At 68.3% G+C, this 110,696-nt stretch carries 113 protein-coding genes and 2 pseudogenes (2 of these 115 cut by a window edge); 54 read left to right on the top strand and 61 right to left on the bottom strand.

All coding sequences use genetic code 11. The features are described 5' to 3' along the window. Positions 1-892, bottom strand: the 5' portion of a protein-coding gene (locus ACFYO1_RS16960; RefSeq protein ID WP_387231428.1) for an iron-containing redox enzyme family protein. 119 nt of this gene lie to the left of the window's left edge; the window shows 892 of its 1,011 coding nt (coding positions 1-892); its start codon is at positions 890-892; the stop codon falls past the left edge of the window. A 37-nt stretch (positions 893-929) separates the two neighbouring features. Continuing rightward, on the bottom strand, positions 930-3,107 hold the full coding sequence (locus ACFYO1_RS16955) for a catalase (protein WP_387231426.1): 2,178 nt from the start codon (positions 3,105-3,107) through the stop codon (positions 930-932). Positions 3,108-3,335: 228 nt separating this feature from the next. Between ACFYO1_RS16955 and ACFYO1_RS16950 the strand changes: the two genes are divergently transcribed. Both ACFYO1_RS16950 and ACFYO1_RS16945 read left to right on the top strand, forming a co-directional pair. Continuing rightward, positions 3,336-4,532: a zinc-dependent alcohol dehydrogenase gene (locus tag ACFYO1_RS16950; RefSeq protein ID WP_387231424.1), complete on the top strand. Its 1,197-nt coding sequence runs from the start codon at positions 3,336-3,338 to the stop codon at positions 4,530-4,532. 104 nt (positions 4,533-4,636) lie between these two features. Further along, a complete protein-coding gene (locus tag ACFYO1_RS16945; RefSeq protein ID WP_387231422.1) occupies positions 4,637-5,977 on the top strand; it encodes an APC family permease in 1,341 nt (446 codons plus the stop codon). 6 nt (positions 5,978-5,983) lie between these two features. Here ACFYO1_RS16945 and ACFYO1_RS16940 read toward each other — a convergent pair whose 3' ends face one another. From ACFYO1_RS16940 to ACFYO1_RS16920, 5 genes are all read right to left on the bottom strand, one after another. Then, complete coding sequence (locus tag ACFYO1_RS16940; RefSeq protein ID WP_387231420.1) at positions 5,984-6,802, bottom strand: RNA polymerase sigma factor SigF; 819 nt, start codon at positions 6,800-6,802, stop codon at positions 5,984-5,986. Between the two features lie 172 nt (positions 6,803-6,974). Continuing rightward, positions 6,975-7,655, bottom strand: a complete 681-nt coding sequence (locus ACFYO1_RS16935) for a PAS and ANTAR domain-containing protein (protein WP_387231419.1) — start codon at positions 7,653-7,655, stop codon at positions 6,975-6,977. Positions 7,656-7,754: 99 nt separating this feature from the next. Further along, positions 7,755-8,351, bottom strand: coding sequence for a helix-turn-helix transcriptional regulator (locus tag ACFYO1_RS16930; protein WP_387231417.1), 597 nt, complete (start codon positions 8,349-8,351; stop codon positions 7,755-7,757). A 137-nt stretch (positions 8,352-8,488) separates the two neighbouring features. Then, the gene (locus ACFYO1_RS16925; protein WP_387231415.1) at positions 8,489-8,698 is read right to left on the bottom strand and encodes a hypothetical protein; all 210 of its coding nucleotides are present in this window, start codon (positions 8,696-8,698) and stop codon (positions 8,489-8,491) included. Beyond that, a complete protein-coding gene (locus ACFYO1_RS16920) occupies positions 8,695-8,823 on the bottom strand; it encodes a hypothetical protein (RefSeq protein ID WP_387231414.1) in 129 nt (42 codons plus the stop codon). Before ACFYO1_RS16920 ends, ACFYO1_RS16925 begins: the two co-directional genes overlap by 4 nt. A 198-nt stretch (positions 8,824-9,021) precedes the next feature. Here ACFYO1_RS16920 and ACFYO1_RS16915 point away from each other — a divergent pair, with 198 nt between their 5' ends. The 4 genes from ACFYO1_RS16915 (at position 9,022) to ACFYO1_RS16900 (ending at position 12,497) form a co-directional block, all read left to right on the top strand. Next, positions 9,022-9,933, top strand: coding sequence for a manganese catalase family protein (locus tag ACFYO1_RS16915; RefSeq protein WP_387231412.1), 912 nt, complete (start codon positions 9,022-9,024; stop codon positions 9,931-9,933). Between the two features lie 197 nt (positions 9,934-10,130). Continuing rightward, a complete protein-coding gene (locus tag ACFYO1_RS16910) occupies positions 10,131-11,093 on the top strand; it encodes a ferritin-like domain-containing protein (RefSeq protein ID WP_387231410.1) in 963 nt (320 codons plus the stop codon). 147 nt (positions 11,094-11,240) lie between these two features. Further along, positions 11,241-11,855 (top strand): hypothetical protein, encoded by a 615-nt coding sequence (locus ACFYO1_RS16905; protein ID WP_387231408.1) that lies wholly within the window; start codon positions 11,241-11,243, stop codon positions 11,853-11,855. A 162-nt stretch (positions 11,856-12,017) separates the two neighbouring features. Then, positions 12,018-12,497, top strand: a complete 480-nt coding sequence (locus ACFYO1_RS16900; RefSeq protein WP_387231406.1) for a DUF4383 domain-containing protein — start codon at positions 12,018-12,020, stop codon at positions 12,495-12,497. Between the two features lie 40 nt (positions 12,498-12,537). On the opposite strand, the gene ACFYO1_RS16895 is transcribed toward ACFYO1_RS16900, so the two are convergent. Beyond that, positions 12,538-12,888: an STAS domain-containing protein gene (locus tag ACFYO1_RS16895; protein ID WP_387231404.1), complete on the bottom strand. Its 351-nt coding sequence runs from the start codon at positions 12,886-12,888 to the stop codon at positions 12,538-12,540. A 331-nt stretch (positions 12,889-13,219) separates the two neighbouring features. Beyond that, positions 13,220-13,702 (bottom strand): MarR family winged helix-turn-helix transcriptional regulator, encoded by a 483-nt coding sequence (locus tag ACFYO1_RS16890; protein WP_387231402.1) that lies wholly within the window; start codon positions 13,700-13,702, stop codon positions 13,220-13,222. Positions 13,703-13,841: 139 nt separating this feature from the next. Here ACFYO1_RS16890 and ACFYO1_RS16885 point away from each other — a divergent pair, with 139 nt between their 5' ends. From ACFYO1_RS16885 to ACFYO1_RS16865, 5 genes are all read left to right on the top strand, one after another. Further along, on the top strand, positions 13,842-15,023 hold the full coding sequence (locus ACFYO1_RS16885) for a PP2C family protein-serine/threonine phosphatase (RefSeq protein WP_387231400.1): 1,182 nt from the start codon (positions 13,842-13,844) through the stop codon (positions 15,021-15,023). 423 nt (positions 15,024-15,446) lie between these two features. Next, positions 15,447-15,803, top strand: a complete 357-nt coding sequence (locus tag ACFYO1_RS16880) for a MerR family transcriptional regulator (RefSeq protein ID WP_387231399.1) — start codon at positions 15,447-15,449, stop codon at positions 15,801-15,803. Between the two features lie 76 nt (positions 15,804-15,879). Next, on the top strand, positions 15,880-16,353 hold the full coding sequence (locus ACFYO1_RS16875) for a hypothetical protein (protein ID WP_387231397.1): 474 nt from the start codon (positions 15,880-15,882) through the stop codon (positions 16,351-16,353). A 137-nt stretch (positions 16,354-16,490) separates the two neighbouring features. After that, positions 16,491-16,952 carry an SRPBCC family protein gene (locus ACFYO1_RS16870; RefSeq protein WP_387231395.1) on the top strand — a complete coding sequence of 154 codons (462 nt, stop codon included), beginning with the start codon at positions 16,491-16,493 and terminating at the stop codon, positions 16,950-16,952. 119 nt (positions 16,953-17,071) lie between these two features. After that, positions 17,072-18,364: a GAF domain-containing protein gene (locus ACFYO1_RS16865; RefSeq protein WP_387231393.1), complete on the top strand. Its 1,293-nt coding sequence runs from the start codon at positions 17,072-17,074 to the stop codon at positions 18,362-18,364. 9 nt (positions 18,365-18,373) lie between these two features. On the opposite strand, the gene ACFYO1_RS16860 is transcribed toward ACFYO1_RS16865, so the two are convergent. The 3 genes from ACFYO1_RS16860 to ACFYO1_RS16850 all read right to left on the bottom strand — a co-directional run bounded on the left by ACFYO1_RS16860 (position 18,374) and on the right by ACFYO1_RS16850 (position 20,779). Beyond that, positions 18,374-19,036, bottom strand: coding sequence for a CPBP family intramembrane glutamic endopeptidase (locus ACFYO1_RS16860; protein WP_387231391.1), 663 nt, complete (start codon positions 19,034-19,036; stop codon positions 18,374-18,376). Continuing rightward, positions 19,033-19,929 (bottom strand): NAD(P)H-binding protein, encoded by an 897-nt coding sequence (locus ACFYO1_RS16855; protein WP_387231389.1) that lies wholly within the window; start codon positions 19,927-19,929, stop codon positions 19,033-19,035. The genes ACFYO1_RS16860 and ACFYO1_RS16855 overlap by 4 nt, the downstream gene beginning before the upstream one ends. A gap of 157 nt (positions 19,930-20,086) precedes the next feature. Continuing rightward, entirely contained in the window at positions 20,087-20,779 is a 693-nt protein-coding gene (locus tag ACFYO1_RS16850; protein WP_387231387.1) for a hypothetical protein, read from the bottom strand. A 435-nt stretch (positions 20,780-21,214) separates the two neighbouring features. Between ACFYO1_RS16850 and ACFYO1_RS16845 the strand changes: the two genes are divergently transcribed. From ACFYO1_RS16845 to ACFYO1_RS16805, 9 genes are all read left to right on the top strand, one after another. After that, positions 21,215-22,084, top strand: a complete 870-nt coding sequence (locus tag ACFYO1_RS16845; RefSeq protein WP_387231384.1) for a MerR family transcriptional regulator — start codon at positions 21,215-21,217, stop codon at positions 22,082-22,084. A 321-nt stretch (positions 22,085-22,405) separates the two neighbouring features. Next, positions 22,406-23,734 (top strand): glycosyltransferase, encoded by a 1,329-nt coding sequence (locus ACFYO1_RS16840; protein ID WP_387231382.1) that lies wholly within the window; start codon positions 22,406-22,408, stop codon positions 23,732-23,734. After that, a complete protein-coding gene (locus ACFYO1_RS16835) occupies positions 23,731-24,846 on the top strand; it encodes a polyprenyl synthetase family protein (protein ID WP_387231380.1) in 1,116 nt (371 codons plus the stop codon). Before ACFYO1_RS16840 ends, ACFYO1_RS16835 begins: the two co-directional genes overlap by 4 nt. 12 nt (positions 24,847-24,858) lie before the next feature. Continuing rightward, positions 24,859-26,373 (top strand): phytoene desaturase family protein, encoded by a 1,515-nt coding sequence (gene crtI / locus ACFYO1_RS16830; protein WP_387231378.1) that lies wholly within the window; start codon positions 24,859-24,861, stop codon positions 26,371-26,373. A gap of 10 nt (positions 26,374-26,383) precedes the next feature. Further along, on the top strand, positions 26,384-27,355 hold the full coding sequence (locus tag ACFYO1_RS16825; RefSeq protein ID WP_387231376.1) for a phytoene/squalene synthase family protein: 972 nt from the start codon (positions 26,384-26,386) through the stop codon (positions 27,353-27,355). Between the two features lie 8 nt (positions 27,356-27,363). Further along, positions 27,364-27,711 (top strand): lycopene cyclase domain-containing protein, encoded by a 348-nt coding sequence (locus tag ACFYO1_RS16820; RefSeq protein ID WP_387231375.1) that lies wholly within the window; start codon positions 27,364-27,366, stop codon positions 27,709-27,711. Then, positions 27,711-28,037, top strand: a complete 327-nt coding sequence (locus tag ACFYO1_RS16815) for a lycopene cyclase domain-containing protein (RefSeq protein WP_387231906.1) — start codon at positions 27,711-27,713, stop codon at positions 28,035-28,037. Before ACFYO1_RS16820 ends, ACFYO1_RS16815 begins: the two co-directional genes overlap by 1 nt. Then, positions 28,034-29,608, top strand: coding sequence for an FAD-dependent oxidoreductase (locus ACFYO1_RS16810; protein ID WP_387231373.1), 1,575 nt, complete (start codon positions 28,034-28,036; stop codon positions 29,606-29,608). The genes ACFYO1_RS16815 and ACFYO1_RS16810 overlap by 4 nt, the downstream gene beginning before the upstream one ends. Continuing rightward, entirely contained in the window at positions 29,608-30,594 is a 987-nt protein-coding gene (locus ACFYO1_RS16805; protein WP_387231371.1) for a DUF5914 domain-containing protein, read from the top strand. Before ACFYO1_RS16810 ends, ACFYO1_RS16805 begins: the two co-directional genes overlap by 1 nt. Positions 30,595-30,663: 69 nt before the next feature. Here the strand turns inward: ACFYO1_RS16805 and ACFYO1_RS16800 are convergent, their stop codons facing one another. Then, entirely contained in the window at positions 30,664-31,158 is a 495-nt protein-coding gene (locus tag ACFYO1_RS16800) for a DUF6764 family protein (protein WP_387231369.1), read from the bottom strand. A gap of 217 nt (positions 31,159-31,375) precedes the next feature. Between ACFYO1_RS16800 and ACFYO1_RS16795 the strand changes: the two genes are divergently transcribed. Together ACFYO1_RS16795 and ACFYO1_RS16790 are read left to right on the top strand one after the other, a co-directional pair. Continuing rightward, positions 31,376-31,912, top strand: a complete 537-nt coding sequence (locus ACFYO1_RS16795; RefSeq protein ID WP_387231367.1) for a MarR family winged helix-turn-helix transcriptional regulator — start codon at positions 31,376-31,378, stop codon at positions 31,910-31,912. Positions 31,913-32,120: 208 nt separating this feature from the next. Then, positions 32,121-32,537 carry an ATP-binding protein gene (locus ACFYO1_RS16790; RefSeq protein ID WP_387231365.1) on the top strand — a complete coding sequence of 139 codons (417 nt, stop codon included), beginning with the start codon at positions 32,121-32,123 and terminating at the stop codon, positions 32,535-32,537. Positions 32,538-32,548: 11 nt separating this feature from the next. On the opposite strand, the gene ACFYO1_RS16785 is transcribed toward ACFYO1_RS16790, so the two are convergent. Then, positions 32,549-33,127 carry a DUF6968 family protein gene (locus ACFYO1_RS16785; protein WP_387231363.1) on the bottom strand — a complete coding sequence of 193 codons (579 nt, stop codon included), beginning with the start codon at positions 33,125-33,127 and terminating at the stop codon, positions 32,549-32,551. 152 nt (positions 33,128-33,279) lie between these two features. On the opposite strand from ACFYO1_RS16785, the gene ACFYO1_RS16780 reads away from it, so the two are divergent. From ACFYO1_RS16780 to ACFYO1_RS16770, 3 genes are all read left to right on the top strand, one after another. Beyond that, a complete protein-coding gene (locus ACFYO1_RS16780; protein ID WP_387231361.1) occupies positions 33,280-34,020 on the top strand; it encodes a TetR/AcrR family transcriptional regulator in 741 nt (246 codons plus the stop codon). Between the two features lie 62 nt (positions 34,021-34,082). Next, positions 34,083-34,538, top strand: coding sequence for an anti-sigma factor antagonist (locus ACFYO1_RS16775; protein ID WP_387231359.1), 456 nt, complete (start codon positions 34,083-34,085; stop codon positions 34,536-34,538). Positions 34,539-34,595: 57 nt separating this feature from the next. Next, complete coding sequence (locus ACFYO1_RS16770; protein ID WP_387231357.1) at positions 34,596-35,516, top strand: hypothetical protein; 921 nt, start codon at positions 34,596-34,598, stop codon at positions 35,514-35,516. A gap of 8 nt (positions 35,517-35,524) precedes the next feature. Here the strand turns inward: ACFYO1_RS16770 and ACFYO1_RS16765 are convergent, their stop codons facing one another. The 3 genes from ACFYO1_RS16765 to ACFYO1_RS16755 all read right to left on the bottom strand — a co-directional run bounded on the left by ACFYO1_RS16765 (position 35,525) and on the right by ACFYO1_RS16755 (position 40,644). Continuing rightward, entirely contained in the window at positions 35,525-39,655 is a 4,131-nt protein-coding gene (locus ACFYO1_RS16765; protein ID WP_387231355.1) for a TIR domain-containing protein, read from the bottom strand. Positions 39,656-39,824: 169 nt separating this feature from the next. Continuing rightward, the gene (locus tag ACFYO1_RS16760) at positions 39,825-40,022 is read right to left on the bottom strand and encodes a hypothetical protein (protein ID WP_387231353.1); all 198 of its coding nucleotides are present in this window, start codon (positions 40,020-40,022) and stop codon (positions 39,825-39,827) included. Positions 40,023-40,224: 202 nt separating this feature from the next. Then, entirely contained in the window at positions 40,225-40,644 is a 420-nt protein-coding gene (locus ACFYO1_RS16755; protein ID WP_387231351.1) for an Hsp20/alpha crystallin family protein, read from the bottom strand. 177 nt (positions 40,645-40,821) lie between these two features. Between ACFYO1_RS16755 and ACFYO1_RS16750 the strand changes: the two genes are divergently transcribed. From ACFYO1_RS16750 to ACFYO1_RS16730, 5 genes and pseudogenes are all read left to right on the top strand, one after another. Further along, on the top strand, positions 40,822-41,334 hold the full coding sequence (locus ACFYO1_RS16750) for a nitroreductase/quinone reductase family protein (protein WP_387231349.1): 513 nt from the start codon (positions 40,822-40,824) through the stop codon (positions 41,332-41,334). Between the two features lie 124 nt (positions 41,335-41,458). Next, a complete protein-coding gene (locus ACFYO1_RS16745) occupies positions 41,459-41,914 on the top strand; it encodes a hypothetical protein (RefSeq protein ID WP_387231347.1) in 456 nt (151 codons plus the stop codon). A 344-nt stretch (positions 41,915-42,258) separates the two neighbouring features. Next, entirely contained in the window at positions 42,259-42,822 is a 564-nt protein-coding gene (locus ACFYO1_RS16740) for a hypothetical protein (protein WP_387231345.1), read from the top strand. Positions 42,823-42,998: 176 nt separating this feature from the next. Next, positions 42,999-43,100 (top strand): annotated as a pseudogene (locus ACFYO1_RS16735) (hypothetical protein); the annotation flags it as partial. A gap of 267 nt (positions 43,101-43,367) precedes the next feature. Next, positions 43,368-43,907 carry a hypothetical protein gene (locus ACFYO1_RS16730; RefSeq protein ID WP_387231936.1) on the top strand — a complete coding sequence of 180 codons (540 nt, stop codon included), beginning with the start codon at positions 43,368-43,370 and terminating at the stop codon, positions 43,905-43,907. 82 nt (positions 43,908-43,989) lie between these two features. Here the strand turns inward: ACFYO1_RS16730 and ACFYO1_RS16725 are convergent, their stop codons facing one another. From ACFYO1_RS16725 to ACFYO1_RS16660, 14 genes and pseudogenes are all read right to left on the bottom strand, one after another. Beyond that, complete coding sequence (locus ACFYO1_RS16725) at positions 43,990-44,748, bottom strand: SDR family NAD(P)-dependent oxidoreductase (protein ID WP_387231343.1); 759 nt, start codon at positions 44,746-44,748, stop codon at positions 43,990-43,992. 131 nt (positions 44,749-44,879) lie between these two features. Next, positions 44,880-45,536: a DUF305 domain-containing protein gene (locus ACFYO1_RS16720; RefSeq protein WP_387231904.1), complete on the bottom strand. Its 657-nt coding sequence runs from the start codon at positions 45,534-45,536 to the stop codon at positions 44,880-44,882. Then, positions 45,533-47,107 (bottom strand): LVIVD repeat-containing protein, encoded by a 1,575-nt coding sequence (locus ACFYO1_RS16715; protein ID WP_387231341.1) that lies wholly within the window; start codon positions 47,105-47,107, stop codon positions 45,533-45,535. The genes ACFYO1_RS16720 and ACFYO1_RS16715 overlap by 4 nt, the downstream gene beginning before the upstream one ends. Before the next feature lie 175 nt (positions 47,108-47,282). Further along, on the bottom strand, positions 47,283-48,194 hold the full coding sequence (locus ACFYO1_RS16710; protein ID WP_387231340.1) for a 3-methyladenine DNA glycosylase: 912 nt from the start codon (positions 48,192-48,194) through the stop codon (positions 47,283-47,285). A 94-nt stretch (positions 48,195-48,288) separates the two neighbouring features. Further along, positions 48,289-49,353: a hemolysin family protein gene (locus tag ACFYO1_RS16705; RefSeq protein WP_387231338.1), complete on the bottom strand. Its 1,065-nt coding sequence runs from the start codon at positions 49,351-49,353 to the stop codon at positions 48,289-48,291. Further along, positions 49,346-50,752, bottom strand: coding sequence for a hemolysin family protein (locus ACFYO1_RS16700; RefSeq protein WP_387231902.1), 1,407 nt, complete (start codon positions 50,750-50,752; stop codon positions 49,346-49,348). The genes ACFYO1_RS16705 and ACFYO1_RS16700 overlap by 8 nt, the downstream gene beginning before the upstream one ends. Positions 50,753-51,104: 352 nt before the next feature. After that, positions 51,105-52,544 (bottom strand): GuaB1 family IMP dehydrogenase-related protein, encoded by a 1,440-nt coding sequence (locus ACFYO1_RS16695; protein ID WP_387231337.1) that lies wholly within the window; start codon positions 52,542-52,544, stop codon positions 51,105-51,107. A gap of 682 nt (positions 52,545-53,226) precedes the next feature. Then, on the bottom strand, positions 53,227-54,072 hold the full coding sequence (locus ACFYO1_RS16690; protein WP_387231335.1) for a DMT family transporter: 846 nt from the start codon (positions 54,070-54,072) through the stop codon (positions 53,227-53,229). A gap of 308 nt (positions 54,073-54,380) precedes the next feature. Further along, positions 54,381-55,778: pseudogene (locus ACFYO1_RS16685) on the bottom strand (DEAD/DEAH box helicase); the annotation flags it as partial. Between the two features lie 216 nt (positions 55,779-55,994). Then, on the bottom strand, positions 55,995-56,933 hold the full coding sequence (locus ACFYO1_RS16680; RefSeq protein WP_150401656.1) for a M56 family metallopeptidase: 939 nt from the start codon (positions 56,931-56,933) through the stop codon (positions 55,995-55,997). A gap of 40 nt (positions 56,934-56,973) precedes the next feature. Then, on the bottom strand, positions 56,974-57,363 hold the full coding sequence (locus ACFYO1_RS16675; protein ID WP_378725681.1) for a BlaI/MecI/CopY family transcriptional regulator: 390 nt from the start codon (positions 57,361-57,363) through the stop codon (positions 56,974-56,976). A 78-nt stretch (positions 57,364-57,441) separates the two neighbouring features. Further along, positions 57,442-58,305 carry an ABC transporter ATP-binding protein gene (locus ACFYO1_RS16670; RefSeq protein ID WP_387231333.1) on the bottom strand — a complete coding sequence of 288 codons (864 nt, stop codon included), beginning with the start codon at positions 58,303-58,305 and terminating at the stop codon, positions 57,442-57,444. After that, positions 58,302-59,384 (bottom strand): FecCD family ABC transporter permease, encoded by a 1,083-nt coding sequence (locus ACFYO1_RS16665; protein ID WP_387231331.1) that lies wholly within the window; start codon positions 59,382-59,384, stop codon positions 58,302-58,304. Before ACFYO1_RS16665 ends, ACFYO1_RS16670 begins: the two co-directional genes overlap by 4 nt. Beyond that, positions 59,381-60,421, bottom strand: coding sequence for a FecCD family ABC transporter permease (locus ACFYO1_RS16660; protein WP_387231900.1), 1,041 nt, complete (start codon positions 60,419-60,421; stop codon positions 59,381-59,383). Before ACFYO1_RS16660 ends, ACFYO1_RS16665 begins: the two co-directional genes overlap by 4 nt. Before the next feature lie 113 nt (positions 60,422-60,534). On the opposite strand from ACFYO1_RS16660, the gene ACFYO1_RS16655 reads away from it, so the two are divergent. The 5 genes from ACFYO1_RS16655 (at position 60,535) to ACFYO1_RS16635 (ending at position 64,467) form a co-directional block, all read left to right on the top strand. Then, positions 60,535-61,248 carry a hypothetical protein gene (locus ACFYO1_RS16655; protein WP_387231329.1) on the top strand — a complete coding sequence of 238 codons (714 nt, stop codon included), beginning with the start codon at positions 60,535-60,537 and terminating at the stop codon, positions 61,246-61,248. Positions 61,249-61,429: 181 nt separating this feature from the next. Beyond that, positions 61,430-61,876 (top strand): PaaI family thioesterase, encoded by a 447-nt coding sequence (locus ACFYO1_RS16650; protein WP_387231327.1) that lies wholly within the window; start codon positions 61,430-61,432, stop codon positions 61,874-61,876. A gap of 80 nt (positions 61,877-61,956) precedes the next feature. After that, complete coding sequence (locus ACFYO1_RS16645; protein ID WP_107656465.1) at positions 61,957-62,259, top strand: urease subunit gamma; 303 nt, start codon at positions 61,957-61,959, stop codon at positions 62,257-62,259. Between the two features lie 62 nt (positions 62,260-62,321). Continuing rightward, positions 62,322-62,636, top strand: coding sequence for an urease subunit beta (locus tag ACFYO1_RS16640; protein WP_387231324.1), 315 nt, complete (start codon positions 62,322-62,324; stop codon positions 62,634-62,636). Between the two features lie 109 nt (positions 62,637-62,745). After that, the gene (locus ACFYO1_RS16635; RefSeq protein WP_387231323.1) at positions 62,746-64,467 is read left to right on the top strand and encodes an urease subunit alpha; all 1,722 of its coding nucleotides are present in this window, start codon (positions 62,746-62,748) and stop codon (positions 64,465-64,467) included. Positions 64,468-64,470: 3 nt separating this feature from the next. Here ACFYO1_RS16635 and ACFYO1_RS16630 read toward each other — a convergent pair whose 3' ends face one another. After that, complete coding sequence (locus ACFYO1_RS16630) at positions 64,471-65,001, bottom strand: DUF3558 family protein (protein ID WP_387231321.1); 531 nt, start codon at positions 64,999-65,001, stop codon at positions 64,471-64,473. A 93-nt stretch (positions 65,002-65,094) separates the two neighbouring features. After that, entirely contained in the window at positions 65,095-65,433 is a 339-nt protein-coding gene (locus ACFYO1_RS16625) for an ArsR/SmtB family transcription factor (protein WP_387231319.1), read from the bottom strand. Positions 65,434-65,924: 491 nt separating this feature from the next. On the opposite strand from ACFYO1_RS16625, the gene ACFYO1_RS16620 reads away from it, so the two are divergent. Genes ACFYO1_RS16620 through ACFYO1_RS16610 form a run of 3 tightly spaced genes read left to right on the top strand, consistent with a single transcriptional unit; the run spans position 65,925 to position 67,840 of the window. Further along, positions 65,925-66,113, top strand: coding sequence for a hypothetical protein (locus ACFYO1_RS16620; protein WP_387231317.1), 189 nt, complete (start codon positions 65,925-65,927; stop codon positions 66,111-66,113). A gap of 2 nt (positions 66,114-66,115) precedes the next feature. Beyond that, the gene (locus tag ACFYO1_RS16615) at positions 66,116-67,054 is read left to right on the top strand and encodes a CorA family divalent cation transporter (RefSeq protein WP_387231315.1); all 939 of its coding nucleotides are present in this window, start codon (positions 66,116-66,118) and stop codon (positions 67,052-67,054) included. A gap of 57 nt (positions 67,055-67,111) precedes the next feature. Then, a complete protein-coding gene (locus ACFYO1_RS16610; protein WP_387231313.1) occupies positions 67,112-67,840 on the top strand; it encodes a TetR/AcrR family transcriptional regulator in 729 nt (242 codons plus the stop codon). On the opposite strand, the gene ACFYO1_RS16605 is transcribed toward ACFYO1_RS16610, so the two are convergent. The 6 genes from ACFYO1_RS16605 to ACFYO1_RS16580 all read right to left on the bottom strand — a co-directional run bounded on the left by ACFYO1_RS16605 (position 67,841) and on the right by ACFYO1_RS16580 (position 74,103). Then, entirely contained in the window at positions 67,841-68,884 is a 1,044-nt protein-coding gene (locus ACFYO1_RS16605; protein WP_387231311.1) for a 2Fe-2S iron-sulfur cluster-binding protein, read from the bottom strand. It abuts the gene before it with no gap. 11 nt (positions 68,885-68,895) lie between these two features. Further along, positions 68,896-69,837 carry an SDR family NAD(P)-dependent oxidoreductase gene (locus ACFYO1_RS16600; RefSeq protein ID WP_387231309.1) on the bottom strand — a complete coding sequence of 314 codons (942 nt, stop codon included), beginning with the start codon at positions 69,835-69,837 and terminating at the stop codon, positions 68,896-68,898. Further along, entirely contained in the window at positions 69,834-71,372 is a 1,539-nt protein-coding gene (locus ACFYO1_RS16595) for a flavin-containing monooxygenase (protein WP_387231307.1), read from the bottom strand. The genes ACFYO1_RS16600 and ACFYO1_RS16595 overlap by 4 nt, the downstream gene beginning before the upstream one ends. After that, positions 71,369-72,232: a metal-dependent hydrolase gene (locus ACFYO1_RS16590; protein WP_387231306.1), complete on the bottom strand. Its 864-nt coding sequence runs from the start codon at positions 72,230-72,232 to the stop codon at positions 71,369-71,371. Before ACFYO1_RS16590 ends, ACFYO1_RS16595 begins: the two co-directional genes overlap by 4 nt. 43 nt (positions 72,233-72,275) lie before the next feature. Beyond that, positions 72,276-73,154: a metal-dependent hydrolase gene (locus ACFYO1_RS16585; protein ID WP_387231304.1), complete on the bottom strand. Its 879-nt coding sequence runs from the start codon at positions 73,152-73,154 to the stop codon at positions 72,276-72,278. Positions 73,155-73,278: 124 nt separating this feature from the next. Beyond that, positions 73,279-74,103, bottom strand: coding sequence for an amino acid-binding protein (locus ACFYO1_RS16580; RefSeq protein ID WP_387231302.1), 825 nt, complete (start codon positions 74,101-74,103; stop codon positions 73,279-73,281). Between the two features lie 166 nt (positions 74,104-74,269). On the opposite strand from ACFYO1_RS16580, the gene ACFYO1_RS16575 reads away from it, so the two are divergent. The 3 genes from ACFYO1_RS16575 to ACFYO1_RS16565 all read left to right on the top strand — a co-directional run bounded on the left by ACFYO1_RS16575 (position 74,270) and on the right by ACFYO1_RS16565 (position 76,330). Beyond that, positions 74,270-74,650 (top strand): VOC family protein, encoded by a 381-nt coding sequence (locus tag ACFYO1_RS16575; protein ID WP_387231300.1) that lies wholly within the window; start codon positions 74,270-74,272, stop codon positions 74,648-74,650. Between the two features lie 235 nt (positions 74,651-74,885). Then, positions 74,886-75,173 (top strand): hypothetical protein, encoded by a 288-nt coding sequence (locus ACFYO1_RS16570; RefSeq protein WP_387231298.1) that lies wholly within the window; start codon positions 74,886-74,888, stop codon positions 75,171-75,173. A 254-nt stretch (positions 75,174-75,427) separates the two neighbouring features. Further along, positions 75,428-76,330, top strand: coding sequence for a S1C family serine protease (locus ACFYO1_RS16565; protein ID WP_387231899.1), 903 nt, complete (start codon positions 75,428-75,430; stop codon positions 76,328-76,330). 232 nt (positions 76,331-76,562) lie between these two features. Here ACFYO1_RS16565 and ACFYO1_RS16560 read toward each other — a convergent pair whose 3' ends face one another. Continuing rightward, the gene (locus ACFYO1_RS16560; protein ID WP_387231296.1) at positions 76,563-77,243 is read right to left on the bottom strand and encodes a TVP38/TMEM64 family protein; all 681 of its coding nucleotides are present in this window, start codon (positions 77,241-77,243) and stop codon (positions 76,563-76,565) included. Positions 77,244-77,424: 181 nt separating this feature from the next. On the opposite strand from ACFYO1_RS16560, the gene ACFYO1_RS16555 reads away from it, so the two are divergent. Genes ACFYO1_RS16555 through meaB form a run of 3 tightly spaced genes read left to right on the top strand, consistent with a single transcriptional unit; the run spans position 77,425 to position 82,687 of the window. Then, entirely contained in the window at positions 77,425-79,302 is a 1,878-nt protein-coding gene (locus ACFYO1_RS16555; protein ID WP_387231295.1) for a methylmalonyl-CoA mutase family protein, read from the top strand. Beyond that, positions 79,302-81,581: a methylmalonyl-CoA mutase gene (gene scpA, locus ACFYO1_RS16550; protein WP_387231292.1), complete on the top strand. Its 2,280-nt coding sequence runs from the start codon at positions 79,302-79,304 to the stop codon at positions 81,579-81,581. The genes ACFYO1_RS16555 and scpA overlap by 1 nt, the downstream gene beginning before the upstream one ends. Next, positions 81,578-82,687 (top strand): methylmalonyl Co-A mutase-associated GTPase MeaB, encoded by a 1,110-nt coding sequence (meaB, locus tag ACFYO1_RS16545; RefSeq protein WP_387231291.1) that lies wholly within the window; start codon positions 81,578-81,580, stop codon positions 82,685-82,687. The genes scpA and meaB overlap by 4 nt, the downstream gene beginning before the upstream one ends. Before the next feature lie 10 nt (positions 82,688-82,697). On the opposite strand, the gene ACFYO1_RS16540 is transcribed toward meaB, so the two are convergent. Beyond that, entirely contained in the window at positions 82,698-83,105 is a 408-nt protein-coding gene (locus tag ACFYO1_RS16540; protein WP_387231289.1) for a type II toxin-antitoxin system VapC family toxin, read from the bottom strand. Next, entirely contained in the window at positions 83,102-83,425 is a 324-nt protein-coding gene (locus tag ACFYO1_RS16535; protein WP_387231287.1) for a type II toxin-antitoxin system Phd/YefM family antitoxin, read from the bottom strand. The genes ACFYO1_RS16540 and ACFYO1_RS16535 overlap by 4 nt, the downstream gene beginning before the upstream one ends. Positions 83,426-83,789: 364 nt before the next feature. Between ACFYO1_RS16535 and ACFYO1_RS16530 the strand changes: the two genes are divergently transcribed. Continuing rightward, positions 83,790-84,245, top strand: a complete 456-nt coding sequence (locus ACFYO1_RS16530) for a hypothetical protein (RefSeq protein WP_387231286.1) — start codon at positions 83,790-83,792, stop codon at positions 84,243-84,245. Positions 84,246-84,312: 67 nt separating this feature from the next. Here ACFYO1_RS16530 and ACFYO1_RS16525 read toward each other — a convergent pair whose 3' ends face one another. After that, complete coding sequence (locus tag ACFYO1_RS16525; protein ID WP_387231284.1) at positions 84,313-84,807, bottom strand: MarR family winged helix-turn-helix transcriptional regulator; 495 nt, start codon at positions 84,805-84,807, stop codon at positions 84,313-84,315. 116 nt (positions 84,808-84,923) lie between these two features. Between ACFYO1_RS16525 and ACFYO1_RS16520 the strand changes: the two genes are divergently transcribed. From ACFYO1_RS16520 to ACFYO1_RS16510, 3 genes are read left to right on the top strand one after another with little or no spacing between them, the layout of a single operon-like run. Next, positions 84,924-85,565, top strand: coding sequence for an NAD(P)-dependent oxidoreductase (locus tag ACFYO1_RS16520; protein ID WP_387231282.1), 642 nt, complete (start codon positions 84,924-84,926; stop codon positions 85,563-85,565). Between the two features lie 31 nt (positions 85,566-85,596). Further along, entirely contained in the window at positions 85,597-85,845 is a 249-nt protein-coding gene (locus ACFYO1_RS16515; RefSeq protein ID WP_387231280.1) for a hypothetical protein, read from the top strand. 50 nt (positions 85,846-85,895) lie between these two features. Then, complete coding sequence (locus ACFYO1_RS16510; protein ID WP_387231279.1) at positions 85,896-86,609, top strand: hypothetical protein; 714 nt, start codon at positions 85,896-85,898, stop codon at positions 86,607-86,609. Positions 86,610-86,630: 21 nt separating this feature from the next. Here ACFYO1_RS16510 and ACFYO1_RS16505 read toward each other — a convergent pair whose 3' ends face one another. From ACFYO1_RS16505 to ACFYO1_RS16495, 3 genes are all read right to left on the bottom strand, one after another. Beyond that, positions 86,631-87,518: an amidohydrolase family protein gene (locus ACFYO1_RS16505; protein ID WP_387231277.1), complete on the bottom strand. Its 888-nt coding sequence runs from the start codon at positions 87,516-87,518 to the stop codon at positions 86,631-86,633. A gap of 13 nt (positions 87,519-87,531) precedes the next feature. Further along, positions 87,532-88,554 (bottom strand): nucleoside hydrolase, encoded by a 1,023-nt coding sequence (locus tag ACFYO1_RS16500; RefSeq protein WP_387231897.1) that lies wholly within the window; start codon positions 88,552-88,554, stop codon positions 87,532-87,534. Between the two features lie 544 nt (positions 88,555-89,098). Further along, positions 89,099-90,445 (bottom strand): CoA transferase, encoded by a 1,347-nt coding sequence (locus ACFYO1_RS16495; RefSeq protein ID WP_387231275.1) that lies wholly within the window; start codon positions 90,443-90,445, stop codon positions 89,099-89,101. A gap of 40 nt (positions 90,446-90,485) precedes the next feature. Here ACFYO1_RS16495 and ACFYO1_RS16490 point away from each other — a divergent pair, with 40 nt between their 5' ends. Next, a complete protein-coding gene (locus ACFYO1_RS16490) occupies positions 90,486-91,259 on the top strand; it encodes a thioesterase II family protein (RefSeq protein WP_387231273.1) in 774 nt (257 codons plus the stop codon). A 34-nt stretch (positions 91,260-91,293) separates the two neighbouring features. On the opposite strand, the gene ACFYO1_RS16485 is transcribed toward ACFYO1_RS16490, so the two are convergent. From ACFYO1_RS16485 to ACFYO1_RS16455, 7 genes are all read right to left on the bottom strand, one after another. Next, entirely contained in the window at positions 91,294-91,680 is a 387-nt protein-coding gene (locus tag ACFYO1_RS16485; protein ID WP_387231271.1) for a DUF2784 domain-containing protein, read from the bottom strand. Between the two features lie 16 nt (positions 91,681-91,696). Next, entirely contained in the window at positions 91,697-92,476 is a 780-nt protein-coding gene (locus ACFYO1_RS16480) for an O-methyltransferase (protein WP_387231270.1), read from the bottom strand. Between the two features lie 51 nt (positions 92,477-92,527). Beyond that, positions 92,528-93,958 carry an SDR family NAD(P)-dependent oxidoreductase gene (locus ACFYO1_RS16475; protein WP_387231269.1) on the bottom strand — a complete coding sequence of 477 codons (1,431 nt, stop codon included), beginning with the start codon at positions 93,956-93,958 and terminating at the stop codon, positions 92,528-92,530. Between the two features lie 95 nt (positions 93,959-94,053). Next, a complete protein-coding gene (locus ACFYO1_RS16470; protein ID WP_387231267.1) occupies positions 94,054-94,764 on the bottom strand; it encodes a hypothetical protein in 711 nt (236 codons plus the stop codon). 126 nt (positions 94,765-94,890) lie between these two features. Beyond that, a complete protein-coding gene (locus ACFYO1_RS16465; protein WP_387231265.1) occupies positions 94,891-96,414 on the bottom strand; it encodes a hypothetical protein in 1,524 nt (507 codons plus the stop codon). Continuing rightward, on the bottom strand, positions 96,411-96,626 hold the full coding sequence (locus tag ACFYO1_RS16460; protein ID WP_387231264.1) for a hypothetical protein: 216 nt from the start codon (positions 96,624-96,626) through the stop codon (positions 96,411-96,413). Before ACFYO1_RS16460 ends, ACFYO1_RS16465 begins: the two co-directional genes overlap by 4 nt. A 32-nt stretch (positions 96,627-96,658) precedes the next feature. Further along, on the bottom strand, positions 96,659-97,588 hold the full coding sequence (locus ACFYO1_RS16455) for an alpha/beta fold hydrolase (protein WP_387231262.1): 930 nt from the start codon (positions 97,586-97,588) through the stop codon (positions 96,659-96,661). A 214-nt stretch (positions 97,589-97,802) separates the two neighbouring features. On the opposite strand from ACFYO1_RS16455, the gene ACFYO1_RS16450 reads away from it, so the two are divergent. From ACFYO1_RS16450 to ACFYO1_RS16440, 3 genes are all read left to right on the top strand, one after another. After that, on the top strand, positions 97,803-98,492 hold the full coding sequence (locus ACFYO1_RS16450) for a TetR/AcrR family transcriptional regulator (protein WP_387231260.1): 690 nt from the start codon (positions 97,803-97,805) through the stop codon (positions 98,490-98,492). Positions 98,493-98,625: 133 nt separating this feature from the next. Beyond that, complete coding sequence (locus ACFYO1_RS16445; protein WP_387231258.1) at positions 98,626-99,771, top strand: acyl-CoA dehydrogenase family protein; 1,146 nt, start codon at positions 98,626-98,628, stop codon at positions 99,769-99,771. Next, complete coding sequence (locus tag ACFYO1_RS16440; protein WP_387231256.1) at positions 99,755-100,456, top strand: TetR/AcrR family transcriptional regulator; 702 nt, start codon at positions 99,755-99,757, stop codon at positions 100,454-100,456. Before ACFYO1_RS16445 ends, ACFYO1_RS16440 begins: the two co-directional genes overlap by 17 nt. Positions 100,457-100,475: 19 nt before the next feature. Here the strand turns inward: ACFYO1_RS16440 and ACFYO1_RS16435 are convergent, their stop codons facing one another. Then, complete coding sequence (locus ACFYO1_RS16435) at positions 100,476-100,829, bottom strand: hypothetical protein (protein ID WP_387231254.1); 354 nt, start codon at positions 100,827-100,829, stop codon at positions 100,476-100,478. 195 nt (positions 100,830-101,024) lie between these two features. Between ACFYO1_RS16435 and ACFYO1_RS16430 the strand changes: the two genes are divergently transcribed. After that, positions 101,025-101,786, top strand: a complete 762-nt coding sequence (locus tag ACFYO1_RS16430) for a DUF4190 domain-containing protein (protein ID WP_387231253.1) — start codon at positions 101,025-101,027, stop codon at positions 101,784-101,786. 4 nt (positions 101,787-101,790) lie between these two features. Here ACFYO1_RS16430 and ligD read toward each other — a convergent pair whose 3' ends face one another. The 5 genes from ligD to ACFYO1_RS16405 form a co-directional block, all read right to left on the bottom strand. After that, the gene (gene ligD / locus ACFYO1_RS16425) at positions 101,791-102,792 is read right to left on the bottom strand and encodes a non-homologous end-joining DNA ligase (RefSeq protein ID WP_387231251.1); all 1,002 of its coding nucleotides are present in this window, start codon (positions 102,790-102,792) and stop codon (positions 101,791-101,793) included. Next, the gene (locus tag ACFYO1_RS16420; RefSeq protein ID WP_387231249.1) at positions 102,789-103,868 is read right to left on the bottom strand and encodes an ATP-dependent DNA ligase; all 1,080 of its coding nucleotides are present in this window, start codon (positions 103,866-103,868) and stop codon (positions 102,789-102,791) included. The genes ligD and ACFYO1_RS16420 overlap by 4 nt, the downstream gene beginning before the upstream one ends. A gap of 126 nt (positions 103,869-103,994) precedes the next feature. Further along, positions 103,995-104,399 carry a cold-shock protein gene (locus ACFYO1_RS16415; RefSeq protein ID WP_387231247.1) on the bottom strand — a complete coding sequence of 135 codons (405 nt, stop codon included), beginning with the start codon at positions 104,397-104,399 and terminating at the stop codon, positions 103,995-103,997. A 34-nt stretch (positions 104,400-104,433) separates the two neighbouring features. Further along, positions 104,434-105,534, bottom strand: coding sequence for an SPFH domain-containing protein (locus ACFYO1_RS16410; RefSeq protein ID WP_387231245.1), 1,101 nt, complete (start codon positions 105,532-105,534; stop codon positions 104,434-104,436). 19 nt (positions 105,535-105,553) lie between these two features. After that, positions 105,554-105,727 carry a hypothetical protein gene (locus ACFYO1_RS16405; protein WP_387231243.1) on the bottom strand — a complete coding sequence of 58 codons (174 nt, stop codon included), beginning with the start codon at positions 105,725-105,727 and terminating at the stop codon, positions 105,554-105,556. Between the two features lie 226 nt (positions 105,728-105,953). Between ACFYO1_RS16405 and ACFYO1_RS16400 the strand changes: the two genes are divergently transcribed. Further along, positions 105,954-108,983 carry a tetratricopeptide repeat protein gene (locus ACFYO1_RS16400; protein WP_387231241.1) on the top strand — a complete coding sequence of 1,010 codons (3,030 nt, stop codon included), beginning with the start codon at positions 105,954-105,956 and terminating at the stop codon, positions 108,981-108,983. A 27-nt stretch (positions 108,984-109,010) separates the two neighbouring features. On the opposite strand, the gene ACFYO1_RS16395 is transcribed toward ACFYO1_RS16400, so the two are convergent. Both ACFYO1_RS16395 and ACFYO1_RS16390 read right to left on the bottom strand, forming a co-directional pair. Next, entirely contained in the window at positions 109,011-110,351 is a 1,341-nt protein-coding gene (locus tag ACFYO1_RS16395; RefSeq protein WP_387231239.1) for an AAA-associated domain-containing protein, read from the bottom strand. Positions 110,352-110,391: 40 nt separating this feature from the next. Continuing rightward, positions 110,392-110,696, bottom strand: partial view of an ABC transporter permease gene (locus tag ACFYO1_RS16390; protein WP_387231237.1) — the final stretch only. It continues 1,432 nt past the right edge of the window; the window shows 305 of its 1,737 coding nt (coding positions 1,433-1,737); the start codon falls outside the window, past its right edge; its stop codon occupies positions 110,392-110,394.

Raw genomic sequence — 110,696 nt, 5'->3', positions numbered from 1 at the left:
CGACGGACTCGCGCAGCTCCGGCTCGCGGTCGAGCAGATCGATGATCACCTCGCGCATCACCTGCTCGTGCACCGCGTCGGCCTCGACGTGCTCGTCGTAGAACAGCGCACAGGCCGGGTCGAATTCGTCCCAGCGCCCAATCGCCTGCACCATGCGCCGGGCACCGGGCGGGGAGGTGATCTCCACGCTGGCGAAGTGCCCGACCAGCGCACCGCGCCAGGCGCGGTGCAGGCCGAACAGCGACATCATGTCGACCAGCGCGAGCATCGGGGCCGGCACAAGATCGAGGTAGCGCAGGTAGCCCGGGTCGAGTCCGGCGCCGGCCAGCAGATCGGCGTAGAGCCGAGCGTGCACGCGGTCGCCGCGGCCGCCGCCGAACTCGTCGAACTCCACCGCGACCAGCGACGCCTTGGCCTGTCCGCGCAGCCGCGGGATGACCCAGGCGTAGGGATCGGCTTCCTTGTGGTGATAGATGGAGCGCTGCACGAAGTACTCGCGCAGCTGCCACGGTTGACCCTCGTCGCGCAGGAACGCGCTGACGCCGGTCTCCTCGGCGGGGGTCACCAGCATTCGCTCGAGTTCGGCGTCGAGGTCGGCGCCGCCGGGGACATCGTCGTGCAAGGCCCGCAGGTACCGCTTTTCCATCGCCGAGCGCAAGGTGAGCAGGCCCGGATCCCATTCCCAGCCGGTGTCCACCGGTCCGTAGCCGTGGTAGTGCAGCTCGTAGCAGGTGTGCAGGGCGAGCTGGAAGTCCTCGCCGTAGGGGTCGAGCTCGGGCAGCCGCGGAACGGAGCTACCCGGCGGGCGGGACAGCACGTCGTTGACGGCCGCCGACAGCTCGCCACGCGGGGTGGGCAGGACGCCGACCTCGGCGACGGGAGAGGTAGTCATGAGGTCGGCGTACCCAAGATCGGCGGCTCGACGCGGATCAGGCGAGTTCGGCGGCCCTGGCCCAGACGCGGTGTTCGGGCAGCGCGGCCGCGAGCAGGTCGAAGGCGGCGCCGATGCCGTCCGCGGCGTCGACCCCGGCCGAACTGTCGGCGATTCCGGCGGCGTGCACGGCCGCCTGCCCCCCGGGTGTGTACGCGATGCCCTTGAGGTGCCGGTGGGCCTCCTGGAGCAGGACGGTGAGTCGCGGGTCGGGGGCGGTGGCGGCGATCAGTAGCGCGTCGAACTCGATGGATCGCGCGGTGGCGAGGGTTCGTGAAACGGTCACCTGCGTTGTGCCGCTGCCGAGTTCGCCGCCGTGCGCCGCGATGACCAGCGGCGTCATCGACTGCTCGGCGATGGTGCGCACGGTGGCGGCCAGCGCCGCGAGATCGGACTGCTCGTCGGCGAAGATGCCGATGATCCGGCCGTCGCTGGGCCAGCTGCCGCCGAGCTGCGACAACGCGGGCGAGGGAGTGACCTCGACCGTCTTGGTTCCCTTGCCGCGCAACGTAATTCCCAGCCGGCCCGCGACGGTCCGGGCGAGTTGCTCGTCGATCTCCCGCAGCACCGTCACCGCGCGTTCCTTGATCGACTTCTCGTAGCATTTGCCCAGTTCGAAGCTGTAGGCGTCGGCGACGTGGGCCTGCTCGATCTCGGTGAGGCTGGCGTAGAAGAGCCGGGCGCTGCTGAAGTGGTCGTCGAAGGTCGCGGGTGCCTCCCTGACCTTGGCGCCGGCCACCTGCTCGGGGAACTCGATCAACGTCGTGTCCGCGCCCGCGATGAACGGGCAGCCACCGTCGAGGCTGTTCGGCCGGTACGGCGCCACGCCGGAATGCACTGCGGTCTGGTGCATTCCGTCCCGCAGCATGTCGTTGACCGGGGCGTGTGGCCGGTTGATCGGGAGCTGCGCGAAGTTGGGGCCGCCGAGCCGGGAGATCTGCGTGTCGAGGTAGGAGAACAACCGGCCTTGCAGCAGCGGGTCGTCGGTGACGTCGATGCCGCGGACCAGGTGCCCCGGATGGAAGGCGACCTGCTCGGTCTGGTCGAAATAGTTCACCGGGTTCCCGTTGAGCGTCATCGTGCCGATCACCTGGACCGGTGCGAGTTCCTCCGGCACGAGCTTGGTCGGATCGAGCAGATCGATCCCCTCGAACATCTGGTCCTCGGTGTCGGGGAACACCTGCACACCCAGATCCCACTGCGGGAACGCGCCCGATTCGATGGCGTCGGCGAGGTCCCTGCGGTGCATATCCGGATCGACGCCGGCGGCGATCTGCGCCTCCTCCCAGAGCAACGAGTGCACGCCCAGTTTCGGCTTCCAGTGGAATTTCACCAGGACGGTCTTCCCGCGGGCGTCGACGAGGCGGAAGGTATGGACGCCAAAGCCTTCCATCATTCGATAGGAACGCGGGATCCCCCGGTCGGACATGTTCCAGAGCGTGTGCGCGGTGGCCTCGGTGTGCAGCGACACGAAGTCCCAGAAGGTGTCGTGGGCGCTCTGCGCCTGCGGGATCTCCCGGTCCGGATGGGGTTTCCCGGCATGGATGATGTCCGGGAATTTGATCCCGTCCTGGATGAAGAACACCGGAATGTTGTTGCCGACCAGATCCCAGACGCCTTCGTCGGTGTAGAACTTCGTGGCGAAGCCGCGGGTGTCCCGGACCGTGTCGGCCGAACCCCGTGACCCGAGCACGGTGGAGAAGCGCACGAAAACCGGTGTCTCCTTACCCTTCTCGAACAAGGACGCGCAGGTGATCTTCTTCGCCGCGCCGTTGGCGGCGAATACCCCGTGCGCCGCGGCGCCACGGGCGTGCACCACGCGCTCGGGAATCCGCTCGTGATCGAAATGGGTGATCTTCTCGCGCAGATGGTGGTCCTGCAACAGGACCGGCCCCCGCGGGCCCGCCTTCAGCGAGTGGTCGGTATCGGGTACTCGTGCTCCCTGTGCGGTGGTCAGGAAGGCTCCCTGCTGAGCCATCGACCGGGGGTCCGCGTCGAGCGGATGGCCCGTCGGTGAGACCGGTTCGGGCGCTACCTGATCGGATTTGGGCGGCAGCGGCTCACGAGGTTGGGTCGGCTCTTGCGGCGAGGGTGGCTCGACGCCCGGTACCCCGGGAACGGTCGGCGGGGGAGTGGACTTCGACTTCGACTTCGATCCGCGGGTGGATGGAGACATTTCGGCGGTACCTCCTGTAGTCGCTGGTGGGCCCGAGGGCGCGCTCGAGCGGTGCGCCGTCCGGCGCACGGGTCGATGAGCGAGCCCGCCGAAGGGGTGGCATGCATGGACTCGAGCCTGGCGTTACCCGGCCCTGCCCGAGCCAAACGACGCGCCGCACCCACGCGGTTTCGCCGCGGTGGCCAGGGGTAGTCGCGGCACGATATCCGCGATTAGCCAGGAGCTGAGATGAAAGCTGTGACATGGCAAGGCCGGCGCAAGGTCAGCGTCGACACGGTTCCCGACCCGAAGATCGAAGCGCCGACCGACGCGATCATCCGGGTGACGTCCTCCGGGATCTGCGGTTCCGACCTGCATCTGTACGAGGTGCTCGGTGCGTTCATGAACGAAGGCGACATACTCGGCCACGAACCGATCGGCGTGGTCGAAGAGGTCGGCCCCGGCCTGCGGAACCTGTCGGTGGGCGACCGGATCGTCGTCCCGTTCCAGATCGCCTGCGGGCACTGCTTCATGTGTGATCAGGGACTGAGCACTCAGTGCGAGACCACTCAGGTACGCGAACAAGGCTGCGGGGCAGCGCTTTTCGGCTACTCCAAGCTCTACGGCCAGGTGCCGGGCGGACAGGCCGAATATCTGCGGGTGCCGCACGCGGACTTCACCCACATCAAGGTGCCGGATGGACCGCCCGACAGCCGGTTCCTGTACCTGTCCGATGTGTTGCCGACGGCCTGGCAGGCCGTCGAGTACGCGGGGGTGCCGAAGGACGGGTCGCTCACCGTGCTCGGCCTGGGACCGATCGGCGATATGGCCTGCCGGGTGGCCGCGCAGCGCGGCCTGCGGGTGATCGGTGTCGACCTGGTGCCGGAGCGGGTTCGCCGGGTGGCCGGCCGTGGCATCGAAACCGTGGACCTGTCGGCGATCGATCAGCCGATCGGCGACGTCATCCGGGAGATGACCCAGGGCCGCGGCACCGATTCCGTGATCGACGCGGTCGGGATGGAGGCGCACGGTTCGCCGATCGCCTCGATCGCGCAACGCTCGGCGGCATTCCTGCCGGATGCCTTGGCGGAGAAGGTGGTCGGCACCGCCGGGATCGACCGGCTGGCCGCCCTGCACAGCGCCATCGACATCGTCCGCCGCGGCGGCACGGTCTCGCTGATCGGCGTGTACGGCGGCATGCTCGACCCGATGCCGATGCGGATCCTGTTCGACAAGCAGATCCAGCTCCGCATGGGTCAGGCCAACGTCAAACGCTGGGTGGACGACATCCTGCCGCTGCTCGGCGACGACGACCCGCTGGGCGTGGAAACCTTTGCCACCCATCGGCTTCCGCTCGACGCCGCGCCCGAGGCGTACGACATCTTCCAGCGCAAGGCAGACGGCGCGATCAAGATCGTGCTCGATCCGGCCGGCGGATCGAACTGATCGATGCCGACCCATCCTCCGGTCGTGGACTCGCGCACTGAACGCGGCCGAACCCTAATCGCCCCGATGCGCGTCAACGGAGATCATCGGGGTATCGGAGGATCATGGCCCTGGCGTTGAACCGGACGGTGAGTACGTCCCTGCTGTTTTTCTTCATCCTCGGTGACACCCTCGGAGCCGGCATCTATGTGCTGGTCGGCGCGGTGGCGCGGGAGTCGGGCGGGGCGATCTGGTTGCCCTTGCTGACCGCCCTCGTGCTGGCCACCTTGACCGCCGGCTCCTACGCCGAGCTGGCCACCAAATATCCCCGGGCAGGCGGTTCATCGCACTATGTCACCGCCGCCTTCGGGCCTGCGGCCGGGTCGCTGGTCGGCTTCTGCATGCTTGCCGCCGGGCTGGTCTCGGTGGGCGCACTGGCCCGCGCGTTCGCCGGAGATTATCTGGAAGCGCTGGTGTCCTGGCCGCTGGCGGCGGTCGTGGTGGTGTTCCTGGCGGCACTCGCCGCGCTCAACATCCGCGGGGTCACGGAATCCCTGCGGGCGAACCTCGTGGCTACTCTGATCGAACTAGGCGGCCTGGTTCTGATCATCGGCCTCGGGACCTGGATCATCGCGCGTGGTGACGCCGACCTCGGCCGGCTCACCCACCTCGGCACCGCCGGCCACGGCGGATTCGACGCCGTGCTGGCCGGGACGGTGCTGGCGTTCTACTCCTTCGTCGGATTCGAGACCTCGGTGAATCTGGCCGAGGAGGTGAAGGATCCGCGCCGGTCCTATCCGCGGGCGTTGTTCGGCGCGCTGCTCACGGCCGGGGTGGTGTACGTGCTGATCGGGGTCGTCGCGAGCGCGAGCGTGCCGACCGAGCAACTGAGCGCGTCCAGCGGTCCGCTGCTGGAGGTCGTGCGGGCCGCCGGCAACCTGCCGGACTGGGTGTTCAGCCTGATCGCGCTGGTCGCGGTGGCCAATGGCGCGCTGCTCACCGGCATCATGTCGTCCCGGCTGGTGTACGGCATGGCGAACGACGGACTGCTCCCGCGGGTCCTCGGCCGGGTGCTGCCCGGCCGGCGAACGCCGTGGGTGGCCGCCCTGGCCACCTCGGCGGTGTCGCTGGCCCTTGCGTTGACCGGCGAAATCGACTCCCTGGCAGCGACTTTGGTGCTGCTGCTATTGGTCGTGTTCGCCTCGGTCAACGCCGCGGTGCTGGTGTTGCGCCGGGAACCCGGCGAGCCCGATCATTTCCGGGTGCCGGTCGTCGTCCCGTGGCTGGGGCTGGCGTCGTGCCTGTTCCTGTTCACCCGGATCGAGGGCGAGGTCTGGCTGCGCGGGCTGATCCTGGTCGCGGTCGGCGTGCTGCTCGCGGCGGTCAACGCGGTCCGCGCACGGCGGGGCGTCCTGGTCGTCGAACGGAAGGAGGCGGAGCTCCAAGGGAACTCCGCCTCCCGCTGAACCGGTTCATTCCGCGGTGGTCAGCGCCTGCTCCCGGAGCTGGGTGAGCGTTCTGCTGAGGATGCGAGAGATCTGCATTTGGGAGACGCCCAACCGCTCCGCGATCTGTGCCTGCGTCTGACCGCCGAAGAACCGCAGGTGCAGGATTAGTCGTTCGCGGGGCGGCAACTCGTCCAGCAGCGGTGCGATCGTGAGCGCTTCCTCGGTGAGCTGATAGCTCGGGTCCACCGTGCCGTAGGTGTCGGCGACACTGAGCGCGAAGTCGCTGTCGCTCTCATGGACGGAGGTGTCGAGGGAGTCGCTGGTGTACCCGTTCGCGGCGAGCATCGCCTGCGTCACCTCGAGCAGATCGACCCCGAGTTCGACGGCGATCTCCACCGCCGTCGGCATCCGCGTCAGCCGATGGCACAGGGCCTCGACGGCAGGGGCGAGAGTGAGCTGAATCTCCTTGGTACGCCGCGGAACTCGCACCGCCCAGCCGTGGTCGCGGAAGTAGCGGCGCACCTCGCCCATGATGGTGGGGACCGCGAACGCGGTGAACGGGGTGCCACGCGCGGGGTCGAATCGATCGATCGCCGCGACCAGCCCGAGACAGGCGACCTGGTAGAGGTCTTCGTACTGTTCGCCGCGTCCGGTGTAGCGCCGGGCGATGTGGTCGGCCAGCGGCAGGCACCGGTGCTGAATCTCCTCGCGCAGGCGGGAATGTTCGCGCGAACCGGGGGTCAGGTCGGCGAGCTCGGCTATCGAGGGCTCGATCCCGTCGTAGGAATCATGGCCGCGCCGGCTGTGCGCGCGGGGAGCAATAAGAGTGGAGTGGTCGGTCATGAGGACTTCCCTGCGCCACGATTCGCGGTGAGGTCAGCTCATGGTCTGAACGTACTCAGTCGCCTTGACGCTCCTTCACCTTCTCAGCCCGCAGCCGTCCGCGTCAGTCCAGATAGCGAAGGTCTTGTCGATTGGAGGGACGAATTACGAACCGGCCGCCAGACCAGCCGACCTAATCCGGCGGTGGGACGCGCGTGTGCGCGGTGAGCAGGATGTTGTCGAACTCGTTCACGGTGGCGGGCGAAGGTTGGGCCCGGCCGAGCTCGACGAGGATCTGCTCGGCCAGGGCGCGCAGTTTCGTGTTCGTCTCCTGCGACCGCCACTGCAACACCTTGAACGCCTGCTCGGCGCTGATCCGGTAGACGTACATCAGCACACCTTTGACCTGGTCGATGGCCTCGCGGTGCTCGATGATCTCGGGCATCGTCGTGTCGATCATGTCCTGCTCGACCTCGGCGAGCCGGTCGGAGAGGTCGATGTAGAACCCGGTGGTGCCGACCGGTCGGCCGTTGTCGTCGAAAATGCGGTCGGCGACCACGATGACCGCGTGCTCGCCACCGGTGGTATCGAGAAAGCGGTGCCGGCTGGAGAACGGTTCGCCCTGACGGATGGAGCGGGTGATCGCCTCGGCGACGTGATTGCGATCGTCGGGGTGATTGTGTTCGAGCACCAGCTCGGTGGTCGGTTCGATCTCGCCCGGTGTGTAGCCGTGCATGGCATAGACCTCGGGCGACCATTCCCACCGGCCGGTGGTGAACCAGAACCGGAAACTCCCGACCATCGGCCGGTCGCCAGGGGTCTGTACCCACTCCGGAACGTAGTTGTCGCCGGTCGAATCCTGCCGTTCGGTCACCGCACGATCATCCCAGATCGAGGCGGCTGGGCCGGTCAGCGCCGTATCGGAGTCGGACCGGGGTCAGGTCGCGGATGCTGGATCGCCGGGGTCGCCGGGTCAATTGCTGAGGGTGGTGTGCGGGGATTGGCCGAAGATATGACGGTAGGTGACCGCGAAACGGCCGGGGTTCGCGAAGCCCCAGCCGATGGCGACGCTGGTCACGGTCAAGCCGTCTCCTCGAGTGGCCTCGTCGAGTTCCGCATGCGCCGCGTGCATCCGCAGATGGCGGAGGTAGGCCATCGGGGTCGTATTGAGTTCATGGCGAAACGCCAGTTGCATGGACCGGACGGAGACGAAACCCGCTGCGGCGATATCGGCGACGTCAACCTCTTCGCGCAGGTTCGCCTTCATGTACTCGACGCCGAGTCGCACCGATTCCGCTGCCGTGCCCGTGGTCGCCACGGGCTCGTCGGCGGTGCGCTCGTCGGGCAGCACGGCTTTCACACACGCGGCCAGGTACGCCGCCGCCTGGTCGGCCAAGCCGAGGGACCTAGTCGTCGCCTCGACGCTGTGCTGGTGTGCGATGACCGATCGAACCAGCCGCACGGCGTACAGATCCGGGGCCGGTCCGACGTATCCGGGGGCGGTGACCGCCCGCAGGAACTCCTCGATCGCGGCTGTGTCGTGGCCGTCGAAATTCGTCTTCGATGTCATCACCCCATCACCCGATCGTCTGCAGGACAGTGACGGCCGACTATGACCCGAATCTTCGGGCCGACATCCGGCCACCACCACCGTATCGAATGTCGCCGCGGAATCGCCTGTTCTCCGGCATCCGCACTGGTCGCCGGTCAGGCGGCGTCGGCGATCCGGCGCAACTGCTCGTCGGTGCACAGCACCGCGACCGTGCGCTCCAGCACCGCCGCGACGTCGACGCCGGCGCGGCGAGCCGACGCGATCGCGGCCCTCAGTTCCCACAGACCGGCGGCGGTCCGGTCGGCGTCGTATCCGATGAGTGCGGCCTGGAGAGCGATCACCGCCGCCGCGCGACACGTGCTCATGGCGCCGGGCGACCGCTGGGCGGGCCGGTGCGGACGAGGCCGCATCGGCGAGCCGAGGTGGACAGCGGATGCGAGGTCTGGGCACCGTGCCGGTCGAACGGTGCGACAGGGTCGGTGGTGGTCATGACTCCAGGATAGTTCGTTGTCCGGCAAGTTATTCGAGCTCGGCGACGGAGTGGGCCGCCGGTCATCCGGGCGGCGGCTCGGATCTGTTGTGCTGGAGCGGGATTCGGAGACTGGCGCAGCGAGACGGTCGTGGTTTGCCAATCCCTGTTCGAGGTAGTCGCGCCGGACCGATATCTCTGCTAGTGCTGGAGGACACAGTGTTTCGACATACCGACCATTTGCAATTCGACGTCAAGCCGGAGAAGCCGGATCCGGTGTACGCGCGCAAGCTCCAGGAACTCCTCGGCGGCGCTTACGGTGAGATGACCGTGACGATGCAGTACTTGTTCCAGGGGTGGAACTGCCGGATGCCGGGCAAGTACCAGGATTTGATCATGGATATCGCGACCGAGGAGATCGGTCACGTGGAGATGATCGCCACGATGGTGGCGAGGTTGCTCGAAGGGGCGCCCGCTACCCACGCGACCTCGGCGGCGCTGGGGGATCCGGTGGTCGCGGCGGTGCTGGGCGGGATGGATCCGCAGCAGGCGATCGTGTCCGGTGGTGGTCCGGTGCTCGCCGACAGCAACGGGGTGCCGTGGAACGGGCGCTATATCGTGGCCAGCGGCAACCTGCTGGCCGACTTTCGCGCCAATGTCACCGCGGAATCCCAAGGGCGGGTGCAGACCGCGCGGCTCTATCACATGACCGACGACCCGGGCGTCAAGGACATGCTGAAGTTCAACCTGGCCCGCGATACCTACCACCAGAACATGTGGCTCTCGGCGATCGAGCAGCTCAAGGCCGACGGGGTCGAGGATACGATCGCGCCGAACGCGTTGTTCGACGAGGAACATGCCGAGCACGCCACCAGTTTGTGGCATCTGTCCGACGGCGCGGCCGCCGATCAGGGGCCGTGGGCGCACGGGATGGCTCCCGACGGCGTGCACAAGAACGGTTTCATCCCGGATCCGGTTCCGTTGGGGGACAAGGCAGCTCCGCCGGCGCCGGACCCGCTGCTCTACGTCACCCATGACGGTTCGCTGGGTAAGCCGCGTTCGACCACGGTCGGCACCCAATCGGGTCTGATGGGCAAGATCAAGGACACTTTCGATCCCGAAAACCCCTGACGGGTAACCGTTCTCGCAGGCCAGGGTGCCCGACATCGCCGTCGGGAGCCCCGGCCGTGCGGCGGCGGGTTCCGGCCGGTCCGTGGGCCGCGCCACCGGAACTGTTGCGGGGCAATGTTTCAAACCGTGGTGCGGGGTAGTCGACCTATCGGTGCAGCGTTGCGCCTACCTGATGTCAACGCCGAAGGACCATATTCATGAGTACACGCGACACCGCCACCCTGCTCGCCCAACTGCGCACCATCCGGGATCTGACCAATACCGAGATCCGGATCGCCGAAACCCGTATCGCGCAGGCCCGCACCGAAGCCGTGCGCCGCGAACTGTCCGAGAACGCCGACCACGCCCGCGCTCGGATAGCGGCGATCGAGGCCGCTATTCGTGAACTGGGCGGCGTTCCGGAGCGCATCGGCCCCTTCGTCGGCCGGGCGGTCGCCGCGATCAAGGCCGTGGGCGAACAGGCCCAGCCGTTCGACGAAGCGCTGCTCGGCGACCTCGTGCTCGAGCACCAGTTGCTCGACCGGGCCCGTTACGTCAAGGCTCTGGCGACCGCCGCCCAGCACGCCGAGGTGGTGGCGGTGGCGGATCGGTTGATCGCCGCGCATTCGGCGACCGTCGACTGGCTCACCACCGTGCTTGCCGAGGACGCCCTCGGTGGCCCGGCGGCCTTGCGCCGCACCCCGTTCCAGGCGGTCACCGGCACTGCGGTGAAACTGGTCAATATCCCGGTCACCTGGTCCACCCGCGGCATCGATCGAGCGCTGGACACCTTCCGCAGCGCACCGCCCGCCCTGGGCGAGCTGCTGGCCCGCGGCGCGCACGCGGGCGATATCGCGGTCAAAACGCTGACCGCGTCCACGGATGCCGCGCTGGAGTCGGCCGAGCGGGTCACTCGCCGCGAGGGCGCGGGTAGTGCGGCCGAGACGCTGCATTCGTTCCGCACCAGCACGGGTGTGCTCGAGCCAGGGGAGTTGCCCATCGCCGACTACGACGACCTGAATGTCGGCCAATCCGTCGCCGCCATCAAGGAACTCACCGACCCGCGCGACGTGCGCGCCGTCCTCGCCTACGAGGAAGCGCACAAGGACCGCCAGGGCGTGGTCTCGGCGGCGCAGACCCGGATCGCCGCGATCGCCCAGGAGGTCACCGGTCTGAACTGACCGGCCGGCTCGGCTCGCGGCCGCCTGCTCCGTTTTCGGCTGGGCGGGCCGCCGCGAGTGTTCACGCACGCCAAGACAATTCGTATCAGCACTCGCCGCTCAGTCCTCGCGGACGGGGTATCCGGCCCGCAACGAAGGAGCGTATTCATGACCATTGTGCAGCCGCCGCCGATAGAACGGTCTCACCAATCGCGGATCGCCTTCGCCGACGGTTTGCTGCGCGCGGCGACTCGGCCCGAGCGGGTCGCGGAGCTGGTCGATCGCCTCGTCGGCGATCGGATCGACACCGGGCCCATCCCCATCGGGCCCGGCGGTTTCTTGTCCGCCGTGGCCGGGGGACAGGCGGAACGGATTCGGATCGAACCGTCGGAAACGGACTGCTGCGATATCGCGGTCATTTTCCCGGTCACTTTCCGAATTCGGGTGGGACTGGGCGGGATTCAGGCCGACTATCTCGGCGCGGCGTGCATACGGACGCGGGTCCGGCTGGTTCCGCAGGAACCGTGTGCCCTGTCCATCCAGCATCGATTGATCACCCGGCGCGATGTGGCCGTCAGGGTCCAGGCGCAGAACCTGCTCGCGCGTTTCACCGGAGCGTTCGCCCGCGTGGATAATCTGGTCGCCGAGCACGTGGTCGCCTACGTGAACAGCGTGGTCACCAGCCCCGGTGTGCTCGACGCGAGCCGTATCGACGTCGCCGAATTGATCGACCGCGCCTGGGACGCGGGCTTCGCGGCGAACCCAGCGGCCGCGCGGCGCTGATGCGGTGTTTCGGACGCGAAGCGCCGGGTAGATCGCGCGCAGCGCGCGGGCGCGAAAGACAGTATGCCGGGCGCTCGGCCGTTCATCGATGAATCCGGCCGTCAGCTCGGATACGACGCGCTGAGACGCCGTTCCCGTGATCACGAAAGAGGTGGCAACACAATGACTTACAGCCAGCAAACCACGCCCCACGCGGGCTCGCACACGCGCTCACTGATACAGATCGCCGCTCTGGCCGTGGGGGCGGTGTTTCTGCTGGTCGGTGTGCTCGGGTTCATCCCCGGCGTCACCACCGACTACGACACCTTGACCTTCGCCGGGCATCACTCCGACGCGAAACTGCTTGGGCTGTTCCAAGTTTCCGGGTTGCACAATATCGTGCACCTGCTGTTCGGCGTCGCGGGCATCGTCGCGGCACGGGCCGCGGCCGGCTCGCGGGCCTACCTGATCGGCGGTGGCGTGATCTATCTTGCGCTCCTGGTCTACGGCCTGATCGTCGACCAAACCAGCAGCGCGAATTTCGTGCCGGTGAACACCGCCGACAACTGGCTGCACCTCGGCCTCGGCGCCGGCATGATCGCACTCGGCGCGGCACTGCCGCGGGTGGCGATGCATGCCCCCGGCAGTCGCGGCATCGTGTAGCCGTGGGCTCCATGAGTGGATAGCGTTGGGCCGGTTCTGTTTACAGGAAGCCCGCGAGTTCGAGGAGGCGGCGCGCGGGCAGGCTCGGCGAGGGGATGGTCATCGTGTGCCCGGTGGGGGACAGCCGTTCGGTCAGCTCGATCAGCAGCCGCAGTGCGACGCAGCCCAGGAACGTGACGTCGGCCAAATCGACCACGACGTCGGCGGGTGTGAAGTCGGTCAGTTCCTGGCAGGCCCGCTCGAGCTGGGGTTGCGTGGTCAGGTCGATGTCGCCGTACATCGCCACCCGTGGCGGCTGTTCGTGCGGAAAGCACCGCACCTCACCTGGTACGACGTTCGGATACCGCTGGGGCATCGGGGCATCCGCCAAGGTGGCGCTGGGTGAACTCACGACCGGCCTCGCCTTCTCCGGGGACCGGTTCGGTGCGATCCGCTGAATGATTGTCGCACGACAAATATCCAGAAGCTAGCTACCCGGCGCGTACGACGGGAAGTCGTCCGCGATCAGTATCGCCATCAGCGCATTCGGCGAGAAAACCGTACTGTCTCGCGAGTGCGGGCCGGCTTGATGGCCGCGAGCGGGTCCTGGTGCGGCCGGTCGTGACATCGGCGACGGCGCGGTAATCCGCAGCGCGGCAGAAGGTCTCGAACCTGCCATGAAATCATACGCGAGGTATGTGGAGCGCCTTTATTGCTACCCGGAAAATCTTGGTTCGTGCCGGTCAGGCTCGGCGCTCCTGCTGTGCGCCGCCGGCACTGCGTTCGATGCTCGTGTTGAACTCCGCCAAACCCACCAGCAGGGCTTCCCGTCCCGCGACGCTCATCCCTTGCAGCACCTGAGCCAGTTCCCGGCGCCGGGAGTCGCCGGCCTGGGTGAGCAGACGTTGTCCATCCCTGGTCAACGCGAGCATCACTTCGCGGCGGTTGGCCGGACTGGCCGTGCGGGCAAGCAATCCCGCGGCCTGCAGCCGGTCGCACAGCCGGCTCGCCGAGGACGGCATCGCGTCCAATTCGGCGGCCAAGCCGTTGAGGTTGATCTGCCCGTGCCGGTGCACGATGGTCAGTGCCTGCAATTGCGACGGCGACACGCGGGTGCCCACGGCCTGCTGTGCCCGGCCCCATAACGCCAGCAGTTGTGCTGCCGCTTGTTCGACCGTCGCGGCGAGATCGGTCCCGGATCGGTCCGGCCGCCGCGCACTGTTCATGCCATTACTGTGACACGTCGCCCCATCGCGGCGACACCCCTGGCGCGCGGTAACCTCGTCAATCCGTGTCGCGCGACAATCGTCGCGATCGACCGCAGCCAGGTAGCCCCCGGGGGCTCGCGGACTCTCGGAGGCCTACATGTTCCGTACCGACGACTCGCTCGGTCGTGCCCAGAGAGCCCTGCGCGCGAGCGCACCCCATGCCCTGCTCGACGTCGTCCGCGCCACGCTGCAGGCTGATTTCGCGGCGACCTCGGTGGACCTGCTGCTGGCCGACTACCGGTTGTCGATGCTGCAGCCGGTCATCGAACTGCCGCACACCGCAACGCCTTTGCCGATCCGGACCACGACCGCGGGCCGGGCGTTCACCGCCCAGCAGGTGCTCCTGGAACCCGGGCCGAACGCGGACGGAGTGATGATCCACCTGCCGGTGGCCGTGCGCGGTGACCGCCTCGGCATTCTGCGCGCGCACCTGCCGGTAGCGCCCGCCGGAGACCAGCGGGAGGTGCTGGCCGGGCTGGCCGCCATGCTCGGCCACGAACTGATCGTCGCCGAACGCGACACCGACCTCTACCTGCAGGCCCGCCGCCGGGAACGGCTCAGCCTCGCCGCGGAGATGCAATGGCAACTGCTGCCGGGACGCGGCTGTGCCCGCACGGAGTACTCCCTGGGCGGCCAACTCGAGCCCGCATACACCATCGGCGGGGACAATTTCGACTGGAGCACTTCGGCGGAGTATCTGACCGTCACCGTGTCCAACGGCATGGGTCAGGGCATCGGTGCCGCTTTGCTGACCAACCTGGCGATCAGCGCCCTCCGCAACGCGCGGCGAGCCGGTCTGGACATCGCCGACCAGGCATGTCTGGCCGACCAGGCTCTTTATGCGCAATACAGCGGCAGCCAGCACGTCGCGACTCTGCTGATGCGCTTCGAGGTCGCCACCGGCCGCGTGGGAGTGGTCGACGCGGGTTCGCCGCGCGCGCTGCGGTTACGTGACGGGGTGGTCGAGCTCATCGCGTTCGAGGAGCAACTGCCGCTGGGCATGTTCGACGGCACCGATTACCGCGAGCAATCCTTCCAGGTCGAACCCGGCGACCGGCTGGTCATCGTCAGCGACGGAGTGCACACCGCCCAGGCTCCCACCGGTGTCGAATACGGTTCCACCAACCTCGATCTCGCGATCCACGCCTCGAGCAACCTGCCCGCCTCCGAGGCCGCGCGCGCCATCATCACCGAGTTGCTCGATTACCACGAGGGCACCGACCTGCTCGATGACGCCGTCGTGGTCTGTATCGACTGGAACGGTCGCCGCGGCCACTGAACTAACCGCCTTCGTCCGCAGACGAAAATCTGTTGCGTCGGGTGTAGACATTCGATGCGGGCTGCTATACAGTCTTTCTTGTACGAAGAGTAAGTCCAGAGGTCCGGGCAGGTGAACTGCCCGGGAATGTTCGAAAGTTCCACCCCGTCCCCTCCGGTGGAGAAGAGAATCCGGTGCAGTCGGCCGGACCGCCGGAGGGGGAGGAGCACGAAAGATCGACACGTATGTCCGGCTTGGCCGGTAGCCCAGGAGGTGGTCGCTGAGTAGTCATCTATCGGGTCCGCGTCCCGGCACGTGCCGGATGCGGTGCGAAGTATCGGCCTCGACGGCCGGTGAAAGTTGAAGTCAACCCCCTCTTCCTAGATCCAAGGCCCCGGCGCATACGCGCCGGGGCCTTCCGAGCGTTGAATTACGAGAGGTGCTGTGCAGCAACCCAACAGCGATCCTGCCGACGGCACCAGCGCCGCGGACAAACTCGACGACGACACCTACCCCGCCTACAGCATGGGCCGGGCCGCGGAAATCCTCGGCGTCACCCAGGCCTTCCTCCGCGGTCTCGACGCCGCCCAGCTGCTGACCCCGCAGCGATCCGCCGGCGGGCACCGCCGCTACTCGCGCTACCAGCTGCGCATCGCCGGGCGGGTGCGTGAACTCGTCGATGCCGGGAACACCATGGAGGCGGCCTGCCGCATCGTCATCCTCGAGGACCAGCTCGCCGAGGCCCGCCGGCTCAACGCCGCTCTCCAGCACACCCTCGACCAGCGCACCGACCCCGCCTGAGCGCAGAGCAGTGGACGGGTATCGTCCGGATGCATCAATAGTGCATCCTTTGCTTGTTGTGGGGTAAGTGGCGGATATGACGTCGACATCGGACCCCAGGCTGGACGATCGAGACCCCGCCGCGGACGCCTATGACCCGCGGACGGTCGAGGCGGTGGGCAAACTCACCGAAGCGCTGGAAATCATCGAAGTAGCGCGAGGTCACCTCTACAGCTTTCACCGCGAAACCGGAAGCGCGGACTTCGCGGTCGAGCGCGCCGCGGAGTCGCTGCGCGCGGCCGGACACGTCGAGCTTGCCGAGCGCCTTGACCGAGAGCTGGTGGGACGCAACGTGTTACCAGGCCGCTGGACCTTCCAGGTCGTCGAGGACTACGACCAGACCTACTATCGCCGCGTCCGCGAACTGGAAGAGCAAGCGCGTCGCCTCACCGGTGGGCACCGGCACCTGCACGAGGCCGAACTCAAACGGCGGCGTCGCACCGAGGGGCAGCCGGCGCACGAGGCCGCTCCGGACGAACGAGCGAATCAACCAAGCGCACAACAGGATTGACCCGATCGCCGGGCCGGCATCGCCGATGTGTAGGCCGGGATCGACCGGGTACTGCGAGAGGGCAAGAGAACGATGCGCGAATGATGCACTGTGCGTCAGTTCGTGCCATCCATCAGCCGAACAACCAGGAGGTAGCGATGAGCACCATCACCGAGTCGGTCGACGTCGAAGTTCCCATTACCCACGTATACAACCAATGGACCCAGTTCGAGACGTTCCCCGAGTTCATGCAGGGCGTCGAGGAAATTCGGCAGATCGACGACACCCACACCCACTGGGTGACCGAAATAGCCGGTGTCACCCGGGAATTCGATGCCACCATCACCGAGCAGCATCCGGAGGAGCGGGTGGCGTGGAAATCCGACAGCGGTCCCGAACACGCCGGAGTGATCACCTTTCATCGCCTCGACGACAACACGACCCGGGTCACCGCGCAGATGGATATCGACCCCGAGGGCTTCGTCGAGAACGCCGCCGACAAGCTCGGCCTGCTGAACCACCGGGTCAAGGGTGACATGGAGCGGTTCAAGAAGTTCATCGAGCAGCGCTCGCAGGAGACCGGGGCCTGGCGTGGTGATGTCGCCCGCCCGGACGCCTGAACGGATAGCGGCGACCCCTGAAATACACTTCGGGCGAGCGGGTAGCGTTTCGTCCACAGTGGTTCCCGTCCGATACGGGTGATCATTCGACCTATGCGTAGCGAGAGGCGAGCCAGAGCATGACTGTGGTATCCGGTCAGCGGCCGGTCGGCGAGATCCGGACCGTCGCGTGGGACGCGGCGGAGCAGGATCTGCGCGCACTGTTCGGGCAGTCCCGCGTGGTTTTCGCCTCGCTCGCGGGCCCGGAGCAAGTGGTGGAGAGCGCGAATCCAGCGTTCTCCGCCGCTCTGGGCCGAGACCGCGCCGGCATCGGGGTCGCGCTGGGCGAGCTCGTGCCCGGGCTGGTCGATCAGGGTGTTGTTGCCGTGCTCGACGAGGTCTATCACACCGGTGAATCCCGCACGGGCCGTGACGTTCTGGTCGCGCTCGGCAGCGGTGCGCAGAAGCGGCAGGCCTTCTTCGACTTCACCTATGAGCCACGTCGCGACGACGCGGGCTCGGTGATCGGGACCCGGATGATCGGCGTGGAGACCACCCAGGTCAAGCAGGCCCAGCGGCTGATGGCCGAACAACGTGCCCTGGTGGAGCAGATCGCGCGGCAGGCGCCGCTGGCCGACGTGCTGGACGGGATGGCACGCTGCATCGAAGATCTCGCGCTCGAACAGGTACTCGTGTCCGTGCTGCTCGCCGATCACGACGGCAAGCACCTGCGCCACGGCGCCGCGCCGAGCCTGCCGGACTTCTACAACGAAGCCATCGACGGGATCGCCACCGGCGAGGGCGTCGGCTCGTGCGGCACCGCCGCGCACCGCCGGGAACCGGTCATCGTCACCGACATCGGCACCGATCCGTTCTGGGACGACTTCCGCGAGCTGGCCGGGCGGGCGGGGCTGGCCGCGTGCTGGTCGACGCCGATCCTGGCCCGCGACGGCAGCCTGCTCGGCACGTTCGCGATGTATCACCGCAGTCCGCGCGTGCCGCAGGACAGCGACTTCGCCCTCGCCCGCGTATTCGCCGACACCGCGTCGCTGGCCATCGAACGGCATCACATCGAAGAGGCGAAGGCGGCGGCCGAGGCGCGCGCCGAGGCGGCCCGAGCCGAGCTGACCCAGGCACTGCGCGCGGAGAGCGCGTTGCGCGCCGAGGCGGAGCAGCGGGCCGAGGCGGCCGCCGAACTCGCCGCGCGGATGCGCAGCGCGGCAGCCGCGCAGGCCGCGGCGCCGCATCCGGATCGCTGCCAGCTCGGTGGTCCCGAAAAATGCACCGCGGCAGCCGAATTGAAGATCGCCGATTCCTGGGGCGACTCGGCGTGGGGGTGCACCTCGCACGTCGAAGAAGCCATCCTCAACGTGCGGTCGGTGTTCATCGCCAGCGAGGAACTCGGCGGCTTGGCGGCCTACCTCAACCGCTGACGCAGCGGATCAGGCGGGTATCTCGCGCACGTCTGCCCGCAGTCGGTCGCGGAACAGCGGCGGCAGGTAGTGCAGGATCAGGACCGACCAGGTCAGGTGGGTCAGCAGGGGTGCCTGGATGCCGCCGGTGGCTCGGCGTTGCAGGCCGAACAGGGTGCCCATGAGGACCGAGGCCAAGACCAGGGCCGGGTTGCGGGTCGCGGCGGTGGTGCAGGCGTAGATCCCGGTCGAAACCAGGACCGGATGCTTGCCCGCCACCGAGTAGACGGCCCCGCGGAAGAAGATCTCCTCGGCCGCGCCGTTGGCGAGGGTGATCAGCAGTACCCGCGGTGTGGGTCCCTGTTCGGCATAGCTCAGGACGCTGGTGATCGCCTTGCGCAGGAAGGGGATTCGGCGGGCGATCAGGCCGCAGCCATAGAACGCGGCGAACGTCCCGGCACCGATCAGGACGGGACCGAGCACCGGGCGTCGCGGTTCGGTCTCCTCGACGGCGTGTATGCGACCGCCCAGTGTCCAGGCCGCCGCGGTCGCGAGGGTGAGCCGGTAGAAGCGGGCGGAATCGGGTTCGGCGGCGAACGAGGCGCCGAGCAGTCCGGTGCCCGCGACCGTGACCGCCGCGACCCGGCGTCGACGTGCGGCCAGCGGGCGAGCGGGTCGGAGTCTGCGGCTCATGCGGTCTGATCGGCTTCGGCGCGCTCGTCGAGGGCCCGCCGCACGGCGTCGTCGTAGGGGAGCGGTTCGAAGGGCACCAGCTCTCGAATGCTGTTGTTCCGGACCACCACTTCGTTGGACATCGAGTCGACCAGCGTGCGCCCCGTCGTGGTGTCGACATCGGTCACCAGCGACAGCCACAACGACGAAAGCTGCGGGGAGAGCAGCGGAACGGGCACAATCACCAACGGCCGTTTCTCGATAGTGGCGACCCGGCGCAACATATCGGCGTACTCGAGCACGTCGGGACCGCCGATTTCGAAGGTGCGCCCGGCGGATTCGGGGTGGTCGAGCACGCCGACCAGGTAGCGGACCACATCGTCGACCGCGATCGGCTGGGTCCGGGTGCGCACCCAGCGGGGGGTGACCATGGCGGGCAGGTGTTCCACGAGCTGGCGGGTGATCTCCCAGGAGATACCGCCGTGGCCCACAATGATTCCCGCACGCAGCGTGGTGACCGGCACGCCCGCCTCGGCGAGCAGCCCCTCGACCTCGCGCCGGCTGCGCAGATGCGCGGACAGGTCGTCGCTGTCCTCGCCGAGGCCACCGAGATAGATGATCCGCTGGACCCCCGCGTCGGCGGCGGCACGGCCGAAGTTGCGGGCGGCCTCGGCGTCCCGGCGCTCGAAATCGGCTTCCGCCAGCGAGTGCACGAGATAGTAGGCCGCGGTGCAGCCGGCCATGGCGGTGCGCAGCGAGGCGATATCCGCGACGTCCGCGCCGACCGGGGCGCCCGCGCCTCGATAGGACTCGGGGTGCCTGGTCATGGCGCGGACGGAATGGCCCGCGTCGATCAATTCCGGGCATAGGCGAGTCCCGACGAAGCCGGTCGAACCCGCGACGAGCACTGTCATCAGAGCGTCCTGTCCGTAGTTCTGGCGTGGAGTCGGCTGGATGCCGGGTTGGGCGAGCTGCATGTGCCACGCTACTCAGGACAACCCGTCATCGCATCAAACATGCATCGCTTGTGACCCGCCAAACATGGTGCGCCTATTTGCCACCGCCACGTCGCTAGGTCGAAATGCGTTGGAGATCGCTGATCAGCCAGCGCCCGTCGGGTTGCTCTTCGGCGGTGACGACGGTTGCTATCAGGCAAAGAGCGGGGTTCGGAGCGAGATCGCTGGTCGAGGACTGTTTGACATAGCCGATGCCGAGCGCGGTGGTGCCGTTGATGGCTCGTAATCCGCAGTTGAATTCAATTACTTCGCTCCGGCTGTTGGTGGCGAACAGATAATCCCGAGTCGCTCGTTGAGTATCGATGAGCTGTTGGCGATGCGCGCCGGTCGCGGAATCAATTGCTCCCGCGAAATACTCGTCCAATGCTTGCGGGTGATAAGTCCACGTGTGATTGATGTAATTATGAATGGAATGCAATGCGGCGATATGGCGACTGCCGATGCGCGATATCTCCGGGGCGAGGTCGGCCGCCGGTGCGGTTCTCGTCGCAAGGGTGCTGGCGGACGCCGCGCTGGCGGTGGGGGTGTTCGTGCTGGTGCTCGCCGTCGTGGCCGCCTGGGCGGCGACGGAATGCGCATCGCCGGGATTGCGGAGAAAAGTGGTCGAGCCGATGGCGACGGCGCCCAATGGTATGACGCCGGCGAGGGCGGCCAACTTGCGTCGCCCGAAACGCGGCCGGGCGGTCTGTACTTCGGGAAACGGGGGAGGTGATGCCGGAGCGAACGGGGGTGGCTCGTTTTCGATCACAGGATGATTCCTCACTGTTGGTCGGCCGACCGCGCGATAGTACCGACACCGGTGAGGGCCGGTGAAAGAATTCATGAACTCCGTACCGCGCCGGGCGATTCGGTCAGAAATAGGAACTATGCGCCGATAGTGTATTAATTCCGAATTGCGCCGATCTCCGCGTATCAGTGCAGGTCGAAAGGCTGTCCTGTGCTGATACCTGTCGCCTCCCGGTATTGAGTGCTGGGCGGTTGCTACAGGAACACGGCCGGTGCGACCGGCAGGCGGCAAGTGTCCGGGGCCGGTCCGGGCACGCGCCCTGCGACCCGCGTCGCCTCGACACGCCCGGGCGCGTTTTGATGCAGCGATTGTGCATCGCTACTATGATCGGCTCATGAAATCGGCCGCGGATAACTCGCGTGGGTCGCCGGAACCGCTCGGCAGCACGAGCTCAGGGTGACCGACCCCAGCGACGTCGACGAGCCGGCGGCCGAATACACAGTGGGCGAGGTCGCCGGCCGGCTCGGCATTCCGGTGGCGACCTTGCGCAGCTGGAATCGCCGGTACGGACTCGGTCCGTCCGGGCATATGCCGGGCCGGCATCGGCACTACGCCGCCGAGGACCTGGCGATGATCAGGCGAATGGTGGATCTGGTGCGGACGGGTGCCAGTCCGGCGAGCGCGGCTCGGGCCGCTCGCGCGACCGTCGCGCCGGTGCTCGGCGACGTGGCGCCGGTGCTCGCCGCCGGGCGCCGGCTGGACGGCGTGGAATTGCTCGCCACGATTTCCGCGCACCTTGCCCGCTACGGAGTGGTAGCGACCTGGAACCGCCTGTGCCGTCCGGCTTTCGCGGAAATAGTCGGCCGCCAGGCGCGCGAAGGTGGGCTCATCGATGTCGAGCATCTGCTGTCCTGGGCGGTCGCGACAAGTCTGCACCGGACCGTGCCGATACCCGGCCGCGGTGCCGGGCGCAGGGCTATCGTGCTGGCCTGCACCGCCGAGGAGAATCATGCGTTGCCGTTGGAAGCGCTGCGGGCCGCGCTGGCGGAGCGCGGTCTCGCCGCGGTGTTCCTGGGGCCTTCGATGCCGGACAGCGGGTTGGCGGATGCCCTGTCCAGGCAGGAGCGGCCGCCGCTGGTAGTGCTGTGGTCGCAATCGGTGCTGACCGCGCAGCCCGGGGCGATTCGTGTCGCGCTGGCGAATTCGAGTGGTGTGCTGCTGGCCGGGCCGGGCTGGTACGGCAGCGATCTGCCGCCCGGAGCCCGGCACGTGAATTCGCTGGAGGACGCGGTCGAGCAGATCGTGCGCGCGCTCGGCGATACCTGAGCGCGTCCCGGTGCGGTCGAGTGTCGGACACCCCGCATGCTTGTCGATTTGTTAAGTTTCTGAAATAGTCGAGATGGTGTGCATCGCTTCTGCATCATTTGGCGTACGATGGTTTCTGACCGGATTCGCGCGGGACAGTTCCCGGACGAGTCGATGCCGCGCGTGGTACGGAGCTGTGCCGCATCGGGCGGTGTGGCTTCCCGGCGTGCCGCGGGCATTTGTCGACAGCGTGGAAATGCGTTGCGACAGCGGTGATCTGGTCGCGTGCTCGAAGACGACGTGTACCGAATCCCGCTACCGGACGAGTGAAGGACTGTGAGGATGGCTCGGTATCTGCTGGCCGTGAGTGCGATACCTGGACACGTCGCGCCCATGGTCGTCGTGGCGGAGGCGCTGCGCCGCCGCGGGCACGACGTGCACGTGCTCACCGGCGCGGCCTTCCGGGCGGAGGTGACCGCCCGCGGACTTGCGATGTCGGCGCTCCCGGTGGACGCCGAGGTGGCGCCGGTCGGGTCACGGCGCGGGCCGGGGGCGGTGCGGCGCTGGCGAATCGGCCGAGCCGAACTGAGGTCGGTGTTTCTGGCGCCCCTGGCCGCCCAGCACGCGGCGCTGGTCGCGGCGCTGGCGCGTGCGGATTTCGATGTGGTGCTGGTGGATTCGATGTTCACCGGGGCGATCCCACTGCTGATGTCGGAGCGGCCGCGGCCGCCGGTCGTGGTGTGCGGCGTGGGGCCGTTGACGTTGTCCAGCGCCGACTGCGCACCGTTCGGGGTCGGTCGGCCGCCCTGGCGCGAGCGCGACCACTCGCGGATGAATTGGTTCGTCCGGCAGGTGCTTTTCCGCGCCGATCAGGCGCGGTTGGACACCATCCTGCACGGCCATGACCTGCCGTCCGCGCCGGTCTTCCTGCTCGATTGGCCGCGGCTGGCCGATCGTCTGCTCCAGTTCACCGTGCCCGGATTCGAGTATCCCCGGCGCGACCTGCCGGCGTCGGTGGTGTTCACCGGACCGATTCCGAGTGCGTTCGGCGCCGACCGGGAGTTGCCCGCGTGGTGGAGTGCGCTCGATGGACAGCGGTTGGTCGTCCATGTGACGCAGGGGACTTGGGACAACCGCGATCTCGATCAGCTGCTGCGGCCCACGCTGGCCGCACTGGGGGGCCGCTCCGATGTCCTGATCGTGGCCGGCACCGGCGGCTCCCCGGCATCGGTGGGACCGTTGCCCGCCAACGCCGTCGCCTGTGACTTCGTCCCGTACTCGCGTCTGCTGCCGCACGTCGACGTCATGATCACCAACGGCGGCTACGGCGGGGTGCAGCAGGTGCTGCGGCACGGGATTCCGCTGATCGTCGCCGGCGACACCGCGGACAAACCGGAAGTGGCTGCGCGCGTGGCGTATACGGGAGCGGGCATCAATCTGGGCGGTGCGTCGCCGAGCCCGTCCGCGGTGGCGGCGGCCTTCGATCGAATAGTGCGCGACAACAGCTTTCGCGCCGCGGCCGGCCGGCTCGCCGCCGAAATGGCGCGGCACTCGCCGTTCGAGACCATCACCGCGGTGCTGGACGAGGTCGGCCTGTCCGCCGGCACGGCGCGGCGCCCGGTATCCGCCGAAAGTGTGATCGCTATCCCGCAGCGAGGGGAAACGCTATGAGTACCAAGCCTTTCGGTGTCAGCCCACCGTACGTCGACGGGGCGAAACCGCCCGGGTCCGGCGCGGGATTCGACGCCTGGTACGCGGGCAACCGAGCCCAGGTGCTGCACGAGCTGGACACCTTCTTAAGGAAGGTGGACATCGAGGATCTGCGCGACACCGGCGTCGACGCGATCCTGCGGCAGTACGCGGTCGGCGGCAAATGCGTGCGATCGACGTTCATGTATCTGGGCTGGCTCTGCGGTGCGCAGCCGGATCCCGCTGCCCTGCGCGCGGCCGCGTCCCTGGAGCTGCTGCACGGCTTCGCGCTGCTGCAAGACGATGTGATGGACGACGGGGCATTGCGGCGCGGATCGACGGCCGCGCATGTGCGCCTCACCGAGGGTTACCGCGAACGCGGCCTGCCCGGTTCCGCTGCCCGGTTCGGCGCGTCGGCGGCCATCTTGCTCGGCGACATGTGCCTGGTGTGGGCCGAGCAGATGCTGCGGGACAGCGGGATCCCGGACGCCGCGCTGCGTCGAGTGTGGGCCGGTTACGACGCCATGCGGATCGAGCTGGCGCGCGGCCAGTTCGCCGATTTGACCAATGACGTGCGGGCCCTGCCGAGCATGGATTCCGTGCTGGCCATCGCCCGCGCGAAGTCCGGCAACTACACGGTGCTGCGACCGCTGGAGCTGGGCGCGACCATGGCCGGATGTCCGGAACGGACGCTGATGATGCTGGCCCGCTACGGAACTCGGATCGGCGAGGCCTTCCAGCTCCGTGACGATCTGCTCGGAATCTTCGGCTCTGCCGCGACCACCGGCAAACCGGAGGACAGCGACCTGGGACAGCACAAGGCGACCAGTGTCGTGGTCGCCGCGTTTGAGAACGGCGACAGCACGGTCCGGCGGGAACTGACCGAATTGCTGAGCCGGCCCGAACTGGACGAGTCCGCGATCGCCCGATGCCGCGCGTTGATCGCGGCCTCCGGAGCCCCGGAACGGATCGAAACGATGATCACGGATCGAGTGGCGGAGGCGCGCACCGCGCTCGCCGACGCGGGGCTCGACGAGGACCGATATTCGGCGCTGGAAAACATGGCGCTGCTGTGCACCGCACGGCAACAGTGACGAGGAGGATCGATGCGTACAGTGACCGGGTCCAGCGACCACGTGGTGGTCGTCGGCGCGGGCCTGGCCGGCCTGTCCACGGCAATCCATCTCGCCGGGCGGGGGCGGCGCGTGACGGTGGTGGAACGCGCGGCCGTGCCCGGCGGGCGGATGGGCCGTCTCGACCTCGACGGTTATCGAATCGACACCGGCCCAACGGTATTGACCATGCCCGAGCTGCTCGACGAGGTGTTCGACGCGGTCGGCGAGCGCACCCGTGATCGCCTGAGCCTGCACCCGGTGACGCCGGCCTATCACGCGGTCTACGCCGACGGCCGCACCCTCGACGTGCACAGCGACCCGGACGCGATGGCGCAGGCCGTCACCGAATTCGCGGGCGCCGAGCAGGCCGCGGGATATCGGCGGCTGCGGGACTGGCTGAGCCGGCTGTATCGCGCGGAGTTCGATCGGTTCATCGCGGCCAACTTCGAGTCGCCGCTGTCGATGCTGACCCCGGCGCTGGCCCGGTTGACCGCGCTGGGCGGATTCCGCCGCTGGGACCGCAAGGTCGCCGAGTTCATCTCCGATCCGGACCTGCGCCGAGTCTTCACCTTCCAGTCGCTCTACGCCGGGGTCGCGCCGGACCGGGCGCTCGCGGCCTACGCGGTGATCGCCCACATGGACACGATGTCGGGGGTCTACTTTCCGCAGGGCGGGATGCGCTCGGTGCCCGACGCGCTGGCCGCCGCGGCGGTCGCCGCCGGTGTGCGGTTCCACTACCAGAGCACGGTCACCGAATTGGTGCGCTCCGGTGGCCGGGTGAGCGCGGTACACACCGATCAGGGCGAACGGATTGCTTGTGACGCAGTGGTTTTGACCACCGAACTGCATCGCACCTACGAACTGCTCGGGCATCGGCCGCGACGTCCCGGTGGGGTCCGATCGGCGCCGTCGGCGGTGGTGCTGCACCTCGCCTGCGACCGTCAGCCGGATCTGGCGCATCACTCACTACTGTTCGGCCGCGAGTGGGCGAGTTCGTTCCGCGAGATCATCGACGAGGGTCAGGTGATGTCCGACCCGTCGCTGCTGCTGACCCGCTCGACCGCGGGGGATCCGGCCTTGGCCCCGGCGGGCCGCGATCTGCTGTTCCTGCTGGCGCCGGCGCCGAACCTGCGCCGCGGACAGATCGACTGGGCGACCCGGCAGGGGGCCTACGCCGAGCAGATTCTGGATATCGCGCAGCGCCGCACGGGTTCTCGCTGGCCGGAGCTCGAGGTGTTGCGGGTGGTCACGCCCGCCGACTGGGCGGACCAGGACATGCTCGACGGCAGCCCGTTCGCGCTGGCGCACACCTTCGCGCAGACCGGCCCGTTCCGCCCGGCCAATATGATCCGCGGCCTCGACAATGTGGTGCTCGCCGGCGGCTCGACCGTGCCGGGAGTCGGTATCCCGCCGGTGCTGATCTCCGGTCGCCTCGCGGCCGACCGCATCACCGGACGCACGGACATCCGGCGCCGTTCCGCCTCACCCATCCGCCCCTCGTCCTGATCGGAAGACTATGACGCGCAGGGAACTAGCCGCGGCGGGCATCACCGATCCGTCGCTACGCGAATCCTATCGATGCTGCCGTGCGCTGAACGCCCGGCACGGCAAGACCTTCTTCCTCGCGACCAGACTGCTCGCGCCCGACCAGCGGCCTGGCGTGCACGCGCTCTACGGATTCGCGCGCCGCGCGGACGACATCCTCGACGAGTTCGATCCCGCCCGCACGGCCGGCGACCGAGCGGCCGACTTGGACGCGCTCGCCGGGCATTTCGTCAGCGGGGACAGCGGCGGCGATCCGGTGCTCGCCGCGGTGCTGCACACGGCGGACCGCTACGGCATCGAGGCGCACCTGTTCGACGCGTTCCTGGCATCGATGCGGATGGATCTGACTGTCACCGACTACCCGGACCGCGCCGCACTGGCCACCTACGTGTACGGGTCCGCCGAGGTGATCGGCCTGCAATTGCTGCCGATACTCGGGGTCACCGAATCCATCTCCGACGCCGCGCCGTACGCGGCCGCGCTGGGTAAAGCCTTCCAGCTCACCAACTTTCTGCGCGACGTCGACGAGGACCTGGCGCGCGACCGGGTCTACCTGCCCGCCGACGAACTCGCCGCGCACGGCGTCGACCGAGACCTGCTGGCCTGGTGCAGCCGCCGTCGGCAGGCCGAGCCGAGGGTCCGGCGCGCCCTGGCCGAGCAGCACGAAATAACCAGGGAGATATACCGATTCGCGCGTGGCGGGCTCGAACGACTGGCGCCGCGCTCGCGTCCCTGTGTGGCCACCGCGTCGACGCTGTACGCGGAGATTCTGGCGCGCATCGAGGATGCCGATTTCGAGGTCTTCGGGCGGCGGGCCAGGGTGGGCACCGCGCGCCGGGCGCGCGTCGGCCTCGCGGGCCTGACCCGTGCCTGGTGGGCCCGGCATTCGCCATCGAATGCGCCCTTGCGATCGACTATGCCGCAACAGCGCGAGCGAACCTAGGAGCCGAGATGGCGCATTGGCAATATCTTCTGATCTTGGTCCTCTGCCTGGTGCTGACGGCACCGCTGGAGTTCGTCGGTCCGGGGGTCTATCGGCGACCACGGCTGCTGCTGGTCGCGATCGCGCCCGCGCTCGTCGTCTTCGTGGTGTGGGATCTGCTCGCCATCGCCGGTGGGGTCTGGAGCTACGATCCGCGCTTCGTCCTCGATGTGCGGCTGCCCGGATCCATGCCCGTCGAGGAGTTCCTGTTCTTCCTGGTGATTCCGCTCTGCGGGCTGCTGACCTTCGGCGCCGTGGAGACGCTGCTCGCGCGCGCCCGCCCGGCCCGGATCCGCGACCGCGGAGCGGGCCGATGATCGACGGGATCGGCTACACACTGCCCGCCGTGCTCGCCGTTGTGGCGGTGTGCTTGCTCGAGCTGACTGTTCTGCACACCGGGCTGCTGCGCAAGCGGGCGTATTGGCTGTCGATGCTCATCGTCCTCGGATTTCAGATCCCGGTGGACGGCTGGTTGACCCGGCTCGACGCGCCGACCGTCCGGTACAACCCGGATCACATTCTCGGCCTGCGGTTTCCGTGGGACATCCCGATCGAGGACTTCCTGTTCGGCTTCGCCCTGGTGACGGCGGTGCTGCTGAGCTGGGAACGGGCTCGGCAGCAGCAGGAAGGACAGCGGCGATGACGACAGCACCACTCGGCCGGGATCCGCGCCGCGTGCGTTATCCGGCCCGGCCCGGACGACGCGACGTCGGGCAGAACGGTCATCGTCCGGTGGCGGTCGTGGTCGGCGCCGGAATCGCGGGGCTGGCCGCGGCCACCGGCCTGGCCGAACGCGGGTTCCGGGTCGAGGTGGTCGAGCAAGAGCGATACCTCGGCGGCCGGGTCGGCGGCTGGACCGAGCGGCTCGCCGACGGCACGCCGGTCGGCATGAACCGCGGCTTCCACGCCTTCTTCGCCCAGTACTACAACCTGCGGAAGTTGTTGTCCCGCAGCGATCCGGCGCTGTCGGCGCTGCACGGGATCGGCGACTACCCGCTCATCGACGCGGCCGGGCGCCGCGACAGTTTCCGCAACCTGCCGCGCACGCCGCCCTGGAACGCGCTCGCCTTCGCGCTGCGCAGCCCCACCTTCCGGCTGCGCGACCTCGTTCGCATCGATGCGCGAGCGGCAGCTCCGCTCGCCGCGGTGTCCGTGCCGGGTATCTACGACCGGTTGGACCACGTGGACGCCGAAACGTTCTTGCGGCGCATCAACTTTCCGGCCGCCGCCCGTCATCTGGCGTTCGAGGTGTTCTCCCGCAGCTTCTTCGTCGAGCCGCAGCACATGTCCGCGGCCGAGCTGGCGACCATGTTCCACATCTATTTCCTGGGCTCCAGCGAAGGGCTGGTGTTCGATGTGGCGCGGGACAATTTCGATGCCGCCCTGTGGACGCCGCTCGCGGATCATCTCGCCGGTGCGCCGACCCCGCACCGGCCGGGGCGGGTCGAGTTCCACACCCGGGTGGCCATCACCGAGGTCGAATCGAGGGACACCGGATTCCGGCTGACCGCGGACACCGGCGCCACGCTCGAGGCGGACGCGGTGGTGCTTGCCGTCGACGCCGGCGCGCTGCGCGCGTTGGTGACCCGGTCGCCGACCCTGGGAGATCCCGAATGGCGTTCGCGGATAGTGGAATTGGGTACCGCTCCGGCGTTCGCCGTGCTGCGGCTGTGGCTGAATCGGCCGCTGCGTGCCGACCGGCCTGGCTTTCTCGCCACCGGGAATCTGGATCCGCTGGACAACATCAGCGTCCTCGATCGCTACGAGCGCACGGCCATGGATTGGGCGCGGGACAACGGCGGCAGCGTGGTTGAACTGCACGCCTACGCCGCGGCCGATCGAACGCCCGCACCGGCGGAACAGCTGGCGATCCGGGACAAGCTGGTAGCGCGTCTGCACGATATCTATCCGGAATCCGCCGACGCCGAGGTCGTCGGCGAGCACCTGCTGTGGCGGCAGGACTGTCCGCGGTTCGCGCCCGGTGATTTCGCGCGACGTCCAGGGGTCCGGACACCGCATCCGCGGCTGATGCTCGCCGGTGACGGGATCCGGGTGGAGCTGCCGGTCGCGCTGATGGAGCGGGCGGCGACCACCGGCTGGCTCGCCGCCGATTACTTGTCCGAGGTTTGGGGCGGCGCCGGGCATTCGCTACAGACCGTGCCGGCCCGCGGCCGATCGACCCTGCTGCGCAGCTTCGCGGAAAGGCAGTCATGATGGGTAACAGTTCACCGCTACAACGGTTTTCGCCGGAGAAGTGGTCGCGGCAGCGGCCCACCTACCAGGATGCGGACCCGCGCGTCATCGCGAGCGCGCTGCGCTGGTCTCAGCAATTGCCGAGCGGCAATTGGTATGCGTTCGCGGCGAGCCGGAGCATCCGTGGCGACCGGCCCTTCGGCACCACGATCGCCGGCGTCGAGATCGTCGCGTGGCGCGATCGCGAAGGCGTGCTGCGCGTGGGTCCCGGCGCATGTCCGCACCTCGGCGCGCCATTGGCCGCCGCGCAGGTCGACGACTCCGCACTGATCTGCCGCTGGCACGGGTTGCGGGTGGGCCCGGCCGGCGACACGAGTCGGTGGTGTCCGTTTCCCGCCCATGACGACGGCGTGCTGGCGTGGGTGCGCCTGGATGCGGTCGGTGGCGAAACACCCACGGACGCACCGATTCTCGGCGCACGTCCGGCCGACTCGACGGTGCATGCGGTGACCCGGTTGATCGGCGCCTGCGAGCCGCGCGACATCATGGCCAACCGGCTGGACCCGTGGCACGGCGCGTGGTTCCATCCCTACTCGTTCGCCCGCCTGGAGGTGACGCAGACGCCGCCGCGCGAGGACATCACCGAGGAAACCCACCGTTTCCTGCTGACGGTGACTTTCCGGGTGACGCGTCGCCTCGGCGTCCCGGTCGAGGCCGAGTTCACCTGCCCGGACCCGCGCACCATCGTGATGCGCATCGTCGCCGGAGAGGGGAAGGGCAGCGTCGTCGAAACCCACGCCACGCCACTGGGTTCCGGACCGGACGGACATGCCCGCACCGCGGTGGTCGAGGCCGTGATCGCCGATTCCGAGCGTTCCGGATTCCGCTTCGCCCGCCATGCGCTTCCCGTGCTGCGCCCGCTGATGAATCACGCCGCCAATCGGCTGTGGCGCGACGATTTGGCCTACGCCGAACGCCGGTACCAGCTACGGCAACAGGATTCGTAGGCCTTACAGCCCCCTGACGGGGGAGCGGGTTGCCGGCGGCAACGAGGCCGCCGACAACCCGTTTCGGGATCAGCCGAGCGACAGGCAACCCTGGAAGGTCTGGAAGTCGCCCGCGAAGCCGACCCCGCCGGAACAGGTCGGGCCGGTGACCCCGTTGACGACCACGCTGGCGCCCGGTCCCGCGATGCCGATGGCCAGGCCCGGCCGGACGCCGATCGTGGTCACGGTGGCTCCCGGTCCCACCGCGATCGCGGCGGGACCGGACAGCGCCGCCGAGCTCGAGGTCGCCGAGCCGCCGTTCTGCGCGATGGCCAGCGACAGGCTGGTCGGCGCCGCGTCGGCCGACGCCGAGCCGTTGAGGCCGTACGCCGCTGCGGCCCCGCCGCCGGCGCTGGTCGCGGAGCATTGCGCGCCCGCGGCCGTCACCGAGGTGGCCGCGGCTCCCGGTGCCGGGCACGCGGTATCGGCGGCCGCGGCCTCGGGGGCCGCCAGCGCGAGGGCGCACGCCGCTGATCCGGCCCCGACGAGAGCTGCGGCACTGCGACGAGTGAATGAGATTTTCATGGTGTCTCCTGCGGTGTGCCGCCGGGTTTCACCGGCCGATGCGGGCGCCAAGCCCGACGGCAACGCCGAAATCTGTTGTGCGGATGCGGTTCACCGCGTCGGCGCATCCCGGCGCGGTACCTCTCCCACCGTAGCGAACAAACGATGCAATATCGATGCATTCTCAGAAACTTAATAGTTAAGCATTCGAGGTAATCGGCGGGTTAGTCTTACCGTTGTGACAGGACCTGACTGGGCGGTGCGCGGTTCCGCATCCGAGCAGGACGGGCAGCGCGCATCGCTGGAGACCGAGATCGCGGACGACATCCGTGCGCTCACCGCGATCTCCGACCAGCTCGGCCACGTCTTTGCCCGTTCGAACAATCTGCGCCCCAACGACTTCCGTGCCCTGCTGCACATCGCCACCGCCGAATTCGCCGGTCGGCCGCTCACGCCCGGACAGTTGGGCCGCCTGATGGGCATGAGTTCCGCCGCGGTGACCTACCTCGTGGAGCGGATGATCCAGTCCGGCCACCTGCGCCGCGAGATCGATCCGGCGGATCGGCGCCGGGTCATCCTCTACCACGACGAGCAAGGGATGGCCGCCGCCCGCGACTTCTTCCTCCCGGTAGGCGCCAGCACCCGCTCGGCCATGGCCGAACTACCGGACCAGGATCTGCATGCGGCCCACCGCGTGCTCACCGCGGTGATCGCCTCGCTCCGTACCCATTTCGACCAGGTAATCGAGGCGCCGGGACCGTCGAAACAACCGTGACGGCGCCGGCCGCGGACTCCCGCTCCGGTGGCTGTGCGATTGCTCGTGATTGAAACCGCCGAGATGTGGTAGATCGCTAGTACGCGAATGCACAGTGGGACGGGGTGCGTACCTTCGCGTGGCGATAAGGAGGTCTGCACCGACGATGATCCAAGAACCTCGATCATCGAGTTCCGGCGAGGCGCAGCGGTCGGGAGGCGCTGAGCCGGTGTCCGCGCCGTCTGGTCCATCGACTCCGCTGGAGTTGGTCTTCGCGGCCGATGCCGGTGAGCTGTCCGCGGTGCGCGCCGCGTTGCGGGAGTGGCTCGAGCACGCGGAGATCCGGGCGGATCAGGGGATCGACGTCGTACTGGCGGTCAGCGAGGCCTGCACCAACGCGGTCGAGCACGGGCACCACGGCGACGGCGGCGTTATCCGGTTGCGGGTGTGGATATCGGACGACCGCCTGCGGGTCACGGTCGCCGACACCGGTAGTTGGCAGCCACCGACCGCGTCGGCGAACTCGTATCGGGGACGCGGGCTGCCCGTGATGCAGGCGTTGATGGATTCGGTGACTATCGCGCCGGGCTCATCCGGCACGGTCGTGGAGATGGAGACGGCGATCCGCCGCGCCGACGATCAATGATCGCGCGGCGGTCAGGACACGCGGCTCAGCGGCCAGTCCGCCGGCAGGTGCAGCCAGGCGCCGATCATTCGCAGCACCGTCAGCAGCGCTTGGATGTCGTCTTGGCCGGACGCTATCGCGTGGGGATGCCCGTCGATCCGGAACGGGCACAGGTAGAACTCGCCGTCCGCGGCCCGCAGCGGCCTGCCGATGGCGATCGTTCGCGGGCCGTCGGCAGTGGACAACGTGCGGATCGCGATCAATTCCCCGAGCGCGTAGCTCGCGACAGGCGATTGGGTGACCCGGTCGGTCTGCGGGGAAGGAAAGCCCAGGTGAGTGGGGCCGACGACCGTGTACGCGTGACCGTCGTCGTTCGCGCGGGCCAGCACCTCGCCTATATCCGCCAACGCGCAATACAACGCGGCGATCGCGTCCGCGCCTACCGCGGACGATTCACCCCAATCCTGAATCCTGAACGGGCACACCGTTCCCGAGTCCGGGCCGAGCCCCGGCTTGCCCACCTCGATCAACAGCCGCTTGGCCCCATCCGTGACAACCCTGGTGGCGATCACCTCGCCGATCTGACTCTTCACCGTCTCCCGCTCGCGCATTCGCACCTCCGCTGTGCGCGTCGACCCGACCATGCCCGTACGCACGACCGTATGCTCAGGCGGTACCCGTTCCTGGTCGAGTCAACCGAAGGACCGGTGAAATAGGCTGATCCTCGGTCTTGCTTCCACGCGTGCAGTGAGGGGAGGTCCCGATGGGCGACCATCACGACGATCGCGGAGCGGATTCGGTGCCAGGGCCGGACTCTCGCGACTCCGAGTCGAGCGAGCGCGACGACGCGCGCGCACCGTTGAGCAGACGCCTGATCCTGGAAGCCGCCATCACTCTGGTCGATGCGGACGGCCTGCCCAAGCTGACCATGCGCAGGCTCGGGTCGGCATGTGGTGTCGAGGCCATGGCCCTGTATCGATACGTGCACAGCCGCGAGGACCTGCTCGGCGGCATGGTGGATGTGCTGATCGGCGATCTGCACGCCGACCAGCTCGCTGCCCGGCGCAGAGAAGACGGTTGGCAAGATTTCCTGGTGCGACTGGCGCACGGGGTGCGGCAGATCGCGCTGGATCATCCGGAATTGTTCCCGTTGATCGCGACTCGCCCGCCGGAAGCGCCGTGGGTGCGGCCGCCGTTGCGGAGTTTGCGCTGGATGGAGACCTTTCTCGCCACCCTGCTGTCCTACGGATTCGACGACGACGCCGCGGTCGGCGCGTACCGCTCCTATACGACGTTCCTGCTGGGGCAGCTGTTGCTCGAGGTTGCCGCGCGAGGTCCGGCCACGACAACGGCGACGGGGCGTTCGCCTGCCGCTGAGTTGCCGGAGTATCCGCAGCTGTTCCGGTTGCAGCCCAAGCTGTCGCAGGATCAGAGCGCGGTCGAGTTCGAGGAAGCCCTGGAAGCGTTGCTGGACCGGATCGAGCGCGTGCTCACCGTCGACTGACCGAACCGTCGAGCAGTCGAGGTCGAACCCGGAGTGGCGAGGATACAATGTAAACTCGATCTGTGACCGACTTCGACTCAGACCCGTCAGCTGCGCGAACTGCCCGTTCCGCGGGAACGCAGCTCGCGATCGAGCCTGTCGAGCTCGATCGGGTGACCGTCTTACGGGTCAGCGGCGAGATCGACGTGCTGACCGCGCCGCAATTGGACGCGGCCATCGCTCAGGCGTTGTCGGCGGACGACGACCACCGGTGCGGTGTCGTGGTGGACATGTCCGCCGTGACGTTCCTCGCCTCCGCGGGACTGGCGGTACTGGCCGCCGGCGCGCAGCCGAGGGCGGGCGGGCAGCGGCTGGTGCTGGTGGCCAACCGCTCGGCGACCGTCCGGCCGCTGCAAGTGACGGGCCTGACGGATCTGTTGAGCGTCTACAGCACGGCCACCGAGGCGGCCGACGCGCTGCGCGTCACACACGGTGGAGCCGTGGACGATCTTGCCGCGCAGGGGGACAAACCCAACTAGAGGCGGGGATTGCGGCGATCCGGCGCGAATGCGCACGCGCGCTTGGATAATCGGCGTATGCGGCCGAAACTGGCGCTCCGGTGGGCGATCGCCGCGGCGCTGATCGCCGGGTGGGTCTGGTGGCCGAGCGAGCCGCGGGCGGAGCGGGCCACCGGCTGGCAGCTGCAGACGGATCTGCCCATGTTGGTGACCGGCCCGCGAGGACTCGTGGTGGGCCGCAACGGGGACGTATATGTGCCGGAGGCGGACTATGTACAGATACTGCCATCCGGGGGGTTTCACCCCGAGCGTCTTCCGGTTCCAGGGCTGAAGAGTCCCTTCGGGGTCGCGTCGGGTCCGGCCGGCGAGTTGTATATCGGCGAGTACACGACCAGGCGAGTACTGAAGATCTCAGCGGATCGCAAGACGATCACGCCGCTTGTGCTGCCCGACTCGACGGGCACCGAAGGATCGCTCGAAATCGGTGTGGCGGTAGACCATTCGGGCACCCTGTTCGTCACCGACGTCGACCGATCGCGGGTGTTGAAGTTACCTGCGGGAGCTGGTTCGTTCGAGGTGGTGGCGGCCGTCGAGCACTTGCGCCCCGCGATCGCGGTATCCGACGACGGCGATCTCGTTGTCGTCGTGTCGATCCCGGATCCGGGGCCGGGGACGTCACTGCTGACCTTCCGTGGTGGAAAGGCGCCCGCGGTATCGACCCCGCTGCCCGGCCTGCAGTTCGTCGACGCGATCACGATCGATCATCGGGGCAATCGGGTATTCGCGGACAACGCGCTGGAATTCCATTCGGAGAACGGCGAATTGACGTCGACGAGGACCGCCACGCTCTGGCGGCTCGGGGCGCAGGCGGCGACACCGCAACGGCTGCCGTATACCGATCTCGGTGAGATCGAGGGCCTCACGGTCGACGCGGCGGACACCATCTTTTACACCGACAGCGAACCGTCTCGCGTCGTGCGGCTTTCGCCGGCGGGGTGACCCGGCGGTCATCGGCAGGTGTCGCGGTAGGGAAGTTCCTGGATGTATTGCCCCCACCCCTCCGGCGAGAGGCTGGAACCTACTGTCGTGCAACCGATCTCGTCGGGGTCGCGGCGAAGTTCGTGCAGCCGGCGCAGATCCCATTCGACCACGGCGCCTCGTTCGTGACCGGTGACCAGCCGACCCGAATCGGCTGTGAAGGTGGCGGCCTCGATTTCCCTGACCCCGATATCGCGAGGTTCACCTATCTGCGTCGGATGCGCGGGGTCGGTGACGAGCCACATCTGCAACTGATCATTGCCGGAAGTAGCGAGAATCGTTCCGGTCGAGTCGAATCGGGCACGGAAGTCGCTGCCGAGATCGGAGAGCACGGCATTGCCGACCGGCTTCGCGTGCGCCGGGTCGGAGACGTCCCAGAACTGTCCGGCGCCGTGCTCGATGACCACGAGCACTCCGGCGACGGGTGAATACGCGATCTGCGTGCTCTGCGCGAGCGGTATCGCGCCGCGCGGCACCGGATGGTCGGAGTCGGTCAAGTCCCAGATCGTCAGCATTCGGTGTACCCAGCCCACGCCGTGCAGGCGACCGTCGGCGGTGAAGGAGACCTGGACCATCGGTCCGTCGTGGATGCCGCGGCCGAGCCGCTTCGGCTCCTCCCGCTGCTCGATGCTCCAGACCAGCGTGTTCTGATAGCTGCCCGCGGCGAGTCGAGTGCCGTCCGGGGCGAACGCCAGGGTGGACACGACCCCGTCCAGTCCGGTCAGCGGGGCACCGAGGCGCCGCGGGTGCCGGCGATCACCGACGTCCCATAGCGACACGGTGCGGTCCGGACCGCCCGTCGCCAAGGTCTTGCCGTCGGAGGACAGTGCGACGCAGCTGATTCGAATGTCATTGACGTAGTCGAGGTGCTCGGCGTCGAAGGATGCTGTGCGCACCGGGCCGTCGCGCTGTCCGGTTTCCCAGAGATCGACCTTCCCGTTCTTGCCGCCTGCCGCGATGAGGTCGCCGCTCGTCGCGACGCCACACCCACCGGCAACCTGGTCGACCTCGCCGGTGAACGGCCTGCCCACCGGCTGCGGTTGGGTGTGCGCGTCGACCGTCCACAGGGTCGTCTGCCCTTCTGCGCCGCCGATCGCGATGATCCCCTTCGCCGAGAACGCGATCGCGGACGCCGCGGTGGCATCGCCGACCAGCCGCGCCCGCAGGCGAGCGGTCTTCTCGTCAGCGGGGATCTCGTACAGCCCGACCCCGTTGCCGGACCCGGGTGCGATGGCGAGCTCGTCGCCCGTGGGTCCGAACGCCAGCTTCGACCAGCCGCCACCGATATTCGGGCCGGAGTTCGGCTGCCGGCGCGGGAGGGCCGGGTCGGTGACGTCCCAGCGGGTGAGACCACTCGGAAAGATCGATGCCGCCAGTTGACCGCCGTCCGGGGAGAAGACGAGATCCTGCGTGATCCCCGGCCCCGTCGGCAGGTTGCTGATCGGCCGGGGCGCATGCCGGTCCGAGACGTCCCACAGCGTGCTGGCGCTGCGCGTCGCGATCACCAGAAGCCTTCCGTCCGGCGAGAATTCGGCGCTGTCGACGTTTTCCTCCGGCGAGAGCGTGGCCGTCGGCACCGGGTGCCCGGGGTCGCTGAGGTCCCACAACTGGGTCGGCTGCTTGTCGGCGTAACCGATGGCCAGCATCGTCACCGGCGCGAACCGGATCGCTAGCTTCTCCCAGATCTCCAGGGCGGCGCGCGCTTTGACGTGCGGGCGGGCCGGATCGGTGAGGTCCCACTGGATCACGCCGTCCACGCTGGAGGAATTGTGCTTGGCCTCGGCGGCGGGCGACAGTCCCATGCGCACGTAGACGGCGTTCAAGTCTTGGGCGGCGCCGGTGAGCAGAGTCTTGCCGTCGGGGGTGAAGGCGATGTCGGTGATGTCGCTGACGTCGGTGAGCGGCTCGCCCAGCTGGTGTGCGCGGCCGGAGTCCGGCAGCTCCCACAGCGCGACCGTCCCGCCCGAATGTTGTACCGCGATGGTCCGCCCGTCCGGCGCGAATGCCAGCCGGGCGACTCGGTTCGGCGGTCCGTCGAGGGTGCCCGCGTACCGGGTCGTGGACAGCATGTTGATCAGCCACTGCCGCGTCTCGTTGCCGGGATCGATCCGGTCGGCCGCCAGTCCGAGCCGGATCGCCATGCGCGGGTCGAGGTTGCGCAGCTGATCCGCCTGCGCCAGCAATTGCCGCGCCACCGCGGTGTGCTGGCGCGCCACCGCCTGCTGCTGTTGCACGATCGCGATGACCGCGGCCACCAGCGCCACGCAGAGCAGCGCCGAAAGCACGACCGTCGCCCGGCCGCGTCGAAACCGATCCCTTCGGTAGCTTCGTTCGAGGAATTCCCTTGCCCGCGAACTTGTTTCGACCCGCGTAGTACCGAGGCGGCGGAGCCGGGGCGGCCACTGCCGCAGTTCGGGCCGGGGCAGCGGGCGCAGGCGCGCGCCCAGGTCTTTCATCGCCACCGAGAGTCGATCGCGTTCCCACAGCCGCTGCGGCTCGTGGTCGTCGTTCGCCCATTCGGTCGCGGCGATCTCGACGGCACGCCGGGCCCGCAGCGAGTCGCCCTCGCGCGCGATGGCGTCGCGCAACGGCGTCCAGTTTTGCAAGAACGCCTCGTGTGCGGGGGAGACGACGATGTGATCGTCTTCTTCGGCGGTGGCCAGCAGCCGGTGGGTGACGAAGGCGTCGATCGCCCGCTGCTCGGGCTCGGTGAAACGGGCGCGGGGAATCCGGTCGCGGGTCGGCACACCGCGCTCGTCGACGGTGACCGAGCGCAGCAGCAGCGCGACGATCTCGTCGCGCGAAAGCCCGGTCGCCGTGCGTGCCTCGGCCAGCGCGGTCTCCGCCTGCCGGGCCAACGCGCCTCGGACGCCGCCGATTGCGGTGTAGCGCTGCTGCGAGAGCTGGTCGCCGCGGTGCAGCCCGGACGCGAGCTGTTCGAGGGTGAACGCGAGGAGCGGGAGTGCGTCGCCCGTGCCGGTGTCCGCCAGGAGCTTGTCGACCAAACCGTCCTCGATGGTTAGGCCCGCCACCCTGGCCGGTCCCTCGATGACCTCGCGCAGGGCCTCGTTCCGCAGCGGCAGCACCCGGTGGGTTCGCGTCGGGATGCGGGACAGCGCGGGGTCGGCGCCGAGCGGTTCCAGGAATTCCGGCCGCAATGTCGCCAGGACCTGTACCGGCCCGCCGATGGCGGGGAGGAGCACTTCGACGAATTCGGCGCGCTCCCGCGCCGGGGTGCGCCGCAGCATCTCCTCGAACTGGTCGATCACCAGCAGGAGCTTGCGGTCGGCGCCGGCCTGCTCGGCGAACAGGAGTTCGTTGGCCGCATCGCGAAAACCGTTGCCGGTCAAGCGATCGCGCTGGAACGGCGGGTCCCGGTCGAGCCCCGCGCGCGCTCTGGCGGTCGCGAGCGAGCGCGCCAGCGCGCCCACCGGGTCGGTGCCGGGAACGATCGGTTCGAGCGGCGACCACAGCGGTTCCCCGGCGATGCGCGGGATGACACCGGCCCGCACCAGCGAGGATTTCCCGCACCCCGATGGCCCGATCACCAGCTGGATGGCCGGGTCGGAACGGTTGGCCGGTTTACGCAACAACTCGGCGATCTCCGCGGCCTCGCGAGCGCGGCCGAAGAACACCCGATGCCTGCCGATGTCGAAGGCGTCGAGGCCGGGATACGGCGATCGGTCGTCGGACCAGCCGAGGCCGCCGCCCGCGTCGAGCCTGCGCAGCGCGATCGCGAGCCGCTGCCTGGCCACCGCGGGTTCGGTGGCGGCATTGGACTGTTGCAGCGATTTCAGCAGGGGATGCACGACATCGGCCTCGACCCGCACGGTCAGCAGCATGCTGCCGTTGGCCTTCGCGATCCCGACCTCCGCCGCGCACCAGACCGAGGCGAGATAGGCCCGGGTGACGACACAGACGACGGCATCGGCCCACCGCAACCGCCGGTAGAGTTCGCGCTCCCACTCCTCGCCGACGATCAACCCGTCGACCGGGTGCAGATCCAGGAAGACCTCGTGGCCGTCGGCCACCAGCCAGCCGCGAATCTCGTGGGCCCACTCGTGGTCTCTGCGCGCGTGACTGATGAATACCTTGGCCAACACTTCTCCCACGCGGAGGCCGGACTGCCAGCCCAACAGTACCGGCAGGGCACCCCGGTGGGCGGCTGTTTCGCGTGGTCAGGTCATTTGCCGTGGGGCGATACGACTTTCGACCGCCCGCGCGTCTGCGGTGGTCCGGCCCGGCTCGGTGGGCGCTATCAGGCCGGCCCTAGCGGTAGTCGTCATCGGGCAGCGGCGTGATCCAGGCTTGGTCGATGCGGTCGGCGACGTCGGCATTGTCCAGACCGGCGCGCAGCACTTCGGGCGCCGGGCTGAGCACGGTGTCGTCCCAGCCGCTGTCGTCGAGGTAAGCGGGAGTGAGTTGTTCGGCATGGTCGGCGGGCTCGCCGGTCGGGATCGTGGTCATGTCCACCTCCGAGTGTTGCCGGGCGGGGCCCGGTTTGCCGGGACCGGGCCCACGACCGTGATGGAAGGGTGTTGTGAACATTCCTACGTCCGCGCGGTGGCGTCACCTCGGGTGCGGGGTTCGGGGCGCCATCGCACGGTGTGCTTCCCCTGGTGTCGGGATAGCGGCGTCACCTCCATTCCTGCGCCGGACACGGGCGGCGTCAGGCGTCGATGGCCTGCTTGCCGTTGGCGCGTTCGACCTCGATCTTGCGGGGCTTGGCCTTCTCCGCGACCGGAATCACCAGGCGCAGCACACCATCGGTGTAGTCGGCGCGAATGTGGTCGGTATCGAGACCCTCGCCGAGGAACAGTTGGCGGCTGAACACACCGCGCGGGCGTTCCGCCGCGATCATCGACCGATTCGAATCCAACTGCGGGCGCTGGGCTTTCACCGTCACCACATTGCGTTCGATATCCAGATCCAGCGACGCCGGATCGATCCCCGGCAGGTCGAGCTCGACCAGGAACTGCTCCCCGTCCCGCCACGCATCCATCGGCATCACCGCGGGCCGCGCCGCCGTGCCGAACACCTGCTGCGTGAAACGGTCCAGATCACGAAAAGGATCGGTACGCATCAGCATGGTCGCCACCTCCAACACACTCCGTTCTATGTAGTCGAGACCAGATAACCTCTGTCATCCGGCATAGATTTGTTTTAGCACTCTCGGTAGGAGAGTGCAAGCGTGGTCGCGATCGTTCCGAAAGATCTCTGTCGAGTTAGGACCGTCGCTGTCCTATCTGCCCGGCATACTCGGTTCATGAGCGAAACCGAAGCGACTGCGGGACAGCGGGATCAGGCCGAGATCACCGACTTCAACGATCCGAACGCGCCCTGGAACCAGGCCTGGGACCAGGACGCCGGCATTGCCGACTGGAACGACGACGTGATCAAGGAATTCCGGGAGAACTCCGGCAAGGTGGGTGGTGCGTACGCGGGTGGCGACCTCATCCTGCTCACCACCACCGGCGCCAAGAGCGGCAAGCGGCACACCACTCCGCTGGGACCGTTGTTCCGGGACGACATCATGTACGTGAGCTCGTTCGTCGAGGACAAGTACCCGGCCTGGTGGCACAACATCAAGGCGAATCCGCAGGTGACCATCGAGTTCCGGGACCAGACCTACTCCGCGACCGGCACCGTGCTCGAAGGCGCGGACTACGACGAGTTCGCGGCCTGGGCGCTGGCCCACAACCCGCTGCTCGCGGACTTCCAGTCCAAGATCGACCGGCCGATCCCGCTGGTCGTGCTGACCCTCGATGGTGAGCGCTGAGCGCTCGAGGAGATTCGGTGTCGCGCGCTGCCTCCGGGTGTAGTCCGGGGTTGTCCCTGATGCGCCGGCCCGGGTGAGGCGCGGAGGATGGGTCTTACTGCGGGTGTGATCGCGGGAGGCTCGGATGACAGATCTGCACAGCGCCGGTGTGGCAGGACACGGTGCGCGCGTACGCATTTCGTTGTGGCCGTGGGTGGTGTCGCTGTCCGTCGCCGCCGTCGTCGACCTGGTGATCGGTGCGGCCCGGCACTTCGATTTTCACGGTATCAACGGGTTCAGCACGACCAACTACGGATGGGTGGCGTTCGCGGTGGTCGGCGGGGCGGGTTTCGCTTGGCGGATGGCGCGCGCGCCGCTGACTCCGTCGCGGATCGCGCGCCCGCTGATCGCTGCGGTCCTGTCGTACGTGCTGTGTTTTCTCGCGGTCACGGTTACCGCGTTGGTGTTTCTCCCCGGGCAGGGTCTGCGTGAGACGCTCACCACCGACGCCCCCGGCCGCGCGCTGCCGGTCGGTGCGGTCGTACTCGTCGCGGGGGTGCTTGCCGAGGTGTTCCACGCGGTCGTGCGCGCCCGCGAATGAATACCCGCAGGGAAGCCGGCCTTGTCGTCCGCGCCGGGATCGGTGCTCTGAGGATCGACTACCCTGGGCGCTGCACTGGAGATTGTCGGATGTGAGGAAGATTTATGGGAAGCGTTGTCCTCGACGTTGTCGCGTTGCTCGCCAATCGTGCGGCGATGTTCTGGAATTGGATGGCCACCGGGTCCTCCGGGTTCCCGCCGCTGTAATGTCGCGATGAACGGTTAATCGGCGAACGCCCTGGTCTCATGGCCAGGGCGTTCGTGTATTCACGGCGAGGATCTCGATTGCGGCGGGTTAGGGGTTTTCGCCGTGCGCGGGGGTATGTCCCCCGTATGTTGAGCACCGTGAAGACCGCAGGCACTACGCGCCGCACCCCCGGATGGTTCGTACTCTGGATGGGGCTGCTGACCGCCCTGATCGTGCTGTGCTGCCTAATCCTGTTCTGGCAGTTGGCCGCCGAGGGCACGTTCCCGATTCAGGTCATCCTCTGGGTGGCCATCGGCGTGCTCGGCATGGTCGCGTTGCTCTTCGGCCTACTCGGGTTGTTCCGCTACCACTCGTTCTTCTACAGCCTCATCGGACTCGTCGTCATCGTCGTCTTCGGCGCCCTGGTCTGGCAGAACGTCCCCGAAACCACAGGCTGGAAACTGTCCCGCAACATCCTGCAGAACCAAGCCGCCGACTGCGTCAACCCCGGCCACCGCACCCGCCTAGGCCTCTACACCATCACCTACATCACCCGCCGCGACGGCGGCTGCCTGTTCTACACCCAAGGCGGAGAATCGAATTCGTCCCGAGGCTTCGCCTACTTCCCCGACGCCCCCCCGCCCTACATCGGCACCCCCACCTCCGGCATCGGCTACTCCACCTTCCACGGAAACTGGTACCGCTTCACCGAAGAATCCTGACCCCACCGCAACTCGGCCGTCACCTTAGCGGTGACGGCCGACTTGACGTGCGTTGCGTGTTCTTGACTGATGCTGCAGCTTGCGTCAAGAACACAATTCGTGGGTCAAGTACGGGTTGTTCACATTTGGGGAGGTGGGGGTGGTTTTTGGGGTGAGGTGGGGGGTGGGATGGGGGGATGGAGCCACTGATTTTTCGGAGGGATGTTCGGCGGGAAGGGGTTTCGGATGGGGAGTTGCGGGCGGGGCGGCGGCGGGGGGAGTTGGAGCGAGTTCGGCGAGGGGTGTATGTCGAGTGTGCGTACCTTGATCGGCTCGATGCGCGGGCGCGGCATGTTTTGGACGTACGTGCTGCGGTCGGCGGGCTCGGCGGCGATGTGGCGGTGAGTCATCAGTCTGCCGCGACAATGCACGGATTGCCGTTGTGGAATGTGGATTTGAGGCGAAAGCATGTGACTACTTGCCAGCGGGGGCGTTCTCGGAAGACGGCTTCTCTGCACGTGCACAGTTCGCCGTTCGATGAGTCCGAGGTAGCGATTATCGACGGTATGCGAGTGTTGTCGCCCGCCCGCACCGTTGTAGATCTGGCCAGAACTTTGCCGTTCGAGGAGGCCGTCGTTGTCGGCGACGCGGCTATGCGTGAGTATCGGCTCGGCACGACGGACCTGCTGGAATTCCTGGACTACTGGCCACGTAGACCTGGAGCGGCAAAGGCCAGGAGGGCAATCATGTTCATGGATGCGCGTAGCGAAAGCCCCGGCGAATCTCGCAGCCGAGTCCGTATGCACGTGGCGGGCCTCCCCGCACCGAAACTCCAACACGTGGTTACCGACACCCAATCGAACTTCCTCGCCCGCGTCGACTTCGCGCTCCCCGAACTCGGCATCATCGGCGAATTCGACGGCCGCGCCAAATACGGCCGCCTCCTCCGTCCCGGCACCACCCCCGCTCAAGCCGTATACGAGGAAAAACTCCGCGAAGACGCCCTCCGTGCCCAAAACCTCCAAGTCCTCCGCTGGACCTGGCCCGACCTCCACCCCTTCACCCCCACCCGCTGGCGCAACGCCATAACCCGGGCAACCCGCTGACTAGACGCACGCAGCATGCTCTTGACGCACGTTGCAACCTACGTCAAGAGCATGCTGAATACGTCAAGTGTGTTGTGGGGGTTCAGGCGACCAGCATGCCGCCGTCTACGGCGATGATTTCGCCGGTTATCCAGGAGCTGGTGGGTTCGGCTAGGCGGGTTATCCAGGGGGTTACGTCGGAGGGCTGGCCGATTCGGCCGGCGGGGGCCTTGGTGGCGTAGCCGGTGCGCCATTGGGCGATGTCTTCGGGGGGGACTCCGCCGGTGGCGAGGATGGGGGTTTGGACGTTGCCGGGGGCTACGCCGTTGACGCGGATGCCCTTGGGGCCCAGTTCTACTGCGGCGCTGCGGATGAAGCTGTCGATGGCGGCCTTGCTGGCGCCGTAGACGGATTGGTGGGGGTTGGCCAGGCGGGCGGAGATGCTGGAGACCACGACGATATTGCTGCCGGGGGAGCGTAGGTGCGGAAGGAGCTTGGCGGTCAACAGGATCGGGCCGAAGACGTTGACTTCGAATTGGTGGCGGACATCGGCGGGATCCAGGTCGTCGAGGGGAGTGGTGGTGAAGACGCCGGCGTTGTGGACTAGGACGTCGAGTTTGTCGCCGCGCGCCTGCACGGCCGCGGCGATGGCGTCGGTGCCTGCCTCGGTGGCGACGTCGGCGACCAGCGGGACCACCGCGGGGTGCAGCGCGGCGACCTCATCGAGCGGCTCGGGGCGGCGGCCGGTGATGGTCACGCTGGCCGCGCCCTGCTCGGCGAAGGCCAGCGCAGCCGCCCTGCCGATTCCGGTCCCGCCGCCGGTGACGATGATGTGCTGCTCCGCGAACGTCTTCTCGGACAATGCCGTACCTCCCTGTTTCGGCCGGCTCGTGCTTGCCGACCGTCCGTTTTCGGCAACACGGCCCGGCCGCCGGGAATTCCGGGCGGTCGACACTGCCTGGTCGGAGGTTCCGAGTTCTGCCGATACCCCGGTCAGGGGAGCGGTGCGGCACCGCGCTGAGTGAGCAGGATGCCCATGAGCCCGGCCTCCTGTCCCTGGGCGTGGATCATCGAACGCGCGGTCTCCTTGACCGGGCCCGACGGCAGCAGCTGATCCGCCTCCTGTGCCATGGCGATCCCGCCCTGATGATGCCGGAACATCAGTTGCAGGAACAGGATTTCGGCACCACGACCGCGGGCGGCGGCGAGGGCATCGAGTTCCGCCATCGTGGCCATGCCCGGCATCGAGGTGTCCGGTTTCTTCTGATCCGGTTTCGCGACCGAATGCTCATGCGGCACAGCGTCTCCGGTGTGCATCCACGCCATCGGACGGGTGGGCGTCGGTGCCGCGCCGGCCAGCCGCAACCACCCGAGCATGGTGCCGATCTCGAGCCGCTGCGTGTCGTCGAGCTGTTGAGCCAGCAGCAGCACCCCGGGGTCGACGTTGCGGTCGAGCCGCTGCACCATGATCAACGCCTGCTGGTGATGTGCGGTCATGTCCTGCACGAAACCGATCTCGACCGAGTTGAGAACTGGTGTGGCCGTGTGGTTTTCCGGCAGTACGAGTGGGCGCAGCGCCGCACCCAGCACCAGCAGGACGAAGCCGAGGGAGACGAGCGCGCCGCCGCGGAACCAACGAGGCATGGTCAGGACCCGACGATCGATTCTTGGTTCGCCGGCGGCGAATACACGTCGTTGTCGAGTTGCAACACCATGAACCCGTTGTCCGAGCAGGTGACATACAGTTGCGCGCCACGCCATTCCGGCGGCGACAGGCACCAGTCGGTGGAGACGTCACCGAAGGCCAGCCGCCCGGTGCGCGGGGTCAGCGCGTCCAGCGGGTTGAACTGCCCTTCGAGCACCGAGCGGATCGCCGGCGGTGTGCTCATCAGCGGCACTCCGATGATCGACGCGAGCGCGTGCGGCGAGTTCCACAGGCTCAGGTTCTGGCCGGTCCGTGCGGGCGGGTTGTAGTAGGCGATCTCGTGGATGGCGAACGGGTCGCGAATATCGAAAACCCTTATGCCGGAGGATATCCACCCGCACGCGAGCGCCGTCGGATTGTCCCTGCGGTCGGCGGCGCAGTAATGCGACTCGTAGGCGAACGCCGAACCGCCCATGGACGAACCGATATTGCTGTCGATGTTCTGCGGCAGGTTGATCTCCAGCTTGATCTTCGCCGCGACCTTCGGATTGGTGTCGTCGGCGATATCGATGAGTTTCACTCCGCCGGAACCACCTTCGTCGACGGTGTAGAGGTAGGGCTTACCGCCGTAGGTCACCGGGATGCTGTGCTGGGTGGCCCAGCCGTCGGTCCAGAAGACGCGACCGATGTGCAGCACCTGCGGGTTCGGGTCGCGACGCTGCACCGCGCTGATGTCGAGCACAGTGAAACCGCCGAGCGCGGACAGGTACATGCGGTTGCCGTCCGCGCTCACGCCGAACCCGTGCGCCTCGATGCCGGTCAGCCCCTGCCAGACGACGTGCGGGTTGGCCGGATCGGTGAGATCGACGGCGCTGACGAAGCCGGGCGCGATCCCCGAGGCCCAATACGTATTGCCGTCGGGAGAGAAGCCGCCCTCGTGCGTGGTGATCGGCAGCGGCATCAGCATATTCGTGCCGGGGCCGGGATTGAGCAGGCGCGGATGCGCACAGTCGGAGATGTCGTAGACCGACAGGTAGCCGACGCCGGTGCCGACCGGGACGCCGGTGCCGACCAGCAGCTTGCGCGCGGTGTTGACCTTCAGGCTCTCCCAGGTGCCCGCGAGCATCGCGGGTTCGGTGAGTGTGGCGGTCGGGCGCGGGTTGGCCGGGTCCGACACATCCAGGACCTGGACGCCGCGCCCCTCGCTGATCAGGTCGCCCGGAAAGAACGACCCCATGTAGGAGCAGTGCTCGAAGCTGGTCGAGGTGATGCCCGCGCCGCGCCCGGCGAACCCGCCGACGAACGACATGTTGCAGCGGTAACCCTGGGTGCTGCGGCCACTGTCCCGGTCGGCGGCGGTGACGTCGCCCTGCATGCCGTTCTCCGGCATCGAGCCGGGTCCGCACTCCGCGCGCGGGACCGAGGTGCGGCCGACGTCGAGGAATTCCTGCACGGCGTTCTGCAGGTCGGACTGTAGATCGGCCGACGCGCTGGTCGGCAGCATCAGCACGGCGGCCAAGCCGACCGTGACCAGGGCCAGCGGTTTGAAACGGCGCAAGCTCGTCAGTGAGCGCATCGTCGGTCCCCAACCTTCATCATCAGTGGTCTGTCATCCCGCTGCTGACTGGGACAGCTTCGGGAACTGACTGCATGGTAGTAACAGCCGTTAACTTATGTGAAGGGTTTCGCCGAAATCCGGCGAAGTCGGCAGTTCAGTGGCGGTGCGCGTGGAAGATCTTCGGTCGCCGAGCTCAGGCGGTGGGTTCCGCCACGTCGACGGCCAGCAACCCGTCGCAGGCGTCGAGCAGAATCCGGCGTAACTCCGCCGATCGCTCGGCCAGGGCGGACTGCCCGCGGACGTATTCCGCGCGTCCGGAAGGCGTTTCGATCGGCACCGGTTCGTATCCGTACCCGGACAGATCGTAGGGACTGGCCCGCATGTCGAGTTCGCGTGCGGCGCAGGCCAGTTCGAAGCAGTCCAGGAGGAGCGCCGAGGGAATCAGCGGAACCAGCTTGAAACTCCACTTGTAGAGGTCCATGTTGGCGTGCAGGCAGCCGGGCTGTTCCCGGGCGGCCTGACCGGCGCGGGTCAGCTGCTCGGCGTTGCGGCCGACCGCGTCGGGGGTGAAGAAGCGGAACGCGTCGAAATGGGTGCAGCGCAGCGACATCGACTCGACCACCGCGTCGGTTCCGGCCCGGCCCAGACGCAGCGGAACCTGTTGATGCCGAACGTCATCGGTGCGATACACCATCGCCCACTCGTGCAACCCGAAACAGGACAGCTGCGCGGGGCGGGACGCGGTGGCGCGCAACAGGTTCGCCACGAACTCGACGGTGTCGCGCCGGCGCGCGAGGTACGCGGGGTCCGCGGTGCGGACCACGGCCGAGTCCGCGCCGGCCGAGATCCGGTGATACCCGCGCGCGCCGTCGTATTCGCGGGCGCCGGCCATCCCGATCCCGAACCCGGGGTGCCAGCGCCGCAACTGAGCGGGCTTGTGCCCGTAGTACGTGAACAGGAAGTCGATCACCGGATGCGACGAACCCGCTGCCCGCCGTGCGACATAGGGCCCGACCAGCTGATCCACCCGCGTCAGATGCTCGGCCGCCTGTGCACGCCACCGATCTTCGGGTAACACCGTCAGGTCGGACCACCGCTCACTCATGCGATCGTGCCGGACGTGTCCGCTTGCCGGTCGCACCTGTGCGACCGCGCGCCGCGCGCTCGACCGAGGCGGGCGAACGCCGTGCCCCACTCGTTCATTCGATGATCCGGTGCGTCCCGTCGCGGACGGTGCCGACGAACTCTTCCACGAGATCTTCCAGCGCCACGATGCCCGTCGTGTTGCCGCGGGTATCCACGACCCGCCCCAGATGGCTGTTGGTGCGCCGCAGCCGCGCGAGCGCCTCGTACAGCGGCGTGTGCATGCTGACGGTCGGCAACGGGCGAATGTCGGTGCGCGGGATGGGCGTTCCCGGTCCGGCGCTTTCGTCGGCGACCTTGTCGAGCACGTCCTTCACGTGCATGTAGCCGACCAGCGACCCGTCGCTCGCCTGCACCGGATAACGGGAGAAACCCGTTTCGGCGACGGCGGTTTCGATGTCGCCGAGGGTGGTTCCGTTGCCGCGCAACGGAACCGTCCTGGTCGTCGCCAACGGCACCATCACGTCGGCCACCACGCGATCGCTGGTGCCCAGCGCCTGGGTGAGCCTGCGGTGCTCCTCCTCGTCGAGCAGGCCCTCCGAGCGCGACTCGCCGATCATCTCCGCGAGTTCGACCGACGAGACGGTCGCCTGCAACTCGTCCTTCGGCTCGATCCGCATCAACCGCAGGGTGAGGTTCGCGGCGAGGTTGTAGATCGCGATGAGCGGGCGGGCCAGGCGCAACCACATGAGGTGCACCGGAACCAGCAGCAGCGCACTGCGTTCCGGGCCGGCCAGGGCGATGTTCTTCGGGATCATCTCGCCGAACAGAATGTGCAGGATCACCACGATGGCCAGCGCGATCGCGAAAGCCACGGGATGCAACAGCTGTTCGGGCATGCCGAGGAAATCGAACGGGCCCTCCAGCAGATGCGCCACCGCGGGTTCGGCGACCCGGCCGAGCAGGATCGAGCAGATGGTGATGCCGAGCTGCGCGGCGGCCAGCATCATCGACAGGTTCTCGCCCGCGCGAATCACCAGGTCGGCGTTGCGTTTTCCTTGCGCCGCGAGTGCCTCGAGGCGGTCGCGCCGGGCCGAGATCAGCGCGAACTCGGCGGCGACGAAGAAGGCGTTGCCCAGCAGCAGCACCACGGTGAGCAGAACACCGAAGAGGTCACCCATGGCTGTGCTCCTGCTCGGGTTCGGCTTGCAGCTGGCGGAACGCGAGATCGTCCGGGGCGACCGGAATCAGGCGAACCCGGTCGATCCGGCGCCCGTCCATGCGTTCCACCCGCGCGATCCAGCCGCCGGTGGTCGGCTGGTCGTTCGAAGACCATTGCTGCGAGCGCGGATTCGGCAGGACGACCTCGTCGCCGGCCACCGGGATGCGGCCGAGCCGGGTGAGCACGAGCCCGCCGAGCGTCTCGTATTCGCCTTCCGGGGCGTCGTAGCCGGTGGCCCGGGAGACCTCGTCGATGCGCAGCAGGCCGGAGCAGTCCCAGCCGTCGGACACCCGGCGCACGTCGAGTTCTTCCTCGTCGTGCTCGTCGCGGACGTCGCCGAGGATCTCCTCGATGATGTCCTCCATGGTGACGATGCCCGCGGTGCCGCCGTATTCGTCGACGACCAGCGCGACCTGCATGCCGTCGGCGCGGATCCGTTCCAGCACCTCGTCGCCGTCCAGGCTGGCCGGCACGATCGGGACCGGGTGGGCCAGCATCTGGAGCGGGATGGTGCGGCGGACGTTCGCGGGGTGGGTGAACGCCTGCTTGATGTGCACGACGCCTAGCGTGTTGTCCAGGTCGCCGTCGATCACCGGGAAGCGGGAGTAGCCGGTGCGGCGGGCCGCGTCGATGAGGTCGGCGATGGTGTCGAGCTTGTCCAGCGCCTCGATCTTCACCCGCGGGGTCATGAGTTCCTCGGCGCTGCGCTCGCCGAATTGCAGCGAGCGGTCGATCACCAGCGCCGTGCGCTGGTCGAGCGCGCCGCGCAGGGCGGACGTGCGGACCAGCGATCCGAGCTCCTGCGGCGATCGCGCGGACCGCAGTTCCTCGGCCGGTTCCACCCCGAGCCGGCGAACGACCCAGTTGGCGGTGTTGTTGAGGAAGTGGATCAGCCACTTGAAGATGACCGAGAACGCGACCATCGGGGGAGCCGTGGTGCGCGCGGTGGCCAGCGGCTTGGCGATGGCGATGTTCTTCGGCACCAATTCGCCGTAGATCATCGACAGCGAGGTGGCCAGGACCAGCGCGACCGCGAGCGAGATGCCGTGCGCCGCGCCCTCGCTCAGTCCGACGCCGCTGAACAGCGGGTCCAGCAGCCGGGCCAGCACCGGTTCGGCGATGTAACCGGTGATCAACGTGGTGATGGTGATGCCCAGCTGGGCGCCGGACAGCTGGAACGACAGCGTCCGATGAGCCTGCCGGACCATCCTGGCGCGAACGTCACCGTCGCGCGCGTGCGCCTCGACGGTGCTGCGTTCCAGCGCGGTGAGCGAGAATTCGGCGGCGACGAAGAGGGCTGTGCCTGCCGTGAGAGCGATGAATCCCAGCAGGCTGAGCACCGTGAGCAGGACGGACATCGTCAGCACCCGCCGAACGGTATGCGGAACTGGCCGGTGAAAAGTGGGGCTGGGGGAAGGAGGACGCCGGGTTTGTCACCCGGCTCGGTAGAGGAGCCCTCCTGTGCTGCGCCCTCGGACGCGGGTGACAACTGGATCCTTTCGCAAGCCGAAGATGTTGGGCCGGAAGACCGGCAACCACCATGTTACCGGGCTCCGCGCCGGGTGACGCCGGGCGGTGGCCGTGCCGTCGCGGGCGTGTCGGAACCCGATCACGCCGGATATCGGCGATCGAAGTGCTCACGCGCGCGACGGCCGCTCGATCGGCAGACCGAGCGGCCGTGAACTCACAAGTGCGGCAACTGGTTACGGCTCACCAGCCGCTGGGCAGCGGTCGGCCCTCGGCGAAACCGGCCGCCGACTGCACGCCGAGCACGGCCTTGTCGTGCAACTCGGCCAGGCTGCGCGCGCCGGCGTAGGTGCACGCGCTGCGCACGCCGGAGCAGATGTGATCGATGAGGTCCTCGACGCCGGGGCGCTCCGGGTCCAGGCGCATGCGCGAGCTGGAGATGCCCTCCTCGAACAGGGCCTTGCGGGCCCGGTCGAACGCGCTGTCGGTGGCGGTGCGGGCGGCCACGGCGCGCTTGGACGCCATGCCGAAGCTTTCCTTGTAGGCGTTGCCGTCACGGTCGGTGCGCAGGTCACCGGGGGATTCGTAGGTGCCGGCGAACCACGAGCCGATCATCACGTTGGACGCGCCCGCGGCCAGCGCGAGGGCCACGTCGCGCGGGTGCCGCACGCCGCCGTCGGCCCAGATGTGCACGCCGAGTTCCTTGGCTGCGGCGGCGCACTCGGCGACCGCGGAGAACTGCGGGCGGCCGACGCCGGTCATCATGCGGGTGGTGCACATGGCGCCGGGGCCGACGCCGACCTTGATGATGTCGGCGCCCGCGGCGGCCAGGTCGCGGGTGCCCTGCGCGGACACCACGTTGCCCGCCACCAGCGGCACGCCGAGGCCGAGATCGCGGACGGCGCTGAGGGATTCGAGCATCTTGGCCTGGTGGCCGTGCGCGGTGTCCATGACCAGGACGTCGGCGCCGGCGTCGACGAGCGACTTGGCCTTGGCGACCACGTCACCGTTGATGCCGACCGCGGCGGCGACGCGCAGCTGGTTCTTGGCGTCGACGGCGGGCTGGTAGATGCCTGCCCGGACCGAGCCGGTGCGGGTCATCACGCCGGCGAGGGTGCCGTCCTCGGCGGTGAGCACCGCGAGCTTCGCGCGCTTGGTCTCCAGCAGTTCGAAGATGTCGCGCGGGGAAGTGCTGGCCGGGGCCTGCACGAAATCGGTGATCGCGACGTCGCGCAGCCGGGCGAACCGGTCCACATCGGTGCACGAGGCCTCGGTGACCACGCCGATCGGGCGTCCGGTCTCGTCCACCACGACGACGGCGCCGTGGGCGCGCTTGTGCATCAGGGCGACGGCCTCGGATACCGAATGGTCCGGGCCGAGGATGACCGGGGTGTCGGCGGTGAGCGAGCGGCTCTTGACGAACGCGATGGTGTCGGCGGCCGCGCTGATCGGCAGATCCTGCGGGAGCACCACGATGCCGCCGCGCCGGGCGACCGTCTCGGCCATCCGGCGGCCCGCGACCGCGGTCATGTTGGCCACGACGATGGGAATGGTGGTGCCGGACCCGTCGACGGTGGAGAGGTCGACGTCGAACCGCGAGGCGACTTCCGTCCGATTGGGGACGAGGAAGAGGTCGTCGTAGGTCAGGTCATACGGCGGCTGATGGCCAGGGAGAAACTGCACTTAACCGATGATAACCAAGTCCAGGCGGTAGCGCGCAATTCTCCAGCACCCGGCGGAGACGAAGTTCACAGCGGGCGAGGCCCCGACCGCCTCCGCCGCCAGGTCGAAACGCAACCCCACCGCCCTACGTGGCTGCCCCGCGCGACTGCCCCACACGACCATCCCGCGCGTCCGTCCCACACGATGAACCCCGCGCGACCGTCCCGCGCGCCCCCTCCACCAAACCGATCCGCGCGTGCCGTGCACACATCGCGTCATACGAGTCAACAAGGCCCACAACAATGTGCGCGGCAACCAGAAAGCATACGAAGACGCGAACCTGCGCAGCGACGCACGAGCAGACGGCGCGGCCGACCGCGATGGCGAGGTCGCCGCCACCGCGGCGATCCGGCACGTCCCAAGTGCCCCTACCCCTGCCCCTGTGCCGCGTACGAGCCCGCGCGCCATGCAGCAGTTCGTGTGCTGCGCACCAATCCACCTACCGCGGAGCGATTTGTGTGCCGCGGAGCAATTTGCCCGCTGATTGGTGCGCGGCGGGGGATTTGGTGCGCGGCTGCTGTTGGCGCTTGTTGCGCCTTCGGTGTCGCGTAGCGACCGGCTTGGGTGGCGCGCTCGAGTTCGCCTGGCGCGTACGGAATTGCGAAGCTGGATGCGCGCGCCACGGGAATTGAATCGCGGGGGTTCAGGTGGTGGCTTGGGTGCGGGAGAGGCGGATTGTGGTGGCGCACATGATGATTACGGCGACGGCGGTAATTGCCAGGCCGAAGGTGTTGGTGCGGAAGCGTTCGTCGAGGACGGTGACGCCGATGAAGGCGGCGGCGAGGGGTTCGGCGATGGTGACGGCGGGGAGGGAGGCGGAGAGCGGGCCGGCTTGGAATGCGCGCTGTTGCAGGTAGACGCCGGTGAGGCCGGCGGCGACGAGGGCCCAGGTCTGCCAGCTGCCGAGTACGTCGCCGAGGCCGTGTTCGAACAGCGAGGTGACGTACGAGGTGAGGGCGGCGGCCAAGCCGTAGAGGGAACCGCTTGCGGCGCCGAGGAGTAGGGCACGCCTGCCGGGGTCGGCGCTGCTGCCGCCGATGATCGTGGCCGCGGCGATGAGGGCGACCAGGATGATCAGGGGCAGCAGCCAATCGTCCAGGGGCGCATCGGTATTGCCTTCGGAGGGGTTGCCGACGACCAGGAAGCAGACGAGCGCGGCGACGAGTGTCAGTGCGGTGGCCCAGGTGCGGGCGCCGATGCGGCGGCCGTTGAGTCTGGCCGCGAGTGGCAGCGCGAAGACCAACGCACTCACCAGGATCGGCTGGACGAGCAGGACGGCACCCAAGGCCAGCGCGGCCACCTGCATCGCGTAACCGCCGATGTCACCGACGATTCCGGCCCACCAGCGCGGGTTGCGCAGCAACCCGCGAACGAGCGAGTCACCCTCGGGGACGGCCGCCGCAGCGCGCTGCTGCGCGACCGCCGCGACCGCGAAGAACAGCGCCGCCAGCAGTGCGCAGGCGATCGCGCCTACCGGGTGGTTGGCCACGACCGTCAGTTTGCCCCACGATTGCGGGTCCCCGGCGCCTGCGCCGGGCGCACGGCGCGTCGCCGTGCATTCCCGGGCGTGTCGCCGCTGGTCGACCCGCCCGAGCGGCCACCGGAACCGGTTGAGCGGCCGGTGAACCCCGCGCCGGCATTGCGCCCAGTACTCGCTGCACCACGTCCCGAACCGCGCCCACCTGCGGACCGACCCGGCGAACCAGCATCGCGGGTGCTGTCGGACCCCGAACCGCTCGTCGCCCCACCTTCCCCGCGGCCACCCGTGCCGCCCCGCGTGAAACCTGCCGCGCGGCCAGCGGATTCACCCGTTCTGCGACCGCTCTTGGTGCCGCGGCCCGACGAACCCGTGTCCCGCGAGGATCCCTTGATGGACCCATCTTTCCGGCGTTCACTCGCGGAGGCCTCGGCCCGCACGGGCGCACCGCCGCCGCGAGTCTCCGTCGACCGCCGCCCCGACCCGCCACGTCGGCGGCCGGTCCCTGCCTTCGAAGTCCCTTCCGCCACGGGCTGTTTCGGCGGTGCGGGCGCGGCCACCGGCACCCCGGACGGCTTCCGCGCGCCGGTGATCTCGATCAGCCGGCGATCCCCGGGCCGGACCTCGACGCCGACGATCTCGACGCCCGCCTTGCGGGTCATCGCCTCGACCTCGCGCCGCTCCTCGTCCATCACCAGCGTGACGACCACGCCGTCCTCACCGGCCCGTGCGGTCCGCCCGGCCCGGTGCAGATACGCCTTGGGCTCGGCGGGCGGATCGACGTGCACCACAAGGGAAATGTTGTCCACGTGGATGCCGCGCGCCGCGACGTCGGTGGTCACCAGCACCGGAATCGAGCCATCCGCGAACGCCGCCAGCGTGCGGGTTCGATTGTTCTGCGCCTTGCCGCCGTGCAGCGCGCCGGTCGCGATGCCGGCCGCGCGCAACTGCTTCGCCAGCCGGTCGGCTCCGTGCTTGGTGCGGACGAACATGATGGTCAGCCCGTCCCGCGCGGCGATCTCGGCGGCCACTGCCCGCTTGGCCAGCTTGTCGCGGACGAAGAGCAGGTGGTGGGTCATTGTGGTGACCGACGCGGACGCGGGCGCGGTGGAATGGGTCACGGGCGCGTGCAGGTAGCGCTTGACCAGCTTGTCCACCTCGGCGTCCAGGGTGGCCGAGAACAGCAGGCGCTGACCGTCTTTCGGCGTCTGGTCGAGCAGCTTGGTGACCTGCGGCAGGAACCCCATGTCGGCCATGTGGTCGGCCTCGTCCAGCGCGGTGATCTGCACGTCGCCGAGCGCCGCGGAACCCTGGGCGACCAGGTCGGCGAGCCGTCCCGGAGTGGCGATCAGCAGGTCGACGCCGCGCGCGAGCCGCTCGGCCTGCCGCCGGATCGGCGCGCCGCCGACCACGGACGCGACCCGCAGGCCGACGGCGAGCGCGGGCGCGTCCAGTGCGCGTTCGATCTGCGCGGCCAGCTCGCGAGTCGGCACCAGCACCAGACCGCGCGGCCGGCCCGGCTTGGTCGACCCGCTGGCCAACCGGGTCAGCATGGGCAGCCCGAAGGCCAGCGTCTTGCCGGAACCCGTCGGCCCGCGGCCGAGCACATCCTTGCCCGCGAGCACATCCGGAATGGTCGCGGCCTGGATGGGAAACGGCGCCTCGATGCCGTCGTTGCGCAGTGCCTGCACGAGCACGGCGGGCAGACCCAGGTCCATGAAGGTCACGGGCGCAGCGGCGACAGGCGTCGAGGGGGTCACGGGTGGTGTGTGCCTTTCGTAAGACGACACGCTCGGGCTGGTGAGCGCGCTGTTCGGTGGTTCGGCGACCGGCTCGGTGCACCGCACGCCGCGCGGAGATCAGGGCGCGGCGCGCAAAAACAAGGAGGCCCGCCGGGTAGCAGGCCAAGTGTTCAGGATACGTCCTACGACTGTCTAGCTACGGAAAAGCCGGCCCAGCTCGACCAGCCAGGGCACCGCGACGGCCATGGTCGGCACGACGAGAATGGCGGCCGAGCCGAGGTAGGCGGCGCTGGCGACGCGCACGTCACCGATCCGCCCGGTCAGGCGCTGGATGCGGATCAAAGTGGTCGGCCCGCCCGCGGCGAGCGCACCCTGCGGCGCGGTGGATTTCGAGCAGGCGACCAGGGCGCGCGCCAGCGGCTTCGGCCCGGTCACCTTCACCGCCGAGTCGTCGGCGAGCAATTCGATGAGCAGCTTGACCGAGCCGAGCGCGGCCTTGCTGCGGACGAACCGCGGAAACGCCTCGTGCACCGCGGTGAACGCCTCGAGCACCAGATCGTGCCGGGCGCGCAGATGCGAGCGCTCATGGCTGACGATCGCGGTGATCTCGGCGTCGTCGAGGTTGGTCAGCGTGCCCTCGCTGATCACCACCCGCTGGCGCAGACCCGGCAGGCAGTAGGCGATCGGCTCGGTCGCGGCGAGCACCCGGATGTCGGAGGCGCGCCGGCGCGGGCCGCTCTGATCGAGCAGGTCGACCAGCATCCGATGGCGCGCCCGGCGCCGCCGCGTGTGCACGCCGACCCGCACGATGGCATAACAGAGCCGCGCGCCGACCAGCAGCGTCAACGCGAACACGAAGACATAGGCCAGCCACAGCGGCAACCCGAGCGCGTCGATCTCGCGGGTGGGCTGGGTGGTCGGCCGTCCGTCGGGACCCGGCACCAGCAGTTCCGCGGCGATGGCCAACCCGGACCCGAACGCGCTGAGCACGGCGGCCAGCGCGATGGCCTGCCAGAGCACGAGCGCGGCGCGGGGCGTCCGATAGGTCCAGGTCGCCCGGCTGAGCAGGGCCGGGGCAGGCCCCGCGAGAAGCAATGCGAGTCCGGCGAATACCGGCGCGGTTGCGTTCATCGACTCAGCTCACTGCGTTGGGGGCAAGGTCGCGAGGAGTCTACTGCGGGGGCGGTGTGTCCTCGGTTGCTTCGAGCTTAGCGAGTGCTTCCCGTAGTGCGTCAGCCTCATCCTTGCCGACCTGTTCCACGAAGTGCACCAGCGCGGCGGCGCGACTGCCCGCGGCGTCGGCCTGTTGCAGTGCGTCCACCATGAGGCTGGCGACCAATTCGTCCCGGGTGTGCACCGGCGCGTAGCGATGAGCACGATCGTCGCGCTGCTGGACCACGAGGTTCTTCTTCGCGAGTCGTTGCAGCACCGTCATCACCGTGGTGTACGCGAGCTCGCGGCGTGCGGCCAATGCCTCGTGCACCTGCCGGACTGTCTGCGGTTCTTCGGTCGACCACAACTGGTCCATGACCGCTTTCTCGAGTTCACCAAGTCCTGCCATCCCACAATTTTACGGACTCAACGACGCGCATGCGTACTACAGGGTGTCGTAACTATGGAATAGCTGGTGTGTCATTTGTCATAGCGGCGCGGATTCGGGCATGACGGGCCCGCCCGCCTTGCCCAGAACGTGGCGGGTTCCGATCGGCACCACCATCGGCCGGCCGGACACCGGATCCGGCAGGACCGAGGCGTCGAGGTCGAAAACCTCGCGCAGCAACGCGACGTCGATGATGTCGGCGGGCCGGCCCTGCGCGACGATCCGTCCGTCGCGCATGACGATCAGTTCGTCGCTGTAGCGGATGGCCAGATTCAGGTCGTGCAGCACCATCACCACGGTGCGGCCCAGCTCGGCGTGCAACCGGTCGACCAGGTCGAGCACGTCGACCGCGTGCGCGAGGTCGAGGTAGGTGGTCGGCTCGTCGAGCAGCAGGATGTCCGTGCCCTGGGCCAGGGCCATGGAGATCCAGGCGCGCTGGCGCTGACCGCCGGACAGTTCATCGAGGGCGCGGTCGGCCAGGTCGGCGATGCCGGTCTGGGCGAGCGCGGACATCACCTCGTCCTCGTCGCCGACCGACCACTGGCGGAACCAGGACTGGTGCGGATGCCGCCCGCGCGCGACGAGATCGGCGACGGTGAGCCCCTCCGGCGCGACCGGCGACTGCGGCAGCATGCCGATCACCCGGGCCACGTCCTTGGTCTTCATCGTCGAAATGGCCTTGCCGTCCAACAAGACTCGGCCCTGCTGCGGGCGCAGCAGCCGGCCGAGCGAGCGCAGTAGCGTGGACTTGCCGCAGCCGTTCGGGCCGATCACCGTGGTGATCACGCCGGGGGCGATGTCGAGGGTGAGTCCGTCGATGATCACCCGGTCGCCGTAGGCGAGCCGGACGTCGTCGGCGCCGAGCCGGCTCGCCGCGGTGGTCACAGGGTCCGTGGTCGTCACAGCGTCGCCTTCCGATTCATTCGCACGAGCAGATAGAGCAGGAACGGTCCGCCGAACGCCGCGGTCACGATGCCGACCGGCAGATCGGCCGGGAAGATCGTGCGCGACGCGACGTCCGCGCCGACCACCAGGACGGCGCCGACGAGGGCCGAACCGATGAGTGGTTCGCCGGGGGTGCGCAGCAGTCGCCGGGCGATCTGCGGCGCGGACAGCGCGACGAAACTCACCGGACCGACCGCCGCTGTCGCCACCGAGGCGCCGACCACGGCCGCGCCGATCAGGATCGCCTGCTGGGTCTGGATCCGCACGCCGAGCGAGCGCGTGGTGTCGGCGCCCAGCCGCAGCGCGGCCAAGGTGCGGGCCGAGCCCAGTGCCACGACCACGACCACCGCGAGCGCGAATGCCGCTGGGAGCAAACCGGATCGATCGGCGTTGTTGAGTGATCCGTTGAGCCACAACTGCGCGCGTTGCGCGTCCTGCAATGTTGCCCGGGTGAGCAGCCAGCTGATGCCGGCGATCAGCACCGCGTTCAGGCCCACACCGATGAGGACCAGCCGCAGGCCGGTGACGCCGCGATCGCCGGTCGGACTGCGTCCCCAGGCGAGCAGATAGATCGCGGTCGCGGTGAGCAGCCCGCCCGCCAGCGCCGCCAGTGGCGCGCCGAGGGTCGCGAGCATCCCGGTTCCGCCGCCGCCGACGACCACCGCGACCGCGCCGAGGCTCGCGCCGGAGGTGATGCCGAGCATGTCCGGCGCGGCCAGCGGGTTGTGCAGGATGGACTGGGTGATCGCGCCCGCTAGTCCGAGCGCCGCGCCGACCACCACCGCGGTGAGTGCGCGCGGCAGCCGCGAGTCGAGCACGATGAACCGCTGGGATCTGGTTCCGCCGCCGGTCAATACGTCGATCACCCGGCCGAGCGGGATGTGCGATTCGCCGGTGGCGATGTCCAGGCAGAACAGCAGCAGCAACAATGCGGCGAGTGCAATGACGACGAACACCAGCACCGGACGCAACACCACCGACACCGGCCCGACCCGCAGCGCGGGCCGTACACCCTCGGTCTTCAGCACCGCGGTCACAGGCTCACCAACTTCCGCCGCCGCACGAACGCGATGAAGAACGGCGCGCCGATCGCCGCCAGCATCACCCCGACCTGCAACTCGCCGGGCTTGGCCACGACCCGTCCGACGATGTCCGCGAGCATCAGCAGGATCGCGCCGATCAGGCCGGAATAGGGGACCAGCCAGCGAAAGTCCGGTCCGGTGATGAACCGCGCGACGTGCGGCACCACCAACCCGAGGAACGCGATCGGCCCGACCGCCGCGGTCGCCGCGCCGGACAGCAGCACGATCGACGCCAGCCCGAGCGCGCGGCTGCGGCTGATATTCACCCCGAGCCCGCGCGCGACATCGTCGCCGAGACTGAGCAGATTCAACCCGGGCGAGGCGATCGCCGCGAGCAGCACGCCGAGCGCCAGGAATGGCAGTACCTGCCAGAACACCGTGACATCGCGGCCGGCGATCGTGCCGACCACCCAGAACCGGTAGGTGTCCAGCGCCGCGGGATCCAGCAGCACAATGGCATTCGTCATCGCCTGCAAAAATGCGGTGACTGCCGCGCCGGCCAGCACCAGGCTCAGCGGACTCGCCTTGCCGCCGCCGACGGCCGACGCGCTGAACACCACGATGCCCGCGATCAGCGCCCCGGCGAAGGCGAACCAGATGTACTGCTCGGGTGTGGTGAGCGCGAACAGATACATGCTCAGCGCCGCGAGAAAGGCCGCGCCCGCGTTCAATCCGAGCAGTCCGGCGTCGGCGAGCGGGTTGCGCGTGTAGCCCTGGATCAGCGCGCCCGCGATGCCCAGCGCGAGCCCGGTGACCAGCGCCAGCGCCGTGCGGGGCAGCCGAAGTCCACGTACGATCTCCTCGGCGGTGGATCCGGCCGGGCAGTGGAACGGTCCGCCCTGGCAGGCGAGCGCGTTGTGCACGGCGTCGTAGACGGTGCCCGGCGACAGCGACCTGGTCCCGATCGCGACACTCGCGACCACGGTGAACAGGAGCAGGACGGTCAACACGAGAAGGCCGGACAGCCGTCGTCGCCGCAGGTTGCCGAGCATGGTCACGGTGGCGAACTACTCCTGAGATTCGTTGTAGCAGAGAACCGGTTGGTCTGGTAAGCCTAACCTATCTTGCGGTACGCACCGCTACGGCCAATCCTCGAGGAGGCTCAATGCCCGAGCTCGTGACCACCCGCCCGCCGCGCCATAACCAGCTGGCGTTCGACCGCACATGTGCCAGGTTGCGTGCGCTGCAACCCGAGCATCCGCGGGTGTATGCGGTGGCGGCGATGGTCGAGCAGGGCAAGCGCCGATGGTGGCGGCTGGCCGACGGGGTGCGCGAGGGCCGCATCGAACGGATGTATCGCAGGCACGCCGCGGAGATGATCCGCGCCGATGTCGCGGCGGAGGTGGTGGCGACCGCGCTCATCCACGCCGTGATCGGGCGCGTGATCGCACTGCTGGTGGCCGAGGGGCGGGCCTGGGATCCGGGCCTGGAGAACCTCTGGATCCACACCGACAACGACGGCGGCATCGACTGGGCGGGCTTGGGCGACACCACGATTCGCGTGCTCGACGGCGATCCGCTGGCCGAGGAGTGCGGCGCGGTGAGCCTGCCGTGCGAGGGCGCGATGTACGTCTGGCTCGCGCATCGCTGCGAGCCGTCGCTGACGCTGATCCAGTCGAGCATGGCGCGCTATTCGGGCCTGAGCGCGCGCCGGTTCTGGTTGCTCGTCGGCGAATCCATCGCGGGCGCTTCGACTTACGTGCCGGACCTGGCCGGCACCGACGCGGTGGTCGGCACCCGCCGTGGTCAAGGCCTGTTGGCGGCCCTGGAGCAGCGCGGATTGCCGGTCCGGCGAGCAACGGCTTGCCTAGTTAGGTAAGCCTGACCTATACTCATAACCGGCGTAAGGATTGGTCGAGAGTCCCGAGGGCTGCGGTGACCCCCGATCCGTGCCGCGGTGGGCCCCGCTTCTAGTAGTGGGGCCCACCGCTTTGTCTTCCGGGCGGGATCAACCGAGCCAGCGGTAATCGGCCGCGCGACGCTGTGCAAAAGTGGACCACATGACAGATCAGCAGACTCCGCCCGCCGGCTGGCTCGAGACGATCACGCCCGAGCAGATGACCAAGGTCAGCGAAGGTACGTTCAGCGACCTGATCGGCCTGCGCTACACCGAGATCGGCCCGGACCGGGTGCGCGGCGAGTGGACGGTCAAGCCGCATCTGTACCAGCCTGCGGGTCTGCAGAACGGCGGGGTCTGCTGCACCGTCGTCGAGACGCTCGCCAGCGTCGCGGGCGGAGTCTGGTACGGCGACCGCGGCTCGGTCGTCGGGGTGAACAACAACACCGACTTCCTGCGGGCGGTCCGCGACGGCAACCTCTACGGCGAGGCGACCCCGATCCACCGCGGCGGCATGCAGCAGCTGTGGCAGGTGGTGATCACCGACGAGCAGGAACGGGTGATCGCGCGTGGCCAGGTCCGGCTGCAGAACCTGCCCGTCCGGCGCTGACCAGCCGCTCGTCCCGCGTTCCCGGAACGGTCGTGCCAGAATGACCGTCACCCGTTCACCCGACCCGGCGAGGAGCCCGGATGCGATTGTCGCCGCATGAGCAGGAACGCCTGCTGCTGAGCTACGCGGCCGAGCTGGCCCGGCGCAGGCAGGCGCGCGGACTCAAGCTCAACCATCCGGAAGCCGTGGCGCTGATCAGCGATCACGTGCTGGAGGGCGCGCGCGACGGCCGCTCGGTCGCCGAGCTGATGTCCTCGGGCCGAACGGTTCTCACCCGCGCCGACGTGATGGAGGGGGTGCCGGAGATGATCCACGACGTCCAGGTCGAGGCGACGTTCCCGGACGGCACCAAGCTGGTCACCGTCCACCATCCGATCGGCTGAGGGGGCCGCGTGAGACACGATCGCGAGTCCCGGCGCGCCGCCCTCGAACCGGCGGGTGCGGCATGATTCCGGGCGAATACCTTTGTGCCGAGGGCACTATCGAGCTGAACGCCGGTGCCGAGCGGATCGAACTCGACGTGGTCAACACCGGCGACCGCCCCGTGCAGGTCGGCAGCCACGTGCACTTCCCGCAGTCCAACGCCGCGCTGCGCTTCGACCGCGCCGCCGCGCACGGCCACCGGCTCGACATCCCCGCGGGCACCGCCGTGCGCTTCGAACCCGGCCTCGGCCAACGCGTTTCACTCGTTCCCCTCGGCGGCACCCGCGAGGTCCACGGCATCAGCCTGCCACCCCCCGGCCGCCTGGACGCGCGGTGACCACACGCAGTCGCAGACCCGCTGATTTCCCGCACACGCAATCGCATGCGATTCGGTGTGCGGGAAATCAGCAGGTGTGCGGTAATTCGGCAACCCTGGAGGGGACGCGATGACTGAGCTGAGCCGGGCGCGGTACGCGGAACTGTTCGGGCCGACGACCGGCGACCGAATCCGGTTGGCCGACACCGACCTGCTCGTCGAGATCACCGAGGATCGCAGCGGCGGGCCGGGACTCGCGGGCGAGGAGGCGGTGTTCGGCGGCGGCAAGGTGCTGCGCGAATCCATGGGCCAGGCTCGCGCGACCCGCGCCGACGGCGCCCCGGACACGGTGATCACCGGTGCGGTCATCATCGACCACTGGGGAATCATCAAGGCCGACATCGGCATTCGGGACGGACGCATCTGCGCCATCGGCAAGGCGGGCAACCCCGACACGATGAACGGGGTGCACCCGGACCTGGTGGTCGGCCCGTCCACCGAGATCATCTCGGGCAACGGACGCATCCTCACGGCCGGCGCCATCGACTGCCACGTGCACTTCATCTGCCCGCAGCTGATGGACGAGGCGCTCGGCGGCGGCATCACCACCCTGATCGGCGGCGGCACCGGACCGGCCGAGGGCAGCAAGGCGACCACCGTCACGCCCGGCTCCTGGCACCTGGCCCGGATGCTGGAGGCGACCGACGGCTGGCCGCTGAACATCGTCCTGCTGGGCAAGGGCAACACGGTCAGCGCCGAGGCGATGTGGGAGCAATTGCGCGGCGGCGCAGCGGGATTCAAGCTGCACGAGGACTGGGGCTCCACCCCGGCCGCGATCGACGCGTGCCTCACCGTCGCCGACGCGGCGGGCGTTCAGGTGGCGCTGCACTCGGATACGTTGAACGAGGCCGGATTCGTCGAGGACACCCTCGGCGCCATCGCGGGCCGCGGCATCCACGCCTACCACACCGAGGGCGCGGGCGGCGGTCACGCGCCCGACATCATCACTGTCGCAGCACATCTCAACGTGCTGCCCAGTTCGACCAACCCGACCCGCCCGCACACGGTCAACACCCTCGACGAGCACCTGGACATGCTCATGGTGTGTCATCACCTCAGCGCGTCCATCCCGGAGGACCTCGCGTTCGCGGAGAGCCGGATCCGCCCGTCCACCATCGCGGCCGAGGATCTGCTGCACGACCTCGGCGCGATCTCGATGATCGGCAGCGATTCGCAGGCCATGGGCCGCATCGGCGAGGTGGTCATGCGCACCTGGCAGACCGCGCACGTGATGAAGCGCCGCCGCGGCGCGCTGCCCGGCGACGGCGCCGCCGACAACGCCCGGGTCCAGCGCTACATCGCGAAGTACACCATCTGCCCGGCCGTCGCGCACGGCCTGGACCACGAGATCGGTTCCGTCGAGGTCGGCAAGCTGGCCGACCTGGTGCTGTGGGAACCCGCGTTCTTCGGCGTACGCCCGCACGCCGTACTCAAGGGCGGCGCCATCGCCTGGGCCGCGATGGGCGACGCCAACGCGTCCATCCCGACCCCCCAGCCGGTGCTGCCCCGGCCGATGTTCGGCGCCGCCCACCTCGCCGCGGCCGCCACCTCACTGCACTTCGTCTCCGAACAGGCCATCGACGACGGCCTGGCCGACCGTCTCCGGATCAACCGAAAACTGGCCCCCGTCAAGAACGTTCGCGACCGCAAAAAAACCGACATGCCGCACAACGACGCCATGCCCCGCATCGAAGTCGACCCCGACACCTTCACCGTCCGCATCGACGGCGAGGTCTGGACCGAACAACCCGCCACCGAACTCCCCATGGCCCAGCGTTATTTCCTGTTCTGAGGCTTAGGGCGACAGGTCGACCATCATCGTGGCCAGGGCGAGGGAGGCTGCGCAGGGGTCGAGGGGGGTTGTGGGGGAATGGGTTTGGACGCGCCAGGTGATGGCGCCGTTGGCGGCGGCGGTGACGGCGCAGTCGCCGGGGTCGTGCGGGTTGCGGATGTAGAAGGCGGTCGCGGTGACGGTGCCGAGGACGTGCTTGGTGATCACCATGTGCTCGGTCTGGAAGCCGTCGGCGCGGGCGCGGTCCCACAGCTGTTGCAGCGAGTCCTGCGCGGAGTAGGCGAAGCTGACGGTGGCGTCGCCGTCGCCGACCTGCGCCTCCCAGTAGCACACCTGGGGTGTGTGGTGCGTGGTCAGACTGGCGGCCCGGACCGCGTCGCCGATCTGCTGGTTGGTCAGCGGCGCGCAGTCGGCGTACGGGTTCGCGGACGCCGCGGGGGCGGCGTCCGGCGTGCTCGCGCTGCTACATCCCGTCACCAATCCGGCCAGGGCGATAACGGCAAGTCCGGCATTACGGACAGAGAACGGGTGCATCACCGCTCCCTTTCTGGATCATTAACGGGTCAGACCAGGTCACGGTACCCACTGACCTGCTGAGATGCGACCTGAGCAGGGGCGATCTTGCTCTCAGTCGAGCCCCTCGGGCAGCTGCCCGCCGTGCAGCCGGTGGTGCCGGAACGCCAGGCGCACGATGTCCGCGATGCCGGGATCGGCGATCGTATAGACATTGCGCCGGCCCTCTTTGCGCACATGGACCAGGCCGGCCAGTTTGAGCTTGGCCAGATGCTGACTGACCGCGGGCACCGTTTGGCCGATATCGAGCGCCAGCGTGCCGACGTCGCGCTCGCCCTGGCTGAGCAACCAGAGGATCTGTAGCCGGGCGGTGGCCGCGAGCATGCCGAAAACCGTTGCCGCGTCCTGGAGTCGAGCCGCCGGGAGGGGGCCCGGCTCGACGTCGTCGGTCACCTCCGCCTCCTCCACCGGGAGCGATTGCGAGCCGCGAATGCGCGAGGCCGCCCTGACCGTAGCGTGACACGCAGTCGAATACTTGCGCAACTGATTGACGAACGTAGGGCGGCGGGTTTCTAATTATGGGTGCGCAATTCTGCGCGGATGAGCAACCAACGAAGCGGGGTGAGCGGCTGATGCCGGTTGACAGTATCGACGTCCATAGCCGGACCGCCTCAGCGAAACGGGTTGTGCCGGTTCGTCGTTGATCTGCCGGCGCGATCCGCGGCCGAGCAGAGCGGCCGTCCGATCGCCTGACGCGGCACCGAATTATCGACATTCTCCGACCCGGGACCGGCGCACGTCGCATCGGTCCGTGTAGGTCGGTGCGGCCGTCCCGGACGGCGCACCGGCACCGGGCGCGGCTGCCCGCTGTGCGCGTCCGGACACTCGGCCCGCGGCAGCGGGCGCCGTCACCACCAGACGCTACGAAACATTGGAGTTCCGCCATGGCGACCATGTTCAAGAGGGCCGAAACACCGCATCGCGCACCGAATCTGGAGCGTCAGTCGATCTGGTTCACGGTCGGGCTCTATCTGCTGATCAGCGCGGGACTGCTGACCATGCACTACGCGCACCCGCAGGCGCCCGTCGGTTCCTCGTCGGTCTCGCCCGCCCACGCCTCCTACGGCCGGTAGCGATGCGTGCCGTCGCCGTGCCCGCCGACCGGTTCGATACCGAAGTCCTGCAACAACATTGGATTCCCCTGGCGACCGCGGACGCGGACACCGCCGCGGTGCTGCGCGAGCGGCTCGGCGTCGACTTCGCCGCCGCGCGCAACCGGGTCTGGGAAACCGACAACTTCCTCTACCTCCCGGTCGTCGCCAACTACAAACGCGGCGACGCCATCGAACGCGAAACCATCGTGTTCGCACTGGGTTCGGAGTTCCTGGTGACCCTGCAACCCGCCGAGCACTTCATCCCGTTCGACAAGGCGATCGCCAAGATGCGCCGTAACCCGACCCTCACCGGTTCCGCGCACGGCGTGATGTACGCGCTGCTGTGGGCGCTGAACGAGGCCTCCGAGCGGGTCATCTACTACGCCAGCGACGCGCTGGAGGCGATGAACGACGAAATCGAGATGGCCACCAACGGGTACGACGCGCGCGGCCGCGAGATCGGCGTCGCCGACATGCGCGGCATCGTGTCCCGGATGAACGCCGCCGAGGAGATCGTCTCCCGCACCCAGGAGACGCAACTCCAATTGGCCCGGGCCGCAAGGCATCTGATGGCCGATCTCACCGTGCACAGCGCCGACCTGGAAGGCCTGCTGGCCATCCTCGTCGCCGACATCGACGGCGTGAAACAGCACGCGGGCTTCGAACACGACAAGGTCCGCTACCTTCAGCAATCGGTGATGACCTGGCTCGACGTCAAACAGAATCAGATCGTCAAGGTGTTCACCATCATCACCGCGGTCTTCCTGCCGCCCACCCTGATCGCCACCTTCTACGGCATGAACTTCACCTGGATGCCGGAACTGGAATGGCAGCACGGTTTCCTCGCCACCACCCTCATGACGCTGGTCGCCGCGGTCATCCCGCTGGCCTACATCAAACGGAAGGGCTGGCTGCGCTGACCGTGCGGATGGGCCCGAACCGCGTGACCGAGCCCGGGATTCAATATCATGACAAGCATGACGGCCGCCGGTAGCAGCCCACCCGCTTCCGCCGCGCAGCCGCGTCCGGACGCCAGGACCGAGCGGTGGCGCGCGCACCGGGAGCAGGTGCGCGAGGAATTCGTGGACGCGGCGTTCCGGGCGCTGGCCGAGCACGGGCCCGACGTGAGCATGGACGACATCGCGCGCGCGGCGGGCTGCGCCAAGCCCAAGCTGTACCGGCACTTCGCGGACAAGACCGATCTGTACCTGGCGATCCTCGAGCGAGTGCCGAGCATGCTGTGGGAACGGGTGCTGGCGAAGATCAGCCTGACCACCGATTCGGTGGCCGCGCTGATCCGCACCGCCATCGCGGAATACGTCGCCGTGGTGGAGGAGCAGCCCGACGTGTTCCGCTTCCTGGTGCACAGCCGGCTGGCCCAGCAGGCCGAGCAGCCGGAACGGGCCATCGAGGTGGCGCAGCGGTCGGCGCTGCTGGCCGCGCAGATGATCGAGGAGCGGCTCGAAGGGCAGAACGTCGACACCGGCAGCCTGGAGCTGACCGCCTACGCCATCTTCGGCGCGGTCGGCTCGGCCACCGACTGGTGGCTCGGCGCCAACCGGTCGAAGGCCGAGCCGATGCCGACCGAGCGGTTCGCCCAGCACGTGAGCATCATCGCGCGGAACATGCTCGACGGGGTCGCCGAACTCAACAACCTGCCCCTCGACGTGGACAAGCCGGCGCATCTCGCGTTCGAGGCGGAGTAGTCACTGGTCGAAGGCGATGTGCACCCTGGGCGACTCCGGGAGGGTTTGGCAGGCGAGGGTCAACCCGAGGGCGATCTCGTCGTCGATGAGGGCCTCGTTCTGCCGCATCCGGGTCCGGCCGTCCTTCACCGAGCAGACGCAGGTGCCGCAGGCCGACTCGCGGCACACGTACGGGGCGTCGATTCCGTTGTCCAGCAGCACATCCAGCAGGGGAGTCTGCTTGGGCCAGTCCAGGACATGGGTTTCCCCGTCGATCTCCACCTCGACGACCGCGGTGTCACCCAATGGCCTTGCGGGCGTGGCGCGGACGGGTTGGTCGAACGGATTCTGCTGCAGGGAGCGGTATTCCTCGGTGTGGACGCGGGGGACCCGCAACCCGGCGGCGGCCGCTTCGGTGACCGCCATGAATCCCGCAGGCCCGCACAGGAACCATTCCCGGTCGCGATACCGGCGCACCAGGTCGGTGAGCGCATCCGCGGTCGGCACCCCACGTTCCGATTCGAGCCAGTGCAGCACCTGTAACCGTTCGGGGAAGCGGCGTGCCCAGCTGTCCAGCGTGTCCGCGAAGATCACCGACTCGCGGTCCCGATTGGCGTACAGCACAGCGACATTCCCGCTCCCGCCGACCAACATGGACTTGAGGATCGACAGGATCGGGGTGATGCCGCTGCCCGCCGCGCAGAGCAGGACATCCGCATCCAGATCGCGAGGCCCGAACGCGCCCGCCGGCTCCAGCACCGTGATCAGATCACCGACCGCGACGGTGTCGCAGATCAGGTTCGAGGCGTAGCCGCCCGCGGTTCGCTTGACCGTCACCGCAATTCGATCATCGCAAAGCGGGCTGCTGCACAGCGAGTAGCACCGGGCCACAGAACCCGTACGTGCGCTGGGCACCCGGAGGGTGAGGAACTGACCGGGCCGATACCGGAACCGCTCGGTCAGTTCCTCGGGCACTTCGAAGACCAGTGTGCGGGCATCGGCGGTTTCCTCGATCACCGCGCCGACCTTCAGCACATGGACGCGCACACCGTTGTCCGCGTTCATCGTCCTACCCCTCACACCTCGATCGGCGTCGACACCGGCTGCGTGACGGCCGGATTCGCCGCGGTGGGATCGATCAACCGGAGCACCCGCCGCCCTAGCCGTTCGATCCGCTCGACGTCCAACGGCTGGGTGATCCGCCGATTCACGCCCGGCGCGATGCGCAGCATGAAGTACCCCAGCCACGCCTCGGCCCGCACCGGCACCACCGCGAGGTCGTAGCGCACCGCGCGTTCGGCCGCCCGCGCCACCAGATCCGGGCTCAACGGGGAGAACGGCAGCCGCGCGGCGACGTCCTGCACTCGCCGCGCCAGCTCCTTACCCCGCGCGACCAACTCCTGATCGACCCCGACCGTCACCGCGTGCTCGCCGATATTGGTGTTGATCACCCCGGGACAGATCGCGCTGACCCCGATTCCCTTGGGCCCGAACTCGAGTCGCAAGCACTCGGTGAGCATTTTCACCCCGGCCTTGGACACCGAATACGCCGACATCACCGGCGTCGGCGTAAACGCCGCCGCGGACGCGATATTCACGATGTGCCCACGCTTGCGATTGTCGATCATCTGCTGCCCGAACACCCGGCAGCCATGCACCACGCCGAGCAGGTTCACGCTCAGCTGCCGATCCCAGTCGGCCGGAGTCAGATCCACGAACGCGCCGCTGACCAGCATGCCGGCATTGTTGACCAGCACATCCGGCACGCCGTGATCGGCCAGCACGTCCCGGGCGAACGCCTCCCACGCGTGCGGATCGGTCACGTCGAGCCGCGCCGCCGAGGCCCGCCGTCCGCGCGCGTGGATCATCGCCTCGGTGGCCAGCGCGGAATCCAGATCCAGATCCGAGACCACCACGTGCGCACCGGCTTTGGCGAACCGGATGGCGATGGCGCGGCCGATGCCGCTGCCCGCGCCGGTCACCACCACCAGTTCGGGGCGGATGTTGGTGATCTTCATACCGATTCCTCGAGGATCGCGCCGGTCCGCGGAGCGGGCACGGACTGGCGGTAGTGGTAGTCGTCGAGATCGAAGTGCCGGTTCTGCCAGTACATTTCGCCGTGTGTCGAAGGCCGGAACGGCGAATCGCCGTGACTGTTGATGTAGTAGGTGTTCGATCCGGCGCACGTGGAGGTGAACAGGAAGTTCTTCTCCTGGCGGCGCAGGCATTTGGCGAAGTACTCGTCGTGCGCGCGCCTGCTGATCTCGCACTCGGTCGCGCCGCGCCGCTTGGTCTCGGCGATGGCCCGGCTGAGGTGCGCGGCCGTCGCCTCGATCATCCAGATGTAGGAACCGAGCACGAAACCGTAAGGGCCGGTGATGGTGAACATATTCGGGAACCCGGGGACCGAGACGCCGTGGTAGGCCTGGAATCGATGCCGGTCCCAGAACTCGCCGAGATCGAGTCCGTCGCGACCGGTCACCGGGAACGGCGGTATCGAATCCTTCTCCCACAGTTTGAATCCCGTGGCACAGATCAGCACGTCGACCGGATGCTCCACGCCGTCCTCGGTGACGACCCCGCGCTCGCCGATGCGGCTGATCGGGTCGGTGACGAGACTGACATCGGGCCGGTTGAACGTGGACAGGTACTCGTTCGACATCGACGGCCGCTTGCAGCCGAGCCCGTACGACGGGATCAGCTTCTCCCGGACGACCGGGTCGTGCACCTGTCTACGCATCCAGCGCCGCGCCGGGATCTCGGCCAGCCGGCGACCGGCGTCGGAGAGCCAGGTCGGGCCGGCCACCATGCCGCCCATGCCGATCTCGGTCGCGATGGTGCCGATCATGCGGATACCGGACCGCACCCACGGACGTTCGAGCACCGCGCGACCGAGTGGGCCTACCGCGGCATCGGTTTTCGGGAACACCCAGATCGGCGTTCGCTGGAACACGCTCAGGTGCTCGACCTCGTCGACGATGGCGGGCACCAACTGCAACGCGGTCGCGCCGGTCCCGATCACCGCGACTCGTTTACCGGCCAGCGCGACATCGTCGTCCCACAGCGCGGTGTGGATCAAGGTGCCGCCGAAGTCCTGCAGGCCGGGAAGGTCAGGCATCTTCGGCCGTTCCAGTCCGCCGATCGCCATCACCACGTAGCGCGCGGTGAGTGTGCGGCCGCCGTCGGTGCCGAGCAACCACAGACTGTCCTCGGCGTCGAACACCGCCGAGACGATCGTGGTGTTCAATCGCAGTTTCGGCCGCAGGCCGTACTTGTCGACCATGCTCTCGGCGTAGTCGCGCAACTCGGTGCCGGGTGCGAAGATTCGTGACCAGTCGCCGCGCTGTTCGTAGGAGAAGCTGTAGATGAACGACGGGATATCTACAGCCACACCGGGATAGGTGTTAGCGTGCCAGGTCCCGCCCACCCGATCCCACTTGTCCACGATGACGAAATCGTGGATGCCTTTGCGTTGCAGGGCGATAGCGGCGCCGATGCCGCCGAATCCGGCTCCGACCACGACAACCTCGTGGTCGGGCAGCACGGCGCTCATCGGACGCGATCCACGAGTGCGCCTTCGGCGCCGAACAATTCGGTCTGCCACTGCCGCAGCAGGGCGCCGGTGTCCACGTCGTCCGGATGGAAGCCCGGCTTCAGATACACCTGGATCTCGCTGAGCAGCCCGCGCACGATCGGTCCGCGGATCAGCCGATAGGACTGCCGCGTCACCGTGATCGGCCGCCAGGCCTGGGGATCGGCGAGGATCGAGGCGAGCACCCCGAGGCCGACCACCGGGATCGTGAACGCGTAGAGCACCGACATGATCGCGATCCGCAGCCACTCCGGCCCGCCGACCGAGCGATACACGTCGAAGGACACCGACTTGTGTTCCAGCTCTTCGAGCGCGTGCCAGTTGAGCAGGTTGCGTACCTCCGGATCGCCTGCCAGTTCCTGGATTTCGGGACTGGACAGCACCCGCGCGGCCAATACCGCGGTGTAGTGCTCGGCGGCGGCCGTGATGGCCAGGTGCGCGGCCGGCGGGGCCAGCCGCTCGGCTTGCTGCACGAGGTCTCCGCGCTGACTCACGAACCGGGGCAGCGGATAGCCGAGCGCGAACAACTGCTCGTTCAACCTGCCGTGCTGCTGGCCGTGCACCGCCTCCTGGCCGATGAACGCCGCGACCCGCTTCTTCAGCACCGGATCGGTGATCTGCTCGGCGAATCGGCGCACCGATCGGATGAACGATTCCTCGCCGGGCGGAAAGACCGCCGAGAGCAGCGCGACCAGGTGGCTGAGCACGATGTCGTCGCCGGCGTAGTACTTGGTCATCGGTTCCGGCTCGCCGAAGCGGAATTTCATCCGCCGTACCTTCGGGTAGCCGCCCGCGCTGGTCTTGTGCGCGCTGGAAGTCATGTGAATCTCCGTTGATTCCTGTGTTTTTCGGTTGAGGGATCGGTTACTTCAGGTGGTCGACGAGGCTGCCCTCGGTGCCGAAGAGCTCTTTCTGCCAGCGCTGCAGCAACTCTCGCGAGTCGATGTCGTCGGGATGGAAGCCCGGCCGCAGATACAGCACCAGTTCGCGGCCGATGCCCCGGAACACCGGCCCGCGGAACAGCGTGTACGCCTCCCGGGCCAGGCTCAGCGGGTAGCGCCGTGCGTCCGGGTCGCGGCTGATCGACGCGGTGAGCGTGACCGCGGTGAGCGGCAGGGTCAGCGCGACCAAGGTCGCCATCGTGAGGATGCGCATCGTCTCCGTGCCGCCCACCGCGCGATACACGTCGAAGGCCACCGACTTGTGCTCGAGTTCCTCGAAAGCGTGCCAGTTCAACAGGTTTCGGACTTCATCGTCACCGGCCAGGGCCTGGATCTCCGGACTCGACAGCACGCGCTCGGCCAGTACCGCCGTGTAATGCTCGGCCGCCGCGGTGGCGGCCAGGTGCAGGCGGGCGGGGAGGCGCTGTTCGAACCGCTTCTGCCGTTCGATGACGTCCGGCGCGTCCAGCCATTCGATGGCGTAACCCATCTCGATCAGTTTCTCGTTGAGCCGCCGGTGTTCCTGGCCGTGCATCGCCTCCTGGCCGATGAACCCGGCGACCCGCTTCTTCAGCACCGGGTCGGTGATCTGGTCCGCGAACCGGCGCACCGATCGGATGAACGACTCCTCGCCGGGCGGGAACCCGGCGGACAATCCGGCGATGAAGTGGCTGAACACCATGTCGCCGCCGGCGTAGTACTTCGACATGGGTATCGGCTCGCCGAAACGGAATCTGATTCGCCTCGCTCTCGGGTATCCGTTGCCCGTGCGTTCCTTGCTGCGCACACTCTGCTCGGTCATCTCGCACCTCATTGAGCTCGGTACCGTCAGTACGCGGTACTACTAGTACGATACCGTCTCAGACGGTTACGGCAAGAGGTGATTGCGATAACGCAGGTAGGCGGAATTCTGTTGTGACTGTGGCTCAGCGGTGTCTGGTGATGCTGCGGGCGAGGTCGGTCAGGCGGTGCGCGCGGGCGTTCTCGGCCGGAGTGAACGGCTCGTCGGCGCGGGTGAAGATCAGCGGTCGATCCGCCTGCCACGGCACGACCAGGGTGGTTCCGTCGAAGGTGAGGTCGCGATGGACGTAGCTGCCGGGGGTGAGGTAGCGGGCGCCGAGCAGTTCGGCGATGGCGAGGGGGAGTTCGTCGGGGTCGGCGGCGACGCGTGCGGCGATGCCGAGGGCCTTGGTCTGGCCGTCGATCAGGGCGAAGGCGGAGGCGGGCCAGATGCGCACCGACGATCCGCCGCCGTGCACGATCGCCGAGGTCAGCGTGTCCGGGGTGACACCGGCCGGCGCGGCGACGACCAGCTCGTCCAATACGCCCGATTCGAGTTGGTGCACATGGACATTGAGGATGTTCGCGCCGCGGCGGGCGAGGTGTCCGGTGAGTGCCTCCAGCTGTCCGGGGCGATCGTCGACCCGGACCCGGATGCGCCACAGGGCGGGCGCCCGGTCGACGTCGTCGCGGCTGCGGAGTTCGGGGGCGTGCAGCCACGCACCCAGCACGCGGGTGGCGGAGGGCTCGACGACCCAGATGACGAGCACGGTCGTGCTGATCGTCAGCATGGCGACGGTAATCAGATAGGCGGGGTGGTAATGCACTACGAGCGCGTGCAACCCGAGTTCAACGGGGAATACCGCGGCCAATTTGGCCAGCGTCAAGCGCGCCCGGTGTGGATGCGGCAATCGGCCGCACACGTCGCAGGCCAGCGCCTGGACACGATGTCGTGCTCGGATCGGACGCATGCGCTCAGCGTCGGCGGTGATCATTTCCGAACCCGTGCCGAATGTGTAACACCGCAGTGAAATCGGAACGGAAGCCGTTGAGCGGCAGGGGTTTACGCCGTGATGCCGAACACAGGGGCCGGGTCGCGTGGCCGGGGGCACAGTTACGGATACGTACACTGACGCTATGGCTGCCCGCATTACCGAATTGGTCCTCGACGTCGCCGACCCCGAACGGCTCGCCGCTTTCTGGAGTGAAGTTCTCGGTTATGTCGAGCTCGATCGCGAAGGCGACGGAAGCATCGAGATCGGGCCTGCCGAAGGTTTCGGCGGACCGCAGCCCACCCTCATTCTCAGTCCGAGCAACGAGCCGCGGAACGGAAAACTCCGGCTGCATATCGACCTCAATCCCACCGACCGCGATCAGGACGCCGAGTTGGCGCGATTGCTGGCCCTCGGCGCCAAGCCGGTCGACGTCGGCCAGGGCGACGACGTGAGCTGGCATGTCCTGGCTGATCCGGAAGGCAATGAATTCTGCCTGCTGCGGCGCCGGCTGCCGGAGCTCTGAGCTGCCGGGCCCCGCCCTCGGGCCGATTTCGGCGCGCCGAGTTCTGCGCGGTTTCCGGCCGGTGAGCCGCGGCTGTGACAAAATGTTTGCTCAAATGTTGCGGAGTTACGACTATCGGGTTAGATTCGTGCCAAACCGATAGTCGTAAGTGCCCTGCCTGTTGAGTAATACCGGGAGCATCCGATGAGGAACCGACTTGTAGCTGCAACATTGCCTGTGATGGGACGTGCGTGAAATGACCATAATGATCACGCCGGACGACAATCTGCTGGCCACGAACGAGTTCCTCCGGGATGGCGTGCGCATGAGCGTTGCCATCGGCCGGCCCCAGCCGTACCCGACCGGGTCCGGCTGGCGCTGCCGGGTCCGCGTCGAATGTGGCGCCACCCGCCTCGAGCAGTCGCAGGTAGTGGCCCCCACCGCGCAGGAAGTCCTGCGTCTCGCCCTCGAACTCGTCACCCGCCGACTCGGCATGACCGAGTCCGAGTTCTTCGAGGGCGCCACCATGAGCCCTGCCGCCTGACTTCGAATCGCGTTGATCCCCAAGCACTTCGGTCGACTTGGCGCGTATAGGATTCTTGTACGGCACGCTGCGACCTGGGGTGAGAGTGCGCAGCGCACGCCACGGCGCCCGGGGCCGTCGAGATGACGGCGAGTGGTCGACTTGGTTGCGCCTCCGGTGAACACGGTGCGCCGCACGCAGAGTGCGGGCATGCTGGAGGGGTTGGTGTGAACGTGTAATCAGGGGTGGTGGTCGACGTGGACGATGACGCCGCGATGGATGCCTATTCGCGCACCGTGATTCGGGTCGCCGCGTCGGTCACCCCGCATGTCGCCAGCGTGCGCACCAGACGGGGGAGCGGGTCGGCGGTGGTGTTCACCGATGACGGATTCATGCTGACGAACGCGCACGTCATCGGGTCGGCCACGAACGGCGAGGTGGTATTCGCGGACGGGGTGGAGGCCGGATTCGATGTCGTCGGTATCGATCCGCTGTCGGACCTCGCGGTGCTGCGTTCGCGAAATGGCGCACCGGGTGCGGTCACGCTGGGGGACGCGGACCACCTTGTCGTGGGCCAGCTGGTGGTCGCCGTCGGCAGCCCGCTCGGACTCGCCGGATCGGTCACTGCGGGCGTGGTGAGCGCGCTGGGTCGTGCGGTCCCCGTCGCCTCGCGCCGCGCGGGGCGGGTGATCGAGGACGTGATCCAAACCGACGCCGCCCTCAACCCCGGCAATTCCGGTGGCGCGCTGTCGGATTCGGCGGGGCGCGTGGTCGGCATCAATACCGCCGTCGCGGGAATCGGTCTCGGCCTTGCCATTCCGATCAACGCGACCACCCGCCGCATCATCGGCGCCCTGCACACCGACGGCCGTGTCCGCCGCGCCTACCTCGGCCTGGTCGGCATGCCCGCCCCGCTCCCCGCCACCGTGGCCGCCCGCACCGGTCAGGCCGCCGGCGTCCGCATCATGGAGGTCGTGCGCGGCGGCCCCGCCGAGCGGGCCGGCCTCCGCCGCGGCGACCTGGTGCTCAGCGTCGCCCGCGCGGAAGTCCGTGACGCGCAAGGCATTCAACGCCAACTCTTCGCCGACGCCATCGGCATCGAACTCCCCGTCACCGTCCTGCGCAACGACGCCATGGTCGACGTCATCGCCGTCCCCATCGAGCTGGCCATCGACTGAACCCGGCCGCATACCTCCTGACCTGCCGCGTACGTCTTGACCTGCCGCGTGCGTCTTGACGTGCCGCGTGCGTCTTGACGTGCCGCGTGCGTCTTGACCTGCCGCGTGCGTCCTGACCGGCCGCATATCTCCTGACGTGCCGCATATCGATTCGCATGCGATTCCGTGTGCGGGGAATCGAAGGGTGTGCGGGGAACCCACCCATGCTTTACGCCGAGCCTGCGGGAGGTGACTATTCGGGGACCGTTACGGGTTCCTCGGTGAGTGGGACAGCGTCGGTGGCCCAGCGCGCGTCGAGCACCAGGCCGATCAAGCCGACGGCGATCAGGACGGCGGAGAAGACGATCAACGCGGGGTGCGTGGTGCCGGTGAGGGCATCGCCGAGGATGACCGTGCCGATGGTGCCGGGGAGCACGCCGATCAGCGTGGCGATCATGTACGGCCAGAAGCGGATCGAGGACAGTCCGCAGCAATAGTTGATCACCGAGAACGGGACGGCGGCGATCAGCCGCAGCGAGCCGACGGCCAGCCAGCCGCGCCGCCGCAGCCGATCGTCGACGGCGCGTACGGCGGGATGCGTGAGGCGCGAGGCGACCTGTTCGCGGTCCAGCGCGCGCACCAGCAGCAGCGCGAGGGCCGCGCTGACCGTGGTCGCGCCCACGGCGAGGACGATGCCGAGCGCCGGACCGAACAGCAAACCGGCGCTCACCGTGAACACCGTGCGCGGGATCGGCGCGACCGTCACCAGCGCGTGCACCACGAAGAACAACAACGGAAAGACCGGGCCGACCGAGGTCGCCCAGTCCTGGATCTGGCGCGGGCTGGGCAGCGGGACCAGCATCGCGGCGACGAACAACACGACGAGGCCGGCGAGCAACGCCAGCACGCGCGGGTCACGGATCAGCCTGGTCACCGGGGCCAGGTTACCGGGTGGTACTGGTACTAGGGGACAACACGTTGCAGAGCTCCCGCTAGCATCAGAAGAAACGGGACGAATGCTCGTTAACCAAAGTGGTCGCTGAACTGGGCGAATACGGCGGTTTCGGCACACATGACGGGTGCGCCTGCAGTCGAGTGGAAGAGGAAAGCAAGCTATGCCGATTGCTTCAGAGCCCGGACCGGGATCGGCGCCCACGGGCGCGGATCCGGTGCCGCAGTTCGCCGAGTGGCGTAAGGGCGTGGCCGGGGTGCTGGCGAAGGTCCGGCGGGTCGAGATCGCCGAACTGCCGGCGGAACCAGAGCATCTGCTCGATGAGACGACCTACGACGGGCTGACCATCGCCCCGCTGTACACGCGCCGGGACGAACTGCCCGAGCAGTCGCTGCCGGGCGCGTATCCGTTCGTGCGCGGCGGCGACGCCACCCGCGACGTGGATCGCGGCTGGCACGTGAGCGCGCGCTTCGACGGTCGCGACGCGGCGGCGGTGAACCGGGAGATCATGGCCGGCCTGGGCAACGGCGTCAGCGCCGTGTGGCTCGGGGTCGGCGAAAACGGCGTGCCGGTGGCGGAATTGACCGCCGCGCTGTCGGGACTTCTGTTCGACCTCGCCCCGGTGACCTTGGACGCGGGCACCGCGACCGCCGAGGCGACCGCACAGCTGTACACGGCACTCGACGGGTATGAAGCGGCCGCCCGCAAGGATATTCGGGTCTGGCTCGGTGCCGCGCCGCTCACCAGCCGGTTCGCCGGAGTCGCCGATATCGAGCTCACCGACACCGTGTCCCTGGCTGCCGGCGCGGTGGCGCGGGCCGAGACGGTGCGCGCGATCACCGTGGACGGCACCGTATTCCACAACGCGGGCGCCTCCGACGCGCAAGAACTCGGCGCCGCCGTCGCCGCGGGCCTGGCCTACCTGCGCGCCCTCAGCGAGGGACTCGATATCGCGGATGCGTTGGAGCAGCTGACCTTCCGGTTCGCCGCCACCGACGACCAGTTCGCCACGGTGGCCAAATTCCGGGCCGCCCGCCGACTCTGGGCCCGCGTCGCGCATGTCTGCGGCGCACCGGATTTCGGCGGCGCACCGCAGCACGCGGTCACCTCGGCGGCCATGATGACCCAGCGCGATCCGTGGGTGAACCTGCTGCGCACCACCCTCGCGGCGTTCGGCGCGGGGGTCGGCGGGGCGGACGCGGTGACCGTGCTGACCTTCGATTCGGCGCTGCCCGCGGGCGAACTCGGCGTCTCGAAGTCGTTCGCGGACCGCATGGCGCGCAACACCCAGCTGCTGCTGCTCGAGGAATCCCACCTCGGCTTCGTGCAGGACCCGGCCGCCGGTTCCTGGTTCGTCGAGGACCTGACCGGCGCGCTCGCCGCGAAGGCGTGGGAGTTCATGCAGGAAATCGAGGCGGCGGGTGGCTATCTCGCCGCGCTCGACTCCGGGCTGCTCGCCGAGCGCATCGCGGAAACCAAGACGGCCCGCGATTCCGATGTCGCACACCGGAAGACGTCGGTGACCGGGGTGAACGAGTTCCCGAACCTGGCCGAGCCACCGCTGTCCGAGGCCGCGCGCGCGGACCACCGGGTGGCGCGTTACGGCGCCACGTTCGAGGCGCTGCGCAACCGGTCCGACGCCTATCTGGCCGAGCGCGGCGTGCGGCCGAAGGCGCTGCTGGTGCCGCTCGGTTCGGTGGCCGAGCACAACGTTCGAGTGACCTTCATCGCAAACCTGTTGGCCTCCGGTGGAATCGAGTCGGTCAATCCCGGACCATTGGCGGTGGACGCCATAGCCGCGGCGGCCACCGAGGCCGGCGCGCCGATCGCGGTCCTGTGTGGTTCGGACAAGCGCTACGGCGCGGAAGCCGGTGCGGCGGTGGAACAGTTACGGGCGGCCGGCGTGGAAACGGTGTTGCTGGCCGGCGCCGCGAAGGCGGTGGCCGAGCTGGCCGACGCGCAGCGCCCGGACGGATTCCTCGCGGCGAGGATCGATGCGGTCGCCGCGTTGTCCGGCCTGTTGGAGAAGGTGGGAGCCTGATGACTACTCGTGAAATCAAGCACCTGATAGGCAATTTCGCCGAGGTGCCGCTCACCGAGCGGGCGCCCGAGCGCGCGGCCGTGGACTCGGCGCAGGTGGAATCCTTCGTCGCCGAGGCCGCGAAGGCGAATCACTACGCGCCCGAGCAGCTGGTGTGGTCGACGCCCGAAGGCATCGACGTGCCACCGGTATTCACCAAGGCCGATCGGGACGCCGTTGTGGCCGAGGGTTATCCGCTCGACAGCGTGCCCGGCGTCGCGCCATTCGTCCGCGGTCCCTACCCGACGATGTACGTCAACCAGCCGTGGACCATCCGCCAGTACGCCGGCTTCTCCACCGCCGCGGACTCGAATGCCTTCTATCGCCGCAATCTTCAGGCCGGGCAGAAGGGTCTGTCGGTCGCCTTCGACCTGGCCACGCACCGCGGTTACGACTCCGATCATCCGCGTGTGCAGGGTGACGTCGGCATGGCCGGGGTGGCCATCGACTCCATCCTCGACATGCGTCAGCTCTTCGATCACATCCCGCTCGACCAGGTCAGCGTGTCGATGACGATGAACGGCGCGGTGCTGCCGATCCTCGCGCTGTATGTGGTTGCGGCAGAAGAACAGGGCGTCGGGCCGGAGCAGCTGGCCGGAACCATTCAGAACGACATTCTGAAGGAGTTCATGGTCCGCAACACCTACATCTACCCGCCGAAGCCCTCGATGCGGATCATCTCCGACATCTTCGCGTTCACCAGCGCGAAGATGCCGAAGTTCAACTCGATCTCCATCTCCGGCTACCACATTCAGGAAGCCGGCGCGACGGCCGACCTGGAGCTGGCCTACACCCTCGCCGACGGCGTCGAGTACATCCGGGCCGGTATCGATGCGGGCATGGAGGTGGACAAGTTCGCGCCGCGGCTGTCGTTCTTCTGGGCCATCGGCATGAACTTCTTCATGGAGGTGGCGAAGCTGCGCGCCGGGCGGCTGCTGTGGAGCGAGCTGGTCGCGAAGTTCGAGCCGAAGAGCTCGAAATCGCTGTCGCTGCGCACCCATTCGCAGACCTCCGGCTGGTCGCTCACCGCGCAGGACGCCTACAACAATGTCGCGCGCACCTGCATCGAGGCGATGGCCGCGACCCAGGGGCACACCCAGTCGCTGCACACCAACGCGCTGGACGAGGCGCTCGCCCTGCCGACGGACTTCTCCGCCCGCATCGCGCGCAACACCCAGCTGCTCATCCAGCAGGAGTCCAAGACCACCCGGCCCGTAGATCCTTGGGGCGGTTCGTATTACGTCGAGTGGCTGACCCATCAGCTGGCCAACCGGGCGCGTGCGCACATCGCCGAGGTGGAGGCGCACGGCGGGATGGCGCAGGCGATCGGCGAGGGCATTCCGAAGCTGCGCATCGAGGAGGCCGCCGCGCGCACGCAGGCGCGGATCGACACCGGGCAGCAACCGGTGATCGGCATCAATAAGTATCAGGCCGAGGAGGACCAGCAGGTCGAAGTCCTCAAGGTCGAGAACTCGCGGGTGCGCGCGGAGCAGATCGAGAAGCTGCGGCAGCTGCGCGCCGACCGGGATTCGGCCGAGGTCGAGCGCGCGCTGGCCGAATTGACCCGCGCCGCAGCCTCTTCCGCGGGTGGCATGGAGAACAACCTGCTGGCCCTCGCCATCGACGCCGCGCGTGCCAAGGCGACCGTCGGCGAGATCTCCGACGCGCTGGAGCAGGTCTACGGCCGCCATCAGGCCGAGATCCGTACGCTTTCCGGTGTGTACCGCGACGAGGCAGGGAAGGTCAGCAACATCACCAGGGCGAGCGATCTCGTCGAGGAGTTCGCCGAGGCGGAAGGCCGTCGCCCGCGCATCCTCGTCGCGAAAATGGGGCAGGACGGTCACGACCGCGGCCAGAAGGTGATCGCCACCGCCTTTGCCGACCTCGGCTTCGACGTCGACGTGGGCCCGCTGTTCCAGACCCCCGAAGAGGTGGCGCAGCAGGCGGCGGACAACGACGTGCACGTGGTCGGCGTGTCCTCGCTGGCGGCCGGCCACCTCACGCTGGTGCCCGCTTTGCGGCAGGCGCTGGCCGATGCGGGGCGACCCGACATCATGGTCATCGTCGGCGGTGTCATCCCGCCCGGTGATTTCGACGCGCTGTACGAGGCGGGCGCCGCGGCGATCTTCCCGCCGGGGACCGTCATCGCGGACGCCGCGATCGATCTGCTGAAGAAGCTGGCCACCGAGCTCGGTCATCCCGAGTTGGGGTCCGGCAGCGGTTCCGCCGAGGGCGAATGAGCGAGCACGACGCTGTCACTCCCTCGGCCGGCGGCGACCTTCGATCGGATTCGTCCGACGCGGGTCGCCCCGGTGCGCCGGCCGGCAACGGCCGACGGTCGGCGGGGCGGACTATCGACATCGACGCGATGGCGGACGCCGTGCGCGCGGGTGAGCGGGCCGCGCTCGCGCGGGCGATCACCCTGGTCGAATCGACGCGCGCGGATCACCGGGATCTCGCGCAGCGGTTGCTGCTGAAACTGACGCCGGACCAGCACAGCTCCGTGAACACCGTGGTGTCGAATCGCGTTGGTATCACCGGTGTTCCGGGCGTCGGCAAGTCGACCTTCATCGACGCGCTCGGCATGGATCTGATCGGCAAGGGGCATCGGGTCGCGGTGCTCGCGGTCGATCCGTCGTCCACCCGCACCGGCGGCTCCATCCTCGGTGACAAGACCCGGATGGCGCGACTTTCGGTGGAGCGCAACGCCTATATCCGTCCGTCGCCCACCGCGGGCACGCTCGGCGGCGTGGCCAAGGCGACGCGCGAGACCATCGTGCTGCTCGAGGCCGCAGGTTACGACGTGATCCTGGTGGAGACCGTCGGTGTCGGCCAATCCGAGGTCACCGTCGCGAACATGGTCGACGTGTTCTGCTTCCTCACCCTGGCCCGCACCGGAGATCAGTTGCAGGGCATCAAGAAAGGCGTGCTCGAGCTCGCCGACCTGGTGGCGGTCAACAAGGCCGACGGCAAGCACGAGCTGGAGGCCAAGTCCGCCGCCCGCGAGCTGGCCGGCGCGCTGCGCCTGATCCATCCGCACGACGCCCTGTGGCGCCCACCGGTACTCACCATGAGTGGCCTGGAAGGCACCGGCCTGGACAAGTTCTGGTCCACCGTGCTCGAGCACCGCCGAGTCCTCACCGACGCGGGCGAATTCGACGAGAAGCGCCGCCGTCAGCAGATCGACTGGACCTGGACCATGGTGCACGACCAGCTCCTGCGCCGTCTGGCCGACAATCCCCGCGTGAAAGCCATTCGCGCCCAAGTGGAAAGCCAGGTCCGCGAGGGCACCCTCACCGCCGCCCTCGCCGCCGAAGAACTCCTGCGCGCCTTCGACACCCACTGAGCCCCGGTGCTCACCCGAACGGGTCGAGCACCGCGGCTCCGGTCTCCTGGAAGTGCTTCACATTCCGGGTAACCACGGCGAGACCATGCACCAACGCGGTCGCAGCGATGAGTCCATCGGCCATATCGATCGGCCGGATACTGATCCGCGCCCACACCCGCATGACCTCGGTGGTGATCGGCAATATGCGGTCGCCGTGCCGAGTTTCGATGTCCGCGATCGCCTGCTCGAACTTGTCCGCCCTGGTATTGCCGCCACGGTGGCGCAGCAGTGCGACTCCTCGGCGTAGCTCGCCGAGGGTGATGACGCTCAACCATTGCTTGGCGTGGTTTGTCCGGCCGAACCAGTCGACGACCGCGGGCGAGGGCTTCGGACGCATGAGCTCGGACAGGACGTTGGTGTCGAGGAGGTAACTCACTCTGCCGGGTCCTCGAACAGGTCGACCTCGCGTGGCCTGCTGTGCTGCCGCTCGTTCTCGACCTCGTCGATCACGTCGGCCACGTCGTCGCCCAGGCCCGCGAAGGTCACCAAAAGACGGTCGACAAAGCTGATGTCGGGTCGCATCAGCCTGCGGTATTCGTTGATGTCGATGACCACGGCCACCGCATCTCCGTGGCGGGTGATGGTCTGCGGCCCGTCCGACTCGGCCGCGCGCAGCACTTCCGAGAACCGCTGCTTGGCCTCCTGAACCTGCCACTGCACCGTCTCTGTCTCCATCTCTAGCTGAATCCGCCCCATCTGGACAGTCTAGACAGATTCAACCCACTCTGTCGACCTCCCCAGCGTGCCCGCTCGGAGTGTGTCGCGCCGAGCCGCTGATCAACGCACTGCCCGGTCCGCTGGGAACGCACCCAGTGCTGATCGGTCGCCCGTGGGCCGGAGTGATGGCATACGTGCCGCCTCGGGCGGCGGTGTTACGTGGTATTACCTGCGCAATCCTCGCTTCCGGCCGATATTTGCCGGGTATCTGCTAGTTGTCGAGCAGTATTGACGAGTAGTAGATTGGAAGGTTCCTCAGCTGGCGATGACGCGGCGACGAGGACTCGCCAGCCGATGTGTGCGGGGGATCTTGCCCTCGGCAACGGCAAAGGAGGTGCTGGTGATGTCCGATGAGGCGATTGCGCGTCCGTCCGAATCCGGCCTGGTTCGGCCGCAGTGGGTGGCCGGTCCGGAACCGCCTCCGCCGCAGTGGAATCCGGAGCCGGTGCTGGTGACCGTCGGGGATATCGGATGTACCGGCACGCAGGTGCTGACGCCGTCCGGGCAGCATCCGCTAGCGGGCACCACGTGGATCGTCACCAATCAGACGAGCGTCGATCAGCGCATTCCGTCGTATGCGATCGTGCTGGCCGTGCTGCTGATGGTCTTCTGCCTGCTCGGGCTGCTGTTCCTGGCGGTCAAGGAGGAGAAGATCCAGGGGTTCGTCCAGGTGAGCGTGCAGGGGGCCGGGTTCTACTACGCGACCCAGGTCAAGATCACCGACCGCGCGCAGGTCTTCGACACCGAGCAGCGTGTCAACTACATTCGCGGACTGGTCGCCGCGCTGCCTCGGGCCTGACCGGCGCGCCCATCGAGGCGCTGCGCGAGATCGACCGGCGCGCAGGAGTAAATCGGCTCGCGTCGAATTAAATTGCGTCGCCGAGGGATTCGAGCAGCACCCGCAACGTGTCGGCGAGTGCCGCGCGCTGCTTCGGGGTGAGTGGATCGAGCAGCCGCTGCTCGGTGGCGACGTGGTCGGGGAGCGCGTCATCGATGAGCCGCAGGCCCGCGTCGGTGAGTGACACTTGGATGCCGCGGCCGTCCGATTCGCTGGGTGACCGGCGCACCAGACCACGTTCTTCGAGACGATCCAGGCGCTGGGTGATGGCGCCGGAGGTGACCATCGACGCGTGCATCAGCTCGGTCGGGGTCAGGCTGTGTGGCGGATCGCTGCGTCGCAGCGTGGCCAGGACGTCGAACGACGCGGCGTCGAGGCCGTGGGCGGCAAAGGTTTTACGTAGCTCGGAGCCGGTGAGCTGCGTCAATCTGGACAGCCGCCCGAACACGGCCATGGGGGACACGTCCAGGTCGGGTCGTTGAGCCTGCCATTGCGCGAGCACGCGGTCGACATGATCGGTCACCATCGCACTCTATCGAATAGCTCAGCGGTGAGGTATCTCATGGACGGAATTGCTCAGCGCTGAGCTAAGTTACTTAGTGCTAAGCAACGCGGAACGAGTCCGGAGGAGGACGAATCATGCGCATCACGGTGTTCGGCGCGGCGGGGGATGTCGGCAGCAGGGTGGTGGCCGAGGCGCTGGGGCGCGGTCACGAGGTCGTCGCGGTGATCCGGGACCCGGCGCGGGCGGCGGCCGTGCCCGCCGGGGCCGTAGTGCGGATCGGCGACGCGGCCGACCTCGACGACGTCGTAACCCTCACCGCCGGACAGGATCTCGCGATCACCGCGACCCGGCCGCCGTCCGGTCAGGAACACGAACTCCCGGCCCTGACCTCGGTACTATTGAAAGCGTTGGCGCACAACGGGGTCCGCCTATTGATCGTCGGCGGAGCGGCGACACTGCTGGTGCCGGACGCAGACGGTGCGACGCTGCACGAAACCCCGGACTTCCCAGCGGAATTGCGCCCGATCGCCCAGGCCTGCGCAGACCAGCTCGCTCTGTGCCGGGCCGAAACCGTCACGGACTGGACGTATTTGAGCCCACCGGCCGAGTTGGTGCCAGGGGAACGCACCGGTACCTACCGCCGCGGCGTCGACGAACTGCTCATCCGCGCCGACGGCAGCTCGGGGATCTCGATGGAGGACTTCGCGGTCGCGCTACTCGACGAGGCCGAGCACCCCGTGCATCGCCGCACCAGATTCACCGTGGGTGCGGCCTGATCGCCGCCCACCGGACGCAGAGGAAGTACAGATGACCGAATCGGAGCGCCCCTGCTGGCAGGCGATCGTGCGCAGCGGCGTGATCGAGCGGCTGGACCAGGCCGGCTCGCTCGTCGCCCGTGAGCGGCGACCGTACGGCGTCACCAACTGGTACACCGCCGAATCCCGCGAGCACTTGGTCCAGATCGTGCACATGTTGTCCCCGGGCTCTCAAGTCAGCTTCTATTTCGGCTCATTACAGGAAAACGCCGGTATCGACACCATCACCCTGACCCTTTGATCCGGGATAAATGGGGCCAGAACGACTGGCAGAACGGCATATTGGTGACGATGACCGTGAAGAAGCGCGTGCGATCGGTGGTGTTGTCGGCGGCGGGGGCCGTACTTGTTGCGGCGGGGGCATGTTCGATCGAGGAGGGGCCGCCCATCGTGCCGTCGACGTCCTACCTCAACTCCAGCAGCGTGATAGATCTCGGCAATCCGGCTGCGGTGGCCGGGGCGGCGAGCGACATCTTTTTCGGTCAGGTTGTCGAGTCGATGGGATCGACCGAACGTCGCGGACAGCTCGAGTCGCAGTTCGGGGTGGAGGTGACCGAGCGGTTGAAGGGCGCGGCGGTCGGCAGGGTCACCGTCAATCAGCGAGGTGGTCTGAAAGATCGGACGGTGGTGGTCGAAAACGGTGACGAATTGCTCGCGCTGGGCCAGTCGTATCTGATCGCCGCGCGCTACAGCAAAGACCAGGACTGGTACACCTTGATTCCGGTGGCCGGCGATATCCCCGTCACCGGCGGCAGTTCCCCGCGCAGCACACTGCACCGGCGATCCGAAGAGCGTGACGAGGTACGCGACCGGATGAAGGATGCGATCGCGCACGAGATCCCGTTCACCCCATCGGGGTCAACCGACAAGACCGGTCCGCCTGGAACGCAGCCTCCGGCCACGTCGACACCACCGAGAACGCCGAATTCGACCACCGGGCCTGATGTTCCGCCGCCGACGACCTCGGCCGGCAAACCCAGCAGTTCACCACCGCCGACTTCTTGACCTGCCCCGGCGGGCAATGGTCTATTCGATGCCGAAAAGGTTGGCTGCGTTCTGGTAGCAGACTCGGCGCATCCATTCGTCGCCGAGTTCGAGCCGTTCCAGGGATTCGACGGCGTGACTGTAGGTGTAGGGGATGTTCGGGAAGTCGCTGCCGAAGAGGATTCGGTCGCGGAAGGAATGCAGCCGGTCGCGTTCGGCGGGTGGGAACGGGTCGACTTCCTCGAAGAAGTCGGTGAACGTCATAGTGGTGTCGAAGCGGACGTCGGGGTATTTCTCGGCCAGATCGAAGAATTCGGCGTACTCGGGTGCGCCCATGTGGGCGACGATCAATCGCAACCGCGGGAATCGGCGCAGCAGTGCGGCAATGGGTTCCGGTCCGGTGAATTCCCCTGCCACCGGGCCGGATCCGCAGTGGATCACCACCGGAGCCCCCGCCTCCTGAATCAGTCCCCACACCGGGTCGAGCAGTGGATGACCGGGATCGAACCCGCCGACCTGGATGTGCACCTTGAACAGTCGGGCACCACGTCGAATCGCCTCCGCGACATAACCGTCGGCGCCCGGCTCGGGAAAGAACGTCGCGGTGTGCAGGCAATCGGGGGTCCGCTGGGCGAACTCGGCCGTCCATTCGTTCAACCAGGCGCCCATGTCGGGCTTGTGCGGATAGACCAGCGAGCTGAACGCGCGAACACCGAAGCCGCGCAACGTCTTCAGCCGGACCTGCTCGTCGTCCCGATAGGCGATGGGCCAGGTGCGAGCGGTGAGCGGACCGGCCGAATCGAAGTACGCCCACACCTTCCGCATCACCGGCTCCGGCATGAAATGCGTATGCACGTCGATGATTCCGGGCAACCCGAGCCGATCGCGGAAATCGGCGAGGTAGGCGTTGTCGTCGCCGCCGCTGGTCACGGCCGCTCCCGAATCACACATCCCGCGGGTACACCTGTCGCGCGAAGTCGCCGACCCTAGAGATCAGCCGATCGAAGAACAGCTCCTGATCGGTGCCGATCACGATGTCCGCGTTGGGTTCCCGCCCCCACATGCCCGCCCAGTCGGCTACCGTGGTCGCGCGGGTCAACGTGCCGGTCAACTCGACGTCGACCGTCGCCGGGCGGGTGACGGCAAGCGCGGGATCGAGCGCGACCGCCGCGGCGAACGGATCGTGCATGTGCGCCAGGTAGCCGAGGTCGTAGAGCCGATGGAAGTCGAAGTAGAACCGCACCGCGTCCGTGGCGTACCGCACGATCGGATTGCTTGCCGCCGACCGGGCCTCGGGGGGATCGGTCTCCGAAACCGTCTCCACCGGAACGCTGCCCGCGCGCTCGGCCAGCCGTGCCAGATGCTTCGGTCGCATCTCGATGGTCTCGGTGATGTCGAGCGCGCAGACGATCGGCCTGCGGTCCGCCGGTGCGGCGGAAAACGCGTCGAAGACCTCCTTGGCGGCCTCCGGATCGACGTGCACGTTCCATTCGTTGGTGGGCGTGGTGTTGCCGGGATGGTTGAACGCGCCGCCCATGATCACCAGCCGGCCGAGCAGCGTCGGCAATGCGGGTTCGAGCCGCAGGGCCAATGCCAGGTTGGTCAGCGGCCCCGTGCACAGCCCCACGATCGCACCGGGATGCGCGCGCACCAGGTCGACCCACATCTGCGCGGCCGAGCGCGACGACAGCGTGCGCGACGACTGAGGCAGTTCGGCATAGCCGACCCCCTGCGGCCCGTGCGTGTCCTCGGTGGTGCGCAGCGGGATCGCCAGCGGCTCGGCGGCCCCGAGCGCCACCTCGATCTCCGGCGCCCGGCACACGTCCAGCCACGCGAGATTGTTCGCCGCCACCTGCGGGGCGGGCACGTTCCCCGCGGTCGACGCGATCCCGACGATCTCGGCCTCCGGCGACGCGAGGAGGTAGAGCAGCGCCAAGGAGTCGTCGACCCCGGTATCGACATCCATGATGATCTTCTGCCGCACCCGACGAGACTAACCGCCGGTCTCGTCCCGGCTCCCCGCGCACCATCCGGCAGACAGCACACCGCGACGTGCGCGCTACACCGCGATGTGTGCGGTACGCCGCGACATGGGCGCCACGCCGCGACGTGCGCGCTACACCGCGACATGGGCGCCACGCCGCGATGTGTGCGGTACACCGCGACGTGGGCGCTACGCCGCGACGTGGGCGCTACGCCGTGACGTGGGCGGTACACCGCGACGTGTGCGGCACGCCGCGACGTGGGCGCTACGCCGCGACGTGGGCGCTACGCCGCGACGTGGGCGCTACGCCGCGACGTGGGCGCTACGCCGCGACGTGGGCGCTACGCCGCGACGTGCGCGCTACACCGCGACGTGCGCGCTACACCGCGACGTGCGCTACACGGCGACATGGGCGCTACGCCGCGAGGTGCGCGCCCCGCCGCGACATGGGCGCTACGCCGCGACGTGGGCGCCACACCGCAACATGCGACGCCACGCGTGCCCGTGCCGACGCAGCGCGCGACAGTCAGTGAGTCTTCAACGGCCAGGCCGGGCGATCCCCGCCGTAGGTGGGTGCGGGCCAGCTGTAGGCCGGGTACTCGGCGATGGCGGGCGTCGCGGTGATCACATCCCCGTACGACATCACCTCGGTGGGGTCGGGCAGGGCGGCGGGTGGGTGGCGCGGCGTGCGATCCGGCGCGGCGAGCAGCCAGGAGGCGGTGCGCGCCAAGGAGACTCGCACGTCCCGGCCGATGCCGTCGGACGCGCGAGCGGCCAGCGCGTCGATGACGCCCGCGGCGAGCAGGTAGCCGGAGGCATGATCGAGCGCCTGCGCGGGCAGCGCGCTCGGCACCGACGGCGCACCCTCGGCGATCGAAATCCCGGACGCCGCTTGTACAATGCTGTCGAAACCACGTCGCTCGGCCCACGGTCCGGCCTCGCCCCACGCGCTCACCCGCCCGTGCACCATCCCCGGCCGCATCGCGGCGGTGAGCCCGGCGCGCTCCAGTGAACCCGGCCGATACCCGGTAACCAGCACATCGGCCGACGCCAGCAGGTCCCGGACCAGCGGCAGCTGCGCCCACAGGTCCACCAGGGTCGACCGCTTACCCTGCCCCGTATCCGCGTACTGCCAAGCGATTTCGGGCAACTGCGGCGGATCCACCCGCAGCACGTCCGCGCCGAGCAACGCCAACGTCCGCGTCGCCACCGGCCCGGCGATCACCCGGGTCAAATCCAGCACCCGCAGTCCGCGCAACGGTTGAAACGGCGCCGCGCCGACCGGCAATCCGGGCTCCCCGCGATCGGCCCGCCGATCGATCGCGACCAGCGGCCCCATCGTGGCGGCCCACCCCTCGGCACTGCCCAGCCACTCCTGCTCGGTGCGCACCCGCACCGCGATCGCCCCGTGCGCGGCGGCATGGTCCTCGATGTCGGCCGCGCGGCTCATCGCCATCTGCGCGACCGCGAGATCGAACGGCGCGTCGAGCGGCAAGCCGAGCGCGGTGAGCAACCGGTCGCGGTGGTGCGGGTAGTTGGCGTGCGTGCGCACCCACCCGTCGAAGGTGGGGAAGAATCCGGAGAGGTCGCCGAACATCGTCGCGGGGCGACCGCCGATGCTGAGTAACCGTTCGCTGCAGAATGCCGCGGTGATGCGCGCGGGGTCGATGCGGTGCGCCACGGGGTCGAGCCCGCGGACGCCGCGGATCCGGTTCGCGGCGGCGATCAGCGCGGCGACCGATCCCGCGGCCAGCGACCAGACCGGCAGTGTCGCAGCCAGATTGCTGCCGGGATCGGGCGAGGGCGTAATGGCAGAGGGGGTGACACCGATTCCGGCTTCGTAGTCGTGGACCAGCCGTGTGTGCACGTTCACGCGAACGAGCGTAATAGTTCCGTCTGAGAAGGAGATATACATGGGCAGATCGATCGCGTCCGGTGACTGGCTGCGGATCCTGCGTCCCGACGCGACTCCCCGGCACCACCTGCTGTGTTTCCCGCCGGGCGGCGGTCCCGCGACCGCTTATCGAGATATGGCGAAACAGTTCGGTTCGGGCATCGAGGTGGCCGCGGTGCAGTATCCGGGTCGGCAGGATCGGCTGGGCGAGGCGCCGATCACCGAACTCGAAACGCTCGCCGAGCGGATTGCCGAAGAAGTGCTGAAGCTCGGAATCCTCGATGGGCTAGCGCTATTCGGTCATAGCATGGGCGCAACAGTCGCCTTCGAAACCGCGCGTCGGCTGGAGCGCAAGGGGCAGGCGTTGACGGCGCTGTTCGTGTCCGGCCGTCCCGCACCGACTTTCGTGGAGACCCAGCGGGTCCACGAGGGTTCTGACGCCGACCTGATCGACGAGCTCGCGCGGTTGGCCGCCGACCCCGCGCCGATCCAGATGCTGCGCGACGAACCGAGTCTCGCGGAATTGGTGCTGCCCGCCGTGCGCGGCGACTACCAGGCCGTCGAGACCTATCGGTACACCCCGGGCGCTCCGCTGGCGGCCGACATCGTCGCGCTCGCCAGCACCGAGGACCCGACGATGACTCCGGACCAAGCCGGCGAGTGGCGCGACTTCACCACCGGAACCTTTGACCGCGCAACGTTTCCCGGCGGTCACTTCTATCTGGACGAGCGGCCCGCCGAGGTGGCGAAGGTGGTCACCGAGCAGCTCGCGCGTGATCGATCGCGTGCCTGAGAACGTCTGTCGGCCAATGTATTTGGATATGTAGCTATGGGGATGCCGGAAGGCGGGTGGTCGGTCCGGCCGCCCGCCGCCGCCATCCGTATCCCGCCCAGGACGCCACGACACACACCGCGACAAGCACCCGCACCGCCCCCAGCGCGTTCTCCGGATAGAGCACCCCGGTGATGTAGTGATCGATGAACCCGCTCGGCGGCAGCCCGGCTGTACCGGCTCGATGCCGCGCCCAATTCTCCGCATAGGTCAGCGGACATTCTTGCCCGAACAGAATTGTGCTGAAGCCCCAGCCGAACGCGAGCAGATGCAACCAGATGCTGCGTGGCCAGCGCCACGCGAGGAAACCCCCGACGACCACGTAGACCACGAACGCGAAATGCGCCGCGGCGACGGCGTCGGCCAGCAGCCGGTACAACATTCTCCCAGCGTAGCCGTCAGCCGAGGTATTCGGATTCGAGCACGAGATCGGCGATCAGGGACTGGTATTCGACGTGGGTCTTGTGCTCGACGGTGCGCCAGCTCGAACCTTCGTGCTCGCGCATGTAGCGGCGATAACCGGGCGCGCCCGGGATCTTGACGTTGTCGGCCACCACGACGGTTCCCGGATGCAGCCAACCGGCGGACAGGATCGAGTTCAGATCGGGGAGGTACGCGGTTTTCAAATGATCGATGAACACGAAATCGACTGCGCCGGGACCGAAGTCGTGTTCGATGGCCAGCTGCCGCATGGTCGCGCCGCCGTCGCCGATCATGCCGACCACCACGGTGATCCGGTCGGCGAAGCCCGCGTGTTCGATGACCGCACGCGCGATTTCGGCGTTGGCGGCACTCGCCTCGACCGACACCAAGCGCGCATCCGCCGGCATCACCCGGCCGGCGCGCACCGCGCTGTAGCCGCAGTAGGCCCCCAGCTCGAGCAGCAGCCTCGGTTCGGCCTTCGTGATCGCGTTGTCCAGGATCAGGCCTTTTTCGTCGCCGACATTCATCAGCAGACTGCGGTGGCGAGCGAAGTCGTCGATCGCGGCCAGCACGCTGTCCGGCTCGCCCGCGGTGGCGGTGGCCAGGACATACTCGAGCAGCGCCCGCTCGCGCCCGTCGCCCACCTGCCCGGTGCGCAGCACCCGCCCCATCCCGAGCCCCATCCGAATAGCCGACCAGCGCAGAAACGGCAGCCGATCCCGCACCATCGCGCCCAGCCCACCCTGATTCGTCATGCGGCCCCTAGAAGTCGGTGTGCGGCCGATTCTGCCCGGGGCGCCCGCGGATTACCAGGGTGAGGGGCGGTAGTCCTTGAGGAAGCAGCCGTGGAGGTCGATGCCGTTTTCGCCCTGGATGATGGGGTCGTAGACGCGAGCGGCGCCGTCTACCAGGTCGAGGGGTGCGTGGAAGCCCTCTTCGGCGAGGCGGATTTTGGTGTAGTGGGGGCGTTCGTCGGTGATCCAGCCGGTGTCGACCGCGGTCATCAAAATGCCGTCGGCTTCGAGCATTTCGCCGGCGCTGGTGCGGGTGAGCATGTTCAGCGCGGCCTTGGCCATGTTGGTGTGCGGGTGGCCGGGGCCCTTGTAGGCGCGGGAGAACTGACCCTCCATCGCCGAGACGTTGACGATGTACTTGCGCCGGGCGGCCGCCGCGGCCATGGCAGGGCGCAGCCGCGAGACCAGGATGAACGGCGCGACCGAATTGCACAGCTGCACTTCGAGCAGTTCGGTCGGATCGACCTCGGCGACGGTCTGCACCCAGCTGTTGGTGTGCGCGAGGTCCGGCACCAGGCCGCCGGCGTCGATCGCGATGCCGCGCGAAATGCGTTCGGGCGTGGCCGATCCCGCGACCAGTGCGAGTTCGGCGATGTCGGCCGCGGACAGCGTCGGGGTGAGCGAGGCGGTGAGCGCGGTGGGATGCGCCTGCATCGTCTTGCCGAACGTCACCACATCCGGCAGCGCGCCGGCGGGCAGCGGGCCGGACTCGGCGTCGACCAGCGCGCTGTACGAGCCGGGGGAGCGGCGCACGGTCTGCGCGGCATTGTTGATCAGGATGTCGAGCGGACCCTGCGCCGCGACATCGTCGGCGAGCGCCACCACCTGCGCCGGATCGCGCAGGTCGATGCCGACCACGCGCAGCCGGTGCAGCCAGTCGGCGCTGTCGTCCATCGCGGCGAAGCGGCGGATGGCGTCGTTCGGGAAGCGGGTGGTGATGGTGGTGTGCGCGCCGTCGCGCAGCAGCCGCAGGGCGATGTACATGCCGATCTTGGCGCGCCCGCCGGTGAGCAGGGCGCGGCGGCCGGTCAGATCGGTACGGGCGTCCCGCTTGCTGTGGCTGCTCGCGGCGCACTCCGGGCACAGCTGGTGATAGAACGCGTCGACCTGGGTGTACGGCTGCTTGCAGATGTAGCAGGGCCGTGCCCGGATCAGCGTGCCCGCGGTCGCCCCGCGCGCGTTCGAGGCGAGCGGGATGCCCGCGGTCTCGTCGTCGATGCGCTGCGGCGATCCGGTGGCTGTCGCGGCGATGACCTCGCGGTCCGCCGCGGCCACCGCCGTCCTGGCTTCGATCCGGCGGCGCTGCTTGAGCTTCTTGAACATGTGGCCGACCGCGCGCTGCACCGCCACCGAGTCGGGATGCTCCTTTTCCAGCTGCCCGGCCTGGTCCAGTACCCGCAGACAGGTCGCGAGCTCGTCCGGATCGATCATGCTTTCGGCCATCGGTGGTACAGGCATCCTTCGGTGAGCTGGGAAATCGACCCGACCATTGTCGCAAACTCCGCGACCTGGTTGCCGCCCGGTTACCTCTCGGTGGCCTAGGCGCGCAGCAGGGCCATAGTGGTGGCCGCGGTGTGCCTCAGCAATTCGACGACTTCGGGCACCTTGATGCCGGTGGTGGTGACCACCGACGGCGGGTGCAGCCAGCTGATCTCGAAGGTGGTCCAGCCGTCCCGAATGGCCAGGGTGACGCCGGTGTTCTGCGCGTGCTCGGTCTCCTTGCGCACGAGATAGGCCTCGTCGCCGATCCCGTCGAGCTTGCTGACCCGATCGTCCTCGGCGAGTTCGGCCTGCGTCCAGGTCTCGAACCGGGCGGTGAACTCGGGCGCCGGATCGGCGCGCTTGTGCACGGCCGCGTTCACCTGGAGCGTGGTGTCGTCGGCGCGCTCGCTCGGTCCGGGCGGAGCGAGACGGATCGTGCAGCTCATCGTGTCCAGGGCGGGGTGCAGGCGGGTTTGATGCAGGGGGTAGCGCAGGGTCGCCGAACTGGATGGCGCCAGCACGAATCCGGCGTGCAGATAGGGCGCGGTGTCGGTGATCGCACAGAGATTGTCGACGTAGTGATAGCCGCGCAGGTCCGGCTCCGGCGCCACGGGATGGCTGTCGGACACGCCGAGCACCGCGACGACCACGAGCGTCGAGACCCCGGCCAGCGCGCCGAGGGTCCAGAACCGGCCTCGGTTGCCGCCCGGCGGTTTCCAGCGGCGCAGCGGTCGCGGCGGCACCCGCCCGTCCGGGTACGGCCGCATCGCACCGATCGGCGTCAACGGTTCGTGCAGCCATCCGGCGTTGCTGAGGCTAGGAGGCCTCTGACCAGCCGGTCCCATCATGGGGCGAAAGTATCACCTCGGCGCGAGCGTCGCCCGGCGTTCGAGTCAGGCCGGATCCGCGCGCAACCCGGTGGCGGCGGCGGTGCGACCGCAGGTGTCCGCGCGCTCGGCCAGCCGGGTGCGCAGGGGACCGGGGATTTCCGCGCGCACCTCGATCAGTCCCTGCCACACCACATCTGGGGTGTCCGGGGTCAGTGCGGCGAGGAACTCGTCGAGATCGTCCATCCCGTCGATGATTTCGAGCACCCGCGCCCGGCCCGCGGGATCCTGGGCCAGCGCGATATCGACCAGGGTGTCGATGTTCTCGCTGCGCGCGGCGACGAGCACCGCGGCCAGCAGCTGATCCCGGCTGAGCTCGCCGATGCACGACGCGAGGATGGGCGTCGCGGACTCGGGCAGCGCGTCCACCAAAGGCAGTGCCTGCGACCAGAGTTCGTGTTCGGCGGTGGTGCTGATCACCGCCCGCAGCACGTCGGGGTTCCGCATGATGGGCAAGCCGGCCATGCGGCGGCGATCGGTGTCGGTCATCGCCAGCGCGATCGGCAGCATGGAATTCCACAGGCCCGCCGTATCCGCCTGCGCGACAAGCTCACCCAATTCCGCGTCGGACTTGTCCGCCAGCCGGGCGGCCAGAATGGACAGCTGCGCCGGCTGCAGGTGCACCACGAGCGGCAGCAGATCGAGCCAGAAGCCCTTGTTCAGCGCGGCATTCATGATCGAGGCGAGCACCGATTCCTCCTGTACCGCGGGCCGTTCGGCGAACGCGCGCAGACTGTCCGCGTTCATCGCGCTGGTCACCGGCAGCAGCGAGTCCCAGGCGTCGAGGGCGCGGACCGCCTCGATGAGGCCGTCGAGCACCTCGCCGCCGAGCCCGGCCGCGATATCGCCCAGGGCGGCGCGGTTTTCGTGGCCGACGCTGTCGAGCAGGTCGATGCCCTCGGCCCAGAGATCTTCGTCGTGCGCGGTGCGGATGACCCCGGCGAGCCGGTCGGTGACCAGCGCCATCAGCCGGTCCAGCGCGGACTTGTCCTCCATGAGGAAGCCGACGCGCAACAGGTCCGCGTCGCCGAGCACCGGCACCGCGGCCCGCATCGATTCCTCCGGGACGACGCCGACGAAACGACTCATCGTCACATGATCGTTCCGGCGCAACAGCTCTCGCGCCACCTCGACGACCAGCTTCGCGGGGACCGCGGCGATGATGCCGGCGGTGCGGCGCGGGTCGAGCTGGATCGCGGTCTCGGCGAGGAACCGGGCAGGCAGCGCCTTCGCGATGTCGACCGCGCGGGACGGGTCGACGGAACCGGCGACGGCCGCGCACAGCACCGGGCCGAACGCGCGCTCGGCCGCCTTGGCGCTGATGGTCGTCGGCACCAATTTCGTCGCCGCGGCAACGCGTTTCATCCGCGCGGCGTCGCGGTCGAACAGCAGATCGGTGGCGCGCTCGCGGAAGCTCCGAATCGCCTCCGGCGAAAGGCCATTGAGGAAGCCGAGCGCGTCCGGGTCGGAGATCTCCAGCAGGCGAGCGAGTTTGGTGGTCTCGGCCCGGGCCATCAGTTGTGTGCTCACAGCCCCAGCGCTCGTTTCACCGTCGGTCGCATCAGCCGGGGGATGAGCTGGAGCGAGGATTCGACCGCCGCGCCGAGCCGTTCGCCGCGGGCGGTCACGGCGTGGCGGAGCAGGCGGTCGAGTTCGGCGAGATCGGCGTCGGTGAGCCGGTCGAATTCGTCGGGCAGGGGTGCGCCGAGGGTGCGGATCAGCGGCTGGGCTGCGTCCGGCATGGGATCTCCGTATCGGTGTCGGGGAAGTGCGGTCAGCTGCTGCGCGGGGTGATCGCGGCGTGGTCGGCGCGCATGTCGTCGACGAAGTTGGCGATCGCCTCGGCGACCAGCAGCGGCTCGGTGACCGGCAGCCAGTGGTCAGCCGGTACGGCACAGCGCCACAGCCGGTCCACCCAGCGCGTGGAGGTGTCGTAGATGGCGGCGGGCACGAACGGGTCGGTGGAGTCGACGAGCAACTGGACCGGCACCGCGGTGCGCCGAACCCGCGGCTTGCGCAGATGGTGCAGCAGGTTGGCCTGCGCGATCCGGCCGCCGGCGAGCAGATCGGTGCGCCAGGTGCGCGCGATCCGCGCGGGCACGGGCGAGAGGCCGCCGAGTCGTTCCACGACCAGCGTGCGCACCCGGGGCGGATAGAGCCTGCGCGCCACCGGAATCGGGCGCAGCGTCGCGCGCACTCCGCTCAGCCACCAGCCGAGATCGCCCGCGCGCAGCTTGGCGTGCGGCGCGACCGCCCGCAACCACAGGCCGAGATGGTCGAGGTTCGGGCCGGAAATCGCGGTGAACGAGGCGATCCTGGTGTTCGCCCGTGGATCGCAGACCGCCTCCCACAGTTGCACCGCGCCCCAGCCGTGCCCGCAGGTGTGCACCGGGCGCTTCGGGCTCGCCGCGTCGATCACCGCGAAGAAGTCGGCGGCGAGCCGGTCGAGCCGGAAGTCCGTGAGCAGCGCGGGGGAGGCCGAACGGCCGTGGCCGCGCACGTCGTAGGTGATCACCCGGAAGCCGTCGGACAGCAGCGCGGCGACCGTGGCCCACACGCGATGGGTGTCGGTGAGGCCGTGCACCAGGACCAGGGGTGCGGCGGCGGGGTTGCCCCATTCGTAGACGGCGAGTTCGGTGCCGTCGGCGGTCACCGTCCACTGCCGATCTGGGCGGGGCGTATCGGTGTCGAGCTGGTTGGTCATGTTGCCTCGTTCGGGTGCGGGCTGCCTGGCGGTCACGCGATGGTCGGCGGGCACTCGGGACTGCCTGCGAAGTGCTGGAGCGCTCGACCCGTACCGGTAGTACGTTTTCCGATACTGACAGTACGAAGAAATCGTCGAATGCGGGAGGGCTAGCAGCAGACTATGGCGTAGCTCACGGCCATATCCGTACCAACGGTACGTGTATGCTGCGGTCGTGCCTCGTCCCAGCGTCCGTTCGACGACCTTCCGCGCGGAGATCGTCGACGCCGCGATCCGGGTGATCGACAGGGACGGACCGCGGCCGAGCATGGACGATATCGCCCGCGAGGCCGGCATCACCAAGCCCCGCCTGTATCGGCAGTTTGCCGACAAGGCCGACCTCTACACCGAGATCGGCAACCGGATGGCCAAGGCCGCCGCGGCCGCCGCGGGCAACGATCTGACGCTCATGCTGCAACCGCCGCGGATCGCGCTGCGCCGGGTGCTCACCGGATACGCCGACAGTATTCTGCAGCATCCCAACGTTTTTCGCTTCCTGGGCCAGGCGCAGGTGACCCAGCAGTCCGACGGAACGGTGTTGCAGTTCGACCTGGGCCGGGCCGCGTCGGATCGGTTCGCCAGGCAGGCCCGCGATATCGCCGAGTCCATCCCGATCGACACCGCGGGCATCGACTACCTGTCCCGCGCGGTGGTCGGCGTGGTCGTCTCGATCACCGACCTGTGGCTGGCCGACAGTTCGGTCCCGCAGCCGGCCCGCACCGCCGAGTTCATCGATCAGGCCACCGAGTTCGTCTGGGGTCTCATCGACGGGTTCCTGCGCAGGCAGGGCATCTCGGCCGATCCGGAGACGCCGATCTTCACCTCACTGGCCGCCGTCAATCAGGCGCAACAACCCGCGAGCTGACCGCTGCCAGGGCTTATCGCGCCCGGTGATTCGACGCGTGTCCATCTTGTTGACACTCTGCCAATAGTGCGACAATCTGATGGCGAGGACCGGCGGGGACGCCGGGAGAGAGCTGCGAGCAAAGGATTCGATGATGGCACGCGCCGCATGGAGTGACGACGAGGTCGAGGCGGTCCGCGACCTGGCGAAGGCGTTCTTCGAGAAGGAGGTGGTCCCGCACGAGGAGAAGTTCGTCGCGCAAGGCCACCCCGATCGCGCGCTGTACAACCGGGCGGGCGAACTCGGCCTGCTGTGCACCGCGATACCGACCGAGTTCGGTGGTGGCGGCGGCACTTTCGCGCACGAGGCGGCGATCATCGAGGAGCAGTCCCGGGCCGGCGACGGCTCGATGGGCATGCCGGTGCACAGCTCGATCATCGCGCCGTACCTGAAGGAATTCGGTTCCGCGGAACTCAAGCAGCGCGTGCTGCCCAAGGCGGCCGGCGGCGAGATGGTCCTGTCCATCGGCATGACCGAACCAGGCACCGGCTCCGATCTGCAGAACATCAAGACCCGCGCGATCCGCGAGGGCGACGAGTACGTCATCACCGGCTCGAAGATCTTCATCACCAACGGCTGGCTCTGCGACGGCATCATCATCGCCGCCAAGACCGACCCGGACAAGGGCGCGTCCGGCGTCTCGCTGATCTTCGCCGAGGTCTCCGACGACACCCCGGGCTTCAAGCGCGGCCGCATCCTGAACAAGATCGGTGGCAAGGCCCAGGACACCGCGGAGCTGTTCTTCGACGGACTGCGGGTGCCCGCCTCGAACCTGCTCGGTGCGGCCGAGGGCCAGGGTTTCTATCAGATGATGCAGATGCTCGCCCAGGAACGCCTGGTCACCGGCATCATCGCGGTGGCCATGATGGAACAGGCCGTGCAGCTGACCATCGACTACACCAAGGGCCGCGAGGCCTTCGGCAAGCCGCTGTTCGCCATGCAGAACACCAAGTTCGAGCTGGCCGAGTGCGCCACCATCGCGAAGATCAGCCGCACGTTCCTCGACGACTGCATCGTCAAGCACCTGCGCGGCGAGCTGGACATTCCCACAGCGGCGATGTCGAAATACTGGCTCACCGACCAACTGGGTATCGTGGTTGACCGCTGCCTGCAACTGTTCGGCGGCTACGGCTACATGACGGAGTATCCGATTTCGCAGCTTTATACCGGCGCCCGCGTCCTGCGCATCCTCGCGGGTAGCAACGAGGTGATGAAGGATCTCATTGCCCGGTCTCTCTGATACGACGAGCGAACCCGCCGCCCGCCGGGAATCCGGCGATGCCGGGCCGGGCTCCTCCGCCCCGGCGCCGGCCGGCCCGGTGGTGCGGCGTCGCCGGCTCGAACCCGACGAGCGGCGGGCGCAGATCCTCGCGTGCGCGATCGACATGTTCGGCGAGCGCCCGTACGCGGCCGTCTCCACCGCCGAGCTGGCCCAGCGCGCCGGCGTGGCTCGCGGGCTGATCAACCACTACTTCGGCAACAAGCGCGACCTGTACCTGGCGGTGGTGCGCCGGATGGTCACCCTGCCGAAGCTCGACGACATGATCGTGCCCACCGGCACCGAGCGCGAGCGGGTGGACGCGAGCGTGCACTGGCTGCTGGACACCATCGCCGAGCACGGCAGCACCTGGGTGAAGGTGACCAGCCACGAGGGCGTCGGCAACGACCCCGAGGTGCAGCAGATCCTCGATCAGGCCGACGACGCGGCCGCCGAACGGCTGCTGCTGATGGTCGGGCTCGCCGATTCGGCACGCAGTGCGGCATTGCGCGCGATGGTCCGCGCGTACGGCGGTCTGGTGAAAGTGGCCGGGCGCGAATGGATCACCCGCGGCACGCTGACCCGGCCGCAGGTGCACGAGCTGCTCGCCGACATGCTGATGACGCTGGTCACCGAGTCGCTGCCGAAGGTGGACCGCCACACCTGAGCGTGGCGGTCCGTGCGCATCAGGTGAGCGCGTCCGGTGTGGTGTCGCCCGGTTCCATGCTGTAGCGCACCGGTCGCCGGTGGCCCGGCGCATGGCCGCGCCTGCCATAGGTCCGCTCGATCACTTCCTCGCGCCGATGTTCGACCACCAGCGCGCCCAGGCCGAGAATCCAGAGCACGGCGGTGATGATCGCGCCGGTCTGGGTCCACTCGCTGATGCCGTAACCCGCGGCGGTGAGCGTGCAGGCCAGTGCGACGATGCCGAGCGCGCACAGAATGAGGCCGGGAACGTTGTAGTTGTCGCCGAGCAGATCGCCGGCCTGAGCGTGCCAAGGACGATTTTCCCGGTCCTCGGGGTCGGTGCTACCGAACATGGTTCCTCCTGAGAGTCCGCACAAGATCAGTGACACTTTCCGATCAGCATGAACCTCCGGCGGGGAAAACGGCTAGTAATTGGACGTTTCAGATGATGTCGCGCCGTTTCGCCCCTATTGTTGGTCGGGATATCGGGGCGGGTCCGGGCAGTCCGAGGTTCCTGCACGGTGATGTGGTGTGGAGAGGGACCTGGCATGGCACGGGCGGATCGCCGTGAAAGTGAACGTTGGCCTGCGGCGCAGCCGGACGATCGGTGGCCCGCCGCGGGCGAAGAGGAACAGTGGATCGAACCGGAGCCCGACGAACGCTGGCCGGAACCCGCGCCGAGCCGGCGCCGCACCGGCCGGCTGCGGGTGGAGATTCCGCCGATCGTCAATCCGTACGCGATTGTCGCGCTGGTCGCGGCCTTGGTCGGATTGTTCCCGGTCGCCATCGTTTTCGGGTTCATCGCGTTCTCCCATCCGCGCGGCCGGGTGATGGCGATGTTCGCGCTGCTGATCGGGGTCGCGGAGGTGACGGCGCTGGCCGGGCTGGTGGTGGTGTCGGGAAACATGTTGCCCGACTCGCTGACTCACGCGGACCGGACTTCGGCGAGTCTCACGGCGCAGCCGACCGTGGCCCAGGTACCCCAGGCGACCGTTCCGGCGGCGCCCAGCGCGGTGGTGACCACGACGGCGAGCCCGTCGACGAGTCAGAGCAACCTGAAAAAGGGTGCGGCGTGCACCGAGGGGCAGGTCGGGCAGATCGGCACCGCCGCGGACGGGACCACGCTCATCTGCCTGCTCAGTTCCGGCAACTACCAGTGGGCGGGCCCGTACACCGTGTCCACCGTAGTCCAGCAGCCCGGCGCGAAATGCGATGGGAGCGCGGCGAAAACCGGCCGCACCGCGGACGGTCGCGCGCTGGTCTGCGAGAGCGCGGGCCGCAGCGGCACCTGGGTGTTATGGACCGAGTAGCGCGCTACTCCTCTTTCTTGGCTCGACTCGGCTGAACGCGCGGCGGTTCGTTCGGCATCTTCGGATATTGCGGCGGCCACGGCGCGTCCATCAGCCCGGCGGCCATATCGCGTTCCGACATCTCCAGCAGCGGCGCGATCGACTGCGGCGTGCGATCGGCCCACGGATCACCCCGCTCGGCCAGCCGGGCGGGCACGGTGGCGATGGTCAGTTCGTCCGGCGCCACGGTGTCCAATTCCGACCAGTCGATCGGCGTGGACACCTGTGCGCCGACCTTCGGGCGCACACACCACGCGCCGAAAACCGTTTTGTGCGGTGCGTTTTGGTTGAAGTCGACGAACACGCGGTTGCCGCGCTCCTCCTTCCACCACTGCGCGGTGATCTCCTCGGGATGCCGGCGTTCCAGTTCCCTGGCCAGCGCGACGGACGCGGCCCGCACCTGGTAGCCGTCCCAGTTCGGTTCCAGCGCAACGTAAATGTGCAGACCGCGGGAACCCGACGTCTTGATCCTGGACTCGATGCCCAACTCGGCGAACAGCTCTCGGGTGAGCACGGCCGCGTGCTTGAGGTCGTCGAAGGTGATGCCGGGGGAGGGATCGAGGTCGATGCGCAGCTCGTCGGCGATCTTCAGGTTGTCCGCCCGGTTCGGCCACACGTGAAAACCCAAGCAGCCCTGGTTGACTGCCCACAGGATGTGCGCGAGATCGTGCGCGACCAGCGCGTCCGCGGTGGTGCCGTTCGGCGTGGACACCTCGACGGTGTGCAGCCAGTCCGGTGCGGATTTCGGCACCCGCTTCTGAAACCAGGACTTTCCGGAAGCGCCGTCGGGATAACGTTCCAACAGCAGTGGCCTGCCGCCGACCACATTCAGGAACGGTTCGGCGACCGCCTGGTAGTAATGCACCAGATCGAGTTTCGTGTCGCCGCGCTTGGTGAAATACACCTTGTCGGGATTGCTGATGGCGACGGTGCGCCCGTCCACCTCGATTTCGACCGAAGGACTCACTTCGCCTCACTGAAGATCGCGCTCAATTCCGCGGGCGGCGCCTCGTCGAGCTGAGCATAGGTACACGATTCCGGCGTGCGGTCGGTGCGGAAGCGGACCAGCCTGCCGCCGTGGCGCAGCCGCCCGGACTGCACGTGCTCGTAGCGCACCTCCGCGACCAGCTCGGTGCGCAGCGCCTCCCAGGACAGGTCCTTGCCGCCGGTCCAGCGGCTGACCCCGCCCGGCATCTTGCCGTCGGCCCTGGCCTGCGCCGCGGCGTCGGCCCATTCGCGCCACGGATGGTTGTCCAGGGCGTGCTCGCGCAGCGGGGCCAGTTCGTCGACCAGTTCCTTGCGCCGGGCCGCGGTGAAGCTGCTGGCGACGCCCACGTGGTGCAGGCTGCCCTCGTCGTCGAACAGCCCGAGCAGCAGCGAGCCGACGCCCTCGCCGTCCTTGTGCCAGCGGAATCCGGCGACCACACAGTCGGCGGTGCGTTCGTGTTTGACCTTGAGCATGACCCGCTTGTCCTGGAGATACGCCAGGTCGTCGGCCTTGACCATTACGCCGTCGAAGCCGGCGCCCTCGAACCGGGTGAACCAATCCTCGGCGACCGCGGGATCGCGGGTGAGCGGGGTGAGATGCACGCGGGCGAGCTCGGTGTCCAGGATGGTCTCCAGCAGCCGCCTGCGCTCGGCGAACGGTTCCTCGGTCAAGTCCTGGTCGCCGAGGGCGAGCAGATCGAAGGCGACGAAGCTGGCCGGCGTCTCCACGGCCAGCTTGTTCACCCGGGAGGCGGCCGGGTGCAGCCGGTTCTGCAAGGTGTCGAAGTCCAGGCCCTGGTCGGTGACGATGACGATCTCGCCGTCCACCACGCACCGCTGCGGCAGCGCCTGCTTCAGCAGCTCGGCGACCTCGGGAAAGTACCTGGTCAACGGCCGGTCGTTGCGCGAGCCGAGCTCCACCTCGTCTCCGTCGCGGAAGACGACGCAGCGGAATCCGTCCCACTTGGGCTCGTAGCTCAGCCCGGCCTCGTGTGGCACCCCGGACGTGGTTTTGGCCAGCATCGGTTTGACGGGTGGCATCACCGGTAGGTCCACGCGATCCTCCTCGGAGTCGGTTCTCACCGGTACCGACGGCATGACCACGCAGAACTCATCGGTACTCGCCGATGATCGTAAGCGCCGCATCCGACAACATCGCGGATGCGGCGCGACGAGGAGCGCTCAGGCGTCCAGCCAGCCGTGTTGCTCGGCGAAGACGGTGAGCCGGTCGCGGATGGTGAGGATCTCGCCCGCGGTGAGCGCCGGGCTCGCGTCCAGGAGTAGCTCGGTGATCAGGCGCTTGTGTTCGGCGGCGGTCAGCTGGCCGGAGTTCGACCGATGCTTGGACTTGTGCGGGGCCGGCGGCGGACCGGGCTGGCCACCGACCACGCTCAGATTCACCGCCTTGGGCCCGCGATCGCCCTCCGTCATGTCGAATTCGAACACCCTGCCCTGGCGCAACTCGTCTTCATCCAGGCCGATGTCGTTGACGTGCACGAATACGTCCGGCCCGCCGTCCTCCGGTCGAATGAACCCGAATCCCCGAGAGCTGTCGAACGACACCAATTTCCCGATGGACACCAACACCCGCTCCTCGCCGCGCCGTCGCTACCCGGTCACCTTAGCCCGCGTTATCGTTGTCGTTGGACGAAAGCGCCTTTTGCAGTGAATTGAAAACGGTGAGGCCCTGACCGACCATTCCGTTGACGAGTTCGCTCACTCCGTCGGGGCCGTTGAGCACGGTCAGATTCGCGCCCGACAGTCCGTGCGAGGCCTGCTTGACGATTTCCGGAAGTTGTTCGATCAACAACTGGTCCAACGCGATCCGGTTGTTGGACGCGGCCGCGGCGGCCTGAATCCTGGTCCGGTCGGCCTCGGCCTCGGCCAGGATGCGCACCCGTTCCGCTTCTGCCTGAGCGGGTTTCACCACTTCGGTCTGCAACTGCTGCTCGCGCAGCTCCGCGGTTTTGCGGGCCTGCTCGGCCTGCGCGGTCAGCACCTCCTGCAACGCCATCGCCTCGGCGAGCGGACCCGCCTGTGCCGCTTCGGCATTCGCCTTGTCGATGTCGCGCTGATACTGCGCGCGCAGGATCGCGGTTTCGCGCTGGTACTCCGCCTGCCTGCGCAGCGACTCCTGCTCGGCCTGCGCGGACAGCTGCGCCGCCTGCGACTGCGCGATCTGCGCGTCGCGCTGCACGGTCGCGTTGTGCGGCGCGGCGAGCGCCTGGATGTAGCCGAGGTTGCCGTCGTCGATGGACTGGATCTGGAAGGAATCCACCCACAGCCCGATATTGCCCATCTCCACCTTCGAGGCGACCAGCACCTCGTCGGCCAGCTTCTGGCGTTCCCGGATGATCTCCTCGACCGTCATCGAGCCGACGATCGAGCGCAGGTGACCGGAGAAGATGCGGCCGGTGAGCACCGACATCTCCCGTTCCTGCTCGGACAGGAAGCGTTGCGCGGCATTGACGATCGAGGTGGTGTCGTTGGCGACCTTGAACGCGATCACCGCGCGGACCTCGAGCTGAATGGCCTGCTTGGTGACGCAGCGCTCCTTGATCTCGGCCTCGAACATGGCCAGCGACAGGTAGCTGACCTTGCGGAACAGCGGGACCACCCAGCTGCCGCGCCCGATCACCACCTTGAACGGCGCGTTGTCCTTGCTCTTGGCGCCGCTGATCAGCATCGCCTCGTCCGGGTCGGGTACGTGATAACCCAGCACGGTTGTCTCCCTTACTGTTTCAAATGGATTCGGCCGGAGTCGGCGGCAGTGCGATCCATGGCACCACGTCGGCGATGCGCCCCGGATCGACGCCGATGACCAGCACCGTTGTCCCTGCCGGAATCGCTTCGACGGCACGTGCGATATACAGCTCCGTCCCCCCTCGAATCGCCACCAGGACCTCCCCGAGCATCCCCGCTCCTCGGATCGGCGATGTGAGCGTACCTGTCAAACCGACCACAGGGTCGCTCATGGCGCCGATCTCCTCACGCTCGTGTCCAGGCCCGCCACACTACGTCTCGCACAGCACCATTCGATATCGAAATGACGTCGGCGGCGGATGCGCAATCGTTGGTAAGCCGGAACGTCCAGGTTGCGGGTGTGTGATCTGCTGGCATAGCCACGGGTATGTTGCTTGCATGGGAGGACGACTCGCTTTGGTTGTCGGGTCCGAGTGTGTGGCGCTGGGGGAACTGGGGTTCACCGGCGAACTCGCGACGGGGTTGTACGGGAGTTTGACCGAGGCGGGCGGGTGGCGATCCGCGACCGAAACGGACGGTCCGGTGCTGAATCCGACTGCGGCGCAGCTGGTCACGGCGGTGGACGAGGCATTCGAGGCGGCCGGGCAGCGGCAGGCGACGTTGCTGCTCGCGTTCATCGGGCACGGGGTGGCGACCAGTGCCGAGGACTTCTATCTGCTCGGACACGATTCACCCGCAGTGCCGAACTCGCACAACGCGTTTCATCTCACCCAGGAGATCAGGGAGCGGCTGAACCAGTCCGCCGTCGACGGTTTGGTGGTGCTGGTGGACGCCTGTGACACCGGGCAGGGGGTGATCGGCGCGGCGCGGCGGTGGACCGATCTGCTCGCACAGTCGGCGGGGCGGATGGAAATGCTGGTCGCGGCGGGGGAGGGGCCCGCGTACTCCGGGTGCTTCACCCGGACCCTGCTGTCCACCTTCGACGGCGGGTTGCCGTTGCGCGGGGAGAACCTGCTGCCCGCGGATCTGGTCGATCCGATCGCCGGGGAGTGCGTTCACCAACAGCCGCAATATCTTTCGTTCACCTCCGGTGCGGTGTCGGTGGCGCACGGAGCGGACCCCGGGCTGTGGCTGGTGCCGAATACCGCGCGGCATCGCGATGCCGTGAGCGGGCGCTCCGCGGCGGGATTCGTCGATCAGCTCACCCGCGGGCTGCTCGTGACGCCGGATGTGCGTGAGCATCTCGACGCGATCGTGGATGCGGGCGGCAATCGGCTGCGGGTGGTGATCGGGCCGGCCGGCGCGGGCAAGTCGACCCTGCTGGCGATGCTGATCCGGCCGAGCCTGGTGGAGGGTCTGTCGGTGACCCCCGAATACATCACCGCGGCAGTGTTTCTCACCGCCGCCAGCTCGATCGAGGCGGTCGCGGCCGAGCTGGCCGCGCAGCTGAGCGCCCGGTTGCCGGGTTTCGCCGAGGCGGCGCAGGCGGTGCACGCGCATCGGGCCCGAGACGAGTTCGACATCTTCGACCTGTCGGTGCGGCATCCGCTGGCGCGGCTGTCCACCTCGGGGCGCCGGGTGACGCTCGTGCTGGACGGACTGAACCAGCCGCAGGAGGGCACGCGGCGGTTGCTCGTCTCGGCGATCGCCGACCTGACCAGGCGCGACGATCTGCGGCACGTGCGGGTCATCATCGGTATCCGGGACGGCACCGGCGTCGAGGACGCGCCCGCGCTGGCACACATGTACCGGATCGAGGTGGGCGAGCCGGCCGCCGACGACATCGCCACCGCGGTCGGTTCCGCGCGCGGCAGCGGCGCGCCCTCGGACCCGGCGGACTGGGTGAACTGGATCCAGTCGCTGCTGAGCCAGACACCAACCGACGTAGAGGGATCCCACGTCGTCGCCGGTGGTTGGCTGCTGGCCAAGATGCTGCTCGAGGTGGCGTCCAGCATCACCGACGGCGCGGTGGCCGAGGGGATCGGACTCGATCGGATCGTCGCCCTGCGGGTGGACGCGGCCTCGCGCGGGATGTATGCCGAAACGGCTTGTGCGACGGGTACATTCCTCAGCATCATGGTCGCCGCCGGGGTCGGTCCGGTGTTGCCGATCGAGTTGCTCGACGCCGCGCTGGCGGCGCGCGGGTTCGACCTGCACATCGCCCGGATCCGGGACATGACAGTCGCTTTGGGGGCGCTGGTCACGCGGAGCCGGCCCGGAACGCCGCGCGAGTCGCTCGGGGTGACGCACGGCGCGTTGCTGCCCGGTCTGCGCGCCGAATGCCGGAAGCTCGGAGTGGATCTCGAAGACGCGCACCGGGCGATCGTCACCGCGATCAAGCAGAGTCCGAGTGATCGTGCGGCCGACTACGCGCGCGGATCCGCGGTGCGCCACTGTCTCGCGTATCGGGACTCGGCCAGTGCCCTGCACTTCCTGGAAATGTTGCAGACGACGAGGTCCGCCGACAATCGGGATCTCTGGGCGGCCTGGGTGCCGGCCTTTGTCGAGACCCTCGGTCCCGATCATCCCGATACGCTGACCACGCGCAGCCGCGAGGCTTACCACCGCGCCGAAAGCGGTGATCTGATCGGCGCGATTTCGGCCTTCGAGCTGCTGCTCGCCGACCGGCTGCGGGTGCTGGGTCCCGATCATCCGAAAACCCTTGGCACGCGGACGAATCTAGCCACCTGCCGGGCGCGCTGCGGCGACTACATCGGTGCGCGCGCCGACTACAAGCGCCTGTTCGCCGACCAGCGCCGGCTCCTCGGTCCCGACGCGCCCGACACCTTGCGCACCCGAAACGATTTGGCCTCGAATCGCGCCGACCTCGGTGACTTGCCCGGTGCCATAGCGGATTTCGAACAACTAATCCTGGACCGCACCCGCGTCCTCGGCGCCGACGACCCGCAGACCTTGCGCACGCGCAACAGCCTCGCCTACTGGCACGGCGAAAACGGCGACGTCGCCACCGCCAGAACCGAATTCGAACAGCTCCTCGCCGACAACCTGCGCATCTTCGGCCCCGACCACCCCGCCACCCTGGCCGCCCGCAACAGCCTCGCCGCCTTCCGCGCCCGCAGCGGCGACCTGGCCGGCGCCGCAACCGAATTCACCCACCTGCTCACCGATCGCCTCCGCGTCCTCGGCCCCGACCACCCCGACACCCTCACCACCCGAAGCACCCTCGCCGACTACCACGCCGACACCGGCAACCTCCCCGACGCCATCGCCGAACTCGAACAACTCCTAGCCGACCGCCTGCGCGTCCTGGGCCCCGACCACCCCGACACCTTCGCCACCCGCAACGACCTGGCCTCCCGCCAAGCCGAAAACGGCGACCTCCCCGGCGCCATAGCCGACCTCGAAGTCCTCCTCGTAGCCGAACTCCGAGCCCTCGGCCCCACCCACTCCGCCACCATCCGCACCCAATCCACCCTCGCCCACTGGCGAGCCCAACTGGTCAAGTAGATATTGCGTCGTAGGTGAGTTGGCGACTCAGGCCGTCCATTTCCCTCGCACACCGTCGAAGACCTGGGCCGCCGGATCGGCGGTGATTTTGTCGGAATCGGTGTCGTAGTCGTATAGCTCGGCGTAGCGACCCCAGTCGATGGCGATGTCTAGTTGGCGGCGGGCGTCTTCGGGGCCGAAGCCGCGGCGGAGGAGGTCGAGGAAGAAGGCGGCGCGGAGGCTGCCGTCGGAGCTGCCGGTGAGGCCTTTGCAGATGGTGCGGACCAGGGGGGCGCGGTGGCGGGCTTGTTCGGCGAAGATGCGCTTGCTTTCCTGGATGTCGGCGGTGGTGAAGCGGACGCCGATGTCGGTGAGCAGGACGTCGCCGTCTTCGACGGTGATGAAGCCGAGCATTTCCGCGGCGTCGACGAGGGGGAGCAGGTCGTCGATCTCGAAGTTGAGTTCGTCGGCGATGTCGGGGAGGTCGGCGCGGCCGCCGGTGGCGTAGACGAGTTCGACGAGGCCGGCCAGGCCGCCGACGGAGGCGTCGGGCAGCGGCCGGGCGGTGGGCGTCGCCCTGTCCGGTCCGGTGACGACGGGTTCGTCGTCGCGTCCGGTGAGCAGTCCGTAGATCTGGTCGACCATCGCCTCGAACCACGGCGCGCGCCGGTCGCGCGGACGCGCGTGCGACACCTGGATTTCGGCGATGATGCGGCCCGGGTTCGAGCCGAGTACCAGCACCCGGTCGGCCAGCTGCACGGCCTCCTCGATGTTGTGCGTGACGACGCAGATCGCCTTGGTGGGGAAACCGTCGGTGGCCCACAGGTTCACCAGCTCGGTGCGCAGGTTCTCCGCGGTGAGCACGTCGAGCGCGGAGAACGGCTCGTCCATCAGCAGCAGGTCCGGTTCCAGCACCAGGGCGCGAGCGAACCCGACCCGCTGGCGCATACCACCGGAAAGCTCCTTGGGATAAGCGGATTCGAACCCGTCGAGGCCGATCATGTCGATGGCGGCCAGCGCGCGCTGCTTCCGCTCGGCCGGCGCCACGTTGCGCGCGGCCAGCCCGAGCTCGACATTGTCCTGCACGGTGAGCCACGGCATCAGCGCGAACGACTGGAACACCAGTGCGGCACCGGGATTGCTGCCGTTGAGCGGGGCGCCGCGGTAGGTGACCTCCCCGTCCGACGGCGCGATCAATCCGGCGATGATGCGCAGCAGGGTGGACTTGCCGGAGCCGGAACGGCCGAGCAGGGCGACGATCTCGCCGCTGCGCAACTGCAGGTCGATTCCGTCGAGCACCCGCAGTTCGTCGCCGGCCGCGCCGGTGAATCGCTTGCCGACACCCGAGATATCCAGCAGCACATCGCGGTTGGTCCCGGTGATGGTCATGATCGGTCTCCCGTCGAACGAGTGGAGAAGGAACGGGCGTTCACAGCGAGTACCGCCGTTCGGCCAGTGCGTAGAGCCGCCGCCAGAACAGCCGGTTGATACCGACCACGTAGATGCTCATGACCAGCACGCCGATCAGGATCCGTGGCGAGTCACCGACTTTGGTCGCCTCGTGGATGTAGGAGCCGAGCCCGGCCGCCACCAGGGTGGTCGACCCGTAGTCCACCACCTCGGAGACGATGGACGCGTTCCACGCGCCACCGGCCGCGGTGATCCCGCCGGTCACGTAGCTGGGGAAGATGGCGGGCAGGATCAGCCTGCGCCACCACAGTTTTCGCGGCAGTT

The sequence above is a fragment of the Nocardia sp. NPDC006044 genome, assembly GCF_042871115.1.
Classification (GTDB): domain Bacteria; phylum Actinomycetota; class Actinomycetes; order Mycobacteriales; family Mycobacteriaceae; genus Nocardia.
This window is presented reverse-complemented; position numbering and strand designations above follow the sequence as displayed.

Excerpts from the sequence above, each read along its gene's own strand:
- ACFYO1_RS16520 (WP_387231282.1), top strand. The coding sequence starts at position 84,924 with ATGCGCATCACGGTGTTCGGCGCGGCGGGGGATGTCGGCAGCAGGGTG.
- ACFYO1_RS16445 (WP_387231258.1), top strand. The coding sequence starts at position 98,626 with ATGGCACGCGCCGCATGGAGTGACGACGAGGTCGAGGCGGTCCGCGAC.
- crtI (WP_387231378.1), top strand. The coding sequence starts at position 24,859 with ATGCGTACAGTGACCGGGTCCAGCGACCACGTGGTGGTCGTCGGCGCG.
- ACFYO1_RS16780 (WP_387231361.1), top strand. The coding sequence starts at position 33,280 with ATGGGCGACCATCACGACGATCGCGGAGCGGATTCGGTGCCAGGGCCG.
- ACFYO1_RS16435 (WP_387231254.1), bottom strand. The coding sequence starts at position 100,829 with ATGTTCGGTAGCACCGACCCCGAGGACCGGGAAAATCGTCCTTGGCAC.
- ACFYO1_RS16555 (WP_387231295.1), top strand. The coding sequence starts at position 77,425 with ATGCCGATTGCTTCAGAGCCCGGACCGGGATCGGCGCCCACGGGCGCG.
- ACFYO1_RS16840 (WP_387231382.1), top strand. The coding sequence starts at position 22,406 with ATGGCTCGGTATCTGCTGGCCGTGAGTGCGATACCTGGACACGTCGCG.
- ACFYO1_RS16500 (WP_387231897.1), bottom strand. The coding sequence starts at position 88,554 with ATGGATGTCGATACCGGGGTCGACGACTCCTTGGCGCTGCTCTACCTC.
- ACFYO1_RS16590 (WP_387231306.1), bottom strand. The coding sequence starts at position 72,232 with ATGACTTCCAGCGCGCACAAGACCAGCGCGGGCGGCTACCCGAAGGTA.
- ACFYO1_RS16870 (WP_387231395.1), top strand. The coding sequence starts at position 16,491 with ATGAGCACCATCACCGAGTCGGTCGACGTCGAAGTTCCCATTACCCAC.
- ACFYO1_RS16945 (WP_387231422.1), top strand. The coding sequence starts at position 4,637 with ATGGCCCTGGCGTTGAACCGGACGGTGAGTACGTCCCTGCTGTTTTTC.
- ACFYO1_RS16580 (WP_387231302.1), bottom strand. The coding sequence starts at position 74,103 with ATGCGTCCGATCCGAGCACGACATCGTGTCCAGGCGCTGGCCTGCGAC.
- ACFYO1_RS16860 (WP_387231391.1), bottom strand. The coding sequence starts at position 19,036 with ATGAGCCGCAGACTCCGACCCGCTCGCCCGCTGGCCGCACGTCGACGC.
- ACFYO1_RS16810 (WP_387231373.1), top strand. The coding sequence starts at position 28,034 with ATGACGACAGCACCACTCGGCCGGGATCCGCGCCGCGTGCGTTATCCG.
- ACFYO1_RS16530 (WP_387231286.1), top strand. The coding sequence starts at position 83,790 with ATGTCCGATGAGGCGATTGCGCGTCCGTCCGAATCCGGCCTGGTTCGG.
- ACFYO1_RS16825 (WP_387231376.1), top strand. The coding sequence starts at position 26,384 with ATGACGCGCAGGGAACTAGCCGCGGCGGGCATCACCGATCCGTCGCTA.
- ACFYO1_RS16585 (WP_387231304.1), bottom strand. The coding sequence starts at position 73,154 with ATGACCGAGCAGAGTGTGCGCAGCAAGGAACGCACGGGCAACGGATAC.
- ACFYO1_RS16745 (WP_387231347.1), top strand. The coding sequence starts at position 41,459 with ATGACAGATCTGCACAGCGCCGGTGTGGCAGGACACGGTGCGCGCGTA.
- ACFYO1_RS16925 (WP_387231415.1), bottom strand. The coding sequence starts at position 8,698 with ATGAGCACGTGTCGCGCGGCGGCGGTGATCGCTCTCCAGGCCGCACTC.
- ACFYO1_RS16405 (WP_387231243.1), bottom strand. The coding sequence starts at position 105,727 with ATGCTCGGGGAGGTCCTGGTGGCGATTCGAGGGGGGACGGAGCTGTAT.
- ACFYO1_RS16575 (WP_387231300.1), top strand. The coding sequence starts at position 74,270 with ATGGCTGCCCGCATTACCGAATTGGTCCTCGACGTCGCCGACCCCGAA.
- ACFYO1_RS16920 (WP_387231414.1), bottom strand. The coding sequence starts at position 8,823 with ATGACCACCACCGACCCTGTCGCACCGTTCGACCGGCACGGTGCCCAG.
- ACFYO1_RS16640 (WP_387231324.1), top strand. The coding sequence starts at position 62,322 with ATGATTCCGGGCGAATACCTTTGTGCCGAGGGCACTATCGAGCTGAAC.
- ACFYO1_RS16600 (WP_387231309.1), bottom strand. The coding sequence starts at position 69,837 with ATGAAGATCACCAACATCCGCCCCGAACTGGTGGTGGTGACCGGCGCG.
- ACFYO1_RS16770 (WP_387231357.1), top strand. The coding sequence starts at position 34,596 with ATGCGGCCGAAACTGGCGCTCCGGTGGGCGATCGCCGCGGCGCTGATC.
- ACFYO1_RS16820 (WP_387231375.1), top strand. The coding sequence starts at position 27,364 with ATGGCGCATTGGCAATATCTTCTGATCTTGGTCCTCTGCCTGGTGCTG.
- ACFYO1_RS16535 (WP_387231287.1), bottom strand. The coding sequence starts at position 83,425 with ATGGGGCGGATTCAGCTAGAGATGGAGACAGAGACGGTGCAGTGGCAG.
- ACFYO1_RS16635 (WP_387231323.1), top strand. The coding sequence starts at position 62,746 with ATGACTGAGCTGAGCCGGGCGCGGTACGCGGAACTGTTCGGGCCGACG.
- ACFYO1_RS16605 (WP_387231311.1), bottom strand. The coding sequence starts at position 68,884 with ATGAACGCGGACAACGGTGTGCGCGTCCATGTGCTGAAGGTCGGCGCG.
- ACFYO1_RS16885 (WP_387231400.1), top strand. The coding sequence starts at position 13,842 with ATGTTCCGTACCGACGACTCGCTCGGTCGTGCCCAGAGAGCCCTGCGC.
- ACFYO1_RS16645 (WP_107656465.1), top strand. The coding sequence starts at position 61,957 with ATGCGATTGTCGCCGCATGAGCAGGAACGCCTGCTGCTGAGCTACGCG.
- ACFYO1_RS16700 (WP_387231902.1), bottom strand. The coding sequence starts at position 50,752 with ATGTCCGTCCTGCTCACGGTGCTCAGCCTGCTGGGATTCATCGCTCTC.
- ACFYO1_RS16595 (WP_387231307.1), bottom strand. The coding sequence starts at position 71,372 with ATGAGCGCCGTGCTGCCCGACCACGAGGTTGTCGTGGTCGGAGCCGGA.
- ACFYO1_RS16570 (WP_387231298.1), top strand. The coding sequence starts at position 74,886 with ATGACCATAATGATCACGCCGGACGACAATCTGCTGGCCACGAACGAG.
- ACFYO1_RS16480 (WP_387231270.1), bottom strand. The coding sequence starts at position 92,476 with ATGACGAATCAGGGTGGGCTGGGCGCGATGGTGCGGGATCGGCTGCCG.
- ACFYO1_RS16855 (WP_387231389.1), bottom strand. The coding sequence starts at position 19,929 with ATGACAGTGCTCGTCGCGGGTTCGACCGGCTTCGTCGGGACTCGCCTA.
- ACFYO1_RS16950 (WP_387231424.1), top strand. The coding sequence starts at position 3,336 with ATGAAAGCTGTGACATGGCAAGGCCGGCGCAAGGTCAGCGTCGACACG.
- ACFYO1_RS16395 (WP_387231239.1), bottom strand. The coding sequence starts at position 110,351 with ATGACCATCACCGGGACCAACCGCGATGTGCTGCTGGATATCTCGGGT.
- meaB (WP_387231291.1), top strand. The coding sequence starts at position 81,578 with ATGAGCGAGCACGACGCTGTCACTCCCTCGGCCGGCGGCGACCTTCGA.
- ACFYO1_RS16905 (WP_387231408.1), top strand. The coding sequence starts at position 11,241 with ATGACCATTGTGCAGCCGCCGCCGATAGAACGGTCTCACCAATCGCGG.
- ACFYO1_RS16655 (WP_387231329.1), top strand. The coding sequence starts at position 60,535 with ATGCCCGAGCTCGTGACCACCCGCCCGCCGCGCCATAACCAGCTGGCG.
- ACFYO1_RS16630 (WP_387231321.1), bottom strand. The coding sequence starts at position 65,001 with ATGCACCCGTTCTCTGTCCGTAATGCCGGACTTGCCGTTATCGCCCTG.
- ACFYO1_RS16510 (WP_387231279.1), top strand. The coding sequence starts at position 85,896 with ATGACCGTGAAGAAGCGCGTGCGATCGGTGGTGTTGTCGGCGGCGGGG.
- ACFYO1_RS16835 (WP_387231380.1), top strand. The coding sequence starts at position 23,731 with ATGAGTACCAAGCCTTTCGGTGTCAGCCCACCGTACGTCGACGGGGCG.
- ACFYO1_RS16910 (WP_387231410.1), top strand. The coding sequence starts at position 10,131 with ATGAGTACACGCGACACCGCCACCCTGCTCGCCCAACTGCGCACCATC.
- ACFYO1_RS16565 (WP_387231899.1), top strand. The coding sequence starts at position 75,428 with ATGGATGCCTATTCGCGCACCGTGATTCGGGTCGCCGCGTCGGTCACC.
- ACFYO1_RS16785 (WP_387231363.1), bottom strand. The coding sequence starts at position 33,127 with ATGCGCGAGCGGGAGACGGTGAAGAGTCAGATCGGCGAGGTGATCGCC.
- ACFYO1_RS16620 (WP_387231317.1), top strand. The coding sequence starts at position 65,925 with ATGGCGACCATGTTCAAGAGGGCCGAAACACCGCATCGCGCACCGAAT.
- ACFYO1_RS16710 (WP_387231340.1), bottom strand. The coding sequence starts at position 48,194 with ATGAGTGAGCGGTGGTCCGACCTGACGGTGTTACCCGAAGATCGGTGG.
- ACFYO1_RS16680 (WP_150401656.1), bottom strand. The coding sequence starts at position 56,933 with ATGAACGCAACCGCGCCGGTATTCGCCGGACTCGCATTGCTTCTCGCG.
- ACFYO1_RS16800 (WP_387231369.1), bottom strand. The coding sequence starts at position 31,158 with ATGAAAATCTCATTCACTCGTCGCAGTGCCGCAGCTCTCGTCGGGGCC.
- scpA (WP_387231292.1), top strand. The coding sequence starts at position 79,302 with ATGACTACTCGTGAAATCAAGCACCTGATAGGCAATTTCGCCGAGGTG.
- ACFYO1_RS16650 (WP_387231327.1), top strand. The coding sequence starts at position 61,430 with ATGACAGATCAGCAGACTCCGCCCGCCGGCTGGCTCGAGACGATCACG.
- ACFYO1_RS16455 (WP_387231262.1), bottom strand. The coding sequence starts at position 97,588 with ATGACCAACCAGCTCGACACCGATACGCCCCGCCCAGATCGGCAGTGG.
- ACFYO1_RS16615 (WP_387231315.1), top strand. The coding sequence starts at position 66,116 with ATGCGTGCCGTCGCCGTGCCCGCCGACCGGTTCGATACCGAAGTCCTG.
- ACFYO1_RS16475 (WP_387231269.1), bottom strand. The coding sequence starts at position 93,958 with ATGGCCGAAAGCATGATCGATCCGGACGAGCTCGCGACCTGTCTGCGG.
- ACFYO1_RS16940 (WP_387231420.1), bottom strand. The coding sequence starts at position 6,802 with ATGACCGACCACTCCACTCTTATTGCTCCCCGCGCGCACAGCCGGCGC.
- ACFYO1_RS16430 (WP_387231253.1), top strand. The coding sequence starts at position 101,025 with ATGGCACGGGCGGATCGCCGTGAAAGTGAACGTTGGCCTGCGGCGCAG.
- ACFYO1_RS16955 (WP_387231426.1), bottom strand. The coding sequence starts at position 3,107 with ATGTCTCCATCCACCCGCGGATCGAAGTCGAAGTCGAAGTCCACTCCC.
- ACFYO1_RS16515 (WP_387231280.1), top strand. The coding sequence starts at position 85,597 with ATGACCGAATCGGAGCGCCCCTGCTGGCAGGCGATCGTGCGCAGCGGC.
- ACFYO1_RS16485 (WP_387231271.1), bottom strand. The coding sequence starts at position 91,680 with ATGTTGTACCGGCTGCTGGCCGACGCCGTCGCCGCGGCGCATTTCGCG.
- ACFYO1_RS16875 (WP_387231397.1), top strand. The coding sequence starts at position 15,880 with ATGACGTCGACATCGGACCCCAGGCTGGACGATCGAGACCCCGCCGCG.
- ACFYO1_RS16660 (WP_387231900.1), bottom strand. The coding sequence starts at position 60,421 with ATGCTCGGCAACCTGCGGCGACGACGGCTGTCCGGCCTTCTCGTGTTG.
- ACFYO1_RS16400 (WP_387231241.1), top strand. The coding sequence starts at position 105,954 with ATGGGAGGACGACTCGCTTTGGTTGTCGGGTCCGAGTGTGTGGCGCTG.
- ACFYO1_RS16490 (WP_387231273.1), top strand. The coding sequence starts at position 90,486 with ATGGGCAGATCGATCGCGTCCGGTGACTGGCTGCGGATCCTGCGTCCC.
- ACFYO1_RS16750 (WP_387231349.1), top strand. The coding sequence starts at position 40,822 with ATGAGCGAAACCGAAGCGACTGCGGGACAGCGGGATCAGGCCGAGATC.
- ACFYO1_RS16705 (WP_387231338.1), bottom strand. The coding sequence starts at position 49,353 with ATGGGTGACCTCTTCGGTGTTCTGCTCACCGTGGTGCTGCTGCTGGGC.
- ACFYO1_RS16890 (WP_387231402.1), bottom strand. The coding sequence starts at position 13,702 with ATGAACAGTGCGCGGCGGCCGGACCGATCCGGGACCGATCTCGCCGCG.
- ACFYO1_RS16730 (WP_387231936.1), top strand. The coding sequence starts at position 43,368 with ATGCGAGTGTTGTCGCCCGCCCGCACCGTTGTAGATCTGGCCAGAACT.
- ACFYO1_RS16715 (WP_387231341.1), bottom strand. The coding sequence starts at position 47,107 with ATGCGCTCACTGACGAGCTTGCGCCGTTTCAAACCGCTGGCCCTGGTC.
- ACFYO1_RS16610 (WP_387231313.1), top strand. The coding sequence starts at position 67,112 with ATGACGGCCGCCGGTAGCAGCCCACCCGCTTCCGCCGCGCAGCCGCGT.
- ACFYO1_RS16900 (WP_387231406.1), top strand. The coding sequence starts at position 12,018 with ATGACTTACAGCCAGCAAACCACGCCCCACGCGGGCTCGCACACGCGC.
- ACFYO1_RS16865 (WP_387231393.1), top strand. The coding sequence starts at position 17,072 with ATGACTGTGGTATCCGGTCAGCGGCCGGTCGGCGAGATCCGGACCGTC.
- ACFYO1_RS16470 (WP_387231267.1), bottom strand. The coding sequence starts at position 94,764 with ATGCGGCCGTACCCGGACGGGCGGGTGCCGCCGCGACCGCTGCGCCGC.
- ACFYO1_RS16760 (WP_387231353.1), bottom strand. The coding sequence starts at position 40,022 with ATGACCACGATCCCGACCGGCGAGCCCGCCGACCATGCCGAACAACTC.
- ACFYO1_RS16930 (WP_387231417.1), bottom strand. The coding sequence starts at position 8,351 with ATGACATCGAAGACGAATTTCGACGGCCACGACACAGCCGCGATCGAG.
- ACFYO1_RS16675 (WP_378725681.1), bottom strand. The coding sequence starts at position 57,363 with ATGGCAGGACTTGGTGAACTCGAGAAAGCGGTCATGGACCAGTTGTGG.
- ACFYO1_RS16805 (WP_387231371.1), top strand. The coding sequence starts at position 29,608 with ATGGGTAACAGTTCACCGCTACAACGGTTTTCGCCGGAGAAGTGGTCG.
- ACFYO1_RS16460 (WP_387231264.1), bottom strand. The coding sequence starts at position 96,626 with ATGCCGGACGCAGCCCAGCCGCTGATCCGCACCCTCGGCGCACCCCTG.
- ACFYO1_RS16755 (WP_387231351.1), bottom strand. The coding sequence starts at position 40,644 with ATGCTGATGCGTACCGATCCTTTTCGTGATCTGGACCGTTTCACGCAG.